The sequence below is a fragment of the Psychrobacter immobilis genome, assembly GCF_904846065.1.
Taxonomy (GTDB): Bacteria; Pseudomonadota; Gammaproteobacteria; order Pseudomonadales; family Moraxellaceae; genus Psychrobacter; species Psychrobacter immobilis_H.
In genome coordinates this window covers 1,787,818-1,903,160 of the sequence record NZ_CAJGZV010000001.1, presented here as the reverse complement: position 1 = coordinate 1,903,160, position 115,343 = coordinate 1,787,818, and the positions used below count along the sequence as shown (strand labels likewise).

The 115,343-nt window shown below is 42.6% G+C and carries 90 protein-coding genes, 1 tRNA gene and 1 pseudogene (2 of these 92 only partly in view); 52 read left to right on the top strand and 40 right to left on the bottom strand.

Annotated features, from left to right (window positions below; genetic code table 11):
* The 6 genes from JMW64_RS07865 to JMW64_RS07840 all read right to left on the bottom strand — a co-directional run.
* Positions 1-910, bottom strand: partial view of an efflux MFS transporter permease gene (locus JMW64_RS07865; protein WP_201553995.1) — the 5' portion only. Its footprint begins 707 nt before the window's first position; only the first 910 of its 1,617 coding nucleotides appear in the window; the start codon lies at positions 908-910; its stop codon lies off the left edge, out of view.
* A 503-nt stretch (positions 911-1,413) separates the two neighbouring features.
* Complete coding sequence (locus JMW64_RS07860; protein WP_201553993.1) at positions 1,414-2,043, bottom strand: glutathione S-transferase family protein; 630 nt, start codon at positions 2,041-2,043, stop codon at positions 1,414-1,416.
* A 47-nt stretch (positions 2,044-2,090) separates the two neighbouring features.
* Entirely contained in the window at positions 2,091-2,768 is a 678-nt protein-coding gene (locus JMW64_RS07855; RefSeq protein WP_201553991.1) for a type 1 glutamine amidotransferase domain-containing protein, read from the bottom strand.
* Positions 2,769-2,987: 219 nt separating this feature from the next.
* Entirely contained in the window at positions 2,988-4,037 is a 1,050-nt protein-coding gene (locus tag JMW64_RS07850) for an NADP-dependent oxidoreductase (protein ID WP_201553989.1), read from the bottom strand.
* A gap of 140 nt (positions 4,038-4,177) precedes the next feature.
* Positions 4,178-5,398 carry an iron-containing alcohol dehydrogenase gene (locus tag JMW64_RS07845; protein ID WP_201553987.1) on the bottom strand — a complete coding sequence of 407 codons (1,221 nt, stop codon included), beginning with the start codon at positions 5,396-5,398 and terminating at the stop codon, positions 4,178-4,180.
* Between the two features lie 208 nt (positions 5,399-5,606).
* A complete protein-coding gene (locus tag JMW64_RS07840) occupies positions 5,607-6,209 on the bottom strand; it encodes a TetR/AcrR family transcriptional regulator (RefSeq protein WP_201553985.1) in 603 nt (200 codons plus the stop codon).
* 406 nt (positions 6,210-6,615) lie between these two features.
* On the opposite strand from JMW64_RS07840, the gene JMW64_RS07835 reads away from it, so the two are divergent.
* A complete protein-coding gene (locus tag JMW64_RS07835) occupies positions 6,616-8,106 on the top strand; it encodes an aldehyde dehydrogenase family protein (protein ID WP_201553983.1) in 1,491 nt (496 codons plus the stop codon).
* 93 nt (positions 8,107-8,199) lie between these two features.
* Here JMW64_RS07835 and JMW64_RS07830 read toward each other — a convergent pair whose 3' ends face one another.
* Entirely contained in the window at positions 8,200-8,430 is a 231-nt protein-coding gene (locus JMW64_RS07830) for a hypothetical protein (protein ID WP_045446342.1), read from the bottom strand.
* A 200-nt stretch (positions 8,431-8,630) separates the two neighbouring features.
* Between JMW64_RS07830 and JMW64_RS07825 the strand changes: the two genes are divergently transcribed.
* From JMW64_RS07825 to JMW64_RS07815, 3 genes are all read left to right on the top strand, one after another.
* Positions 8,631-10,034, top strand: coding sequence for a DASH family cryptochrome (locus JMW64_RS07825; protein WP_201553981.1), 1,404 nt, complete (start codon positions 8,631-8,633; stop codon positions 10,032-10,034).
* Positions 10,035-10,234: 200 nt separating this feature from the next.
* Positions 10,235-11,476, top strand: coding sequence for an NnrS family protein (locus tag JMW64_RS07820; RefSeq protein WP_201553973.1), 1,242 nt, complete (start codon positions 10,235-10,237; stop codon positions 11,474-11,476).
* Positions 11,477-11,760: 284 nt separating this feature from the next.
* Positions 11,761-12,279 (top strand): Rrf2 family transcriptional regulator, encoded by a 519-nt coding sequence (locus JMW64_RS07815; protein ID WP_201553971.1) that lies wholly within the window; start codon positions 11,761-11,763, stop codon positions 12,277-12,279.
* A gap of 94 nt (positions 12,280-12,373) precedes the next feature.
* Here JMW64_RS07815 and JMW64_RS07810 read toward each other — a convergent pair whose 3' ends face one another.
* Positions 12,374-13,120: a hypothetical protein gene (locus tag JMW64_RS07810; protein ID WP_201553960.1), complete on the bottom strand. Its 747-nt coding sequence runs from the start codon at positions 13,118-13,120 to the stop codon at positions 12,374-12,376.
* A gap of 301 nt (positions 13,121-13,421) precedes the next feature.
* Between JMW64_RS07810 and JMW64_RS07805 the strand changes: the two genes are divergently transcribed.
* On the top strand, positions 13,422-14,213 hold the full coding sequence (locus tag JMW64_RS07805) for an ankyrin repeat domain-containing protein (protein ID WP_227694127.1): 792 nt from the start codon (positions 13,422-13,424) through the stop codon (positions 14,211-14,213).
* A 151-nt stretch (positions 14,214-14,364) separates the two neighbouring features.
* Here the strand turns inward: JMW64_RS07805 and JMW64_RS07800 are convergent, their stop codons facing one another.
* Entirely contained in the window at positions 14,365-15,354 is a 990-nt protein-coding gene (locus JMW64_RS07800; protein ID WP_201553958.1) for an alpha/beta hydrolase family protein, read from the bottom strand.
* Positions 15,355-15,784: 430 nt separating this feature from the next.
* On the opposite strand from JMW64_RS07800, the gene JMW64_RS07795 reads away from it, so the two are divergent.
* The 8 genes from JMW64_RS07795 (at position 15,785) to mmsB (ending at position 27,498) form a co-directional block, all read left to right on the top strand.
* Positions 15,785-16,966, top strand: a complete 1,182-nt coding sequence (locus JMW64_RS07795) for an MFS transporter (protein ID WP_201553956.1) — start codon at positions 15,785-15,787, stop codon at positions 16,964-16,966.
* Positions 16,967-17,263: 297 nt separating this feature from the next.
* Positions 17,264-18,934, top strand: a complete 1,671-nt coding sequence (locus tag JMW64_RS07790; protein WP_201553954.1) for a fatty acid--CoA ligase — start codon at positions 17,264-17,266, stop codon at positions 18,932-18,934.
* Positions 18,935-19,153: 219 nt separating this feature from the next.
* Positions 19,154-21,208: a propionate--CoA ligase gene (locus tag JMW64_RS07785; protein WP_201553945.1), complete on the top strand. Its 2,055-nt coding sequence runs from the start codon at positions 19,154-19,156 to the stop codon at positions 21,206-21,208.
* A 360-nt stretch (positions 21,209-21,568) separates the two neighbouring features.
* Complete coding sequence (locus JMW64_RS07780) at positions 21,569-23,053, top strand: CoA-acylating methylmalonate-semialdehyde dehydrogenase (RefSeq protein WP_201553935.1); 1,485 nt, start codon at positions 21,569-21,571, stop codon at positions 23,051-23,053.
* Between the two features lie 63 nt (positions 23,054-23,116).
* On the top strand, positions 23,117-24,277 hold the full coding sequence (locus JMW64_RS07775; RefSeq protein ID WP_201553933.1) for an acyl-CoA dehydrogenase family protein: 1,161 nt from the start codon (positions 23,117-23,119) through the stop codon (positions 24,275-24,277).
* An 81-nt stretch (positions 24,278-24,358) separates the two neighbouring features.
* Positions 24,359-25,141, top strand: a complete 783-nt coding sequence (locus JMW64_RS07770; RefSeq protein ID WP_201553923.1) for an enoyl-CoA hydratase — start codon at positions 24,359-24,361, stop codon at positions 25,139-25,141.
* A gap of 59 nt (positions 25,142-25,200) precedes the next feature.
* Entirely contained in the window at positions 25,201-26,430 is a 1,230-nt protein-coding gene (locus JMW64_RS07765; protein WP_201553921.1) for an enoyl-CoA hydratase/isomerase family protein, read from the top strand.
* Between the two features lie 123 nt (positions 26,431-26,553).
* Entirely contained in the window at positions 26,554-27,498 is a 945-nt protein-coding gene (gene mmsB, locus JMW64_RS07760; protein ID WP_201553919.1) for a 3-hydroxyisobutyrate dehydrogenase, read from the top strand.
* A gap of 75 nt (positions 27,499-27,573) precedes the next feature.
* Here mmsB and JMW64_RS07755 read toward each other — a convergent pair whose 3' ends face one another.
* The gene (locus tag JMW64_RS07755) at positions 27,574-28,332 is read right to left on the bottom strand and encodes an IclR family transcriptional regulator (RefSeq protein WP_045446365.1); all 759 of its coding nucleotides are present in this window, start codon (positions 28,330-28,332) and stop codon (positions 27,574-27,576) included.
* A gap of 628 nt (positions 28,333-28,960) precedes the next feature.
* Here JMW64_RS07755 and JMW64_RS07750 point away from each other — a divergent pair.
* Entirely contained in the window at positions 28,961-29,854 is an 894-nt protein-coding gene (locus JMW64_RS07750; protein WP_045452795.1) for a hypothetical protein, read from the top strand.
* A gap of 119 nt (positions 29,855-29,973) precedes the next feature.
* Here the strand turns inward: JMW64_RS07750 and JMW64_RS07745 are convergent, their stop codons facing one another.
* The 3 genes from JMW64_RS07745 to JMW64_RS07735 form a co-directional block, all read right to left on the bottom strand.
* Positions 29,974-30,774, bottom strand: coding sequence for a 4'-phosphopantetheinyl transferase superfamily protein (locus tag JMW64_RS07745; RefSeq protein WP_201553911.1), 801 nt, complete (start codon positions 30,772-30,774; stop codon positions 29,974-29,976).
* Positions 30,775-30,895: 121 nt separating this feature from the next.
* A complete protein-coding gene (gene pal, locus JMW64_RS07740) occupies positions 30,896-31,414 on the bottom strand; it encodes a peptidoglycan-associated lipoprotein Pal (RefSeq protein WP_045452798.1) in 519 nt (172 codons plus the stop codon).
* 156 nt (positions 31,415-31,570) lie between these two features.
* On the bottom strand, positions 31,571-32,167 hold the full coding sequence (locus tag JMW64_RS07735; protein WP_201553905.1) for a DUF6231 family protein: 597 nt from the start codon (positions 32,165-32,167) through the stop codon (positions 31,571-31,573).
* A 395-nt stretch (positions 32,168-32,562) separates the two neighbouring features.
* Between JMW64_RS07735 and pepN the strand changes: the two genes are divergently transcribed.
* Positions 32,563-35,163, top strand: coding sequence for an aminopeptidase N (pepN, locus tag JMW64_RS07730; RefSeq protein ID WP_201555078.1), 2,601 nt, complete (start codon positions 32,563-32,565; stop codon positions 35,161-35,163).
* Positions 35,164-35,323: 160 nt separating this feature from the next.
* Here the strand turns inward: pepN and JMW64_RS07725 are convergent, their stop codons facing one another.
* Positions 35,324-36,406, bottom strand: coding sequence for a 3-deoxy-7-phosphoheptulonate synthase (locus JMW64_RS07725; RefSeq protein ID WP_045446373.1), 1,083 nt, complete (start codon positions 36,404-36,406; stop codon positions 35,324-35,326).
* A 427-nt stretch (positions 36,407-36,833) separates the two neighbouring features.
* Between JMW64_RS07725 and lpxB the strand changes: the two genes are divergently transcribed.
* The 3 genes from lpxB to JMW64_RS07710 all read left to right on the top strand — a co-directional run bounded on the left by lpxB (position 36,834) and on the right by JMW64_RS07710 (position 40,538).
* The gene (lpxB, locus tag JMW64_RS07720) at positions 36,834-38,141 is read left to right on the top strand and encodes a lipid-A-disaccharide synthase (RefSeq protein ID WP_227694123.1); all 1,308 of its coding nucleotides are present in this window, start codon (positions 36,834-36,836) and stop codon (positions 38,139-38,141) included.
* 73 nt (positions 38,142-38,214) lie between these two features.
* Positions 38,215-39,069 carry a ribonuclease HII gene (locus JMW64_RS07715; RefSeq protein WP_201553904.1) on the top strand — a complete coding sequence of 285 codons (855 nt, stop codon included), beginning with the start codon at positions 38,215-38,217 and terminating at the stop codon, positions 39,067-39,069.
* 242 nt (positions 39,070-39,311) lie between these two features.
* Positions 39,312-40,538, top strand: a complete 1,227-nt coding sequence (locus tag JMW64_RS07710) for a CAP domain-containing protein (protein WP_201553903.1) — start codon at positions 39,312-39,314, stop codon at positions 40,536-40,538.
* Positions 40,539-40,824: 286 nt separating this feature from the next.
* On the opposite strand, the gene JMW64_RS07705 is transcribed toward JMW64_RS07710, so the two are convergent.
* Positions 40,825-41,490, bottom strand: coding sequence for a DUF924 family protein (locus tag JMW64_RS07705; protein WP_201553902.1), 666 nt, complete (start codon positions 41,488-41,490; stop codon positions 40,825-40,827).
* Between the two features lie 90 nt (positions 41,491-41,580).
* Here JMW64_RS07705 and JMW64_RS07700 point away from each other — a divergent pair, with 90 nt between their 5' ends.
* Both JMW64_RS07700 and JMW64_RS07695 read left to right on the top strand, forming a co-directional pair.
* On the top strand, positions 41,581-42,819 hold the full coding sequence (locus JMW64_RS07700) for a carboxynorspermidine decarboxylase (protein WP_201553901.1): 1,239 nt from the start codon (positions 41,581-41,583) through the stop codon (positions 42,817-42,819).
* 285 nt (positions 42,820-43,104) lie between these two features.
* Complete coding sequence (locus tag JMW64_RS07695) at positions 43,105-44,379, top strand: saccharopine dehydrogenase family protein (protein ID WP_201502124.1); 1,275 nt, start codon at positions 43,105-43,107, stop codon at positions 44,377-44,379.
* Positions 44,380-44,483: 104 nt separating this feature from the next.
* Here the strand turns inward: JMW64_RS07695 and htpX are convergent, their stop codons facing one another.
* The gene (htpX, locus tag JMW64_RS07690) at positions 44,484-45,398 is read right to left on the bottom strand and encodes a protease HtpX (RefSeq protein WP_201553898.1); all 915 of its coding nucleotides are present in this window, start codon (positions 45,396-45,398) and stop codon (positions 44,484-44,486) included.
* A gap of 325 nt (positions 45,399-45,723) precedes the next feature.
* Here htpX and JMW64_RS07685 point away from each other — a divergent pair, with 325 nt between their 5' ends.
* The 4 genes from JMW64_RS07685 to JMW64_RS07670 all read left to right on the top strand — a co-directional run bounded on the left by JMW64_RS07685 (position 45,724) and on the right by JMW64_RS07670 (position 47,801).
* Positions 45,724-46,185: a methyltransferase family protein gene (locus JMW64_RS07685; protein ID WP_201553896.1), complete on the top strand. Its 462-nt coding sequence runs from the start codon at positions 45,724-45,726 to the stop codon at positions 46,183-46,185.
* 61 nt (positions 46,186-46,246) lie between these two features.
* The gene (locus JMW64_RS07680) at positions 46,247-46,576 is read left to right on the top strand and encodes a DHCW motif cupin fold protein (protein ID WP_201553894.1); all 330 of its coding nucleotides are present in this window, start codon (positions 46,247-46,249) and stop codon (positions 46,574-46,576) included.
* Positions 46,577-46,649: 73 nt separating this feature from the next.
* Positions 46,650-47,456: a PhzF family phenazine biosynthesis protein gene (locus tag JMW64_RS07675; RefSeq protein ID WP_201553892.1), complete on the top strand. Its 807-nt coding sequence runs from the start codon at positions 46,650-46,652 to the stop codon at positions 47,454-47,456.
* Between the two features lie 12 nt (positions 47,457-47,468).
* The gene (locus tag JMW64_RS07670; RefSeq protein WP_201553890.1) at positions 47,469-47,801 is read left to right on the top strand and encodes a YnfA family protein; all 333 of its coding nucleotides are present in this window, start codon (positions 47,469-47,471) and stop codon (positions 47,799-47,801) included.
* Positions 47,802-47,890: 89 nt separating this feature from the next.
* Here JMW64_RS07670 and JMW64_RS14155 read toward each other — a convergent pair whose 3' ends face one another.
* A complete protein-coding gene (locus tag JMW64_RS14155; RefSeq protein WP_020443648.1) occupies positions 47,891-48,013 on the bottom strand; it encodes a hypothetical protein in 123 nt (40 codons plus the stop codon).
* Between the two features lie 396 nt (positions 48,014-48,409).
* On the opposite strand from JMW64_RS14155, the gene JMW64_RS07665 reads away from it, so the two are divergent.
* The 11 genes from JMW64_RS07665 to radA all read left to right on the top strand — a co-directional run bounded on the left by JMW64_RS07665 (position 48,410) and on the right by radA (position 59,528).
* Positions 48,410-49,033, top strand: coding sequence for a 6-pyruvoyl trahydropterin synthase family protein (locus JMW64_RS07665; protein ID WP_045446397.1), 624 nt, complete (start codon positions 48,410-48,412; stop codon positions 49,031-49,033).
* The gene (gene tsaE, locus JMW64_RS07660) at positions 49,026-49,550 is read left to right on the top strand and encodes a tRNA (adenosine(37)-N6)-threonylcarbamoyltransferase complex ATPase subunit type 1 TsaE (RefSeq protein ID WP_201553888.1); all 525 of its coding nucleotides are present in this window, start codon (positions 49,026-49,028) and stop codon (positions 49,548-49,550) included. The genes JMW64_RS07665 and tsaE overlap by 8 nt, the downstream gene beginning before the upstream one ends.
* A gap of 90 nt (positions 49,551-49,640) precedes the next feature.
* Positions 49,641-51,476, top strand: a complete 1,836-nt coding sequence (mutL, locus tag JMW64_RS07655) for a DNA mismatch repair endonuclease MutL (RefSeq protein ID WP_227694121.1) — start codon at positions 49,641-49,643, stop codon at positions 51,474-51,476.
* A gap of 92 nt (positions 51,477-51,568) precedes the next feature.
* Positions 51,569-52,717, top strand: a complete 1,149-nt coding sequence (miaA, locus tag JMW64_RS07650; RefSeq protein WP_201553882.1) for a tRNA (adenosine(37)-N6)-dimethylallyltransferase MiaA — start codon at positions 51,569-51,571, stop codon at positions 52,715-52,717.
* 487 nt (positions 52,718-53,204) lie between these two features.
* A complete protein-coding gene (gene hfq, locus JMW64_RS07645; RefSeq protein WP_201553881.1) occupies positions 53,205-53,735 on the top strand; it encodes an RNA chaperone Hfq in 531 nt (176 codons plus the stop codon).
* 229 nt (positions 53,736-53,964) lie between these two features.
* Positions 53,965-54,957, top strand: a complete 993-nt coding sequence (locus tag JMW64_RS07640; protein ID WP_201553878.1) for a KpsF/GutQ family sugar-phosphate isomerase — start codon at positions 53,965-53,967, stop codon at positions 54,955-54,957.
* A gap of 99 nt (positions 54,958-55,056) precedes the next feature.
* Positions 55,057-55,623, top strand: coding sequence for a KdsC family phosphatase (locus JMW64_RS07635; protein ID WP_060491184.1), 567 nt, complete (start codon positions 55,057-55,059; stop codon positions 55,621-55,623).
* Positions 55,620-56,204: an LPS export ABC transporter periplasmic protein LptC gene (lptC, locus tag JMW64_RS07630; RefSeq protein ID WP_201553877.1), complete on the top strand. Its 585-nt coding sequence runs from the start codon at positions 55,620-55,622 to the stop codon at positions 56,202-56,204. The genes JMW64_RS07635 and lptC overlap by 4 nt, the downstream gene beginning before the upstream one ends.
* 90 nt (positions 56,205-56,294) lie before the next feature.
* A complete protein-coding gene (lptA, locus tag JMW64_RS07625) occupies positions 56,295-56,873 on the top strand; it encodes a lipopolysaccharide transport periplasmic protein LptA (RefSeq protein ID WP_406947491.1) in 579 nt (192 codons plus the stop codon).
* A 79-nt stretch (positions 56,874-56,952) separates the two neighbouring features.
* Positions 56,953-57,732, top strand: a complete 780-nt coding sequence (gene lptB, locus JMW64_RS07620; protein WP_406947490.1) for an LPS export ABC transporter ATP-binding protein — start codon at positions 56,953-56,955, stop codon at positions 57,730-57,732.
* A gap of 356 nt (positions 57,733-58,088) precedes the next feature.
* On the top strand, positions 58,089-59,528 hold the full coding sequence (gene radA / locus JMW64_RS07615) for a DNA repair protein RadA (RefSeq protein ID WP_201539688.1): 1,440 nt from the start codon (positions 58,089-58,091) through the stop codon (positions 59,526-59,528).
* Between the two features lie 171 nt (positions 59,529-59,699).
* Here radA and JMW64_RS14265 read toward each other — a convergent pair.
* Both JMW64_RS14265 and rodA read right to left on the bottom strand, forming a co-directional pair.
* Positions 59,700-60,041 (bottom strand): annotated as a pseudogene (locus JMW64_RS14265) (septal ring lytic transglycosylase RlpA family protein); the annotation flags it as partial.
* Between the two features lie 1,193 nt (positions 60,042-61,234).
* Complete coding sequence (gene rodA / locus JMW64_RS07605) at positions 61,235-62,377, bottom strand: rod shape-determining protein RodA (protein WP_055124925.1); 1,143 nt, start codon at positions 62,375-62,377, stop codon at positions 61,235-61,237.
* A 263-nt stretch (positions 62,378-62,640) separates the two neighbouring features.
* Between rodA and JMW64_RS07600 the strand changes: the two genes are divergently transcribed.
* Both JMW64_RS07600 and JMW64_RS07595 read left to right on the top strand, forming a co-directional pair.
* A complete protein-coding gene (locus JMW64_RS07600) occupies positions 62,641-63,585 on the top strand; it encodes a D-Ala-D-Ala carboxypeptidase family metallohydrolase (protein ID WP_201553876.1) in 945 nt (314 codons plus the stop codon).
* A 183-nt stretch (positions 63,586-63,768) separates the two neighbouring features.
* Complete coding sequence (locus JMW64_RS07595; RefSeq protein ID WP_201553875.1) at positions 63,769-64,344, top strand: hypothetical protein; 576 nt, start codon at positions 63,769-63,771, stop codon at positions 64,342-64,344.
* 61 nt (positions 64,345-64,405) lie between these two features.
* On the opposite strand, the gene JMW64_RS07590 is transcribed toward JMW64_RS07595, so the two are convergent.
* Positions 64,406-65,029: an IS1595 family transposase gene (locus JMW64_RS07590; protein WP_201553874.1), complete on the bottom strand. Its 624-nt coding sequence runs from the start codon at positions 65,027-65,029 to the stop codon at positions 64,406-64,408.
* Here JMW64_RS07590 and JMW64_RS07585 point away from each other — a divergent pair.
* From JMW64_RS07585 to JMW64_RS07575, 3 genes are all read left to right on the top strand, one after another.
* Positions 65,024-66,166 carry a M14 family metallopeptidase gene (locus JMW64_RS07585; protein ID WP_201553873.1) on the top strand — a complete coding sequence of 381 codons (1,143 nt, stop codon included), beginning with the start codon at positions 65,024-65,026 and terminating at the stop codon, positions 66,164-66,166. The two genes, JMW64_RS07590 and JMW64_RS07585, sit on opposite strands and share 6 nt — an antisense overlap.
* A gap of 501 nt (positions 66,167-66,667) precedes the next feature.
* A complete protein-coding gene (locus tag JMW64_RS07580; protein WP_201553872.1) occupies positions 66,668-68,674 on the top strand; it encodes an ESPR-type extended signal peptide-containing protein in 2,007 nt (668 codons plus the stop codon).
* Positions 68,675-69,233: 559 nt separating this feature from the next.
* On the top strand, positions 69,234-70,850 hold the full coding sequence (locus JMW64_RS07575; protein ID WP_201553871.1) for an NAD(P)/FAD-dependent oxidoreductase: 1,617 nt from the start codon (positions 69,234-69,236) through the stop codon (positions 70,848-70,850).
* 231 nt (positions 70,851-71,081) lie between these two features.
* Here JMW64_RS07575 and JMW64_RS07570 read toward each other — a convergent pair.
* The 3 genes from JMW64_RS07570 to JMW64_RS07560 form a co-directional block, all read right to left on the bottom strand.
* Positions 71,082-71,157: transfer RNA gene (locus JMW64_RS07570), tRNA-Arg, on the bottom strand.
* A gap of 67 nt (positions 71,158-71,224) precedes the next feature.
* Positions 71,225-72,022 carry a hypothetical protein gene (locus JMW64_RS07565; protein WP_201553870.1) on the bottom strand — a complete coding sequence of 266 codons (798 nt, stop codon included), beginning with the start codon at positions 72,020-72,022 and terminating at the stop codon, positions 71,225-71,227.
* Positions 72,023-72,092: 70 nt separating this feature from the next.
* Positions 72,093-72,614, bottom strand: coding sequence for a hypothetical protein (locus tag JMW64_RS07560; RefSeq protein WP_201553869.1), 522 nt, complete (start codon positions 72,612-72,614; stop codon positions 72,093-72,095).
* 457 nt (positions 72,615-73,071) lie between these two features.
* Between JMW64_RS07560 and JMW64_RS07555 the strand changes: the two genes are divergently transcribed.
* From JMW64_RS07555 to JMW64_RS07540, 4 genes are all read left to right on the top strand, one after another.
* Positions 73,072-77,628, top strand: a complete 4,557-nt coding sequence (locus tag JMW64_RS07555; RefSeq protein WP_201553868.1) for an exodeoxyribonuclease V subunit gamma — start codon at positions 73,072-73,074, stop codon at positions 77,626-77,628.
* A gap of 69 nt (positions 77,629-77,697) precedes the next feature.
* Positions 77,698-82,227, top strand: a complete 4,530-nt coding sequence (locus tag JMW64_RS07550) for a UvrD-helicase domain-containing protein (protein ID WP_201553867.1) — start codon at positions 77,698-77,700, stop codon at positions 82,225-82,227.
* 74 nt (positions 82,228-82,301) lie between these two features.
* Positions 82,302-84,512 carry an exodeoxyribonuclease V subunit alpha gene (gene recD, locus JMW64_RS07545; RefSeq protein WP_201553866.1) on the top strand — a complete coding sequence of 737 codons (2,211 nt, stop codon included), beginning with the start codon at positions 82,302-82,304 and terminating at the stop codon, positions 84,510-84,512.
* 37 nt (positions 84,513-84,549) lie between these two features.
* Positions 84,550-85,068, top strand: a complete 519-nt coding sequence (locus JMW64_RS07540) for a MepB family protein (protein WP_201553865.1) — start codon at positions 84,550-84,552, stop codon at positions 85,066-85,068.
* A gap of 79 nt (positions 85,069-85,147) precedes the next feature.
* On the opposite strand, the gene JMW64_RS07535 is transcribed toward JMW64_RS07540, so the two are convergent.
* Positions 85,148-85,711: a hypoxanthine-guanine phosphoribosyltransferase gene (locus tag JMW64_RS07535; RefSeq protein ID WP_045447249.1), complete on the bottom strand. Its 564-nt coding sequence runs from the start codon at positions 85,709-85,711 to the stop codon at positions 85,148-85,150.
* Between the two features lie 102 nt (positions 85,712-85,813).
* Complete coding sequence (locus tag JMW64_RS07530) at positions 85,814-86,482, bottom strand: hypothetical protein (protein WP_201553864.1); 669 nt, start codon at positions 86,480-86,482, stop codon at positions 85,814-85,816.
* Between the two features lie 305 nt (positions 86,483-86,787).
* Between JMW64_RS07530 and JMW64_RS07525 the strand changes: the two genes are divergently transcribed.
* The 3 genes from JMW64_RS07525 (at position 86,788) to JMW64_RS07515 (ending at position 89,943) form a co-directional block, all read left to right on the top strand.
* A complete protein-coding gene (locus JMW64_RS07525; RefSeq protein WP_201553863.1) occupies positions 86,788-88,467 on the top strand; it encodes a carbon starvation CstA family protein in 1,680 nt (559 codons plus the stop codon).
* A 138-nt stretch (positions 88,468-88,605) separates the two neighbouring features.
* Positions 88,606-88,884 (top strand): cory-CC-star protein, encoded by a 279-nt coding sequence (locus JMW64_RS07520; RefSeq protein ID WP_406947489.1) that lies wholly within the window; start codon positions 88,606-88,608, stop codon positions 88,882-88,884.
* A 33-nt stretch (positions 88,885-88,917) separates the two neighbouring features.
* Positions 88,918-89,943 carry an ArsA family ATPase gene (locus tag JMW64_RS07515; protein WP_201553861.1) on the top strand — a complete coding sequence of 342 codons (1,026 nt, stop codon included), beginning with the start codon at positions 88,918-88,920 and terminating at the stop codon, positions 89,941-89,943.
* Between the two features lie 41 nt (positions 89,944-89,984).
* On the opposite strand, the gene JMW64_RS07510 is transcribed toward JMW64_RS07515, so the two are convergent.
* Positions 89,985-91,622: a DUF3482 domain-containing protein gene (locus JMW64_RS07510; RefSeq protein WP_201553860.1), complete on the bottom strand. Its 1,638-nt coding sequence runs from the start codon at positions 91,620-91,622 to the stop codon at positions 89,985-89,987.
* Between the two features lie 130 nt (positions 91,623-91,752).
* Entirely contained in the window at positions 91,753-93,117 is a 1,365-nt protein-coding gene (locus tag JMW64_RS07505) for a DUF2868 domain-containing protein (protein WP_201553859.1), read from the bottom strand.
* A gap of 240 nt (positions 93,118-93,357) precedes the next feature.
* Here JMW64_RS07505 and JMW64_RS07500 point away from each other — a divergent pair, with 240 nt between their 5' ends.
* On the top strand, positions 93,358-94,149 hold the full coding sequence (locus tag JMW64_RS07500; RefSeq protein ID WP_201553858.1) for an SDR family oxidoreductase: 792 nt from the start codon (positions 93,358-93,360) through the stop codon (positions 94,147-94,149).
* Between the two features lie 133 nt (positions 94,150-94,282).
* Here JMW64_RS07500 and JMW64_RS07495 read toward each other — a convergent pair whose 3' ends face one another.
* The 12 genes from JMW64_RS07495 to JMW64_RS07440 form a co-directional block, all read right to left on the bottom strand.
* Complete coding sequence (locus tag JMW64_RS07495) at positions 94,283-95,827, bottom strand: bifunctional 2-methylcitrate dehydratase/aconitate hydratase (RefSeq protein ID WP_201553857.1); 1,545 nt, start codon at positions 95,825-95,827, stop codon at positions 94,283-94,285.
* A gap of 144 nt (positions 95,828-95,971) precedes the next feature.
* Complete coding sequence (locus JMW64_RS07490; RefSeq protein WP_201553856.1) at positions 95,972-96,598, bottom strand: GNAT family N-acetyltransferase; 627 nt, start codon at positions 96,596-96,598, stop codon at positions 95,972-95,974.
* Positions 96,599-96,669: 71 nt separating this feature from the next.
* Entirely contained in the window at positions 96,670-98,523 is a 1,854-nt protein-coding gene (locus JMW64_RS07485; RefSeq protein ID WP_227694118.1) for an ABC transporter ATP-binding protein, read from the bottom strand.
* 22 nt (positions 98,524-98,545) lie between these two features.
* Entirely contained in the window at positions 98,546-99,325 is a 780-nt protein-coding gene (locus JMW64_RS07480) for a DUF4145 domain-containing protein (protein ID WP_201501288.1), read from the bottom strand.
* 18 nt (positions 99,326-99,343) lie between these two features.
* Positions 99,344-100,588, bottom strand: coding sequence for a 2-methylaconitate cis-trans isomerase PrpF (gene prpF / locus JMW64_RS07475; protein WP_201553855.1), 1,245 nt, complete (start codon positions 100,586-100,588; stop codon positions 99,344-99,346).
* Positions 100,589-100,601: 13 nt separating this feature from the next.
* A complete protein-coding gene (locus tag JMW64_RS07470; RefSeq protein ID WP_201553854.1) occupies positions 100,602-101,279 on the bottom strand; it encodes a tetratricopeptide repeat protein in 678 nt (225 codons plus the stop codon).
* A 238-nt stretch (positions 101,280-101,517) separates the two neighbouring features.
* On the bottom strand, positions 101,518-104,151 hold the full coding sequence (gene acnD, locus JMW64_RS07465; RefSeq protein WP_201555074.1) for a Fe/S-dependent 2-methylisocitrate dehydratase AcnD: 2,634 nt from the start codon (positions 104,149-104,151) through the stop codon (positions 101,518-101,520).
* 248 nt (positions 104,152-104,399) lie between these two features.
* Complete coding sequence (gene prpC / locus JMW64_RS07460; protein ID WP_201501285.1) at positions 104,400-105,539, bottom strand: bifunctional 2-methylcitrate synthase/citrate synthase; 1,140 nt, start codon at positions 105,537-105,539, stop codon at positions 104,400-104,402.
* Between the two features lie 104 nt (positions 105,540-105,643).
* A complete protein-coding gene (locus JMW64_RS07455; RefSeq protein ID WP_201553853.1) occupies positions 105,644-106,276 on the bottom strand; it encodes a DUF2059 domain-containing protein in 633 nt (210 codons plus the stop codon).
* 93 nt (positions 106,277-106,369) lie between these two features.
* Entirely contained in the window at positions 106,370-107,260 is an 891-nt protein-coding gene (gene prpB / locus JMW64_RS07450) for a methylisocitrate lyase (RefSeq protein ID WP_201553852.1), read from the bottom strand.
* A 354-nt stretch (positions 107,261-107,614) separates the two neighbouring features.
* Positions 107,615-108,913, bottom strand: a complete 1,299-nt coding sequence (locus JMW64_RS07445) for an NRAMP family divalent metal transporter (RefSeq protein ID WP_406947488.1) — start codon at positions 108,911-108,913, stop codon at positions 107,615-107,617.
* Between the two features lie 286 nt (positions 108,914-109,199).
* A complete protein-coding gene (locus tag JMW64_RS07440; protein ID WP_201553851.1) occupies positions 109,200-110,213 on the bottom strand; it encodes a LysR family transcriptional regulator in 1,014 nt (337 codons plus the stop codon).
* Positions 110,214-110,452: 239 nt separating this feature from the next.
* Between JMW64_RS07440 and JMW64_RS07435 the strand changes: the two genes are divergently transcribed.
* Together JMW64_RS07435 and JMW64_RS07430 are read left to right on the top strand one after the other, a co-directional pair.
* Positions 110,453-111,409, top strand: coding sequence for a hypothetical protein (locus JMW64_RS07435; RefSeq protein WP_201501281.1), 957 nt, complete (start codon positions 110,453-110,455; stop codon positions 111,407-111,409).
* A gap of 340 nt (positions 111,410-111,749) precedes the next feature.
* On the top strand, positions 111,750-112,265 hold the full coding sequence (locus JMW64_RS07430; RefSeq protein WP_201501280.1) for a hypothetical protein: 516 nt from the start codon (positions 111,750-111,752) through the stop codon (positions 112,263-112,265).
* A gap of 542 nt (positions 112,266-112,807) precedes the next feature.
* On the opposite strand, the gene JMW64_RS07425 is transcribed toward JMW64_RS07430, so the two are convergent.
* Positions 112,808-113,113, bottom strand: a complete 306-nt coding sequence (locus JMW64_RS07425; protein WP_060491130.1) for a cupin domain-containing protein — start codon at positions 113,111-113,113, stop codon at positions 112,808-112,810.
* Positions 113,114-113,306: 193 nt separating this feature from the next.
* On the opposite strand from JMW64_RS07425, the gene JMW64_RS07420 reads away from it, so the two are divergent.
* Both JMW64_RS07420 and JMW64_RS07415 read left to right on the top strand, forming a co-directional pair.
* On the top strand, positions 113,307-114,263 hold the full coding sequence (locus tag JMW64_RS07420; RefSeq protein WP_198329938.1) for a helix-turn-helix domain-containing protein: 957 nt from the start codon (positions 113,307-113,309) through the stop codon (positions 114,261-114,263).
* 337 nt (positions 114,264-114,600) lie between these two features.
* Positions 114,601-115,343, top strand: partial view of an ABC transporter permease gene (locus tag JMW64_RS07415; protein ID WP_193007411.1) — the 5' portion only. Its footprint extends 196 nt past the window's final position; the window shows 743 of its 939 coding nt (coding positions 1-743); it begins with the start codon at positions 114,601-114,603; its stop codon lies beyond the right edge, outside the window.

Sequence of the window (115,343 nt, the reverse complement as noted above, 5' to 3'; positions counted from 1 at the left end):
TAAAGGCAATAATGGTGCGACTACGCATCCAGCGCACTTGTAACATAGGGTTTTTGCGGTGCGTCTCAATCCATAAAGCAATCGAGATAGTCACGACGGCAATAATCAGTGGATAGCTAAGCCAAGGCATTGTCCACCATTGAATTCTACCTTGTACTAAAAATACGGATAGGGCGGCAAGACCACTGGCAAAAAAGGCAAAGCTGACAATATCAAGCTTCTCAAAGACCTTTTCGGTATTGCCTGGCGGTAGCTCAAGAATATTAATCAGCCCAAAGCAAATCAGCGATAATCCCACTTGAAATAAAAATAAACCTTCAAGCTGACCATCAACGGCTAAATAAGGCGAGATAATCCGTGACAGTGGAATGCCAAACTGCACCAAGCCGAACCCTAATATCAGTCCGCTGATACGCCGAGCAGTTGGCATGCCTTGTAGACAATAAAAAATAGACAATACCGTCATCGCACTAGCCACCACACCACTAAAACCACGGGCAACCAGCTCTAAATAATAAGGCTCGATGCTGATGCCAGTCGTTGTACTGAGCAGATTGCTACTGACCAACCACTGCATACTGGTGGCTGCCAATAAAAAGAACAAAGTGATTTTGCTAAATAACGACATGCCAAATTGCTGGCGAATTTTGTACAGCAGCACCGTGACACAAGCATTGGTCATATTGTAAGCGACTGATATCCAGCCACCTTCTACTGGTGTTAAGCCCATTTCACCTTGGATTTGAGTGAGATTCGCGACCAATAGACCATTCTGAAAGCTGGCAGTTAAGCCAATAAAAATACCAATCAGTAAATAAAATATTTTACGGCGCACAGGGTGATCAGGGGTGGCAGGCGAGCCAAGCATGAATGGTCGTTCATGGGGCTTAAACTGGTATTCAGTACTCATGGATGGATAATCTGTGTAGAGGGATAAAATGGTATATAGCAGTTGTTAAACAAGCATCACGCTCATCGGATAGTCATAAGTCTCAAGACGTTCAAAGTCATTTAATAAAAAGCCATTTAACAGAAAGTCATTTAGTAGACTGATAAAACCAAAAAAGTATTCTAAACCCTGTTTTGAATATTTTATCATAATTTTTGTTGAGCATTTATCACGCATAACTAACACATTGAAAATCAAGTTAAAAGATAGATGCAGCTGTCTGTCAATGATAGACGATAAGAAACACAGTGCTATAGTCAGAGCACTTTTAAACCGCTACGGTGTTACCCACCCTAGATGTACTCAGTATACTATCTGCGGTCGGTCGCCTTGTAGCGATTATAAAATTCCTTGACTATATGTCACATAGCTACGACTCAGGTCATTTTTGCCCATAAAAAACAGCTCTATAAAGAGCTGTTTTTTTATACATTAAATAGTCGATAAACAGTTAGACCATGGTACTAAATAGAGTGATCATAATTCGCCTCTAAACGCATGCTGCGCTGATAGCTATCAAGACTGGCGAGTTGTAAAGCATACTGCTTGATATGCGGATAATCATCTAACGCTTCACGCTTAGCCAGCATGATTAAGTCAAAAGACAGCATAAAGTCAGCGCCGCTTAGCTTATGACCAACGATAAATGACTTATCTGCAACTTCCTCGTTTAGATAGCTCAACAGTCTGTGTTTTTCTTGACTGATATAACCATCTAAAAAATCGTTATCGACGATACCGGCTTTTTTGGTAAATAGCTCCAGTAATAACGGCAACATGAGCGAGCTTTCAGCAAAGTTAATCCATTGCAGATAATGTCCATAGTCTACGCTATCAGTCGTAGGACGTAAGCGCTCTGGCGCAAATCGCTCAATCAATAACTCAGTGATTGCACCTGATTCAGCATAAAGTTGACCATCCATCTCAATAACCGGAGATTTACCGAGTGGATGTACCGCCTTTAAACTGTCTGGTGCCAAATGAGTATTAGGATCGCGTTGATGACTAATGATCTCATAAGGCACGCCCAGCTCTTCTAAAAGCCATAAAATACGTAATGAGCGAGACTGATTGAGATGATGTAAGCGAATCATGATAGTGGCCTTTTTGCATGGTCTATTATATTAACGTTAAAAAGATATTAACCTTTCAGCTTAGTGATTAAGCGCTTGGCAGCTTCCTCTGATGAAGCTGGGTTTTGTCCAGTAATCAGCAAGCCATCTTCGACCACAAATGATTCCCAATCAGCGGCTTTTTCATAGTTACCACCATTGGCTTTTAGTGCATCTTCTACTAAGAATGGCACGACATCTGTTAGACCAACGGCATCTTCTTCTGAATTGGTAAAGCCAGTCACTGTTTTGCCTTTGACTAAATACTCACCGTCAATTTTGACATTTTTAAGAGCGGCTGGAGAATGACAAACAAAGGCGACAGGTTTGTCTTGTTTGACAAACGTCTCAATCAAATTGATCGAATTTTTATCAACTGCCAAGTCCCATAGTGGACCATGACCGCCTGGATAAAAGACTGAATCAAAATCTTCAGCTTTCATATCAGCGAGTTTTTCAGTATTAGCAAGATGCTTTTGAGCATCGCTGTCTTCTTTAAAACGCTTGGTATCTTTCGTTTGGGTGTCTTCAGTGTCACTGCTCGGATCAAGCGGTGGCTGCCCGCCAGCAGGAGAAGCAAGTGTCACATTGACGCCGGCATCGATAAAAGCATAATAAGGCGCGGCAAATTCTTCTAGCCAAAAGCCCGTTTTTTTACCAGTATCGCCCAACTTATCATGTGAGGTTAGTACCATTAAAATATTCATAATCGTCCTTATTTATTATTGATGTTGTTCTTAAATCATGGGTTGTTAGCAGTCATGCTTAATTAATCATCTGTAATCAATATGAGTATTTGCAATGACTGCTAGCGGTATTCATAGAACAGTATTCATGGTTGAGAGGTCATATTCAGTGGTTGTCTTAGCAAGTTATGTTGTTAAGTCGTTATTTGCGATTCAACCAACTGGTAACCATTGGTTCGGTTATTCAACCTCAGAAACTTTAACCACTGTTTTACCAAAGTTATCGCCATTTAGCATGCGCACAAAGGCGTTTGGTGCATCGTCTAAGCCTTCAGCGATATATTCTTTGGTTTTAACATCGCCTGACTCGACCCATTTACTCATGGTTTTTAAGAATTCTGGGAAGTGATCGCCATATTCTTCAAAAATAATAAAACCTTTGATGGTGAGACGACGGCTTAGAATGTTGCCCATCAATACGCCTAGACGATCTTTACCATCAGGCAGCTCGGTGGCGTTGTATTGCGAGACCAGACCACAGACTGGGATACGTGCATGCGCATTTAATAATGGCATAACGGCATCAAATACTTTGCCACCGACGTTTTCGTAATAGATATCGATGCCATCTGGGCACGCCGCTTTTAATTGCTCGGCAAAGTCATCAGCTTTATGGTCAATACAGACATCAAAGCCTAGCTCATTGACAGCAAAGTCACATTTTTCTTTGCCACCAGCCACACCAACGGTACGTAAGCCATATTGGTTGCCAACTTGACCTACCGTTGCACCAACGGGACCCGTTGCAGCAGCGACGACCAAAGTTTCCCCTTTTTCCGGCTTACCGATGTCGGTCAAACCCATGTAACCGGTAAAGCCGGGCATACCTAATACACCTAAACCATAAGAAGGATTTGACATGTTTTTGTCAAGCTTTAAGACGCCTTCGCCATTACTAACGCTATAGTCTTGCCAGCCTGAGTTTGAGACCACTAAGTCACCCACAGCAAATTTGTCGATATTGGATTCAACGACTTGGGCAACCGTTCCACCCATCATGACATCACCCACTTCTAGCGGATCAGCATAGCTTTTCGCATCGCTCATACGTCCACGCATGTATGGATCTAAGGATAAGTAAACGGTACGCAGCAGCATTTCATTGTTATTTGGCGATGGGATATCGCTGGTTACCATATCAAAGTTTTCAGCTTTTGGCTCACCTGTTGGACGGCTTGCCAATTTGATTTGACGGTTTGTTTTTTGATTTTGTTGTTTATCAAAGCTCATTATCAGATTCCTTTTCTATTTATTGATTTTAAGATTCTATTGATTTTAATATTTAATGGTGAATGGAGTAGTTACTCAGTGCTGAGCAACTACTATAAATAGCATAACAATATGTGTTTCTTATTACGGTGGTGTTTTTATTAAGCAGCTTTGCTACTAATAGCACGTTGTAGAATACGGCGTGACACTTCTAAATCATTGTTGCTGTGCTCGCCTAACTGAACCATGTTGTGCGCTTCAAGCTGCTTGATAATCGGGTCAATAGCTGATTCATCAAGTTCTGCATCTTCTAAACTGACGGGCAAGCCAAGGTCGCGGAAGAAGTTTTCTGTACGGACAATAGCGGCTTCAATGACAGCGTCTTCGTCTTGATGAGCGTCATCGAGCGTAATATTCCAGACATTATGTGCATATTGAAGTAATTTCTCTTTTTTGCTGTCTTTCAACTCGCGCATTACTGAGGGTAATAAAATGGTTAGGGTGCGAGCATGATCGATGCTGTGTAACGAGGTTAGCTCATGACCGATCATATGTGTCGTCCAGTCTTGCGGTACGCCTGCACCGATTAGACCATTGAGTGCCATGGTCGCTGTCCACATGATATTCTTACGAGTTTCTAAGTTTTCTGGATCTTGTTTAACGATACGACCTTCATCAATGAGGATTTTCAGCAAGCTCTCAGCAAAGGCATCTTGCACTTTTGCATTGACTGGATACGTTAGGTACTGTTCCATGACATGGACAAAGGCGTCCGCAACACCATTCATCACTTGACGCTCAGGTAATGTCAGTGTTTTGATTGGATCTAATATTGAGAACTTAGGGAAGGCAAGTGCGTTGCCAAATGGTAGCTTAGCTTGACGTTCACTATAATTGATGACGCCGCCTGAGTTCATCTCAGAGCCAGTGGCTGGAATGGTCAAAACAGCACCCAAATCGATGGTAGAATCAATGTCTCTGCAATAGCTGGTTAGTGCGTTCCATGCTTGTTCGCGTGAGACAGTCGTGCCATCTTCTTCAGTGAGGGACGATACCAATGCAACAAATTTGCTACCATCAATGACTGAGCCGCCCCCGACCGCTAGCAAAAAGTCAATATTGTGCTCATTGACCATATCTGCTGCTTTTAAAAGAGTCGTGAATTCTGGATTGGCTTCAATACCACCAAATTCGAATACGGTACGTGTACCGCTCGCAGCCAAGGCTTCTTTTACTTCGTCTAGCGTACCTGTGCGCTGTGCCGAACCGCCACCATAAGTGATAAGCACACGGGCATCAGTCGGTACCAATTCTGATAGTTGTTTGATTTGACCTTCACCAAAGACGATACGTACTGGATTGTAATATTGGAAGTTATTCATAGTATTCCTAAAATTATTAAATATTTGTGTTGGGCGTATGGGGTGCAAAAACCTCAGTGGCAAATTAGCCATTCGTTTTTGCAACTGTGGGCATTGTACATTAAATAGACCAGTCGTCTAGTTGTTTTTACAAAACTCTCTTATAACTCAATTTTTTGCTTTAGATATAGGGAAGTATAAATGGCTAAAAAGCGTTTAACGCACGAGATTAGCGTCCCAATTGAGAAGTAGTCATCTGCCATACTTCTGCAAGGGGTGTATTGGTTTGGCTAATCTTGGCGATTAAACTGGCACCAAGCCAAGCAAAATACCAACGTTTGGCCATGCTCTCGGCCGCGATATTGTCAGGTTGTGGTACAGAGTCATCCGCCCAGCCTGCTTTGATTTGTTCGGCAAGCCAGCTGATGGTCTGCTGATAACCAGCATTCAGTGCGATGCGCATAGGTTCAGACAGATCTGCAACCTCAGCGCTGAGCTTAACCACCAAGCACTTTTCATGATCACAGCTATTTTGCTGGGTGTCATACCAGCTTTGAAAGTAATCATAAATCTTTTGCTGAGCATTAACTTTTTGACGACCAATGGTGTCTAAGCGTATCTTATAGTCAGTAAAATAATGACTGATGATAGCTTCACCAAATGCTTCCTTTGAGGCAAAATAATGGTAAAAAGAGCCTTTAGGAATACCGGCTGTGTCTAGTATTTGTTTGATACCGACGGCAGTAAAACCTTTTTTGGAAATCAGTTGATAGCCTGTTTCTAACAGATGCGTTTTGGTATCTGGTGGGATTGTGGTTGAGGCCGCAGACATAATGGTAATGTCCTCCTATATTTTTTATGAATGTATTTCAGAGATAAGGTATGGCGAATAATGCTACTTAGCGCGCTATTAACAATTATTCATGATACTTTCTATGGGTAGATGCAGATTTTTATTGTTGCTTATAATGAGTGCTTATTGTAAAGGTTGATATGGTCACGTTACGTTTTTTCAACAATACTTTCTGACGAAATACGCTTATTTATATGAGGTCTATGGTAGCATTAGACCAGTCGTCTAGCAAGTTTCGTTTTGATGTGCTTAATCAAATGCAGCGAGCGCAGGCTATTTAATATAAATAACTGTGTTAAGGGTTATTTTTTATCTGCCTCAATTTGCTAGTCATACTGTTTTATTGACAACCAACATAACATCCCTAAAATAAATGAGAAGAATTATGTCAACTGATACCGATAATACCAAAGCCAATGCCTATAATGATTTCCACCTCCAGTACATTGCAGGGGAATGGCAAAGCGGTCAAGATGATAGCGTCAATACCAATACCAACCCCTACAATGGCGATACACTTGTAAAGATTCAGCAGGCGACAGAAGCACAGCTTAATGAAGCTTATCAAGCAGCAAGTGCGGCACAAAAAGAGTGGGCACAGCAGACGCCAGCGACACGAGCAGGTGTGCTATATAAAGTGGTTGAGATTTTAGATCAGCGCCAAGATGAAATCGTCGATTGGCTCATTAAAGAGTCGGGCAGTACCCGTGTTAAAGCCATGGTTGAGTTTGCTGCTACACGCGCTATTACCCTTGAAGCGGCGACTTTCCCCAGTCGTGTACATGGCGAGATTCGTCCATCTAACACCCCTGGCAAAGAAAACTTTGTTTACCGTGAGCCCATCGGTGTCGTCGCTGTCATTAGTCCGTGGAATTTTCCATTACATTTGACCCAACGTTCTATTGCACCAGCCTTAGCACTTGGTAACGCTGTGGTACTCAAGCCTGCGAGTGATACCCCAGTGACTGGTGGTTTGCTGCTAGCAAAAGTATTCGAAGAAGCAGATTTACCAAAAGGCTTGCTTAACGTGGTTGTTGGCTCAGGCAAAGAGATAGGAGATGCGATCGTTGAACACAAAACCCCAAGCTTTGTATCATTTACTGGCTCTACTTCAGTCGGCAAGCGCATTGGCGAGTTGGCCAATGGCGGCGACTACATTAAACAAGTAGCGCTTGAGTTGGGTGGTAACAGTCCATTTGTGGTATTAAAAGACGCTGATATTGAGCAAGCGGTCAAAGCAGCAGCCTTTGGGAAGTTCTTACATCAAGGTCAAATCTGTATTGCTATCAATCGTATTATCGTTGAAGACGAGGTTTATGATGACTTCGTTGAGCGTTTCTTGGCGCATGTTAAAACGTTAAATGTCGGCGATCCGAGCAAACAAGACACGGCTGTTGGTCCGATTATTAATAAAAAACAAGTCGAATCGTTGAAAGAGAAAATCGCCAACGCGCAGCAAGAAGGCGCAAAAATGATATTAACTGGTGAGATTAAAGGGCAAGTGGTACCGCCGCACATCTTTAGTGAAGTAACGCGCGAGATGGGTTTGTCACGTAATGAGGTGTTTGGACCACTGGTTGGTATCATTCGTGCCAAAGATGAAGATGATGCGTTATCGATCGCCAATGACTCAATGTTTGGTTTGTCGAGTGCGGTATTTACAAAAGATATGGCAAAAGGCATGCGCTTTGCTCGCGGTATCAGAGCGGGTATGACCCATATTAATGATATTTCAGTCAATGATGAAAGTAACTTACCATTCGGTGGCGAGAAAAACTCAGGTATTGGTCGTTTTAACGGTGAGTGGGTGCTAGAAGAGTTCACTAGAACGCACTGGATATCTATGCAACATGAGCCACGTGAGTATCCGTTTTAAGCGATGTATATTTTCAATGCTCTAAATTAAAGTTTTAATAATAAAAAAGCCTGCAAATCAGCGGGCTTTTTTATGGGAACGTTGAAAGTGTGATTATTTAAGGTGAAAGCCTAGCAAGCCTTGTATCTCCTCGACGGTCATATGTCTAACGAGCGCTTGATCTTCTACCGACAAGCGATTGGTGTGCTCTTTTATCATAGTATGGATGCTACGAGCGACCTCAGAGGTGCTAGCATAATACATTTGCGGCTCTTCTTTGGTGAGTTTCATCAAAAACTTATCGATGATTTTGCGCTTTTCATGGGAAGCGTGTTCTTGAGTCATGACATTCTCCTAGTTATAAACCATCTAAGCAGTCAGCTCAGTGATAGTCAATGCTTATGGCTAGTATAACGCAGATAACAACGAGGGTAGCGACTTAAGTTGAACGGGTAACACGCTCTATACTGTGTGTCACATTCTAAAATATTATAGTTTAGACTCAGCTTCAAGTGAGCGCGTTTAACTACTTGGGAATCGAGAGTATGTCAAATCACCAATCAAACAACGAATCAAATAAGTCAGTCAAAAAAGCGGTATTGGTCTTATTTCATAACGATTTGCGCATAGAGGGCAATGAAACGTTAGTCAAAGCGGCGACATTGGCTAAAAGTAATCAAGGCAACCTGATGCTCATCTATGCTGATTTTTTGGCTGATTGCATCCAATCGAGAGAGAGCCGTCAAGCTTACCACTTTAATGAGAGGGGCGCTGCTCGTCAGCAGTTCTTGTTTGAGAGCTTGGCTGATTTGGATCGATCGCTTCAGCGCCTTGGTAATCGATTGCTTTATCTGTCGCCAAGCTATTTATCAAAGAGTCATTTGTCACAAGATAAGGTAGAGTCTGCCTTAAACACCTTTACTCAGTTATGCCAGCTCATTGAGCAGCAACAAGTCACCGATATCTGTGTCAGCCACACGGCAGATTATAATCAAAATAAAGGCTATGCTGCCTTGCAGAGCAAATATCCGCAGATAATATGGCACAGGCAATCAACCCATACGCTATTTGCTGATTTACCGACACAAGACCTGCCCAAAAGCTTTACCCAGTTTCGCAAAAAGGTTGAAGTAAGCCATGATTTATTGAATGCTGACGACGAGGTGGCTGTTTCTCCTACGCCAAAGTCGCTACCGCCAATGCCTGATGCGTTGATAGCGCATAGTAAATACTTTTTTAAAACACAACCATCTGATGAGCAAGCGCTTAGTTTTAAAGGTGGTGAAACAAATGCAATGCTTCATTTAACTCACTATTTCGATTCTGCTGCACCGCGCACTTATAAAATCACACGTAATGCACTGGATGACTGGACGCATTCCACTAAATTCTCGCCTTGGCTGGCAAATGGTTGCTTGTCTGTGAAAATACTGTTGAATCGCTTACGTCATTATGAGCGTGAGATTATCGCCAATGAGTCAACGTATTGGATATGGTTTGAGCTGCTGTGGCGCGAGTATTTTTATTGGTATGCGATTGAACATGGTAGCAATCTGTTTTTGTTTAAGGGCATTGGTCATCAATTACCAGCTACTCATTTTGACGATCAGCGTTTGCAGCAATGGCAGAATGGCAACACGCCATATCCTATCGTCAATGCTTGCATGAATCAGCTAAAGCAAACAGGGTATATGTCCAATCGAGGCAGACAAATCGTTGCTAGCTGCTTTATTCATGAGCTGGGTTTAGACTGGCGTTACGGTGCAACCTATTTTGAGCAGCATCTTATCGATTATGATGTCGCGAGTAATTGGGGGAATTGGCAATATCTAGCGGGCGTAGGCGCTGATCCAAGAGGATGTCGGCAATTTAATCTTAGCAAGCAAACCCAGCAATACGATCCCAGTGGTGAGTTCATTGATAAATGGCAAGGCCGTCATGTAAGTTAAAGCGGTTTATGGATTTTAGACCATAAATGCTAAATAGCACTTTCTAAACCGCTTAATAGTCTTATCAGTGGTTATTTTTTTATGCTAATAGCAAACCGTTATAATGAGTTATAAAATTATCACTATTGTATAACTTGTAACATTCATCTAAAATGAATATTTAAGTTAAACTCTATTCACATGCTTCTAAGAAGACTGCCATGCAATCGATCAACTTACCCAGCAAGCCGCCCAGCTCTCCGCATCCCATTCTGAATTTGAGCTTTCGAATATTTTTTAGTGCTGCCGCGCTATTTGCCGTGATAACGATGCTGCTATGGTCTTTTGTATTTACTGGTCATACAGATATTGACGCACAAGCGCTGAACCCATTGTATTGGCACGGTCATGAGATGGTCTATGGTTATGCCTTGGCGGTCATTGCAGGATTTCTCCTCACAGCAGTGAAGACGTGGACAGGGGTAATGATGCCGCATGGTTATAAGCTGCTGGCTATATTTGGCTGTTGGCTGCTGGCACGTTTAAGCTGGGCAGGTTTTGGACTTGGTATGACGGTTGCGGGTAGCAGTATATCGTTGTTATATGTCGCCGCAGTATTTGACTTATTGTTTATCGCCTCGATGGCATTTGTGATATGTCGAGCGGTATTACAGGTCAAGCAGTATAAGCAAATGGGCATCTTAGCGAAATTGGCATTATTGACCGTTGGCAATGGAATCTGCTACTGGGGTATTATCAATGCCGATATGAGTACGACTAAAATAGGTATTTATCTAGGGTTTTATTTGATTATCGGTTTGGTGCTGACCATTGGTCGCCGCGTGGTGCCATTCTTTATTGAACGTGGTCTGAGTGTTGGAACGACGGAAGTCATCAAGTTGCGCAATAGTAAAGTACAGGATATTGCGAGTTTATTGTTTTTCTTAGCGTTTTTTATCAGTGACTTGTTTTATCCTAATCAGTATCTGCTGACTATTACGGCGCTTGGCGTAGCAGTGGTTAATATCGTCCGTTTGGTAGGCTGGTATCATCGCGGTATCTGGCAAAAGCCATTGCTTTGGTCATTATATGTTGCATTTTTGGGCATGTGTTTGAGTTTTCTGCTGTATGCGCTGCAACCATGGTTGGGCTATACTCATAGTATTGCGATGCATGGGCTCGCCATTGCTGGCGTTGGTATGATGACCGTGGCGATGATGACGCGGGTATCGCTTGGGCATACGGGACGCAGCATTCATCAGCCGCCCAAGACGGTGAATATTATGTACGGTCTGATGGTATTGGCATTTGTCAGTCGCGTGCTATTGCCACTTGCTGATATGAGTCACTATCTATTATGGATCATGATTGCCCAAGGGGCGTGGATTGCTTGCTTCGTGCTATTTTGCATCAGTTATTTGCCGATGCTGGCACGTCCTAGACCTGATGGTCTGTTTGGTTAGAGCCTGTAGTGCAGTTATAATGCTCTCGCTAAAATAATAGGGGATTTATCAAAATTTATCGCCTTAGTATTGATATTTTTGAGTAAGTTGTTTTGCAAATGTTATAAGGTTTTGAGACCTTTGTTTTCCAGACACTGTTTGTTTAAAATACGGTTTGTTCAAAATACCGTTTGTCTGAGACACTGACTTTTCAAGACCCTCATTTTCAAACTCATAGAGTTACATTGCTAAAGTTTAGGCTGATACATACTTGAGAGATTTATATAAAATAGGAGCGCAAATAAATGCGATTGACCAATTATAGCGATTATGCACTGCGCTCATTGATTTACTTGGCGGTGAGACCAGAGCCGCCATTACTCGCAAATATCAGTGATATTGCTAACAGTTATGGCATTTCTAAAAGTCATTTGACCAAGATTATTCATCAGTTGGGTCAGCTTGGTTATATAGAAAGTGTGCGTGGTAAAAATGGCGGTATACGTTTGGCTCGTGCGCCAAAAGACATCAATTTGGGTGTATTAATTAAACAAATAGAGCCAGACTTTGATTTGGTCGAATGCTTTGCGACACCCGATAATGATAAGAGCAGTGATGGTCGACAGACTGGTTCAACAGGTTTGCCCATTACGCTTATTGATGAAACGACAAATAACGCTAGAGGCTGTGTCATTAGCCCAGCATGCCAACTAAAAAGTGTTTTTTTTGAAGCGCTGACGGCATTTATTAACGTCCTTGAACGCTATACCTTGGCAGATATCATCAATAACGAAGATGAGCTAGCGTCTTTATTGTTTCGTTAATAACTTTTGATGTTGATGGCGTCATTGCAAAAAAGGGAGCGACCATCTTGGTCACTCCCTTTGTTATGCTTCTAATGTAAGATTATACGGTCAATTAAGCTTTTTCTAATTTTGGACGGGCTTTATCAATGGCTTTTAATAGCGCCACTTCAAACTCACCGTCATTGAATGTCACTAAATAGGAATGTGCAGCGCAGAAATTACGCACATCGCGCCATTCATGTGCCAAATTGCTTGCCCAATCGCAATATTGCTTGCCTGCATCGGGCTCGTTTTTTAGCGCTTTTTTGGTCGTTGGGTGTAGTATCAGCTCAGGTAATATCGCCTCTAATAATTTCATCGGTGGACTCATAAAGGTGTCATCGACGTGCAAGCTTTGACTGGCAGGATGATAGGCTAATAGTGAGCCTGCATGAATCATCTCATTGGGTGAGATATAGTGGATGCCTTGTGACATTGAGAACTTAAGCTCAGGGTAACGCTTGGCGACCGCATCGCTTTCAACCAAATCATCTGCCCATTTTACTTCAGGTGCTTTTTTATGGTGGCGGCTACTGCCATAAAAGGTCGCCTGCGGGAAGTCTTTTGCCATTTGTGCACAGTGCACCGTATGGAATGGGTGGACGTTCAGTACTGCTTCGACATCTTGACCATTATTGGTTAATGCCATCACCTCATCGCGTACGTCACCAGTCAATGAATAGCTATCTAAAAATATAAACTTTCCTGAGTTTAACTGTATAAGTGAGCACTGAGTACCAATGTTTAGAACACCGCCAATGCGAAAAGATCCGCGTATATTCCAAAATCCTGCCCCTAAATCATGAATGTTATCGGTCATTGAAATTATTCCTTAGTGTTTTTATTCGGGTTTTTTAATGTCTTAGCAATTTTAATAATGAATATTTCTCATCAGTAGATGACAATTTATTATAAATGACCTCTTATTATGGTGAGTCATGTACCTAAAGTCTGTTATAAAAAAGATGTTGATTGTTAGGTTCAGTGTATAGCGTTAAAGTCTGATATCAGCCTGTATTAACCGAGGGTCATTGTCATTCATAGCTTATAATTTATAGATTATTATTTAATGAATCTGTATAATATCTCTCACTATTTAATTTGTATTTGAAGGTTGAGTCATGAGATTTTTTGGAAAAATGAGCGCATCAGCGGTTATGGCAACGATGTTATTAGCAGGTTGCTCAAGCCTAAACAATGATAACAGCGTCACTAAAATGGACACTATCCAAGCTGCTCAAACAGCACCAGTCCCACAAGTGGGTTTTCGTTTCAGCACTACTGAGAATTTTGATCTTGCCAATCAAAACAAACTTTCTTGGCGTGTGTTTTATGACAAACCCTCTATAGGTGCAGATGCTACTTGGTTTGACGCCGTAAAACATGGTGATCTAGCCACGGTCAAATACATGGTTAACAATGGTCAAGACTTAGAAGTTAAGGACACAGGTAGCCTTAATCAAACGGCGTTAGGCTGGGCTGCCTTTATCGGCTATGAAGATATGGTCGATTACTTAGTCAGTAAAGGCGCTGATATCTATGCTAAAGATGACGGTGATGTGTATAACGTCATGAAATCTGCTGTACTGGGAAAAAATACCAATATTGTCAAAAAAGTACATACGTTATTGAATGAAAAAGCGCCTGTGGACTTAAATGATCAGACGGTAGAAAGTGATGGTGAAACCTTGATTATGGTTGCAGCTAGTAATAATCGCCTTGAAACTGTCAAATATTTATTGGCGCAAGGTGCTAATCCAAATCTAGTGGCAACGACCAAAGACAAAAAAATGGGCTCGTATAATCAAGGTACCTATTCATATGCGTGTTCGCGAGATTTGGTTGATATGCAAAAGCTATTAGCCGCCAATGGTGCTGTGAATCATCGCACTGGCAAAGCGAGCTGTGAATAATTGCGTCAATGACTTTACAAAAAAGGCTGCCATTTCGGTAGCCTTTTTCTATGCTAAGCGCTCCTAAGTGAGAGAGTGACCAGCGGATTGTTTATAAGTGTCTAGTTTATCAGTACCTAGTTTATAAGTGCTTTTCTCATGAGCGCCTCGTTTATGAGCAGTTTTTATAGTCGTAAGCGGATATACGAGGATTGTTGCCATAATTATCGTTACGACATAAAAACTGATCAAAGCGGGTATCGCCATTAATATAGCGATGCATCCAAGCAATACCTGGCTTGCTCAGTAATATCTCATTAAAACGATAACTTGGACAAAAATGGCTACCGTTCTTTATCTCAATCTTCATTTTTGCGCCTGTAGCTTGATCATAAAAACGACTGCTGTATTTTTTATTTGAGGCGATACGGTCATTCTGGCAAGTAATGAATAAAGCAGGCGTGTTCATTTCGCCATAGTCTTTATCGTGATAGGGCGTTTGCGCAATAATCGCTCGAACCGTCTGACGTTTTGTCGCTAGCTGGAGTGCGCCGCCGCCGCCCATTGACCAGCCAATAGCACCCAAGCGCGTACTATCTATCTGAGCGCCTACCGTATTGTCACGAAGCATATGATCAAGCGCGGCACTTAACTGTGCCGCACGGCTCTCTGGGTCATCATAAATGGAGTTGGTATCGATGGTGATAACCACAAATCCCCAAGATGCCAAACGCGGCCCCCACCATTTAATAGAAGATTCGTAGGACACATAACCAGATACTACCGCGATCCCGCCTAACAGACCACAGCCGCCCGCGTTGGTTGGATAATAAATGGTTCCGCCACCAAAGCCATTGGCTAACTGACGAGGAACGGGTTTTTTGGCCACCGAAAAAGGCCCCTTATCACGCGTATCTGACAGATTATCCGCTGTAATAATACTGTCGGCGATACAGTTTGACGGCACGGCTGGTGTTGATACAGGCGATGTTCTTGCAACCGCTGACGCTATCGGGGTTGATACTATTTTGGTCGATTGCTCTTTAATTATGAGCTTGTTCGTTGCGGCTACTTCGTCTAACGTAACTGCCGACGCATTTATAGAAAAAACCAGTGCGCCTATAGCGACAATCCATTGCGAATAAAAAGGGTATTTGGGCATGATAGAGCGTCTGCTATAGGTGAGTTGGATTTTGCCGCAGGTTATATTTTGTGGATATAAGTTTTTGTGAATTGCATTTATATATAATAGATCAAAATAATAGTAGACAGTAATCTGCTTGCTGTCAAAAATATACGTCACCTACGCAGTATATAAATCAGCAGTTTTTAGTGTTCAATAGACCCTAAGCATAAATAAAGCAATACCGATAACACACCGAAACCAGAGTCTGGTATTTGGTGTGCTAAAATCATACATGACGCCTATTCCTAGCATCAGCCATTATTTTCATTATTGTTTTTGTCATTATTTTAGCTATTATCGTCCTATTTCTATTACTCACGCCAGATCATCCGCGTCCAATATAGCCTGTATCCCTGTGAAAAATACCATCAGTAAACCCCAAAATAATATGCCAGAGCCTCTATCTATGCCAATCAATAATGCAACATCGTGGGTCTTAAAACTCACCATTGGCTTGATTGGGATGTTTGCTTTTTTGCAAGTGTATTCTATTCAGGCCATTTTGCCCGTATTGATGGTAGACCTGTCTGCAACTGAGGTGCAAGCTGGCATGATCGTCGGTGCAACGGTGATGGCGATTGCTATTATGTCGCCATTCTTGGGCATGCTGTCTGACGCTGTGGGGCGTAAATCCTTTATCGTTGGCGCATTATTATTTTTAGCGATACCAACTGCTTTAATTGCCCAAAGTCCGAGTATTGGTTGGATGGGTATGTGGCGGTTTATGCAAGGGTTGTCTGTACCGGGCATTACCGTGGTGACGATAGCTTATATCGGTGAAGAGTTTGAGGGACGCGCTGTCACGGAACTGATGTCGTTCTATGTTTCAGGCTCGGTACTTGGCGGCTTTATGGGGCGATTTTTACTTGGGCACTTGCACGAGATTATCGGCTGGCGTGCAGGCTATTATGTGATGGCAGCGATGACACTTATCGGGGCGCTATGGGTCGGCAAGATGCTACCATCGTCACAGCAGTTTGTGGCCAATCCGAATTTTCGTTCCGCGATGCAGACGCTCGGTGAGCATTTAACCAATCGTTATGTGGTGACGGCGTGTCTGCTAGGGGCGTGTGTCTTATTCTCACTCGTGGGCTGTTTTACCTTTATCAATCTACATCTTGCTAAGACGCCATATGAGTTGAGTACGGGTGCGCTTGCCAATATTTTTGCCGTTTATTTGATAGGCGTTGTTATTACGCCATTGTCGACGACCTTGCTACGTCGCTTTGGTTCAGCGCGCACAGTACGTGTGGCTGTTTTCGTTTCTATAATTGGGGTGCTGTTAACACTAGTGACGCCGTTATGGGGCATTATTATTGGTCTTGCTATTATGTCCTCAGGTGTCTTTATCACCCAAGCTGCTACCATCAGTTATATCGCCGTCAATGTTAAAAAAGGGCGCTCATTGGCGTCTGGTTTATATTACATGGGGTATTATGCTGGCGGTACGATGGGTGCGTGGTTATGCGGTATGGCTTATGCGCGCGGGCAGTGGTCGCTCACAGTATGGCTGCTCTTATTTGTACAGATTTTGGCATTACTGGTTGCCAGTTTTGGCATGATTAAAACAAAATCACGTGTGGCTTGATGGCTGTTTTTGAGCAATTTTCATCAAGCTATTGCCTCTTAGGATGTTTACGTAAGGTTGCTTTACATAGTATCTATTTTTTCTTACTATCGATATAGCCTGTTCAATACACCCTAATAATTCTATTAATACTGTTAGCCACTATCAATTTTTAAACAGCCAATTTTTAAATAGCCACTGGTTAAACCGCAATTTTTTATAAATAAAAGCTAAAATAACTAGGGCTGCGTGCCATCAATTATTTATGATTCACCCGCATAATAACTTATCCGCATGACCAACAAGGACGTCACATCTATGTCAAATATTTACCACAGCGCCCCTTCTGCTTACGATTATCCCTTATTAGTTAAGCAGCTATTGAACCGTGCCAAAACGGTGTCGCTAGAGCAAGAAATCGTTTATGCTGACAAAAAACGCCTTACCTATAAAGATTTATTCAATCGTATCAATCGCTTGGCCAATGTCTTAGCAGGTTTAAATCTAGATGCAGGTGATATAGTGGCGGTGATGGATTGGGACAGCCATCGTTATCTGGAGTCGTATTTTGCGGTACCGATGTCAGAGTATATTTTGCAAACCGTTAATATCCGCCTATCGCCAGAAAAAATTCTTTATACCATCAATCATGCTAAGCCGAAAGTGCTGCTGCTCAACTCTGAGTTTGCGCCATTGGTCAAAAGCTATCAGTTTGAAAACTCTAGTATTGAGCACATTATTTGGCTAGATGATGATGGCGTGACATCTGAAGGAGTCTTTGGTGGTAATCAAAACCGAGTAGTGGGTGAGTATGAAGCGTTATTACAAGCTGCCGATAGTGAGTTTGACTTCCCAGATTTTGATGAAAACACCATTGCCACGACGTTTTATACCTCAGGCACGACGGGCGATCCAAAAGGCGTATTTTTTAGCCACCGCCAGTTAGTATTGCATACCCTCACCGAAGCGGCGACACTAGGTATGCTGCCCGACAAGCAAGGCGTCAGTTACGGTGATGTCTATATGCCGATGACGCCGATGTTCCACGTTCATGCATGGGGCTTTCCATTTACCGCGACCATGGCTGGTCTGAAGCAAGTGTATCCAGGACGCTATGCACCAGATGTGTTAATGGATTTGATTATTAATGAAAAAGTCAGTATTACCCATTGTGTCCCAACGATTTTGCAAATGGTGCTCAAAGAAGCGCAAGATCGCGGTGCTAGCTTTAATGGTTTAAAAATGATCATCGGTGGTTCAAGATTGACTGAAGGTCTGGCAAAAACCGCCATGGCACAAGGCATCGAAGTATATACTGGTTATGGTATGTCAGAGACAGCGCCCCTTATTAGCTTGACAGAATTTAGTCTCGACGAGCCTGAAATGAGTGAAGATGAAGATATCACTCGCCGTTGTATGACTGGTAAGCCCGTACTGATGGTGGACGCTCAAATATGGAGTACCAATAATGAGTCGGTTGGTACCGGTCAAGACAATACTGGCGAGCTGGTATTACGCGCACCTTGGCTAACGCAAAGCTATCTAAAAAATGACGATGCGGGCAAAGAGCTGTGGGAAAACGGCTATATGCACACCCAAGATATTGCTTATATACGTCCTGATGGTTATATTAGAATTACTGATCGCTTAAAAGATGTCATTAAGTCAGGCGGCGAGTGGATATCGTCATTAGAGATTGAGACGATTTTGTCGTTACATCCAGCGGTCGCTGACGTATCTGTGATTGGGGTACGTGACAAACAGTGGGGCGAGCGTCCATTGGCCTTGATTGTGTTAAAACCTAATGCTCAAGACACGAGCGTTGATGATATCAAAGCCATTGCTGAGAAAGCCGTAGAGCGGGGTATTATTCCGAAATATGGTGTGCCAAGTCAGTTTAAGTTCGTCAATGAGTTGCCAAAGACTTCTGTTGGTAAACATGACAAAAAAGTGATGCGTGAGATGTATGCTGATCAAACTGAGGTATAGGTTCAAAGTGGCTTAACTATTGAGCAGATAACTGGCTTAATAGTTGACCTTTATTGTTAGCTCTGCTACATTTTAAACCGATACCTACTAAATCGATACGTAGTGTATCGGTTTTTTCGTTCTATTAGAGATAGCTGGCAGGGATAGCCAATCTTTACTATGACATTATTAGACAATATTACATCGTATTACCCATCATTTATGCTAAGGACAGCTATTATGAGCGAGCAAACCGCCACTTCAGTGACCAACCAATCGTCAGAGCAAGCTCAGACTTCTCAAGCGTTATCTAATACCACTCAAACTTTTGCTGAAATTTATCACTCTTCTATTGAAAATAAAGAGCAGTTTTGGGCAGAGCAAGCAAAGCGTATCTATTGGCATAAAGAGCCTGAACAAATTCTTGATGACAGTAATCTGCCATTTGCGCAGTGGTATGTCGGTGGCGAGACCAATCTTTGCTATAACTGTGTCGATCGTCACCTTGAGGAACGCGCAGAGCAGGATGCTTTTATCTGGTTATCCTCTGAGATTAACCAAGAGTTAATAGAAACCTTTCCTGCAGTCGTCGATGCGTTTAAAGACTTGGGTAATAACGTTGAGCTTTATACGGACTATACCAAGCGTCGGCTGACCTATAATGACCTATATAAAGAAGTCAATTATTTTGCCGATGTGCTACAGCGTCATGGTATTGGCCAGGGCGATCGCGTTGTCATTTACATGCCGATGATTCTAGAAGCCGCTTATGCCATGTTGGCTTGCGCTCGTATCGGTGCGGTACATTCTGTGGTATTTGGTGGATTTGCGGCTCATAACTTAGCCATTCGTATGGATGATGCCGAAGCAAAAATGGTCATCACGGTGGATGCAGGTTTGCGTGGCGGTAAAGTTATTAATTATAAAAATCTTGTCAATCAAGGGGTCGAGCAAGCAACGGTTAAGCCCGAGCATGTATTGGTCATCAATCGTGGCATTTTACCATTTGAGCCAAAAAATATTGATGTTGATTATGCAACTCAGCGCCGTATCAGCTGTGAAGCCAATGCGATTGTCGAGCCAGTTTGGCTTGAGTCAAATACGCCATCATATTTACTGTATACCTCAGGCACTACGGGTACGCCAAAAGGCGTGCAACGTGATACAGGTGGTCATGCAGTCGCGTTAACGACGTCGATGGACTATATCTACGATGGCAAGGCGGGCGAGACATTCTGGGCGATATCGGATATCGGCTGGGCGGTCGGGCATTCTTATACCATTTATGCGCCATTGCTGGCTGGCATGACGAGTGTGATGTATGAAGGTCTGCCGCATCGCCCAAACCCCGGTATTTGGTGGCGAATTGTCGAAGCAAACAAGGTCAATATTTTATTCACGGCACCGACGGGTGTCCGTATGCTGAAAAAACAAGATGAGACATGGATGACGCGCTATGATGTCTCCAGCGTAAAATCCTTCTTTTTGGCAGGTGAACCACTGGATGAGTCTACTGCCAGTTGGCTGACCAAACATTTAGGCGTACCGATTTTAGACCATTATTGGCAGACAGAATCAGGTTGGCCTATTTTAAGTAATACGCCCAAGTTTAATGATAAACCGCACAAACAAGGCTCACCCGGCTATCCTATGTATGGCTACGATGCACAAGTCATTAATGAGGAAACTGGAGAGCCATGTAAAGCGGGTGAAAAAGGCTTACTAGCGATTCGCGCACCATTGCCGCCCGGTTGTCTGACCACGGTATGGCGTAATGATGACCGCTTTGTCAGTAGCTATTTTGGTCTGTTTGATGGCAAGCAATACTCAACCTCAGATTATGCCGTGACTGACGAGGAAGGTTATTTTTATATCTTAGGGCGCACTGACGATGTGATTAACGTCGCCGGTCATCGTATTGGCACGCAAGAAATTGAAGAAGCGATTAGCACGCATCCAGAAATGGCAGAATGTGCGGTTGTGGGTATTCATGATGAATTGAAAGGAGAGTTGCCGATAGCCTTTTGTGTGCTGAGAGATCATGAACAAGTCACGACCACCGAAAATCGTTTCCGTATTGAGCAGCAGATCATCGGTGCTGTGGTCAAATCCCTTGGTGGTATCGCAAGGCCAGCGGCAATTTATTTCCCGCAAGCACTACCAAAAACGCGCTCTGGCAAAATCTTACGTCGAGCCATTCGTGCTTTAGCAGAAGGCAACGAAACAGGAGATATGTCAACGCTTGATAATCCAACAGCGATTGAGGCGATTAAGCAGTCTATGAAAGACTACTAATACGATGGCGTATTAATTGAAAAAAGACATCTAACGTTAATATTGAAAAAAAGCTCATGCACAATCATGGGCTTTTTTGTTTTCAATTTAAGGCGTCTCTTCATTTTTATCACTACTTAGTCGCTTTCGCTCAAACTGAAAATATACCTTACATAAAGTTTTTCTCGTTAACATAAACTCAGATAAAATTTTGACAAAGCGCTTGACCCTAAAAATGGTTTATTGGTATAGTCAATAACGATACGAAATAAATCATTTTATAAATTACGTTTGATCGATAAAAGCTCATCATTTTTTCTCTCTTTTTGAATATTAAGACACCGTTAAAGGGTAGTCTCGCAAACAAGATAAGGATATCTTATGCACCACGTCAAGCAGCTCATCAATGGTCAATTTGTTGATTCTAATACCAGCGAATGGATTGATATCACCGATCCTGCCACGCAAGAAGTCATTGCTAAAGTTCCGCAAACTACTGACGATGAAATAAATCAAGCGGTCGCTGCTGCTCAAGCCGCTTTTCAAACGTGGCGCAAAACACCGATTACCACTCGTGCGCGTATCTTTTTAAAGTATCAGGCGCTGATTCGCGACCATATGGATGAATTAGCAGAGATCTTGACCGCAGAGCAGGGCAAGACTATTGCTGATGCACGCGGTGATGTGTTCCGTGGTTTAGAAGTGGTTGAGCATGCTGCTGGTATTGCCAATTTACAAATAGGCGACTTCGTTGAAAACGTCGCTTCAGGCGTCGATACTTACAGTATTTGGCAGCCACTTGGTGTCTGTGCAGGCATCACGCCATTTAACTTTCCAGCGATGATTCCACTGTGGATGTTCCCAATGGCGATTGCGACGGGCAATACTTTTATCCTAAAACCATCTGAACAAGATCCGATGGTGACCATGCGTTTGGTTGAACTGGCAATAGAAGCGGGCGTACCTGAAGGCGTGCTAAATGTCGTACATGGCGGCAAGGCGACCGTTGATGCCATTTGTGACCACCCAGATATTAAGGCTGTCTCATTTGTTGGTTCGACCAATGTCGGCAAACACGTTTATGAGCGTGCCAGTCAGTCAGGTAAGCGCGCACAGTGTATGATGGGCGCAAAAAACCATGGCGTTATCTTGCCGGATGCCAATAAAGAGCAAACGCTGAATCAGCTAGCAGGTGCTGCCTTTGGTGCTGCTGGTCAACGTTGTATGGCGCTATCGGTTGTAGTATTGGTCGGTGCTGCAGGTGAGTGGATTGATGATATCAAGGCCAAAGCAGAAGGTTTAATCGTCTCAGCTGGTAAGCATGATAAAGATTTGGGTCCCCTTATTTCTCCTGCCGCAAAAGCGCGTGTTGAGCATTTGATTGGCACAGGGGTAGAAGAAGGGGCGAGCTTGATACTTGATGGTCGCGGTATTACGGTTGAGGGCTATGAGAAGGGTAACTTCGTAGGACCGACTATCTTTGATAATGTTACTGCGGATATGCAAATCTATAAAGAAGAAATCTTTGGACCAGTCCTGTGTATCATGCGTGCCAATAGCTTAGATGAAGCGATTGAGCTACTCAATGCCAATCCGCATGGTAATGGTACGGCTATCTTTACTCAATCAGGGGCTGCGGCGCATAAATTCCAACAAGATATCCAAGTCGGTCAAATTGGTATTAACTTGCCGATTCCTGTGCCACTACCAATGTTCTCGTTTTCAGGCTCACGCGCTAGTAAGCTTGGTGATTTGGGTCCTTATGGTAAGCAGGCGGTGCAATTTTATACCCAAACCAAGACGGTTACGGCGCGCTGGTTTGATGATGAAGCAAGTCGCGGTGTTAATACGACTATTTCAATTTAACGCTGAATCACCTATATTTGCATTGACGCTTTAATACACTCTATTCAGCACAAGGATGACCCCATGGATTTTTCATTGACCGATGACCAAATTGCCTTTCGCCAAACTGCTAGACAGTTTGCACAAAAAGAGCTAAAGCTCAATGCCGCTGAATGGGATCGCACCTCACACTTCCCAATTGATGTGATTAAAAAATCAGGCGAGCTCGGCTTTTTAGGGTTATATACCAATCCTGACTATGATGGTTTGGGTCTGCCGCGTCTAGATTCTGCGATGGTGTTTGAGGAGCTGGCATGGGGTGATACGGCTATTGCTGCTTATATGAGCATTCATAACATGGCTGGCTGGATGATTGGCGAGTTTGGCAGTGATGCATTGTGCAAAAAATATTTGCCAAATATGGTTAGTGGTGAATGGCTGGGCAGTTATTGTCTGACAGAACCTAATGCCGGTTCTGATGCCGCATCACTGCGTACCAAAGCCGATAAGCAAGGTGATCATTACCTGCTTACAGGTGAAAAAACCTTTATCTCAGGCGCAGGCTCAACCGATGTGTTAGTGGTTATGGCACGTACGGGCGCTACAGGTCCAAAGGGGATTTCAGCGTTCGTCGTTGATGCAGACAGTGCTGGTATCGAATACGGCAAAAACGAGCATAAAATGGGCTGGAAAGCACAGCCGACACGGACGATTAGCTTTAAAGACGTCAAAGTGCCAGTAGAAAACCTCATTGGCGAGGAAGGCCAAGGTTTTCGTATTGCCATGAAAGGGCTAGATGGCGGGCGGATTAATATTGGTGTCTGTGCAGTAGGTACTGCGCAAGCGGCGCTTGAGACAGCGACCAATTATGTACAAGAGCGCAGTCAGTTTGGCAGTCCGATTGCTAGCTTACAGTCAGTACAGTTTAAGCTTGCCGATATGCTGACCCAAACCATTACCGCAAGGCAAATGCTTTATTTAGCGGCGAGCAAAGTCGATAATAACGATGTTCAAGCCTCTACTTATTGTGCGATGGCAAAGCGTTTGTCTACTGACTTGTGTTTTGATGTCGCCAACGAAGCCTTACAGCTGCATGGTGGTTACGGCTATCTCAATGAGTATCCGCTTGAGCGTCATGTGCGAGATTTGCGTGTGCATCAAATTTTAGAAGGTACCAATGAGATTATGCGCGTGATTGTCTCGCGTCAGCTCTTACAAGATGATGCGTTAAGTCAGCTGCGTTAACCACTTTATATAAATAGATAGTTTGCCTATTCGAATGTATGGATAAAACAATTTTATAAAAAATTATAACAAGGATATTTCATGACGGATTATACCAACTTAAAACTATCGATTGATGGTCATACTGCAACGCTAACATTGAACAACCCACCTGCTCATACGTGGACGATGGGCAGTCTACAGGCGCTTAAGCAGCTGGTCACTGATCTCAATACCAATGATGATGTTTATGCGTTAATCGTCCATGGCGATGGCGAGAAGTTCTTTTCAGCGGGCGCTGATTTAAATAATTTTGCAGATGGCGATAAAGGTCGTGCGATCAGTATGGCGATAGCCTTTGGTGAAGCGTTTGAGGCACTGTCAGCCTATCGCGGTGTCAGTATCGCGGTTATCAATGGTTATGCGATGGGTGGTGGTCTTGAGTGCGCACTCGCTTGTGATATCCGTATCGCAGAAGCGCATGCGCAAATGGCATTGCCTGAGACTGGTGTGGGCTTATTGCCGTGTGCTGGTGGTACGCAAAATCTAACAGCTTTAGTAGGTGAAGGCTGGGCAAAGCGTATGATATTATGCGGTGAGCGTGTCGATGCCCAGACTGCACTACGCATTGGCTTAGTCGAAGAAGTTGCTATAAAAGGTGACGGTTTATTAGCAGCACAAGCACTAGCACAAAAAGTCGCTAAACAATCACCAGTTGCGGTCAGTTATTCCAAAACACTTATTCAAGCTGCTAGAAATACGCCACCTGCACAAAACCTTATCCATGAGCGTGAAGCCTTTGTTAAATTATTTGATACCAAAGATCAGCGTGAAGGCGTGCAAGCGTTCTTAGAGAAGCGCAAACCCACTTGGCAAAATAAATAAACGACATAAAATCAAACTTAATGATACTATTTTTCTTTTAATATTTGTAGGTCACTTTTATGACAACAGCTATAGAAGGCACACCAGACGCGCCGGTATTATTCAACACTGAAGCGACAGATTGTGGTCATTTAATTGGGATAATGACGTTAAATATGCCAAAGTCTCTTAATGCGCTTAGCGTTGAGATGTGTCAATTGTTATCGCAGCAACTAGAGCAGTGGCAAGGTGATGAGCAAGTGGTGGCATTGCTATTAAAAGGCGCAGGCGATAAGGCGTTTTGTGCTGGCGGTGATATTCGTAAGCTTTATGACAGTATGTCTAGTGATGCACCGCTACCGAATCCTTACGCGACAGAATTTTTTGGTCATGAATATCGTCTTTATCGGCAGATGCACTTTTATTCTAAACCATTAATACTCTGGGGTGACGGTATTATCATGGGTGGCGGCATGGGCTTGATGGCAGGTTGTAGTCACCGCTTGGTCACAGAGCGCACGAGATTTGCCATGCCAGAAGTGACTATTGGGCTGTTCCCTGATGCTTCTGGCAGTTGGTTTTTGCAGCGTATGCCAGCTAAGACGGGCTTGTTCTTAGGGTTGACGGGCGCGATGTGTAATGGCAATGATGCGCTATTAGCCAATCTTGCAGAGTATCCCGTCGCCAGTAGTGACTATGATGCCGTCATACAAAGTTTAAAACAGAGTGATTGGCAGGTTGCCGCTAGTCGTACCGATAAATGCGATAACAATAGTGCTCATAGTATCGTTAGCCGTGTGCTTGCAGCGCAACCAATTGCCGAGTTGCCTGCTAGTAAATTGGCAATCCATTGGCAATCTATTCAGCAGTTGATGAACAGCGGCGGACTGGGTGATATCGATGCTTTATTACAAAGTGATGCGGCACTCGCAAAAATAGATACAGAGTTTGCCAATGATAGCTGGACGCAGCGAGCAATAGATACTTATCGCCATGGCTGTCCAGTTACCGCTGCTTTAACTTATGCGCTTTATTATAAAGTCACTGACTTATCACTAGAGCAAGTTCTGTATTTAGAAGCCAATGTAGCCGTACATTGTGCCGCCAATCCTGACTTTAAAGAAGGGGTACGTGCGCTGCTCATTGATAAAGATCGTAATCCACAGTGGTCACGCTCACTAGCAGACTGCTTGAGTAGCGAAGGGCAGGCGTACATACAGCAGCACTTTGTGAATCCTTATGCTAAAGATGAGCATCCGTTAGGCGATTGGTTGGGTGATGAGGCTTTAGGCAGTCAGTCTGTGCGTTAAAAATTGAATTTATCAATTCAATATAGACATCAAATTAAAATTACACTCCATTAAATAGTTTACAGCTATATGTGTAGCAACGCCTGCGCGCATGATTAATACTAACCATCAAGGAATGATGAGATGAATACAAAGGATGTAAATGCCACCGATAACGATACTACTAAGCCAAATATTGCTTTTATTGGGCTTGGTAATATGGGCGCACCAATGGCAGAGAACTTGTTAAAAGCAGGTTACCCGCTCTCGGTTTATGATTTATCCGCAGAAGCAACTGAGCGCTTGCAGCAAGCAGGTGCCAGTGTAGCAGACAGTCCTAAAGATGCTGCACGTCATGCACAGGTCGTTATCAGTATGTTGCCTGCTGGCAAGCACGTCCATTCTGTCTATTTAGGAGATAATGGCGCTGACGGTCTACTTGCAGAGTTACCACAGGGCACATTGGTGATTGACAGCAGTACCATTGCAGCGGCTGATGCAAGGTTGGTGGCAGAGGCGGCAAGTAAGCTTGGCATAGACTTCTTAGATGCCCCAGTCTCTGGTGGTACGGGCGGTGCTATCGCTGGTACGTTAACCTTTATAGTCGGTGGCAGCACTGATGCCTTTGCCAAAGCTGAGCCGATACTGGCTGTGATGGGTAAAAATATCTTTCATGCAGGCGAGCATGGCGCAGGACAAGTGGCAAAAATTTGCAACAATATGCTGTTAGGTATTTTGATGGCAGGGACGGCAGAGGCGATTAATCTAGGCGTCAAGAACGGCTTAGACCCCAAAGTGCTATCAGATATTATGCTGCAAAGCTCAGGGCGTAACTGGACACTAGAAGTCTATAACCCTTATCCGAAAGTCATGGAAAACGTTCCTTCTAGCAATGGCTATCAAGGCGGATTTATGAGTAAGCTCATGCAAAAGGATCTTAACCTTGCCATGCAGACCGCTGAAGATACTCATGTAGAGACGCCGATGGGCGCTAAAGCGACTGAGCTTTATGCTGCACATACTGTCGAGAATGGTGATAGAGATTTCTCAAGCATTATGGCGCGACACGACAGCTCTGTATTGACTTAAATTATCAAAGTACCTATGAAAAAGGTCTGCATTAGTATCTTAATGCAGACCTTTTTTTTGCTTATATTGCATCATCTAGCTGGGTAGGTCATAGACGAGAGACTGAATATCTTTCGCTGCTTTTTGCAGTCGTGGGACATGGGTTAAGAGATCATCTAAAGACACTCTTATGGTCGGTGCATGAAGATACAGCGAGGCAAGGTAGCGCGACTTTCTATCCCGTATCGGTACGGCGATTGCCACCATCTCAGAGATAAACTCTTCATTATCGATACCAATACCTGTTTCAGCGATACGATCAAGCTCAGCGTTTAGCGCATCAATATCGGTAATCGTATTTTTGGTAAACTTATCCAATGACAGGTTTTGCAGTATTTTGTCGCGGCTTGTGCGCGGCAACTGACTTAAATACAGCTTGCCAGTCGCTGTACACCACATGGGCGACTTTGCGCCCACTGGCAAATAAATCTGTATCGGCAATGTCGTATTTGCACGGTTGGTATAGATCATGTTCATCTGATAAGGCACACCGATCCCGCAGGTCTCTTTTAGCTCATCAACCAGCTTTTGCAAAATCATTTGTCGCTCATTAAAGAACAATCGCTGCTGCCAAAGCTCAACACCCAAGTTTCGTACTCGCTTGCCCGGTATAATACCGCCGCCAATATCCACAGTCACGAATCCTTCATCGAGCAGATTTTGAATCAATCGATGAATGGTCGGCTTTGGAATATCAAGCTCTTGCGATAGCTCAAGTGGCGAGAGCGGTTTTGAGGCATAAGACACCGCCTCGATAATCTCTAACACACGGGTAATCGACGATACTTTAGGCATATGAGTGGCTCAATAAGAATAAAAAGAATACAGTAGGAAATACAACAAGGCATTAACAGATAAAAGTAAATACGCAGCCTTGCGACAAATTTTCCTATTCTCTAATTTAGCATAATATCAAGCTTAGACAAGATCTAGTTACTTTATATGCCAATACTAAATGCATCCATACTAACGTCACACAGTCATACGACATTGAAATTTATACTAATGCTTTATTTTTCTGAAAAGTTTTATAAAAGCAATAATTACTACACCAACTCACAAAATACAACAAACTGTAGTAATAAGCTATATAACTGTCATTGAGTTAAATAAATGGGTAGGTCATTATAATGACATATTTTGTAATATCCTTACATGAAGATTAAGCTAACCAATATTCATGTTTGCGCTGTTGAGTTACTTTAAGAGTATTGTGTAACAGAAAGTCGAAGTTTTGCGGATTGGTGTAGTAATTATTACAATATCTATGCAATCTTTACATAACGGCAAATAAAAAGCGCTCCTAGAGGGGTGACTTTTCCGGCCAAAATTGTTTTAATCTGCTCAACAAAATGATCGATTTAAAAAAAGCTAAATTGTCATTTTTTATGGGCGACTTATTCCACACTTTAGGAGAGTATTTATGAGACTTATTAAATTAACAGCAATTTCTGCTGCCGTTTTAGCGTCAACTGCTGCACTAGCTGCTGAACCTGTTATCGTTGTTGATGGTAACGATGCAGTTGTGTATGAAGCTGAGCCTGTTGCTGTTGCATATGAAGCTGAGCCTGTTGCTTATGCATACAATGCTGACGCTGGTATCGTTCGCAACACTACTGGTGCTGTTGTTGGTGGTACTAAGACTTTCTTCCAAACTGCTATCAACCCAGCTTCTGTTAGCGCTGAAGTTGGTACACTAGGTTATGGTGCTAACATCGGTTGGTCACTAAATGAGAAAACTGAATTACAAGCTGGTTGGGCAGGTGGCGATGTTGCTGACCTATTCGGCGGTGACTTTGACGCAAACGACGTAAACTATGACGTTGATTCTGACTTCAGCAACCCATACCTAGGTGTGCAATTACGTCCTACTGGTAACTGGTTTACAATGGGTGCTGGTATCATCGTACCTGACAACGACATCGACGTAACTGCTAATCCAGATGGCGGCGTATACAAAATTAACGATAGAACGTTTGTTGCTGATGGCGAAAACGGTGTAGGTTCTTTACAAGGTACTATGGAACATCGTAACAAACTAGCACCTTATGGTACTATCGGTTTCCGTCCTAACATCGGTAACAACTGGGGTGTATTCGGCGAAATCGGCGCAGCCTATATGGGTAAAACTAACGCGACTGTAAATGCAGTTGACCCAGAAAGAAATGTGAATATTGATAATGGTGTTACTCCAGGTGGTGTAGATTCAGGCTTAAATGCTGGTCAAGTTGCTAAACTTGCTGAGCGTGAGCTTGAAGATAAAGACTATCTTGAGTGGATGCCAATTGTTAAGCTTGGTGCAACTTACCGTTTCTAATCTAATCACAGTTTAAGTACTGTTATTAGAAGAAGAGCAAGAAAAAACGATCCTTTTTAGGGTCGTTTTTTTTGTCTGTGAAAGGGTAGTTGTTAGAATGAATAACAGGTGTAAATGGTCTAGAAAATAACGATGGTTTGTTGCGCTGACAATACCGCGATACGGTAATCGGACTTAATGTCTGCTATGACCATTAAAGATGAGGGTTCTTTAATAGCATGAATCAAATCAGCAATCAGGTAGGAATAATCTACTCCTAACCCTTGTGCCAGTTTGTATTGATGAATTTTGATAAAACTTTCTTTTATTTGCCACAGTAATTTAGCGATAATCTTACGCTGAAGTGGGGATAATGCTTGTAAAGCAGCCATTTCATGCTCAGAATAAAACCGCTGCGCTACGTGCCATGCTACATGATTGGTTTCAATATCAATACCAATGGGACGGTGACGACTAATGACCACGGTTACTTTACTGTTCAATGATGTATTGATTGTCTGAACGGTATTTTGATTAATATCATGATTCTTGCTGCCTGTATGACTAAAGCATACGTAATATTCACTGCTGCTAAGCCGATACGGGAAATTTGACTCATCCAGAGTATCGCGCAACTTTAGCTCACTCAGTAACTGTTGTAGCAATAATCGAACGCCTTTGCGTTGTAATTGACGTTGACGCTGCGCCATTTCACGTGTTGATAAACTTACTGGTGACAGGCGATAATGCCAATTAAGCTCATAAATTTTCTGAAAATCTACTTGCGATATATTGTTAGCGGATGACAACAGTAATTCATCCCACAGTCTTTTGAAGTTGAGGAATGAACGCTCGCTTACTTGTGCAGTGGCGCACCACGTTGCAGGATCGAGCTGGGTATATTGGACATGGGTCAGGTTTAAGATAGAGCTTGGCATCATTGATTATGTCTATTGGATTCGTTCGCTTAGTAATATGCAAAAAGCCCAGCGATATATTATTGCTGGGCTTTCAATTATAAAATATGTTGAGCTTTATCGACTGTGATTGGTTTTACTGGTGTTAGTAAGACAATTCAGCACGGCGATTTAGTGCATAAGCTTCTTCAGTATTACCAGCGGCAGCAGGGCGCTCTTCACCATAGCTGATGACGCGGATATTGTTTACTGCGACGCCTTGAGTAGCAAGGTAATCACGTGCTGCAGCAGCGCGGCGCTCACCTAGTGCCATGTTGTATTCACGGCTACCGCGATCATCAGTATTACCTGCGATAACAACGCTGGCTGCTGGATTTGAGTTGAGCAAGCTGGCATGTTGATTAAGAATACTCGCTGCTTGTGAAGTGATTTCGCTGCTATCAAAAGCAAAGTAAACAACCGCCTGTAGGTTTTCTGCGCCCATAATAACCGCGCTTGAGTTATCTACGATGACTGCGCCAGTGTATCCAACTTGACCACCTGGGATACCTAGTGGGGCAACCACGACTTCAGAAGTAGCACGTTTGGTCGCACAACCTGTGGTTAGTGCCACAGCGCTTGATAATACAGCGAGGGCTGCGATCTTAGAAAAACTGGTTGACATAATGAGCTCCTAAAATTTTAATTAATTAAAATTGTTTTTTTTGAACTGCTTACGATAAAACTTAGGCAATTGCTATCTATCATATACTAAATGTTACTTTATGTAAGTAGTATTACTGTAAATAATGCTAGAATTTACAGATAGATATGAGATCCACTACCAGCGGTGCTTGCCCCAATTTTCAGGATTGGCCCAATAATCCGCATTTAACCAATTTGGCAGCTGTTTATAATCATATAAATTGAACTGCCAAAGTCTGGCGGACGCTGATGACTTTACAGATAAAGGCTGCTCTGTTTGCTCAGTAGTATTCATCTCTAAAGATGGCTCATGCAAGATATCAAAGGGGGTAAAGCCATAAGCTTTTAAATCTAGGGTGCCATCAAGGGCGATGAGCAGGTGTGCCGCATAAAGATCTCGATAGCGCATGAGCAGCGGAATATACTGCTGCAGAAACTCTGGTGAGAGTGTGGGCAACCAAAAACAGGCGAGCTCATAACGTTCAGGCAATTGTCGTTGATTGAGCTCTAATAATGTCGATATTTGTGGTGAGCGGGTATTTTTTAGCAGTGTCTTTAGTGCTAACCGCGCATTTTGGTCTGGGACGACCCACAGCAACTTAGTGTCATTATCAGTAGATTCAATGATTGTGGATACGTTCGCTTGTATGGTTAGTGAGGGCAAAAGAGCCTCAACGTAATCTATTAGTAATGGTAAGGTAATGTCTGAGCGACTGTCGGTTTGCTTTATCATATAATAGGCCGTTTATCGAGTGTTGGTCATCAGTGACCCTATTAAATCATTTTAATCGCGATTATCCAATGGGTGATTGATGCTGATTATGCCGCTCTTTTAATGTATCGACTCTCCCAATCTTTTGATATATCGACTCTCTCATTACCATCGCATTTTGATAAGTGTCATGGACGATGAACATAATAAAATCGGGGTATGCTCTTGAAATTTGGCAGTTTAGGTCAATGTAGCAAGATACCATTATCATGTTAATGGTCATAAGATTATGCTAATTGATGACCTGCCTTAGCCTAAATCATCACGCTTTTTACCGTATATATTTTTTGCCACAAATAATAATAGGAATACCCATGTCTATTGCTGAAACTGATGCTCAAATTATTAATCCTGATATGCCAGATGTGCCACCGCATGCACCAAGTAAAATTAATTTAAAAGATTACCAGAAACCTAGCTTTGATGTGGAAACGGTTGATTTAGATATTAAACTGTTCGAAAATCATGCACAGGTAGACAGCACTCTGAAGATGGTACGTCAAACAGCAGGAGATCTCGTATTATTCGGTGAGGAGTTGGAGCTGATCGCCATTACGATGAATGGTAAGCCATTGATGGCTGAGGATTATCAACAACAAGCAGGTACGTTGACTATTAATAATGCACCTGATGCAGTTGTTTTAGAGATTCAAGTACGCATCTGTCCGCAGACCAATACCGCACTTGAAGGGTTCTATATGGCGGGCAGTGGTGATGAGACGATGTTTGTCACTCAGTGTGAGCCCGAAGGCTTTCGTAAAATTACCTTTTATCCAGACCGCCCCGATGTATTGGCGATATTTACCACGCGTCTTGAGGCGGATAAGCGTTATCCAACACTATTGGCCAATGGTAACTTGGTTGAAGAGGGTGAAGTGGCAGATGCCCCAGACCGTCACTATGCGATATGGCATGATCCAACCAATAAACCAAGCTATCTATTTGCCTGCGTTGTCGCTGATTTAGACGTATTGACGGATTCTTATACCACCAGCGAAGGTCGTGAGGTGTTGCTGGAAATATACGCAAAGTCTGCTGACATTGATAAATGTGATGTCGGTATGCAAGCGTTGAAAGATTCGATGAAATGGGATGAGGTCAATTATGGTCGCGCCTACGATTTAGATCGCTATATGATTGTTGCCGTGAGTCAATTTAATATGGGCGCAATGGAAAACAAAGGTCTGAATATTTTTAATACCGCTTGTGTGTTATCCAGTCCTGAGACGACAACGGATGCGCGTAGCTTTAGTGTGAAAGCCATCATTGCCCATGAGTATTTTCATAACTGGACAGGCAATCGCATCACTTGCCGTGATTGGTTCCAGTTGTGTTTGAAGGAAGGTTTTACTGTTTACCGCGATCAATCATTCTCAGCGGATCAGCAGTCGAGTGCCGTACAGCGTATCGACGATGTGGCGACCTTGCGTGCTCATCAGTTTGCGGAGGATGCAGGACCACTGGCACACCCGGTACGCCCTGAGAGTTTCGTCGAGATTAATAATTTTTATACGACGACTGTTTATGAGAAAGGCGCTGAAATCGTACGCATGATTGCCAATACTTTGGGAGCCGAGAACTTTCGTAAAGGCACGGATGAGTATTTCCGTCGTTATGATGGGCAAGCGGTGACGGTTGAGGACTTTTTATCTGCGCTTAGCATCACTGATAGCAAGATTGAAAGCTTTATCGACTGGTATCGTCAGCCGGGCACACCAATGGTGTCTGGTCATCAACATTATAACCATGCAGCGCAGACACTGACGATTACGTTAAGTCAGCAAACCCGTCATGTCAGTGGCTTTGCTGCGCCAAAACCATTGCCTATTCCGGTCGCGACTGCGCTATTTGATAAAGACACTGGTGACATTGTGGCTGAGCGTATGCTGCTACTCGATCAAGCCACGCAAACCTTTACCTTCGAACATATAGCGCGTGAGCCTGTAGTATCCTTGCTACGTGATTTTAGTGCGCCAGTACAGCTCAATTATGATTATCAAGATGCAGATTTGGCATTTTTGCTCAAACATGAAACCAATGGTTTTAACCGCTGGCAAGTGACGCAGATGCTGGTCAATCGTATCTTGCTGCAAGGTCAAGGCGAGAAGAGCAGTCCTGATATCTATCTGCAAGCACTAGCGCAGACATTGCCTGTGCTCGCGGCTGAAGATGCGATGTTGGCTGCCCGCTTGCTTGATATTCCATCAGCGCAAGAGCTGGCGTCTGCTATTCATAAAGGTTACGATCCAGCATTGGTGAAAGCGCAGCGCGACGACTTGTATCAGCAGCTTGCAGAGGCGCTAAAAGATCAATGGGCTGAGCTTTATGAGCAGCTACCTATGCAGTCTTATGAAGATAGTGCCGAGGCTCGTGGCACCCGTGCCTTGCGTAATGTGGTGCTCGATATGGCGCTGACCGCAAATGTCGATGGCGCAGATGAATGGGCGCAGCAGCAGTATGATGATGCAAGCTGTATGACGGAGCGTTTCGGTGCGTTGAAAGCGATGGTCAATCATCAACTGCTAAATGCTGATAAGTATTTAGCAGACTTTTATAATCGCTTCCAAAATAATGATTTGGTCATTGATTTATGGTTTAGTGTGCAAGCGTCTGCTGATACTGTCACCGCTGATACTATCCAATCCTTGATCGCTCACGCAGATTTTGATTGGAATACGCCCAATCGTGTACGCTCAGTGGTCAGTGCCTTTACCTCGCAGCCAACGGCTTTATGGACGGCAGAAGGGTTGGAGCTTTATATTGGTGTGATTAAAAAGTTGGATGATGCCAATCCTGTTTTGGCGTCGCGTTTATTGCAAGTGCTAGCGCGTTGGAATACCTTGGCTGAGCCACGTCGTCAAATGGCGCATGAGCGGTTGATTGAGTTGCAAAAGCAGGCTTCTTCTAAGCATGTACTTGAAAGTCTAAACAGTGTTTTAGGTGCGGCAAATGTATAAAGCGTAATATTTTATCAGTTACGTTGAAAACGTTAAACGTGATAAGCTAATAAGTTAAAGCATACAAAAAAGCCCGTTTGACATATCATGTCAGACGGGCTTTTTGCTGAGCAACTTATAAAGATAGAGTGATCTTTATCGTGATGAGGGACTGTCAATATTAACGATTCGGCAAAACGTCTTTGACCATATCACGTAGATTATACAGGGCAGTGACCGTACTGTCCCAATCTAAGCAACCGTCAGTGATAGACTTGCCATATTCGAGCTGGCTTAAGTCAGCCGTCAGTTTTTGATTGCCGCCTTTTAGATGACTCTCAATCATCATACCAATGATAGATTTATTGCCGTTTTGAATTTGCTCTGCAACGTTTTGGATAACCATCGGCTGTAGATATGGGTCTTTACCTGAGTTGGCATGGCTTGAGTCAATCATAATCTTGCTATTAGTTTTGCCTTTTGCCAGCTCGTTTTCCACTTGTGCAACCGCAGTCTCGTCATAGTTGGGCTTGCCGTTACCACCGCGGAGTACCACGTGCGCGTAAGGGTTGCCTTTAGACTTGATGATTGAGACTTTGCCATCTGCTGATAAACCCAAGAAGCTATGACCTTCTTTCACGGCTTGCATTGCGTTAACAGCGACTGTCATGCCGCCATCTGTTCCATTCTTGAAGCCTACTGGGCATGATAAGCCTGAACTCATTTCACGATGCGTTTGGCTCTCAGTGGTACGTGCGCCAATCGCTGACCAGCTGATCAAATCCTGCATGTACTGCGGGGTATTCGGGTCTAGTGCTTCGGTGGCGCAAGGCAGACCTTTTTCATTCAAATCGAGCAGTAGCTTACGGGCAGTACGCAGACCTTTTTCGATATCGAAGCTGTCGTTCATATCAGGGTCATTAATCATGCCTTTCCAGCCAACGGTTGTGCGCGGCTTTTCAAAATATACGCGCATCACCACAAATACGCTATCTTCGATTTCTTTTGCTAATATGGCCAACCGATCGGCATATTCGTGAGCGGCTTTGATATCATGAATAGAGCAGGGGCCGATGACTACAAAGAGGCGCTTGTCTTTACCGTCCAAGATGTTTTGGATAGTATTACGACCGTTTAATACGGTTTTATAGGCTGCATCTGATAAAGGTAGCTCAGTTTTTAGCTCAGCGGGAGTGATCAAAGGAATGAACTTTTCAATATTCACGTCGTCAATATCTGCATTATGGGTAACTGATGTTGTCATGGTTATATATCGTCTAGCTGATTTATAGGGAGTTTCATTATGCGGACAAAAGTGTTGGTTGACAAGGGCAGTCGCGCAGTTAATTGACTGATAACTGGAATGAGGAAACCAAAACTTAGTTATACTTGTTCAGCGCCAATCGTATATGAGCGCTTCAACAAGCAAGATTGTTACTCAATTTATCTGTCCGTATAGAAAAACGAATTAACCCGTTAAGTGGTCATTTCTGGCTTTTATCAGCTAATTTAGCTATTTGTATCATCGTCACGTATGATGACAATATAAAAGGTATGACGATAAAATAGTGAGTATGGCGAATGCTTAGGTATCACAGAGCTTTCGCGCAGATTTTATGCGTCGTATTTTATAATAATCATTCATTTATTTTATATGCATTTATTGTATTTTTTAATATCGAGAGCTTGTCATGACAGATTCTGCTACGCCTGATCAATATCATAACCTTATAGACCAAACAGAGACTGAAATTCGAAGTGCTGAATTACAGACTGTGCCATTGGTCATCGGTATCATCGCAGGTGAAGTGTCAGGGGATAGCTTGGGCGCAGACTTCATGCAGCAGATGAATAATCTACGTGGTGATATTGTGTGGGTCGGCGTCGGTGGTACAAAGATGCAAGCGCAAGGGCTGCAAAGCATTTTTCCATTGGAGCGTTTAGCGGTGATGGGTTTGGTAGAAGTCATGGCGCAATTGCCTGACTTGCTTAAAGCGCGCCGTGAATTATTGAGCGCATTTAAAGCCGCTGATATTGATTGGTTTATTGGCATTGATGCGCCTGATTTTAATCTTAGAGTGGCTAAAAAATTAAAACCGCAAGGCGTATTCTGCGTGCAGTATGTCAGCCCTTCTATTTGGGCATGGCGTGAGTCACGTATTCATAATATCAAAGCGGCGACCGACCTTGTGTTGTGTTTGTTCCCCTTTGAGCTGTCCGTTTATGAGCGTCATAATCATCCAGCAATATGTGTTGGTCATCCGCTGTTGCGTACGATTGATCAAACATTATTAGAGACACCGATCAATCAGCGCCGTAGTGAGCTGGTTTGGCACAACGATGGCTTGCAGCAGTTTTTTATTGAACGATTTGACGGTGTCAGCCAGCTGATTTGTGTAATGCCAGGCTCTCGGCGCGGTGAAATCACGGCTATTTTGCCATTGATGTTAGATGGTATTCAAAAGTTGATATTGCTCGACCCCAAGCTGTGCTTTATCATTCCGACCGTCGACCAGAATCATCAATATATCGTCCAAGATGTTATTGATCAGCGCTCAGAGCAACTACGTGCTGCCATTGTGGTGGTTTATGATGATAGCCAGCCAGCCTTTAGTCAACAAGCGATGGCAGCCTCAGATATTGTGATGCTGGCATCTGGCACTGCAACGCTAGAGGCGATGCTGTTAGAGCGACCGATGGTGGTGGTTTATCAATTAAATAAACTCACCTATCAGATTGCCAAACGCTTGGTCAAAGTACCTTATGTGGCGCTGCCCAACATTTTGGCTGATACTGCAATCGTTCCTGAGCTGATTCAAGAGCAGGCGAGTGGTGATAATATCTGTCGTACGGTCATGCGGCTACTGCAACCGCGTGCCTATGCTGAGCAATTAAAAGATCTCGTCGCCACCAAGCACTTATTACAACAGCAGAGTAATCATGATCCCGCTAATAGCGTGATTGAACAATGGTTTATCCAAGCGAAACATCGGATTTAAGCCATTATTGATTGCGATCATTTCTTCTTCTATTAATCACAATGATACCTAATAACAAAGATACCGCGCCCCTATGAGTAACCAGTACCAAACCGACAACTCTGTCACCCCGATTGAAGTAAGTATTGAGCAAATTGATATCAAAGGTCAATATCTACAGCTGGTTGAGCCTATTCGTTTATCGGGTCAGGTAGATATTGATGAGCTACTTACTCAGTATCCGATCAAGGTGGAACAAGGCTTACAGCAGTCAACGCTACAAATAGGCGTTGATGAAGCAGGACGTGGGCCGTTGCTCGGTAGCGTCAATGTGGCTGCTGCGATATTGCCTAAAACTTGGTCAGGATTGATTGAGATGCAGCCATTAAAGGACACGCCATTATCTATCTTGACCGACTCCAAGCAGCTGAGTGAAAAGAAGCGTGACCGACTTTATCCATTGGTTCAGCAGCATGCTATTGGTTATGTTGTCGCCGAGATCCCAGCAGCGGTCATCGATCAAGTCAATATCTTGCAAGCGACGATGCTCGGTATGCGCTTATGTACCGAAGTGTTGTTAAAAGCCATTGCTCATCCTCTTGTCAACTCTATGAGGCAGGTCGAAGTTTTGTTCGATGGTAATCGCTGCCCTGAATTAAATGAGTCAATGCTCGCTGAACTGGGTATAGAAAAATCGACTATCGATTGCCAAGCATGGGTAAAGGGCGATGCGCGTCATACCAGCATTGCAGCGGCAAGTATATTGGCTAAAGTCAGCCGTGACAAAGCCATGTATGCGCTTGATGCTGAGCATCCAGAATATGGTATCGCCAAACATAAAGGCTATCCAACACGCGCACACATGGAGGCAATCGAAAAATACGGCGTATTATCTGCGCATAGACGTAGTTTTGCACCAGTGAGAAAGTCATTAGAGAAAGCCACTTAACAATACACGTTAAGCTGAGCATGCTTCTTTAAAATAGCCTAAGCGGACATAGTCATGACTAAAAATAAGACAGTCTATAATGAACGTATCAGTCTTCAACAAACACCAAGTAAAAATTTTTGGACTGTATTACAATGCAATTACAAGTAAATTCAATACTGTAATATTAGCAGCTTGTGTCCGCATACTTAACGCTGGCTTTTATTGACTTATATACGCGCTACTATTCTATAGGATAAAAAATGACGCTCAGTACGCTATTAATCAGTACGCCACAGAAAAATCTTGCTGCAGTGCTTTTTTTGACAGTATTCATAACGGCTTGTGGTGGGGGCGGTGGCTCTGATAGCAGCTCTAATACCAATGCGCCAAGTCCGAACCCACCTGCTATCGAGCCAAACGATCAGCCCAATGATAATACAAGTGACAATTCAAGCGATAATGTTGGCGACCAACCTGATAGCACTACTGCTACTAATGAGGTAAAGGCTGCATTAATTGCCAACAATAAGTTCAGTTTGGCACGTACCAGCTGTGGTCTGAGCGGTTTATCTGTAGATACCGCGCTTGATGATGTTGCCATTAAACATGCAAATTATATTAAATATGTCTTTGCCAATAGCTCACCGACCGCATTCAGCGCGCATTATGAAAATAAGATTGCAGATATTTCGGGTGTTACCAGTAGCAATAATCCATTTTTTGGTGGGTTAAGTTTTACCGATCGCTTATCAAACGCAAATTATCCAAATGTACGATATGGTGTGACTGAGAATATCGCCCAATCTATCTACTATAGTTCAGCAGGCAATCTTATTCGCTCGGATGTTGTGGCAGGCTCGATGGCAAAGTCCCTGCTGGCAGCACCTTACCATTTGCGTTCATTAATGATGCCTAGTGCAAGCGTCACGGGTACTGGCGTGGTTATCTATAAGCCATACAATAAAGAGGCGGCGAATAACCAAGGTTATGTCTTGGTCAACCATGCAGCAGCGACCCAAGCAACTAAAGATAATACGGTTAAAGGCGTATTTACTTATCCATGTGAAGGCGTGACGGATACAGTAACCGCGCTATACAATGAGACGCCAGATCCTGTCAAGCATACAGGGCGTGACTTGCGAGTGGATCCTATCGGACAACCTATTTATATCAATATGCCATCCGCTCAAACGATTGATATCAGCAATGTAACATTCCATGATATCCAGCGAAATATCAATGTACCGATTGAGCTGCTAGACTATCGCCAAGATCCCTATAAAAATACGGCAAATGCACTACCAGCAAACGAGGCTTTTATATTACCAATCACTGATAATTTAAGAAGCTGCCAGATTGCCAGTAAAAAAGACAAAAACTGTGGTTTACATGGCAACAGTGACTACCGTGTCAGCTTTGATATTTTAGTGGATAATAAAACTATCGAGCGTGAGAGCTTTACCTTTACGACAGGGATAGTGAATTAATAATTAGGTGAACTAAGACGTGCTCTTAATCTGAATAAAAGCACCAATCTGAACGAAAGTACATAAAGAGTAAGTATAATAAAGCAAGGGCTGAACCAGTTATCTGATTCAGCCCTTGCTTTATTATAATAGTCAATCCCTTGCACTATAAAAATTTCGGCGTTCATCTCGCTTGAAACATTATATATGCCTATAATTAGTTGCCTTGTACTTCACCCTTATTTTGAGTTGAAGTAACTATATTACAATAAATCATATTACAATCAATCATATACATATATAAGCGCTAAAACGACGAGTTCGGTTGTTGCAAGAAGGCTTCTTCTTCATCCGTTGACTCGCGATCTAAAATGTCATTGCGATGCGGATAGCGACCGAATTGCTCAATGATATCTTTATGACGATTTTCGAAATCCAGCGTATTGTCATCATGTAATTTTTCAAACAATGGTAAGTAGCGCTTATGGATCACCAATGATTCAGAGTGCATAAATGGCATGATGATAAATTTGCGCCATTCAGTCGGTAATGTATCAAAGTATGGTTGTCCAATAGCCTCTTGTGCCAATGCGATAGCCATACTATCTTGCGCAAAAGCGCCTGCTTGCCCGCGACATAAATTACGCGAAAACTGATCTAAGACAATAATTTCTGCCAGTCTGCCTGCCAACGCCGTGATGGAGCTATTGCTATCCGTCGGCGCTTCTGCGATACGCCATGTCACGCATTCACCTTGCTTGGCAGCGTGCCAGATGTCACCGAATTTATCTTTTATCTGCGTATCAAAGTCATCATTTTGCGCAAACCAATATTGCTCATTGTCTTTGTCGAACCAAAACTCCAGTACTGCACGCGCATTAGCATCAAGATGCTCTAAATGAATATTTTTTGGGTCGAGCTGCGATGAATAAGCTTGGCTAGTAGCAGTGGAATAATCGGTTGATAGTGACATAAGATATTCTAATTATGATGAATTTAGTCTACTATAGCGCAAATATTTATGTCTGTCATGATGCCAACAGCAGCTATTAGGTAACCTCTTATGAATGCAAAAACTTCGCTAAACACTACCCAATCATCTCTACCGCCCACGCCTTATTATTTGCTCGATGAAGCGGCAATCGTTGCCAATATGCAGATTATCTCGCGGTTGTGTGAGCTATCAGGCGCTAAAGCATTATTGGCGCTCAAATGCTTTGCCACTTGGGGCGTGTTTGATGTGATGCAGCCTTATTTGCACGGCACAACGTCATCGTCACTCAATGAAGTGCGTTTGGGCTACGAGACTTTTGGTAAAGGTAGAGACAGTGATAATAAAAAAGAAACTCATGCTTACAGCGTTGCCTATAGTGCAGATGAGATTCCTGAAGTACTAAAATACGCTGACAAGATTATCTTTAACTCTATCTCGCAACTCAATGCATTTGGGTCACAAGCGCGTTCGAAAAACATCCCTGTTGGTCTACGATTGAACCCTAAGACCAGTAATTCATCGTTTATCATCGCTGATCCTGCGCGTCCTTTTAGTCGTTTGGGTGAACATGATAAAAACAAGATTACAGCGGTACTTGATGACATTACTGGGGTAATGATTCATAACAACTGTGAAAATGACAGCTTTGAAACCTTTAGTGCCAGCTTGGCAGATATCGAAGACAGATTTGGTGATGTTTTAGCGCAGCTTGAGTGGGTGAGTTTGGGCGGTGGCATTCATTTTATCGCGCCTGATTATCCACTAGAAAAACTGGCAGACAGGTTAAAAGGCTTTAGTGAAAAATATGATATACAAGTTTATTTGGAGCCGGGTGAGGCCAGTATTCATGGTGCTGGATCATTGGTTACGACCGTCTTAGATACTATGCACAATGAAAAAAATCTCGCTGTAGTAGATTCATCCATTGAAGCACATATGCTGGATTTGCTAATTTACCGTGAGTCAGCGCCGATAGCGGCTGTGAATAGTGATTTAATGAATATTGCCTCTCTTGATATCGACCCTACCAATATCGCACCCATCAGCGAGAACGCTAAGTCAGCTGATAATACGATTATTTATGGTCGTTCTTGTTTGGCGGGCGATATCTTTGGTGAGTATGCCTTGCCAAATAACCTAAAAATGGGTGATACCGTAACCTTTGGTAATGCCGCAGGTTATACCATGGTGAAAAAGAACTGGTTCAATGGTGTTAATATGCCGGCGATTGTGATTCGTCGTCTAGATGGCAGTATAGATGTGCAGCGCGAATTTGATTATCAAGATTACAAAGCCAGCTTGTCTTAATTTAGTTGTGTCGATAAATCGATTTAAGTTTTAGAAAACAAAGACTTGAGTTCGTTTTTAGATGACTTCAATTCGTCTGTTTTTTATACATTATTTTTACCGATGTCTTCATAAAAATTGTTATAATCGCCACGGGCAAAAGCCAACAATCAAATGGTGCTTTGCCCGACGGGTGCGTGGGTTTTCCTCGGTCTTCCTTTTTAATTCACGCATATCATTCACTCGTTTCTGTTTTGACTCGCCACTATCGATGGTATCGACAGAGACACAAAGGAGGATTGTTCATTGAACACAAACCAACAAGCCAAATCTAGCAAAAAAGACGTACTCATCATCGGAGCCGGTGGTGTCGCTCAAGTGGTCGCGCATAAATGTGCGATGCATAACGATATCCTTGGCGAGATTCATATTGCCTCGCGCACGAAAGATAAATGTGATGCTATCGCCCAAAGCGTGAAAGATAAGAATAGCTTCAAGCAGCCTGCAGTATTGCATACGCATCAAGTGGATGCTATGGATACTCAGGCGCTGATACAGCTGATTCAAGAGTCGGGTATCCAAATCGTCATCAATGTCGGTTCGGCATTTATCAATATGACGGTATTGGAAGCTTGTATCGAGACAGGTGTTGCTTATATCGATACTGCCATTCACGAAGATCCACGCAAGATTTGCGAGACGCCGCCATGGTATGACAACTATGAATGGCAGCGCAAACAGCGCTGTGCGGACAATAATGTCACGGCGATTTTAGGGGCAGGATTTGACCCCGGTATGGTCAACGCCTATGCGCGTCTTGGCTATGACATGATGGATGCAGGTTCGGTGACGGATATTGATATCATTGATATCAATGCTGGCAGCCACGGCAAATACTTCGCTACTAACTTCGATCCTGAGATTAACTTCCGTGAATTTACTGGTACGGTCTACTCTTGGCAGGACAGCAAGTGGCAGTCTAATAAAATGTTCGAAGTGAAGCGTACTGACGATTTACCAGTGGTTGGCGTGCAAAACAGTTACTTAAGTGGCCATGATGAAGTGCATTCGTTATCCGCCAATTTAGACGTACCAAATATTCGTTTTTGGATGGGCTTTGGTGAGCATTATATTAATGTATTCACTGTGCTACAAAGTTTGGGTCTACTCTCTGAGCAGCCGGTGATGACTGCTGAAGGGCAAGAAGTAATTCCGTTAAAAGTGGTCAAAGCGGTACTGCCAGACCCAAGCTCTCTTGCACCGAACTATACGGGCAAGACCTGCATCGGTGACAAAGTCAAAGGCAAAATCAACGGCGTTGATAGCGAGGTCTTTATTTACAATATCTCAGATCATAAAGACGCTTATAACGAAGTTGGTAGCCAAGGTATCTCTTATACCGCAGGCGTGCCACCCGTCGCTGCGGCGATTCTGGTCGCAACTGGTGAGTGGGATGCTGGCAAGATGGTCAACGTCGAAGAGTTGGATGCCAAGCCATTTATCAATCTATTGAATAAGATTGGTTTGCCAACGCGTATCAAAGATAGCGAAGGCGACAGAGCATTAGCGTTTGATATTTAAATAACGAGTTTGATTTAGAAAAGCCTATCTTTTATAGATAGGCTTTTTTTATGTCTGGGTTTTTACGTTAATTTTACGAGCAGGTAGGGGAGCTGATCCTGTCATTACTCCTCACTAGGATTATAATTTCTCAACGCCGCAATACGGTCATCCAGCGTTGGATGTGAGCGGAAGAGGTTCGCGATACTAAAGCCCGTAGATTGTCCTGATGAGATAGCAAATGCCTTCATACTCTCAGGCATTTGATCTGGACGCTGCTCAGAAGGACGCAAGGCATCAAGCGCACTAATCATTTTGTCTTTGCTAGCAAGTTTTGCTCCCATCTGATCGGCACGGAATTCGCGTAGACGCGAGAACCACATAACGATGGCAGAAGCCAAAAATCCAAGCAAAATATCCATCACAATACTCGTGATGAAGTAACCAATACCTGGGCTATCACTGGTGTTTTTAAACACCGTCCGATCGACGAAGCTACCAATGATACGCGCAAAGAACATCACAAAGGCGTTTACCACCCCTTGGATGAGCGCCAGCGTGACCATATCACCGTTTGCCACGTGACCAATTTCATGCGCCAATACCGCTTCTACTTCATCAGGCGTCATGCTTTGCAATAAGCCAGATGAAACAACGACCAACGCTTTGTTTTTATTCCAGCCTGTGGCAAACGCATTTGGCTGAGAATTATTAAAAATTCCTACTTCTGGCATGCCAATATTTACCGCTCGCGCTTGTCTAGCGACCGTATCTACAAGCCATTTTTCAGTGGCATTGCTTGGCGTTTCAATAACCACCGTTCCCGTTGATCTTTTGGCCATCCACTTCGAGATAAATAGTGATACCATCGAACCAACCATGCCGTATACGCCGCACATAATGGCAAGACTGGTGTAATTTAACCCGCCCGCACCATGTACGCCGCCAATTCCAAAAAATCTGGATAAAATACCAAACACGATGCTAAATACCACGATCACCGCTAAGTTGGTTAATAAGAACAATCCGATACGCATCATGATGCCAGTTTCCTCATTTAAATTTAAATAGAACTTTAAGACATAATACTCTATGAGGTATTATATTTTTATATATGTTTTTACTTTACATAAATGGCGTTATTTTGATAAATAACAATCCCAGTTAACCGTATAAATACAGTGATATGGTTAGCGAGCAAAGAATAAAAATAAAGGATAGCGACATCTAAAAGGTAAAAATAATTATTTTTTGATGGTTTAAATAGTCAAGGGCTAAAAGTAAAAATTAAAACGAAAATAGTGAGCAGGTATCATGAGCACTCACTGTTGAGGTTCTTTATTTGACGCTCTATGAGGTCTAATCATGAACGCTCTAGCACTTAAAGTCCCTCCAGTCGCCCAAGTGATTATTACCGCCGCTGCTATGTATGGTGTCTCTAAAATGGTTCCTGCTTTGACGTTCTCACTCAACGGCTCAACTGCACTGGCAGTGGGTTTGGGTGTGATGGGTCTGAGCTTAGGTATCATGGGTGTGACTCAATTTAGAATCGCTCAGACCACGCCCAATCCGCAAGCGTTAGAGCAGGTCTCTAGTTTAGTGACCAGCGGCGTATATCAGTATAGCCACAATCCGATGTATGTGGGTTTGGTGCTTATATTATTAGGCTGGGCGTTCTATCTTTCTCACTTTCTGGCGTTTGTACTATTGCCCATTTTTATACTTTATATAACGCGCTTTCAAATCCAGCCAGAAGAGCGGATGATGGCACAGAAATTTGGCAAAATTTATCAGGATTATCTAAATAAAGTGCGGCGCTGGATTTGAGGTATAGTAAGTAAAGATTTTATGATAGATGAATGAACAATAAAATCAGGGAGATGACGTTATGGAAATGAAAAATATACCTTTTGCTATTACCGATTGGACGACAGTGGAAGCGGTAGAAAACAAAGGTGAAAAGGGCACGGGGTATTGGAAGACTTGCGAATTTAACAATATCAATGTGCATATGGTTGAGTACTCCGCAGGCTACCTTGCCGATCACTGGTGCGATAAAGGACATATTTTATTCTGTGTTGAGGGCGAGCTGAACACCGAACTAAAAGATGGTCGTACTTTCACCTTAACAGCGGGCATGACTTATCAAGTGGCGGACAATACGATTGCACATCGTTCGTCAACGAAGATAGGCGCTAAGCTATTTATTGTTGATTGATATTGCCAGTAACACCATAAAATTCATAAAGCTATAAAACCATAGATCTATAAAAATAAAGCGAGAACATAAAATGCAACTAGAAATTAATGTCATCGATGCTTTCACTGATACCGTTTTTAAAGGAAATTCAGCGGCAGTTGTTATCACTGATAACTGGCTCACTGATGATTTGATGCAGTCTATTGCTTTTGAAAACAACTTATCCGAGACAGCTTTTATGGTTCTTGATGATAAAGGCATTTATCATATCCGCTGGTTTTCACCATTCACTGAGATTGCATTTTGCGGGCATGCAACCTTGGCGTCAGCCTTTGTGTTATTTAACAAAAACCCTCATTTAGACTGTATTAAGTTTTCAGCCAAAGCGGTTGGTATATTGACCATTGTGCAAACAGACGATAGCAAAATACAAATGGACTTTCCTAATACTAAGCCTGAGAAAGTTGACAGTATCCCTGATAGCTTGCTTGCAGGACTATCTATTGCACCCATTGAAGTCTATAAAAATGCTCAAGCCTATTTTGTGATTTATAATGCTGAGTCCGACGTATTAACAGTGGCGCGTGATAACGAGCAGCTAAAACAGCTTGCGCCTTTAGATGTGGTGGTGACTTGTCAGGCTATGTCTGCTGACTACAAAAATTATGATTTTATTTCACGTTATTTTTGGCCAGCCAATGGTGGCGATGAAGACCCAGTGACGGGTTCGGCTCATACTGCTTTAGCACCATTATGGGCTGAGCGTTTGGGTAAAAATCACTTGGTCGCTTATCAAGCATCAAAACGAGGCGGTATTTTAGACTGTGTCGTCGCAGGTGACAGAGTAATGATTTCTGGCAATGCCGTACAGTATATGACAGGTTTTATCACCGTTTAGGAGTAGATGGTTTTGACTGAATTAAAAACCTTTGGACTGTTTGCGCTGACCGCATTGGCAGAGATTGCGGGCTGCTATTTGCCTTATCTATGGTTGCGAGAAGGTAAGTCTATTTGGCTGCTTGTCCCTGGCGTACTAAGTTTGGTCGCTTTCGTTTGGCTGTTGTCTTTACATCCTGCTGCAGCTGGTAGAGTCTATGCGGCTTATGGCGGCGTGTATATTTCGATGGCTATTTTATGGTTGTGGACGGTGAATGGTATCAGGCCGACCACGTGGGATATAGTAGGTTCTGCGGTTGCGTTATTAGGCATGGCAATTATTATGTTTGCGCCGCGCGGTGCTTAGCATAAAGACCGCACCTAGCATAAAAAATGCCAATCAAACCGTGAGGTTCGATTGGCATAGATTTAAGTGACACAATGATGCACTAAATATTAATGTTTACCTAAGATACTGCCGTTGTCGTCTTTCTTAGATTGTTTGGCAGCTTTTTTCTCTTTTGCCGTTAATAGCGGTTTCTTTTTTACGTTCTTTTTACTGTCTTGACCTTTACTCATGGTTTTTTCCTCTTGAGATAAGCCGTAATACCTTTTAAGCCAATGTAAATAGCTGAAAGGTTAGATTAATGCTGATGACGCAAATAGTGCGTACTGCAATGAGTATATGCTTAAGGGGTCGCAATAGATAGCACTAGCACAATTCACCTACGATTCGAGTCAATCCTGTATTCATCCCTTGTTTAATGCTACTTCTAAAAATTTGTCTGATAAATGGGTTGTATAAGTAGATTTTCGATGCCATGGATTTATTTAGTCAATACTGCTATTAATAAGTGCTTACTTACGGAGTCATCACGATTTGCTATAATAAGCCACAAGCCGATAAGTCGTCGCGGCAAACTTTTATAATATTCATATTTAGCATAAAAATGCTTACTGTTTTGGTTGATTGTTATGCGTATCCGTAAACTTTTTAAATTTGAAAATGCACATATTGTGCGTAATTGTAGCTCTGAGCGCTGCAAACACTCTATCCATGGTCATAGTTATCAGATTGAACTGATTCTTGAGGCGAAGCGCTTGGATCATGGGCAAATGGTCTATGATTTTGGCTTATTAAAATCGTCTATCAAGGACATTATCGATAGCTTTGATCACGCGATTTGTTTTTGGAATAAAGACGACCCTGAGTATGTCGCTGCCTGTAAAAAATTCAGTGCGCGCTGGATAAGCTTGCCAGTATCGCCATCGGCAGAGCAGTTTTCACGCGTGATATTCTTTTGGGCGCAAGAAATTTTAAAACAAACCCAAATGCAAAACGGTGAATCTGATGTCAGCGTTTACTCGGTGATTGCACATGAAACCGCTACCGGTTACGCGCAGTGCTTTGCTGATGATGTGGCGAATGAGCAAATGGGTAAGCTTCATCTAGAAGCGTTTGAGTTTAGCGATCAAGTCAGTGCCGAGTGGCACGACCCTGAGCTATATGCCAAATTGATCCGCGGTGAAAGCTTTATTAACCCAACGGTGACTATGCAGGTACAGACGCAAGTGCAGGTAGGTAAGCCCGATGCCTAATAGTACAACAGAGGAAAAAAACGCTAAGACGCTGACACTGTATACAGAAGCCGATACTCAGCGTTTGGCTGAGCAATTGGCAGCGTTGCCATTGACAGGTAGTGTCTGGTTAGCAGGTGATTTAGGGGCAGGTAAAACGACTCTGACTCGCTATTGGTTGCAGGCGCTCGGGCATGCAGGTGCCGTCAAAAGCCCGACTTATACTTTGGTTGAGCCTTATAGCATCGAGCAAAAAGATGGCTTAATCAAGCCAGTTTACCACGCGGATTTGTATCGTCTGCAAGACCCAGAAGAGCTGTCTTTTATCGGTTTTGATGAATATCTGGATGAGCCAAACGCGTTGGTTATCATCGAATGGGCCAGCCGCGCAGACAGCTATTTACCGCCGCCGACCTTGTTTATCGATATGACGCAAGCTACTAGCACTGATAAGGATAATGAGTCTCGTCAAGTTGAGCTGCGGCTATCGAAGGCTGGACAAGCGCAAGGCTTGGATTTATCCTCTGTTAAGATTTAATTATACATTTGAATATTTAACAGACCCTAATATAAATCATCAATATCTGCCAGTACGACTTATCATCACGTAAAACAACGATACCTCTTAATGCCGCAAATGCCAGACAATCATTCTTATACTCGCATCAAAAAACTATCGCCGCTGCTTATTAATCAATTGGCAGCGGGTGAGGTAGTGACACGCCCAGCAGCCGTAGTCAAAGAGCTGCTAGAAAATGCCATTGACGCTGGTGCGACCAATATTGAGATACATATTACCCAAGGCGGCATGGGTATGATTGAAGTGATCGACAATGGCGTGGGTATTCATCCTGATGATATGGTCATGGCAATTACCCGTCATGCAACCAGTAAAGTCGCGGATGTCGCTAACTTACAAGGTATTACGACGTTGGGTTTTCGCGGGGAGGCGTTGGCGGCGACGGCGGCAGTATCTCGGCTGACTTTAACCAGTAGCCATGATGACAGTGGCATCGGTCGCCAGTTGCAAGTCGCAGGTGTGTTAGATGATGCGCCAAAGCTCATGCCAGTTGTGCATCATCGTGGTACCACCATTACGGTTAAAGATTTATATTTTAATGTACCAGCACGCCGTGGCAATTTGAAATCTATTGCGACGGAGTTCAGTCATATCGAAACGATTGTGCGCGAAGTGGCTTTGGCGCGAGCAGATGTGGCACTGACGCTCTTTCATGACCATAAAAAACGGTTGTCACTTTCTTCAAGTGCGATGTCTTTAAGTACCATGTCTTCAACTACAAGGCTTTCAAATTCAAAGTCTTTAAATACCGTTTCTACAAATGCTAATGGCAATAATAATGTCAATCCTTTGCCATTGGCACGTCTTGAGCAAGCGACTGGGTTGTCGTTAACCAAAAAGGCGTTAGAAATAGCGATAGACCTCACCAGTTTAATGCAGTCATCTAGAGAGTATGTTAATAATAGCTTTGGCGATCAAGCAAGCGTTAATGGTTGGTTATGGCCTATCACTGATTCGCAGGATACTTTACCAAAGTTAATCTATGTGAATGGCAGACTGGTAAAAGAAGCATTGATAAGCAATCAGCTACGCCAACTTGCCCAAACTGCTCAGTTGGTGGGTATTGGCTATGCGCTTTATTTTGACTTGCCCACTCAGTGGCTCAATATCAATGTGCATCCATCTAAACAGCGTATTAAAATAAGTCCGCTGAATAATATTATGGCGCATGTAAGCCATGCGATTCGGACAAAACTTAAGACAGTAGTGACTACAGAGACGATCAGTTCTGCTAATGCTATTCAAATACTAGGTAATAGTCAGATAGTAGATAGTAATCTGTCTATCGATAATGCATTCGCGACTGTAATGCCAAACACATCAACGACCATTCATTCAAGTAAAAGCCATCAGGTAAAAGCGCCCAAACAACCCTATCAGTTGTCAGACAATAGGTACTCGCCTCAAACCGTAAACATACCAAGTGTTTCTGAGAAAATAAGTCAAAACACCACAGATATCGCTAACGATGTCGCAATACATTCGACATCTTTGCCTTATTGCCTAGATGTTGTTACTCATTTAAATGAGGCATTAACCGAATCTGTTGGCACAACATATAGTGAGGACAAAGCGCTGCCTTGGTTATTGTTTTATCATCAAAGCCAATGTGTATTGATCGGTGCAGAGAATTGGCAATCAAAGATGCGTTCATTATTTGAGTCAAGTTTACTTAGTAATAGGGCAGGTAAAAAAGATCAATGGTTGCACAATGCAAATGACATTAATCAGCAACTTGCCGCCGTGAGCATGCAGATGTCAAAGCAAGATTTGATGGTGTTCTTGGCGGATATCGACGCGTTACTGACTCAGCATGCGATTAAAGCGATAGATGGTAATCAATTAGCAACATTGATGCTATTATCTGCGTCTGAGTCAAGATAGCTATAACGACAAAAAATATAATAAGCAAATTCTAGCAATGACACCGCTCAAAGTTATTTATTGCTACTAATATCATTAATAAAGGCAAGCCTATGCAACTTTCATCCGACAGCTCATCTTATCGCCTAAACGCCAATTTAGCGGATAATAGCGTGGTGTGTTTGATGGCGCCGACAGCAAGTGGCAAGACTGCACTGGCTTATGAGTTATATGATACAGGGCGTTATGAGCTAATTTCAGTAGATTCAGCGCTGATTTATCGTGATATGAATATCGGTACGGCAAAACCAACCGCTATTGAGTTGGCGCGTTATCCACATCATTTGGTTGATATTATCGATCCTATGCAGAGCTATAGCGTCGCCGAATTTGTGCATGACGTTGCCCGTTTGATTGATAGCTGTCACGAGAATGGCAAAATACCGTTGCTGGTTGGCGGTACTATGATGTATTACATGGCGCTGCTAGACGGGCTATCTCCAGTACCTGATAGTGATGATAGTGTTCGCGCACGTGTGGAGCAGTGGAGGCAAGATAAAGGCATTAGTGCGCTTTACGACTATTTGGGTGAGATAGATCCGATCAGCCATGAGCGCCTTAATGCGACTGATACTCAGCGCATCACCCGAGCAGTTGAAGTTTATCTGCAAACTGATATTCCTATAAGTGACTGGCAGCGAAAGCCCAAGCAGGCATTGGCAAATAATCCCAATCAGCAATGGCATGCATTGATAGTCATGCCTGATCGTCCATGGTTGCATACACGTATCGAGCAGCGTTTAGATATCATGTGGAATGACGGGTTGGTGACTGAGGTCATTGGTCTGCTGGAGCGCTATCCTTTAACACCAAATCTACCATCCATGCGCTGCGTTGGTTATCGCCAAGTACTAGAATACCTAGTACATATCGATCACCCAGTATTTGAACAGCCTCATCTAGACAAAGCGCAATTTTACAGTGCTTTTGAAGTGTTCCAGTCTTCAGCTCAATCAAGCTTATCTGATGGTGCGACCGAGGCACTTGCTTGTCAGCAAATGCAAAATAAGGCATTATATGCGACAAGACAATTGGCAAAACGTCAGTACACATGGTTACGCAAAGTCATGCAATTGCCTAGTAATTCCATGGATGGGGCGATAGCAGCCGATACCTCTAGCGAGGAAGGCTATTCTATAGACCGCAATATGGTGGTAAAAGCATTCACTACCATGGCGCAGGCAAGAGACTATTTATATTAAATCTCTCAATGATAGTAGGGCGTGTCCTCATTTTAAAAATGGTGATAAAACTGAGATAAATCGTCTCAAAATATGGTATGAGTTAATACCTTATAAATACAATATGGTGTACTAAAAATATAGTATTGCAAAAAGCTCTATGCAACTATTCGAAAGTAATGACAATTAGTATCAAAATAAATCGTAGATAGCTGTTATAATTTAAATTCATCAAAATAGTAGGTGTAATACTAGCCTAACTGTGTATTTAATCAATATTAATTGACGTTTGTTGATAAAAATAACTAATGAAACAACTAGTTACTTAATTATTTACAATAATAATGTATTCGCGATAAAGTGGAATCACTTAAGAACAAGTAGCGTTTATTTAGATACGTTTTATAAAGAAAATTTATTATTGTATCTGCCGTTAGCCATTATAATTAAATTAACACTTAAAATAATTGGCACTAAAACATAATTAATAATATTTAGGAGAGCTCTCATGTCAAAAGGACAAACTTTACAAGATCCGTTTTTGAACTCGCTGCGCAAAGATCGCATTCCTGTCTCTATTTTTTTGGTCAATGGTATCAAGCTGCAAGGTCAGATTGAATCATTTGATCAGTACGTGGTATTGCTCAAAAACACTGTCAGTCAAATGGTATACAAACACGCTATCTCAACCGTCGTGCCGGCACGTAATCCACGTAGCAGTACGACGACAGGTACGAGCACCCAACCGCAAAGCGCTGCTCCAGCAGGTTATCAAGGCGGCGGATTTGAACGCGGTAGTAATCCTGCTAGCACAGGTGGCTTTGAAGAACGCGGTTTTGCGTCTAATCGCAGTGGTTTTAATCGTGGCGGCTTTAGCCAAGGCCAAGATCGTGGTTTTGAGCGTGGTAGCTTTGGTCAGAGTCAGGAGCGTGGCTTTGAGCGTGGCGGTTTTGGTCAAGACCGTGGTTTCGAAAACCCAGCAGAAAATACGGGTTTTGAGGAAAAACCAAATGATGGATCTAATGATAACAATGGTTAGAGACTAAGGGTTAGAGAGCAAGATTCATTATCGAAGGTGCATTACTAATACGTGATTTATCCGATCAAAACCTGCTTTTTATAGTGGGTTTTTTTTGTATAAACAAACGTATAATAATGGTCTGAAATGACGTGCCGAGTTGTTAGTGATTGGTTTCTTAGATTATTATTAATATTGGGCATAGTATAGTAAAATACAGTATTGATTCATTATAAAATAGAGCGAATCCATGAGTAATACCCAAATCAATCTAACCCATGAGCAGTTTATTAGTAAGGCCATCGAAGCGATTAACACTGAGATATCGGCATTGGCTTTGCTAACAGAGCAGATAGACGATAGGTTTGCACAAGCATGCGATATTATTTTGGCTTGTAAGGGTCGAGTCGTGGTCACTGGTATGGGTAAGTCAGGATTGATTGGGCGTAAAATAGCGGCGACGTTTGCCTCTACTGGCACGCCAGCCTTTTTTATGCATCCTGGTGAAGCTGGGCATGGAGATTTAGGCATGTTGGTAAAAGGTGATGTACTGCTTGCTATCTCTAACTCTGGTGAGTCTGATGAGATTAAGATGCTGCTGCCAGTGGTCAAACACCTAAATATTCCACTGATTAGTATTAGCCGTGATAAGCGCGGTATGTTGCCTCGTGCCGCGAACATTGTATTGACGCTCGGTAAATCGCAAGAGGCTTGTCCACTTAATCTTGCTCCTACTTCCAGTACCACGGCGACCTTAGCGCTTGGCGATGCATTGGCCGTTGCCTTAGTCCATGCGCGCAACTTTACCTCAGAGGATTTCGCATTATCGCATCCAGCAGGCGCATTGGGTCGTCAGCTGCTAACGCGAGTTGAAGATTTAATGCATACTAAGTCGGAAGATTTGCCGCTCATTCATCAGCAAGCGCCACTGCAAGAAGCGCTTTTTACTATGTCTGCTGGGCGCTTAGGAATGACAGTGGTGACCGATGATAATGATAAGGTGGTTGGGGTATTTACAGATGGTGACCTACGCCGTGGTCTAGAAAAGGGCATCGATTTGCAAACGCCGATGAGTGAAGTAATGGTTAGTAATCCACGGCGCATTAGCAAGACCATGCGCGCATCAGATGCGCTCAGTGTGATGAATGAAAATGGTATTAGCCAGTTGCTAATTATTGACGACCAAGATCGTTTAGAAGCAATTATTACGGTACATGATTTGTTACAAGCCGGTGTAAAATAAATAGAATTAATAAAGATATCGGTTTGTACAGTATAGATTCACACAGTATCGATTTATAACAATAAAATGTAAAAAATAGCCTTAAGAAAGAGGGACATGATGCAAGACTTAATCAAAAAAGCCGGACAAGTAAAGCTGTTGATAATGGATGTCGATGGTATTTTATCAAACGGTCAAATTATCTATGATGCCAATGGTATCGAGACCAAGGCCTTTTCTGTCCATGATGGCGTAGGCGTTAAGTCGTTAGCACGTTATGGCATTTTGACGGCTATTATTACAGGTCGTAGCAGTGCCATGGTAGATAAGCGCGCCGCGGAAATGGGCGTTAATTATGTGGTGCAAGGTCGTGATGATAAGCTGGTTGCTTTAAATGAGCTGCTAACCATACTTGATCCAGCGCTCAATATCACGGCTGCCGATTGCGCTTATATGGGCGATGATTTACCAGACATTAAAGCGATGCAGACCGTTGGATTTGCTGCAACAGTACCCAATGCGCATGCTGAAGTCATCAATCGCAGTGACATGGTCACCACCCGAGCAGGTGGCACTGGCGCTGTACGTGAAGTATGTGACCTCATTTTGAAAGGTCATGGACACTATCAAGACTTCATCGCGCACTATACGCTTGATGCAGCAAAAACTCAGGATAATTTGTCGTGAATACTCGTGTTTTAATAGTTCTTGCCTTGATTATTGCTGGTATTGCAGGTTGGTTTTTTCAACAGCAAGGAGAGGTAGCGCCGCCAGTTAGTATGGAAGCGACCGATGTTGATTATGAAGCAACAGATATCAAAGCGGTACAGACTAATGAGAAAGGCGAAACTGAGTATGAGCTGACTGCCAAAACATTGACGCACAATCCAGAGACCAATTTAGACGAGATGTCAGGCATCACTATGAATTGGGAGCCATCGGCAGAGCAGCGTTATCGTATTGAAGCGGGTAGTGCTGCTATCAGTCAGCAGACGGGTGAGCTCAGTTTGTCAGGGGGCTTTTCACTGGTTAGTGAAGGCAATAAAGACGCGCCAGATATTGAACCGATAAAGGTGACAGGTAGTATCCTTAAAGGCAATACTAAATCAGGGCAAGTATATAGTGACGCGCCTGTTAAGATTGAGCAAGGCATGAATCGGTTTGAAGCTTCTAGCATGACCGCCAACCTTGAGACCGGTGAATATGAGTTTGGTCAAGTGGCTGTTGCTTTTACTCCAGCTGACCGCCAAGATAAAGCATTGTTTTGATCGCAATAGCTCTTATTGACTATGTAATAAAAATAGCAGCTAGCATAAAGTTTGCAAATCCTACTACCCATTATAAAACGAGTGATTTTTATGACATCTAAATTTTTGCCTAATTTGCGCTCATCATTAGCACGCTTCAATCTAACATCGTGCCGCTTGCGTCAATTACATGTGCTGCCAACGGTTATGCTGCTGGCACTACCACTTTACAGTCATGCGCTGCCATCAGATGCCAATCAAGAAATCAAACTATTGGCTGATAAAGCGACCTATAGTGAGCGTACAGGCGTTACCAGCTACTCGGGTAGTGTCATTATCACTCAAGGTACGTTTAAAATGACCGCTGATAACATTACGGTTAACCTATCACAGGGTCGCAGTATCAATTCAGCAGTAGCGACCGGACGCCCTGCAACCATGCAACAGGTAGTCACACAAGAAAAAGGGCTGGCAAAAGGTCAAGCCAATAAGATTGATTATAATGCGGTCACTGGTATTGTTACTTTGACGGGTAATGCTAAGTTGGTTCAAAATGGCGCAAGTTTTGCGGGTAATGTCATTCGTTATAGCCTAAAAGCTGGTGATGTTGAAGCAACTGCTGGCGGTAATCAGCGCGTAGAGTTGGTTTTTCCGCCCAGTAGTAATGGTAGCCAAAGTAGCATCCGCTAAAAATCTGAATGGTTAATGTAACTGTATCAACACCCTTTAGTGTATCAGTGCTTGAATTCTGCAACCGTATGAGTAAGTTATGAGTGATAATAAAAATACAAACCCTTTAGCAACCAACAATAACGTAGCACCTGCGACGCGACTATCAATGCAAAATCTAGGCAAACGCTATGGTAAGCGCTGGGTTGTGAAAGATGTCTCTTTCTCCGTAGAACAAGGGCAGGTCGTTGGTTTATTAGGTCCAAATGGTGCAGGGAAGACAACCAGCTTTTATATGGTGGTAGGGTTGGTCAATATGGACAAAGGCCGTGTCACTTTAGGAAAAATGGATCTGTCTAAATATGCCATGCATGAGCGTGCGCGTGCGGGTATTGGTTATTTACCACAAGAAGCATCTATCTTTCGCAAATTGTCTATCGAAGACAACATCTTGGCTATTTTAGAAACTCGCAAAGAATTGAGTAAAAGCGAGCAAAAGCAAGAGCTGGAAAAACTAATCGGTGAATTCCATCTAGAGCATGTACGAAAATCATTAGGCATGAGCGTATCAGGTGGTGAGCGTCGTCGCTGTGAAATTGCCCGTGCATTGGCGGCTGACCCAAAATTCATTTTATTAGATGAGCCATTTGCAGGCGTGGATCCTATCTCTGTTGGTGATATCAAAGACGTTATTTTGACCCTCAAAAATCGTGGTATTGGTGTTTTGATTACTGATCATAACGTTCGCGATACCTTGGCTATTTGTGAGAAAGCTTATATCGTCTCAGAAGGTGCTATTATTGCTGAGGGTACTTCTAGTGAAGTGTTAGAAAATGAATTGGTGAAAGCTGTTTATTTGGGTAAAGACTTTCACGTATAAATGAGGATGTGTTGAATATTGTACTTGTCTCGAATACATTTTTGCTAAATGCGCATCGATTAGCTCTGCGTATTTTTAAATGTTCAATACATCCCTAATATTTCAACGTGTTTTCCGCGCTACTATTTACGCTGTCTGTTAGATTTATAATTTCCATTAAGTTCTCAAGACAGCGCTTGCTACTTTTCCTATATCTAGCTATTCATCACATTTAGCATCACCTCTTCTATAAGATCTAGTCCATCGTACTGATGGCTAATTTATCTCAAAGATCATTCTCAAATTAACGCTTATCAGAGCGTCACGATATTTTATCAATTAATCTTGATTGGACACTTGAATAAGGTTCATACGTTATGGCAAAAAATAAGAGCAGTTATGTCTGTCAGCATTGCGGCGCGCATTTTGGCAAGTGGGCAGGGCAATGTACCGATTGCGGTGAATGGAATAGCTTGGTCGAAGCACCAAATGTGAGCATGCCGCATCACAATAAAAACGTTTCTAAACCAGCAGCAAATCGATCAGCCTCTCGTGAATCAGGTGGTGCACCAGCAGGAAATTATTCGGGTACGCATAGTGCGGTCATGCCGCTCAATGCCGTGAGCGTAACGCTAGACACACGCTTACCAACTGGTATTAGTGAGTTTGATCGTGTACTTGGTGGTGGATTGGTTGCTGGTTCAGTCGTTTTAATCGGCGGTGACCCTGGTATCGGTAAATCGACGATTTTGCTGCAAACTGCGACTAATATGGCACGTGCCGACTCATTGGCAGGTAGCGCCTTGTATGTGACTGGTGAAGAATCATTGGCACAGGTTGCTATGCGCGCTAGACGCTTAGATTTACCAGCTGATAGATTACGCGTACTTGCCGAAACCAATGTAGAAACTATTTGTGCCGCCTTGACTCAAGAGCAGCCCGCCATCGCTATTATTGACTCTATTCAAACCATTTATACGGATGCAATCAATTCTGCACCTGGCGGCGTCAGTCAAATTCGAGAGTCTGCGGCTATCTTGACTCGCTATGCCAAACAGACTGGCACCGCGCTATTTTTAGTGGGTCACGTGACCAAGGAAGGCACGCTCGCAGGGCCGCGCGTTCTTGAACACATGGTTGATACGGTCTTATATTTTGAAGGTCAATCAGACTCACGTTTTCGGATGATTCGTGCCGTTAAAAACCGCTTCGGTGCCGTCAACGAATTAGGTATTTTCGGTATGACGGATATGGGGCTGAAAGAGGTCGCCAATCCATCAGCGATATTTTTGAGTCGCTATGACAAACCTGTTGCTGGATCTGTCGTCATGGTCAGCCGCGAAGGCACACGACCCTTGTTGGTGGAGGTACAAGCGTTAGTCGATGATTCGCAAGGATCACCTAGACGAATGGCATTAGGATTGGATTTTCAGCGTCTGTCCATGCTGCTGGCCGTCATGCATCGTCATGGCGGTATTCATACCAGCGGACAAGATGTGTATGTCAACGTCGTCGGTGGTGTCAAGGTTATAGAGACTGGGTCTGACTTAGCGGTATTGTTGGCTTGTGCCTCAAGTATTAAAGAAAAAGCCTTGCCATCGTCATTGGCCGTATTTGGTGAAGTGGGATTGTCGGGTGAAATTCGCCCTGTACCGAACGGTCAAGAACGTTTAAAGGAAGCGATGAAACATGGATTTAAGCATGCCATTATCCCAAAAGCCAATGCGCCTGCTAAGGATGCTCCTCAATTTAAAGGCATCAATGTGATTGCCGTTGAACGTCTCGATGATGCCATTGAAAGTGCATTTGAACTGTAAGGTGTAAGGGTTAATCATTTTGGTTACACCTTGTTTTATAAATTATTGCTAAGCGCTACAGCTTTATCTGTAGCCTAATGGATACAATAAACTGAAACCATAAAAAGCGCCTAATCACTGATGTGTTAGGCGCTTTTTATAGTCTAATACAAATAGACTGTTTTTTTAGAATTATGGTCCTGAAACGCGCTCAATAGCAACATTACCCACACCTTTACCCGTAATACCGAGTTTTTTGGCAGCACCATAAGACAAATCTAGCACACGGTTACCATGGAATGGACCACGATCATTCACTTTTACCACGACGCTTTTACCGTTGGTCTTATTCGTGACTTTAACATAGCAATTCAATGGCAGTGAACGATGCGCCGCTGTCAAACCATTCATATCGAATGTTTCGCCACTGGCTGTTTTACGACCATGGAATTTACGACCATACCAAGAGGCTAGGCCTGTTTGCTTAAATTTACTGACCGAGTTAGAGGCTACGGCTGTCAGACGCTCTAATACATCTTCATCATTAGTCAGTTGAGAGGTGTCACTGGCTAACAGCGAGCTGCTAAGTGCCAATGAAGTTGGTTGGCGTGCTGACTTCACCAAACTTGATGCACCATCATGTTGACGGCTAAGCTCACCAAGTACACGATCGATATGGGAGGCGTTATCTTGTGAAATCATCGCAAGAGAGGTTTTTGCTTCTACAGCATTTGCATTAGTAGCAACTGCGGAGCCAGCAAACAATACTGCTGACATGGTAAGTAAACCAGATAAACGCTTATTCATAGATACCTCTATAACTTATACTTTAAAATCTAACTCTAATAGTTCTAGACTGAGCGTGGCAATGTTAGACCAATCTAACAGCGTCACAAACTCTAAAGCCGCATCATCAATATTTTTTTCATATAATTATTGATACTAAACGTGGCTTTTATAGATTTTAAGGTATGGTAATTTTTCATTTTATTATCATAAGCGGGTCAGGATAATACGACCAAAGATACTTATGAAACGCTCAAATGACAGCTAACGATATTAGTAGAACACCCAATCCGAATACAAAGGTTGAGTACCGAGTCCGCTATATGTGCTATTTACAAGCTTTCTAACATTGCTAAATTAATAAAGGTTTTAGAAGGTATTGCGTGTGTCTTTGTTATTAAACCGTTAATTAAGTAGTGTATTTGAAAGCTTGGAATCTACAATTCGCTAACTATACGTACGAGCTACAACCAAAATATAATTAAATGCAAAGTTTATTAGTAGCTATGTACGGGTTATGTATCAAAGTACAGTAAAACGAGGTTAACGCAATTATTTGTAAAAAACAAGGATTAAAATCTATCAGTACCAATTGGCAACGAAGTATTTTGATGAGAGGAAATATGAGGGTATTTTTAATTATTTCAATTAAATCAATGGCTTGTATTTATTATTAAAAGTAGATAGGAGGATTTTTATGGCAAGTTATAGGACTTGCCATAAAATGATGAAACAATAAAATTTGTTAGAAACCCTTAATTTGTTGTTGATTTATATTTATTTTCAACCATTTTGCATGTGAAAACATTCTAAATGAAGGCTTTAATTGGCTGGTTCATCCGCCTTACGACTTTTATATAGCCTGTATTTTTTGATTTTTAACATGAATAGCATTAAGGTAAAGTTTGAATGTTTATTAGAGAATCACTGGTAACTGTGCATCAACTGGGCTTGTGAGTGTGAATGGACATAAGTAGTCCAAATCCTGCCATCAAAGTGACGATCGCAGTACCACCATAGCTAATGAAGGGTAGAGGAACGCCAACGACGGGTAAAATACCACCAACCATACCCACATTAACGAATACATAAACAAAGAAAGACATGGCAATTGCACCCGCCAGTAATCTACTGTATACATCAGGATGGGTGAAAGCGATATATAAGGCGCGCAGGAGTAAACAGGAATAAATGAACATTAATAAAATTACGCCCAACAAACCAAACTCTTCTGAAAAAGCCGCGATAATAAAATCAGTATGACCTTCTGGTAAAAAATGTAAATGCGACTGCGTGCCTTCTAAATAGCCCTTACCAGTGAGCCCACCCGCACCGATGGCGGTTTTTGACTGAATGATATTCCACCCAGCCCCCTGTACATCGGCTTCAGGATTGAGCAGTGTTAAGACACGGGTACGCTGATAATCATGTAATAGAAAATTCCAAGCAATCGCAATAAGCGGTATTGCTAATATGGCGGCAGCTGAAATTAATCGCCAAGACAACCCTGCCAAAAAAAGTACAAAGATACCACTGGCTGCCACCAATAGCGACGTCCCAAGATCAGGCTCTTTTGCAATTAATAATACAGGGACGATGATTAAGGCTAAGGTAATGACGATGCTTGATAAAGAGGGCGGTAGATCACGCTTGGATAAAAACCAAGCACACATCATTGGCATCCCAAGTTTCATAAATTCTGAGGGTTGCACACTGCCAAACCCTGGTAAATTAATCCAGCGCTGAGCACCCATACGTACTTCACCGATGATATCGACCAATACCAATAAAATTAATCCCATTACATAAAAGATGGGTGTAAAAGTGCGATAAAGGCTAGGCGGTATCTGTGCCATGATAAACATAACCGTAAAGGCCACACCATAGCTGACCATTTGACGTAATACCATACCGACATCTTGACCGGCCGCACTATATAAAATTGTCAAACCAATGCAGCAAACCGTCAATAAGAGGAGGGTCAACCATGGATCGATATGTATACGCTGCCATAACGATGGCGCATGGCCTTGGCCTAAATGATGGCTCTGACGTGAAAAACGGTATTGCGGATTAGAAGACATAGGCAAAGTGTGTCTGGCAATTGAGGTAAGAGGGAATTTTCAAATCAGATCAACATTTAAAGGTAATCGCACCATATCTATATCTATGTAAGTAAAATATCGTAGATAAAGTAACACATAAGAAATAAAGTCACATAATTATAAAAATTATAAGGATAAGTGTTAATTACCAATAACACGCCTCTGATTAGAGGCGATAGTTTAGCTTGCTTGCTGAAAATTTGATAGTATCGATAAAACGTTTTTAGCGGTAGCTTGTTGCAATGACCAATACAAAAAAATATCCTTATAAGCAGATTCACAAGCTTATGCTTGCACTACTTATGTGTGCCAGTAGCATCTCTGTTCATGCCGCTATTATCAGCGACAATAGTGAACTCCGTATCCAAGTACGTCAGGGTAGTAGCAGTAATGCTCACATCAGACCTTCGACGAATAATACAAGCCATAATTCTGGCGTTACCATGCTGAGTGGCGATAGCATGCAAGGATTGATTGCTCAAAAGCAGCTTGATTTTGATTTCGATGACAGTCTGTCTATTGAAGAAAATAAGCGCATGAATGTCAATCGGCGCGCGCCTGCTTATAATACAACTTACAGTAATAACAGCTACAGCACTGCGAACAATACTTACAATAGTACTTATACTGATTCTATTAGTATGGATTTTAACGCGTGGTTGAATAGCAATAGCTACCGTGCTAGGCAAGTGGCAGATTTTCAACGCTACCTAAATTCGCGGGTAGGGGTACACAATGTGCCGCCTATGTCGCAGTTGCTCACAACAGCGCGAAGCTGGAGCAAATGTGGCTATGAGCCTTATCAGTTGCCACCGCAGGAGTTATGGGCAAATATCGTCCCAACATTACGCTTGTACGGCGAATTGAAGCATCAAGGAATTCTACCCATCAGTAGTGAAATACGCTCGGTATATCGCAGTCCTGGTCTTAATGACTGTGCAGGCGGTGCCGATAGTAGCAAGCATATGAATGCCAGTGCTATCGACATCTGGGTGCCAGAGTATGAAGATAACTTATGGCGGCTCAGTACGATGCAAGATGGCTTATGCCAGTTTTGGCAATATCAGGGGCAATCTCATAATTTTGGTTTAGGGCTATATGCTACGGGTGCGATACATCTAGACACGGATGGTTACCGTAAATGGGGCTTCAATCACGCCAGCAGCTCATCTTCGTGCCGCTATTAAGTCATTTATGATCTATCAAAAAATCAAATAAATATAAACCAGAGCGAATTAAAGTAGAGTAAAAGCGCTATAATAATACTGATGAAAGGCAGCGCTAAATGATGAATAGTTTAGTATTAAAAAACTATGGTTAATGATCATTTAGTTTATGAAATAACATAGCGTCTATTGTAAGTAGGATTTATGAAGAAGCGGTATTCAACCATGGTGAAAACACATAAGTCTGATAAGCCAAAAAAAGCGTTTTTGCAATCAAATAACACGTATATGGCTTTGTTTGGTTCGGTCTTGCTATCTCTTTTATTGATCAGTGCTTGTAGCCCAGAAACGTTTTCTGAACAAGGCTCTCTAACAGCCGAAGATTCTGCTACTGATCCTGATAGAAACTTACAGGACGTTGAAGATATTGAAGATAATATTAAGAACTCTTATGCTCGGCTGGCTTCAAAGCGCTCAGATATCTGTCCAAAACTCATACAAGAAGAAATAGGCAGTCAGGTCGTTGAGCGTACTGCAGAAGTGATGGTGAATAATCATTGTGATTATTTTTTATACCCACGGAGTGGTCAGCAGATCTCGGTGAGCATTAACGACAGTCAAATTGAAGCGCTACTAATAGTGCCAGCGCTGCATGACTTCGCCAATGGTGATTATAAAGTAGACTCTTATGACAAGCACGTGATTCGATTGACCTATAATGGTGCAACTTATAAGCCTGAAAATTTCATGTATGACGTGGCAGTGACTATTTCTGGTTAAGAGCATTATTTTTTGTATGGACAACCCACTATCGACTTTTAGGGGCTGTAGTAGATAAGGATTAAACATCACACCATATTCTCAGAGTTTTAAGCTGAGTAGACGGTGATCCATAGTTGAATCTAAACTCACACTCTTTTAAAAATAAATGGAAGTTCTTCTTATCGATCCCATTATATTTTCTGAGTATTCGTTTAGACTGGTTCCAAAAGTTCTCAATGCCATTGATGTGATTGTTTTTACCGCAAGTAAACTCTTTAGAGTGATTGACTCTGAGGTGTTTAAACTCGCTCACATCTAACGCATTGTAACTTCGATAACTATCAGTATAAACAAAGCTGTCAGGCTTGATTTTACGTTTGATGACAGGCATTAGAGTCGTCTGTTTGGTGTCTGCTACGACAATGGTATAAACCTTACCATTTCGTTTTAGAATACCAAATACAGCTGTCTTACCAGCAGCCCCGCGACCTCTTTTGCCTTTACGTACGCCGCCAAAGTAACTTTCATCTAATTCGACTTCACCATCAAAGAGCTCATCAGCTTCTAGTGAGAGATGGTAATCTATCACTAGTCTTATTTTATGATAAAAAAGTGCCGCAGTGTTAGGTTGAATGTCGAGCAAATCTGCGGCTGTTCTAGCAGTTACTCCAGCCCCAAAAATAATTAAGGAAAATTTATGCATATCACTGCTAATTTCGATGCTGGTAATATTGAGGTTATTAATTTAGAAGATAAAAAAAATATCCAATTGGCTATTCGTCCGGACGTCGGTGGCGAGTTTTTTCAGTGGTTTAATTTTCGCTTGACAGGTGAGGTTGGTGAGCAATATGTGCTCAATATTATGAATGCAGGGGATGCAGCATTTCCTGCAGGGTGGGAGAATTACCAAGCGGTGGCGTCGTACGATCGCGACTATTGGTTTCGTCTGCCAACTTCTTATAAAGACGGCAAACTAACCATAACGTCAGAGTTGGAATGTGAAACCATTCAAATTGCTTTTTTTGCCCCTTACAGTGATGAGCGTCATCAAGATTTATTAGCAGCAGTACAAATGCATCCTTTGGTGACGTTAGAGCATTTAGGAGAAACACTTGATAAGCGCGATTTAACCTTAGTCAAAATTAGTGATGGCGCTAGCAATAGCGATGCGCCTAAACGCAATATTTGGATTACGGCACGTCAACATCCCGGAGAGACGATGGCCGAATGGTTGGTCGATGGTCTACTGCACAGCCTATTAAATGGTGATAATGCCACGGGTAAATTATTATTAGATAAAGCCAATTTCTACATCGTGCCCAATATGAACCCAGATGGTAGCGTGCGAGGTCATCTGCGTACCAATGCAGTTGGGACTAACCTAAACCGTGCTTGGTCAAATCCAAGTTTAGAAACCAGCCCAGAAGTCTTTCATGTCATTAATAAAATGGAAGAAACGGGTGTTGACTTGTTTTATGATGTACACGGTGATGAAGAAATACCTTTTGTGTTCCTTGCTGGCTCACAGGGTACGCCAAATTATAGTGACCGCCTCGCACTTCTACGCGATAGATTCTCAGAAGTGTTAAAGATCGCCAGTGCTGACTTTCAGACGGAAGAAGGCTATGACGTAGATGCACCGGGTACAGCGAACATGACGCTCGCCACTCACTGGGTTGCCGAACGTTTTGACTGCCTTGCCAATACCTTGGAGATGCCATTTATAGATAACAATAATGTCCCCGATGCGGATACGGGTTGGTCACCAGAGCGCTCTATGAAATTAGGAGAAGCCTCATTAGTGGCTATGTTGGCAGTCGTAGATGATTTACGTGAGTGAATCATTTAGATGGATTGTTTGGGTTATGAAATCAGTCTATCTACTCAAAGGTTACTTGTTCAACATTCTCTATGCCATTCCAAATTTCAGATACGCCATCAGGTTGATCTGCTGCCAGACCTTGCGAGTGCCATAACGGCACTTGCAATCCTACCAGACGCGCTAACTCTTACCGATATAACAATCGTTATGCTAAATGTACTGTGAGCGTTTGGGTAGGCGAATCTTACTCATAACGCTATTTTTCCATAAAACTATCCCAGATTATTTTGCTTATCTAAGACATACCTGAATATTAAATATCCTTTAATATAAATATACAGGTATGTTAGCTTTGTGCTTTAATAAGTTACAGTTGTCATTTACGAGCATGGTTAATGTAAGTGGCATAGTAAGTGGCATAGTAAGTGGCATAGTAAGTGGCATAGTAAGTGGCATAGTAAGTGACATAGATAGCCTTGATTTTATCAACGAGTAGTTTTTGGACTTATGGAGCGAGCTATGAATAAAGTATTTAAAAAGATTTGGAGTCAATCACTAGGTTGTATAGTGGTGGTGTCTGAAAATACTAAGAGCGCTGGTAAGACCAGCGGAACGACTGGCACTATCGCCCTGATAGCTCGCTCAAATGACTATAAGATGTTGACTCTAAAAGGGCTTGCCTTCAGTATCGCAGCGATCAGTGGCTCGACAGTGTGGGCAGGCGTGGTATGCGTAACGGATCCTGTTTCTGGAGGAAGTACAGCAACAGGTGTCATTGCAGTAGCCTGTGGAATAAATAATACAGCAGACGGTCTCAATAGCAGTGCTTTAGGTATTGACAATGAAGCTTCAAATGAAGCGACTAGTGCGCTAGGTCATGCAAATGAAGCAACAGGTAACTCTAGCAATGCAGTGGGATTTTTCAATAAGTCCTCGGGTAGTTATAGCAGTGCGGTTGGTTATACTAATGCAGCATCAGGTGATTATAGTAGTGCGTTAGGCGCTAATAATGCAGCATCAGTTAAGTACAGTAGTGCCGTTGGTTATAACAATACCGCATCGCGTATCAATAGCAGTGCGATAGGAGCTAATAATATCGCCTCAGAAGGTTATAGTAGTGCATTTGGTTATAACAACACGGCATCGAACATAAATAGCAGTGCAATTGGCTATAAAAATACCGCCTCGAATGTAAATAGCAGTGCCGTCGGTTATAATAATAAAGCATCAGGTAAAGACAGTAGTGCCGTCGGTTTTGAAAATACATCAGAGGGTGACTATAGTGTTGCAGTTGGTTATCAGAATACCGCATCAGGTAAAGACAGCAGCGTGTTTGGCAGTAATAGCCAAGCCACTGCGACAGGCGCAACTGCCATCGGTAGTTTCTCCATTGCAGATGAAAGAGATACGATTTCAGTTGGTAGCAAGGGTTTCGAAAAACGTATCACTAATGTGGCAGATGCGACAAATGATACAGATGCGGTAAATAAACGATATACCGACGACAAAGCAACCGAGACTTTGACCGCATCAAAAGGTTATACCGACGACAAAGCAACCGAGACTTTGACCGCATCAAAAGGTTATACCGACGACAAAGCAACCGAGACTTTAACCGCATCAAAAGGTTACACTGACGGCAAAGCAACCGAGACTCTAGCATCGTCACAAAATTATACAAATGATCAGGTATTGAGCGTTAAACAGGACATTGCTGCACAGCATAAATACCTAAGCATCAATGGTGGTACGTCTGCAGAAGCGATTGCTAGTGGAGACAACGCAATGGCTTTAGGCGCTAACGCGGCGGCGCAGGGCAAGCAATCTATTGCAATGGGAGATGGTGCTCAAGCAATTGGTGAGCAAGCTATCAGCATTGGCACTGGTAATAAAGTGACTGGAAATCATTCAGGTGCGATTGGCGATCCAAGTACGGTCAGTGGCAATAACAGCTATAGTATGGGCAATAATAATACCGTGTCTGGAGACAATACTTTTGTGCTCGGCAATAATGTCAATACTTCGGTAAAAAACGCCGTGGTACTCGGCAATGACTCTAGCTCTAACCGTGAAAACACAGTGTCGGTTGGTTCGGATATTAACCAGCGTCAGATTATCAATGTTGCTAATGGTACCGCTGATAATGACGCAGTCAATGTCAGTCAGTTACAAGACGCAAAAACAAGCGCTATCGAAACCTCGAACACTTATACTGATACTAAATTTAATACTCTAAATGACTCTATTCACAATTATCTGCAAGACAATGGACAGCGTTTTAAGGAAATTGATGATCGTTTTGATCGTCAAGGTGCGATGAGTGCTGCGATGTTAAACATGGCAACCAGCACGTCAGGTCTACAAGGTAAGAACCGTATAGGCGTGGGCGCAGGTTTTCAGGGCTCCGAGCAAGCGGTTTCCTTAGGGTATCAGCGTGTCATTAATCCCAATACCAGCTTTAGTCTCGGTGGTGCTTTCACAAAAGATGAGAACTCTGGTGGCATGGGTATGGGCTTTAGCTGGTAAGTATTGAGTAAACCAAAAGCCAGAAAAAGAATATTAGTTTGTCCTTTTTTTTCTAGGATGTGTCTTCCTTTTAAAAGTGGTGATAAAAATGAGATAAAGGGTAGTCAAACAAGGAAAGTACCGCAAATAATATCGAGATATTGATAAGTTATTTGACGATGTTTAGCAAAATTTAGCCATTTTTTAATCTATTTAGAGAATAATCGATTGAATTGAGGACACCCACTAGTTAAAAAATGCTAAAGCGGTATAAAAAATGACGACATCAGAAGCGATGTTTTTTTGAGTTCAGAAAGTGTGAACAGAAGGGAATTAAGAAGCAAACGTACTAAATGATATTAACCCAACTAAAGATAAGTTTTTTTTGGCTAAAGCACGTTAGCCATCACGCTTGGTAGCTAGCTTGGGGTGAGGTCAGACATTTAGTTTTATAATAGGGTGCTGATCTACGCTGAAGAAACCATAAATTTACCCTGCATAAGTAAAATATTTATTCGCTTATTTGTATCAGTACCAGTAAAATGCGAGACTGTTTTCTACACGAGTTTATGAGTAACCAATGATACGTTTAACTGAAATTAAATTGCCATTAAATCATGCACCTAAAGATTTAACGACTGCCATAACGACAAAACTTAAAATTTCTGCTGAGCAAATGGCGTCATTTGTGATGTTTAAACGCGGTTATGATGCTCGTAATAAAAGAAATATCCAATTAATTTATACGCTAGACATCACACTGACCGACTCAGATTTAACCAATGATTTACTGGTTCAATTTGAGTCAGACAACCATGTTAAAGCAACACCAGATACCAGCTACAAATATGTAGGTACAGCGCCAAAAGATTTAACTGAACGTCCTGTTGTTATTGGTTTTGGACCTTGCGGTTTATTAGCAGCACTTACCCTTGCTCAAGTGGGTTTTAAACCTATTATCATTGAACGTGGTAATGAAGTCAGACAACGCACCAAAGACACCTTTGGCTTTTGGCGTCAGCGTAAATTAAACACAGAATCTAACGTGCAATTTGGTGAAGGTGGAGCGGGTACTTTTTCTGACGGAAAACTGTACAGCCAAGTGAAAGATCCAAATCATTATGGCCGTAAAGTCATGACCGAGTTTGTAAAAGCTGGCGCACCAGATGAGATTTTATTTGTTAGTAAGCCGCACATAGGTACTTATAAGTTAGTCACCATGGTAGAAAAAATGCGCGCTGAGATCATAGCGCTTGGTGGGGAAGTTCGTTTTGCTACTCGCGTAGACGACTTGCATATCACAGACTCAAAAGTAACTGGCGTGACACTTAATACTGGCGAAATCTTAAAAACCAATCATGTTATTTTTGCTGTTGGTCATAGCGCCCGAGACACTTTTGAGATGATCCATGATAAAGGCGTGTATATTGAAGCAAAACCTTTCTCGATTGGCTTTAGGATTGAACATAAACAGTCAACCATAGACCAAGCACGCTTTGGTGACAATGCTGGGAACGAAATACTTGGCGCTGCGGATTACAAACTGGTTCATCATTGCAAAAATGGTCGTTCTGTTTATAGCTTCTGCATGTGTCCAGGTGGAACGGTGGTCGCCGCCGCATCAGAAGAAGGCCGTGTTGTCACTAACGGCATGAGTCAATATTCAAGGAACGAGCGTAACGCCAACAGTGCTATTGTGGTAGGTATTGACCCAGAGCGAGATTACCCAAACCATCCTCTTGCTGGTATCGAATTACAAAGACAACTAGAAACTTTAGCGTTTGAGTTAGGCGGCAAAGACTACAGTGCACCAGCGCAAACCATTGGCGATTTCTTAAAAGGCAAACCAGACTCAGAATTGGGCGATGTAAAACCGTCTTACACACCGGGCATTACCTTAACCGACTTAAGCAAAGCATTACCTGACTTTGCCGTGGATGCCATACGTGAAGCCATTCCAGCGTTTAATAAGAAAATCCAAGGATTTTCATCTGACGACGGTTTACTAACTGGCGTAGAAACCAGAACATCGTCACCAATAAGTATTAAACGCAATAAAGACTTCCAAAGCATTAATACCAAAGGCTTGTTCCCTGCAGGCGAAGGTGCTGGATACGCAGGTGGCATATTGTCAGCAGGGATTGATGGTATTAAAGTGGCAGAAGCCGTGGCAAAATCGATGTTGAACATAGAGTAAGAGCGGCTTTAGGTGAACTCTAATATTAAAACGCTCACTTAGATAAAAGCATGCGATTGATAAAGCCTTTCAAGCTATGAAATATAAAGCGTGAAAGGCTTTTTTGTGTTTTGCAGGTATGCTGTATGAAAATGCATCGTAAGTTATGCAATGTTATGATGCGATAAGACATTAAAAGACCCCACAACTGATAGGCTGTGAGGTCTTTTAATGTCTTTTGACAATGTTTGATGGTGCGCCTACAGGGACTCGAACCCCGATCGATCGCTTAGGAGGCAACTGCTCTATCCTGTTGAGCTATAGGCGCATTATGGAGGAACATTGTAGGAAAAATCGCTCATAAAAGCAATCAACAAAATATAAAGATTTTATCATTACTTGCCATTACTCAAGGCGTCAGCGACATTCACAGTGTTGGTATTTGCTGCTTTTTGTGCACGTGATGTTGGATTAAACAAGTCATTTACACTGTTTTTATAACCTTCGATATTATAATAATCGTACTTTTCTAATATATCTTGTCCGGTACTCGAAAGTAAAAAATTACGAAAGTTAATAGCAGCAGTATTCTCTGTCAAAATAACCCCTTCAAGCGCTTGCTTGTCTCTCAATGCATAGCTGAAAGAATTTAGGGTACGTGCCTCTGCATTGTCAGTTTCAATGGCACCAGTCTCAGCAGTCTCTACTTTTTTATCATCAGTATTGCTGATATTTTCTTTTTCTTGGTTTATTTTATCGTGAGCCGCTTTTAGCTCTGCTTGTAACGGTGTCAGACGGTCTGCAGATAGGCTGTCGTTAGCGATGATCATGTCTATATCAGCGCCTAATTCTGAGCGTTTATCATAGCTAGGATTGGCGTTTGATAATGTTAAGAGGTCGCTGGCAGGTACATAACTTGGCATAACCTGCACATGAGGATAACGAGATTCGAAGTTAACGATGATATCGTCCAAGGGTGCTTGTAAATCCTCTTCAGCCTTTATATACAGCGTACTGTCGGTGAGGGTACTTACCTCGTCTTGAGTGGTGGCTGACGACTCATTTGCATTTGCCATAATCGGTAGGGGATCTATATTCTTACGGTTACTGCTCCATAACCACGTAAAGATTGCAATAAAGATTATCAGCAGCAGTAAAATTAGCCCAGCCAGTAGCAGCTTGTAGTCTCTCATATGTTACTGCTCTTCTCTTAATGGGTTTGTGTCAAGTTTACATAAAATGCGGTGTGTGACGTATTATTTTTTAAAGCTGTTGGTGTAACACTTCATCTGCTAAGTCCGCAAGCATATCTGCAAAAACATCGGTTTCTGAATCAGGTAAAAGTTTTTTCTTGCTATTATTCTCATGAATAATTGTACTATTTTGATTGGATAGCACAGGTTGATCGTTTGAAGGGGAGGTAACATTATTGTCAATGGCTTTTATTTGGTGTGCAGCTAATGGCGATTCGCCCATCGTAAGCTTGTCTTTAAGCCATTCAAAACCATGGGCTTCCCACCATGCTTCAAAGCGTGGCAACGTGCTCCCACGCACCGCGACAGGCAGATTCAATGTTCGCAGTTTTTGTGCAAGTATAGGGTCGTTAATGGCTTGATGGATGCTCAAATAAAGCGAGCGACTGTCATCAGTATAGGGCTGTCTGTTTTGCCATGATCTGTCGTCAATTTTCATACGTGGCAATTGCCACAATTCACCGCGATAGTATACAACATATAGACGTCGTTTAGGATGAACGAAAATGGCATCAATGGGACGCAAGGGCATAGTATTAAGTTATTCCGTTAAAAAAGGGTTATGGACATAAAAATTACAGCAGTTAATCTGACAGCAGCACTGACTTCTCTATTCATAAATATGAGACTTATCAATGCGACACTATCTGTCGTAAGATATTATAATAGTGGCACATATACTAGTAAACGATAGCTATCGATGGCACACTAATCAGCAGCCTATTTTATGATTGTTATAAATAATCACTGATGATGCAATGATAGTTAATCGTTGTTGTCATTTGCATCGTGTTTATGACAGCCATGCTAGCAGAAATACATTGTAGTAACGACCGCGAAACATAGATTGGTGAGTATCCTTCGTGGTATTCCTTAGCAGCCATCAATATGCATTAGAAAGTTAACGCAAATGCTATTCCATTTCAGGCATTCACGACCGTCTACATCACACTATCACTCATATTATAACTTCAATCAGACTATCCTCTATGTTTACCATTATTCAATCGCACCGCACCGAAAACCTTGTTGATCAACTGCTTGTGCAATATCAGTCTAAGGATCAGCCTGTTTTTGAGCCTTTTATTGTCATTGTGCCCTCAATGGTATTGGGCGATTGGTTGGACAAAACCATTGCCAGCCGTGCTGGTATTAGTACCTTGGTGCGTACTAAGTTCTGGGGTCAGTATCAATGGACGCTCATGCAGGATGTATTAACCCGCCATAACGCTTCTTTGCTAGCGCAAAACCCTGAAGCTGCAACCTTAAATGTGCCAGAAGTGGCGGTGTTGTCACCAACGGTCATGCAGTGGCGATTGTTTGGTTATTTGACCTACTATCAAGAGGCGATTGTTGCAGATGAAAAACATCCGGTTAATCCATTACTAGCATCTTTGATTGATGAGCCGCAGGCAGATACTCATCAAGACAATGTGCGACAGGACATTATAAAGGACAAGTCACAACAAGATGCCCGTATTTGGCAGCTGGCAAGCGATTTGGCAAGAGTGTTTAACCGCTACTTAACACACCGTGAGGATTGGCTAACGTTATGGTCGTATAACAAACCGCTAAATGTAGATGAATTGATCGCAGAGAAAGATGCATTGTCACTGCGTTTTGATAAGTATGCACGCGGCACGCCTGAATGGTTGGTTGAGCATTATATTGAGTTAGAGGCTGCGCAACGATTTTTGTGGTCGCATTTGTTTGCTGACGTTCATCTACACCGCGTGGCACTGGATCGTGCTTTCTGGTCAGCCTTGAAAGACAACAATGCGGATGAGCGCGCTCAGTTGCCCAAAGTACTACGCATTTTTACCATTCAGCAATTACCACAGACGGAGCTAGACTTCCTACAGCGCCTGTCGCAATACATGAATATCACGCTATTACATTACAATCCATCAAAGCTATTTTGGGCCGATATCGTCGATAAATCATGGTTACAGCGTCAGCAGATTATTAACCCTGAAAGTGTGTTTTTACGTGATTATGGTCATAGTTTACTGTCACGTCTGGGTAAGCAATCGCGTGATGCGTTTGCCATGCTTGCTAACTTGTCAGGTAATGAGCAATACGACGATGCGCTGGTGGAATGGAAAGATAATTTTGAAATTGGTTTAAATGATGAGTTTAGTAATGGTATGGATGAAAGCATTTATACTGATGATGCCAGTGCTCAAGATAGGCAAAGTAGCCTAAGCTTATTAAAACGTTTGCAGAACGATGTGTTGATGCTTGATGAACAATCTACCCAACAATCGACGGCTGCTACAGTCTCGCAAGCAGTTAGCAAGCAAATAGAGCCAAGCTTCAATGAAGAGAAGCAAGGAGCGGCCTGGTACGAAGATGAAGCGTTAGAGAATAAGCGCTTTGAGAAAGACCGTTTTTGGGCCATCTCTTCACAAGATAATAGCCTAAGCATTCATTCGTGTCATAGTTTACAGCGTCAACTTGAAGTGCTGCGTATCATGATTGGTCGTTGGCTAAATGAGCCTATCAAATCTGGTGAGAAAAAACGCCACATATCCGATATTGTTGTGTTGCTACCCGATGTTGAGCGTCATCATGCACTGATTGGCTCTATCTTTGTCAATGGCAGAGGTCAGGATGGTTTGACTTTGCCTGCTAAGGTGACTGGTGTTGTCGATGCCGATATTCGTCAGTTATGGGAAGCTATTATTGGTTTCTATAAGCTGTTAGGCAGTCATAGTGCCCGTTTTGAAGCGGCTGAGGTCTTGGACTGGCTGATGCTACCGCCTTTATTTGAAAGTTTTGGGCTGACCCACGAACAAATGAGCCGTGGTTGTGATTTGCTGGTAGAGGCAGGTTTTATCCGCGGTTTTGATGAGCTGCATCTTAAGCAAACTTTGGATAGTAATGACTATGACTATCGCTTTAGTTTTGCGCAAGCGTTAGACAGATTGACCCTAGGTCTGGTCATGCCAGAAGCTGAGTTGAGTGATTGCTTATATGCTCTAAATGAAGATGAATGGCCAAGCACTGCCTTACCAGAAATGACTTTACCGCTACCACAAGTCAGCTTAAATGATGCGTTGATTGTTGAAGCGCTTTGCCGCATTTATACCGGTTTGGTCGCACGACGGGATGACCATATACAAAAAATGAAAGCGGAATATTGGCTCGATCAGATTGAGAGACAAGTGATTCATCGTTACTTTGGTGATGTGGATCAAACACGTACCATGCGAGCCATCTACAATGCGATGAATGGCTTTAAGTCAAGTCTACGAGCCAATCGTCACTACAGACAGTACTCCAGTGGCGATAGCGCCAACAGAGAAGTAGAGCAGAGGCTAGCAGGTGTAGAGCAACTACCGCTTAAATTAAGCTTTATGTTAGACAGTATCGAAAACGAGCTTGAGAGTCAGCAAGTCAGTGCGGAGCCGACTGGGGTGATTACCTTTGGTAAGTTTGGTGCCTTAAGAAACGTGCCTTTTGAGTTGGTGGTCATGCTCAACATGGATCTCTCAGAGTTCCCTGGGCGTGACCGTGATAACCGCTATGATTTGATGAAAGCGACTAACTCACGTCGTGGTGACAGAGTCAGTGAGGACGATGATAATGGCGCATTTTTAGATGCGCTGTTATGCGCGCGCAGTGCTTGTTGGATGTTCTACAACGGTCAAAGCCTGACGGATACCCACGAGCACCTGCCAGCCAACCCAGTAAGCGAATTGCTACAGTTTTTGCAAGGTGAGGTGCAGTGGCAGGTGAACTCGCTGGCGACATTACCTGAGAATATTGATCCCACCACCGAAAGTCTCAAGCGCTACTTACCAAAATTGATTAAGCAGTGGCTAGTGACTGAGCATCCTGCACTACCTTTTCATGAGAGTCTGTTTGAGACAGAAATTGAAGGCACTGATGTTTTTGAGCAAGCGTCTCCTAATATTGATGACAATGCTAATGCCAACGTTAATATCAATGCTCAGGATTCTAGCCCTGTCGAGATGATTGATGAGCTGGATGCTTTATTAAATACAGCCATGCGCAAAACCAAACTGGCTCAGAAAAAACAGTTTCCGCCTGCGCCGCTTTGGCAAGCGGTGTTTGATACATTGAAAGGGCGAGTGTCTAGCGAGCCTATGCAACTGGTCGGCCTACCCACAAAAGCACAATATGAGTCCATCGCTCAGGTGCTTGGCCAAGGCTTAGGTCAGCTAGGTCAAGTAGACAGTCAAACCTTGTCTGCATTAGCTGAATTGTTGACGCTAGATACAGTTGTCGATACTAGCAATGTCAGTAGCATGACAGAGACGCTCATCCAAGTATTATCCGATAGCGTATTTAACATTGGAGAGATAGATATTGAAGGAGCATTAGCTTACCAAGTGCGCCATCCCGCCAAAGCATTTTTACGGTCCCAAAAGGTGCATGTGGTACAAGGTGAAGAAGCACTGTCGCATCAAGAGCCGCTATTTCTAAACAGTTTGACGACCTATCAAATCAAAGATCATTTGATTAAGCAATTGGTCGCCGATGAGAATAAGGCCAATGGCGGTGATACAACTGCTGAAAGTTCCACCCCAATCCTGATGTATCAAAAAATTATGCCCGCTGGTGTCGCTCGCCAAACCACGCTACCCAATCAACAACAAAAACTGCAACAGCAATGTTTGGAATTTAAAGAGCAGTTAATAGCTAATGGTTTTGGCGAAAATATTGTACCCAATGAAGATGGGATAGAGGGTACGACAGGTTTGCAGCTACTAACGCCAACCGCCGAGCATCCTGTCCAGATAGAGCTAAAAAATATACTGAATAACACTGATAACGGGTCAAACAGCCAGACAGATATTAACGAGATAGAAGCACTGCTTAAGCTGTTGCCGAAAATCATTAAGATCAAAGGCTCAGTACCCATATTAGCACCAGTATCATTACCAACAGCAGTGCCGATAGATGCGCATGATAGCCACTCTCATATTCAGGCGGGCATGCCTTATGCTCAGCAATCACCCAAGCAGTGGTTAAACATATTGCCCAATTCTGCCAGTCCTAGGCATTTACTCAAATTTTGGTTATCACATTTGTATTGGCAAGTGGCCAGACGTACCACTGCTGAGCAAGTGGCACTCAATGATGGGGTGAGTATTTGGCGCTTTAATAAGCCTAGCTCGCAAATCAAAAAATATGACAAAGTAATTGCATTTAAACTAAGCCCCATTGTCTATGAAGACGCTGTGATTGAACTGATAAAATGGGCGATTTTTGGCAAGTTAACGGGTCAAGTGCCTATTACATTACTCCCAGAATATGCACTCAATTACCTTGATCAGTGTTCAAAATTTGAAGATAGTGAAGGCGGCAGTTATTGGCCAAAACGAGCAGACTTTTCAGATTGGTTACGGTCTGGCTATCATACAGACACAGTATATGATACTTGCTCGCAGCATGCCATTTGGCAGTACGTACTACGTGATCAAGACACGTTCAAAGCATTATCAGAAGCGTTGACTACCTTGGCGCGACCATTGTACGAGCCGATGTTTAATGCATTGATTGACTTAGATGGCTAGCTAGCCATTTAGAATAATCGATTTCTGCTCTCCTGATCTAATTAATAATAATTAAAAGTATGCGCCCATATGACAGACTTGACTGATCCAACCAATATCATTGAACTTTCTACACAGCCACATTTATTTGATGAGTACTCAGATGCGCCTCACTCAGATCCTATGAGTGAGCGTAAGGCTGATGTCATACCAGCAGTTGATGTTGACCTAACGGGCAAGCACCTGATTGAAGCATCTGCTGGTACTGGTAAAACTTGGACGCTAACAGGCATTGTATTGCGCCTGCTAATTGAAGCACGACGTGCGCCAGAGCAAATTATTGCCACGACCTTTACGCGAGCCGCTGCCGCTGAGATGCGTCAGCGTATTCATGATCGTTTGGTGGATTTTTATCAATTATTGCAGTGGGTCAACGGTTTAAGTGCTGACACCAGTAATAAGGAGGCTTTGTATCCTAATGTATTGCAGATGATGCCTGAAAGCGATAAGGATAAACAAGAGGGCAAAAAATCAAGTACGGATTTAAATACTGAGATAGGCGCTGATGAGTTAAACCAAGACCTTGCTACTGATAAGCAAGCTGCTGCCACAAAGCGTGTACAAGCAAAAAAAGACCGTGAAGATTGGTTGGTAGCACAGGCTAAATATGTGCGCTTGGATGGCATCATGCAAGATCCCATTAACCTGCATCTCGTCGGTTATTTGCTGGATCACGTGTACAGCTATCCAATGACAGAAGCTATCAGGCGTACCGCACTGGTTTTAACCACGTTGGATAAACTGTTTGTGGGTACGCTCGATAGCTTGGCGCAAAAATGGCTGAAGGAGTACAGTAGCGAGACAGGTCATCAGCAAGGTATGGCTATTATCGAAGAGAGCAGTATCGAGCAGGTGACCGATAGTATTATTCATGATGAGCTGCGTCAGTTTCAAAGCCGCTTGTATCATGAGCAGCCTAAACTGTATGCGCTTATGGATCAGCAAGGTAAGCTGACTGCCGTGAGTGATCATAAAAAATATGTGACTCGATCGCTTAACTTTATTTCAGCACCGATTGATGAGATTGTAGTAAATGACTTTTCGTTTGAGGGCTATGAGCGGCTTATAAATACTATCATTGGGCGCAGCGATGAGCTTGATATCTTTTTTAAACCTGACGGCGAGTACTATGACGTTCCCAAAGGACAGCTACAAAATAATAGAGACTCTTGGCCGAAAATCATTCAAGCATTAAAAGATTTTGGTCCAGCCGCTTACAAATTTATATCAGACGCAAAAACTTATACAGGAAAGTTAATACAAGCTTTTCAGAAAACTGATGACGTAGGTAAGCAATTCTATAAACCAAAAGATGGTGAAAGAGTTAATCTGATATTTAATGAGTTGCAGGTCGTTCGTGACTTTAAACGCTATATCGAAGAAAGTAAAAAGCTAGACGAATACATAGTGACTGTTTTAGCCAATCTTAACCGTCATATCGTGCTTGCGGTACGTGACAGGCTACCCATTATTTTGGAAGAGCGAGGTGAGACGACCTTTAGCCTGCAAATGGTACGTTTAAACCAAGCATTAACGGGTCGGCAAGGAGAGAAGCTGGCACGTTATATTCGTCATCACTATCCTGTGGCGTTGATTGATGAGTCGCAAGATATCAATGGCGCGCAAGCCATTATGATTGAAAGTATCTATTTGCCAAAGAAAAAGGGCAAGGTTGCTGATAATGATAAACAGTCAGCTACTAAAAAAGCCAGCCATGAGTTTTTGCTATTGGTTGGTGACCCTAAGCAGGCCATTTATGGGTTTCGTGGTGGTGATGTGGCCAACTATAACTACATGAAAGCCCAATTTGATAAAAGCACGCTTTGGACGCTCGATATTAACCGCCGCTCAAATGCTGGTGTGATTAATGCCCTAAACTGTTGGTTCGGCATGGCTGATGTAACCACTGCTGAGAATAAGTTAGCTCAATTAGGCGCAGGTATTTATTATCAGCATATCAAAGCGGCAAAACCAGAAAATCAGCTGTCTTGGTTTAATGAACCAGACGCTCACAGCACTACTTTAGTGAATGAGGTGCTCTCTGCCCAGCCAGTGAGCGTATTACACTTACCTTATGATAAAGACAAAGAGCTTGAGTACGATGAGCATGAAATCACGGCGCGTCATATTGCGACTTTGCTCAGTAGTAGTCAGACGCTGAAAGGTAAACCGATCCAGCCCAGTGATATCGGTGTGCTGGCACGTACCAAAAAAGATCTAAAACAGGTTGAGGATGAGTTGGTTAAGCTTAATGTACCGACCTTGACTACCAGTGATGTCAGTATCTTTGAAACCATCATGGCAGAAGATGTGGCGGCGCTGCTGAGTGCCATGCTATATCCGTATCGTCATGACATGATTAATCGGGTGTTGACCAGTCATCTATATGGACTGAGTATTAAAAACATTAAAGCCATGATGACGGATCATGAGTCAGGAGTTACTGATAGCAGCAGTACCACAAGCGCCCATTCACACAACTCTAATTCGAAGGATACCTCAGTTAATGAGGCTACTGATAATAAAAAAAGCTATCAAGATTTTATTACTTATTTAAAAGAAGGCGCACAACGATGGCAGTATTTTGGCATCTTGTCGGCATTGCATTACTTGCTAGATAAAAATCCCATACAGCCGCAAGGCGTTTGGCAAGCGCTAGCGGCTCATCCAGAAGGCGATCGTCATATCATGGATTTGCGTCATGTGATGGATATCTTGGCGCAATATGGCTTAGGTATGGGCGAGCATGAGCTACTGGCTTGGTTTAGACAAAATATAGATGCAGCGCCCAATAGTGATTGGGCTAAGCAATATCCGCTACCGACAGAATCTGGCGTGCAGCTGATGACCATTCACAAGTCAAAAGGGCTTGAGTTTCCTATTGTGTATGTATTGGGTATGGGTGATGCCAGTAGAAAGTCAGGCACCAATGAGAAGTATGGCCTGTATTTATATAACGCAGATCAAGCACCTTCAGCATTAGTACAGCAGTCACTAGATAGTCAATCAACAGGAAATCAGCGCCGCTTCTCATCCTTGAAAGGCTCAGCGACTACAGAGGACTATTACACCAATATCGAAACGCGGGAAGATTTCGATGAGCTGCGACGGCTTGGTTATGTGGCTTTTACTCGCGCCAGTGAGCAACTTTATGTTGTGCTGCGAGATCCTAACAATAAGACAGGGTTTGAGTTAAAGCCGGTGTTTTATTGGTTTGAATCGCCAGAACCAAAGTTTGAACTACCAGATAGACTTAAAGGTACGATAGGCATGCTCAGAGGGCATAAGGTTAATGAGTTCTATGACAATAACTACGTAAGCAATGCTGCTAAATCAGCAGGCGTAAATGACAATGTTCAGCTAGCCGCAACCAAGTTAGATGCTCATAAGCCTGCCACAGAGACTATTGAATACGCGCCTTTTGCAGAGGTTATGAAAACCAATTATTTTTATGGTTGGGCTAAGACCAGCTTTACCGCTTTGGCTCGTCAGCTCGATGAATCTACACAAGCAATGGCGATAGTCGATGAGCGTATTGATGATGCGATAGACATCGATATGACAGAGTCTTCAGTTTCAGATCTCCATTCACTTAATAGCAAAGAGTCTCTCGAACAAGACAGTGAACTAAGCCTCAAGTCAGAAGATGATATCCGCTTTACCTTTGTTAAAGGTGCTAATGCGGGTACGTTTTTGCATGAGATATTTGAAAAAATTGATTTCAGTAATAAAGCGCAGTGGTCTCAGGTGATTGATCGAGCCATCAGCAGCTATCAATTGCCACTGGCATATAGCAGTGCTGAGCAGCAAAGCCGTCGATCACAAGCGAAGAAGCAAGAGCAAGGCGATGACGGTTCATTTAATACTAGTTCACTTGATCTTGCTTCAATAGATGCTACCAAGCATAAGGCATTAATTTCTTGGATTGAAGAGGTACTACATGCGCCGCTATTGGCCTCCAATCAAGCATTAAACTCTCTTAATAAAGGTCAGCGATTTTCTGAGTTAGAGTTCAATATGGGGTTGTCAGAGAACTTTAAAGCACAGGATATCAGTAAACTCTTTCAACAGTATCTTCCTAATGAGGTGGACAAACACGTCACTCTTATTCCGCAAAACAAAGCACATTTGTATCGTTATCTGCGTGGCGAAATTGACTTAGTGTACGAACATGCTGGCAAGTATTATGTTGTCGATTATAAAAGTAATTTTCTAGGAAATAGCCTAAGCGATTATAATGAAGATACACTTAAGCAAGCAATGTCCAAGGCAGGGTACTGGTTACAAGCAGCGATTTATCAAGTAGCATTACACCGATTCCTTTCAATGAGAATACCTGATTATGCAGGCAATGAAGATAAGTACTTAGGCGCTGTGGAGTATGTCTTTTTACGAGGTGTGTATGATCCCAATTCTCAAATAGCTGATGATCTATCACAGGATGTTAAAGAGGCTGATGATAGCCACTCAATGCACAACGACCGCTATGGATTAGTCACGTGGGATATTCCAATTGAGTTCATTAAGGCTCTAGATGCGTTGTTTGGCATGCCCAACTAGTAGGCTATAAGTAATGATTAAATGCTAAAAAACATGATATCGATTAACTATTTCAACATAGAGACAAGCATACTATGAGTAATAATAAAAAAGAGAGCAAGGCAGTAATTGGGCTACAACAAAGCTGGGCTAGTAACATCAGTGATTATATATTGCTACGCCGCGAGCAAACGTATTTAGCGTATAAGGCAACGGATGCAAAAGCTAATATTGATAGCAAGCAAGTCGCTAAAACAGAAGAAAGTAATTTATTCACCGCTTTATTCGTTATGTTAGCGACTCATTTGGAAGAGGGGCATACCGTATTAACCATTGAGTCTTCTGAGCATGAAGAAGCCTTGCAAGGTCAAATAAATAATGAGGTAGTTACGCTATATGCTTGGCAGCAACAGTTATTAGAGATGCTAGCAATGCCAATCTTTGCGCTGATAGATAGCAAACTAAATACGCAATCAGAAGATGACTCTATAACTGAAAGGTCGCTATTCGTATTGCTAGACACGCTATTTGATAAGAAAGAGCAGCTGTGGATGCAATTGGCGCTTAGCAACCACGAAAAAGAGGTGCTAACCAAGCGTTTTGACATGATTGCTACGCTATATCAATTACTGAAAAATACGGACTTAAGTTTTTTTATACGCCTAGTTAACGAACATGATTTGTTTGCTGAAGTTAATAGTAGCATTAATAATAACGATAAAGTAAATAGCCTAAGCAAAAATAAACCTATCATATATAAAATTCAAAAAAGTCGGACTAATAATAAAACAAAGCTAGCACTCACCTTTTGGCTGCATCGTGCATGGCAAGCCGAGTTTAATTTAGCAAAAAATATCAACAATATTTTAAATCAGCAAGTAAGTCCTTTACAGATAGCAATGCCTGAAAATCTTCATGAGCACCAAGTAAAGGCGATTAATGTTGCTAATAACAACGCGTTTAGTATTATTACTGGTGGTCCAGGTACAGGTAAAACCTATACCGTGGCGCAGTTAGTCATTGCGCTGCAACAAGCGACAGAGAGTGGGGGATACGGGGCTGAAAATATTAGATTCAGTACGGACAGTGCCAGTCTGGCATTGGCAGCACCGACTGGTAAGGCTGCCCAGCGCATGCAAGAATCTTTACAAGCTGCTCTCGATGCAGCAGATATTGATCTACAGTTACAAGAAGCTAAAACCATCCATCGCTTGTTAGGTATTGGTCGGACGGGCAGACCGCGCTACGATACTAACAATCCACTTGGCGAAGATATTATCATCGTTGATGAGGCGTCGATGCTCGGGGTCGAGTTGGCCAATTATCTCGTGAGTGCAGTGAAACCAGGTGCAAGGCTGATACTATTGGGCGATGCGAACCAGCTAGCAGCGGTAGATGCAGGAGCAGTGTTGGCTGACTTGTGCCGTATCCCACTGTTACAACCCATTCATGCAGAGTTAACCGAAAGCCGCAGATTTAGTGCAGAATCAGGTATTGGCAAACTTGCCTACCAAATTAATCAGGCAGAGGTAGATACGCAAGCCATCTGGCAGCTGTTAAGGCAGGATGAAGCCTTGAGTTTTCAATATGTAAATACGCTGCAAACAAATGAGTTTAAAGATAATAAGATAATAAATAGCCTAAGCAATAAAAAAATTATTTCAGAAATATCATTAAAATATATCGAATATATAAATAAAGTAAAAGAGCTCCTAAAAAATCCAATAGAAAAATCCATGCCAGAATCAGTAAAAAATACGATTACATCACTAATGGAAACATTTAACGAGTTTAGAATTCTAAGTGCTGGTCATAATGGTGAATGGGGCGATCACTACATTAATAACTATCTCACTCAATGGCACCTAACTGAACTAAAGCTACCATTGGGCCAAAACACATGGTTTCATGGTCGTCCTGTGATGGTTTTACAAAATAACTATGAGTTAGGATTATTTAATGGTGACATTGGTTTTTGCTTACAAACATCGGATGAAAGAAGTCGATTAGAAGTGTTTTTCGAGAATAAAACACAGGGGATTCCCGTCAATCTGCTAAACGAAGAGGTAATTGCCACCGCATATGCGATGACCATTCATAAATCGCAAGGATCTGAATTTAAGCACGTTGCCATTACTTTTGATAATAGTCATGCTAGATTGCTAAGCAAAGAGCTTATTTATACGGCTGTGACCCGTGCTAAGAAACAGGTAACCATATATAGTACAAAATCTGCTTTTGAAAAGGCTGTTCAAACACCTACTGAGCGTCATACAGGTTTGGCATTACAGTTTTCTCAGCGTTAATAGATAAATACTAAAAAATATAAAAAGAGGACTAGAGTTGTATACCTTTGATACTGTGCTAGAGCATATTAATGAAATTATTTATAAGCCCAACCAATTGATTATTGCTTCAACTAAAGAAGAGCAACAAAATCTAGAATATGCTGCTGGTACATTTGAATTAATGGACAGACTGACTGTTAAAACAGTTAGATTCAGAGTAGCTAAACAAACACCTACCAAAGTAGGGCAGTTTGTTACCTTTTGGGAAAAAGATTCCAAAGGTATTAATCAACCTTTCCAATATGATTCTTCACCAGACTTGTTAGTAATCACCGCATTTAAAGACAACCATACATTTGGGCAGTTTGTTTTTCCAAAAAATGTCTTGCTTAGACATAATATTCTTCAGTCTCATTTTACAAAAGGTAAGATGGGTATAAGAGTGTATCCTAGCTGGGATAAGCCAACCAGCAATACCGCTAAGAAGACACAGCATTGGCAACTCGATTATTTCTTCGTGGTGACTGGTACAAACATACTGCCTACAGAAAAAATACGGGCATTGTATGAGTAGCAAAATTAACAGTAAATGTAAAATCTAAGTAATAAAAAAGCATCCAAATTGGATGCTTTTTTGAACTCAAATGTAGAACTTAAACTTTGTCTTCTTTGATAGCATAGATGCCAGGCAGATGACGCAAGTAACCATGGAAATCCATACCACAGCCATAGACATAACGATCTGCAACATTGATACCGACAAAATCAACATCAAAATCTTCAACTTTACGATCATGCTCTTTATTAAGCAACACACAACATTCAAGTGATAAAGGTTTTTCTTTGCTTAATTCTTCGACAACTGTTTTTAGCGTGATACCTTCATCAAAAATATCGTCAATCAGCAATACATGCTCACCTTCGATACTAACATCAGGTTTGAATTTCCAATCTAGCTCATTGGTGCCTGCATTATCACGATAGCGTGATGCATGAATATAATGCATGCGATGGTAGAACGTCAAATGAGTCAATAGTTGACCAGCTGGAATAAGTCCACCATTCATAACAACCATAACGATTGGGTTTAAACCAGCATAATGTAGGTTGAGTTGGGCGGCAAGGCGCTCATAAGCAGCGGCTACTTCGATGCTACTGATAAGGCACTCTGAGTTGCGTAAAGTTTTTTCAATTTCTTGGTTGCTGATTTGGGTCATCGGGTGCGCCTTCGGTAAAAAGTGCCGCTTATTTTAGCAAATTTTAGTGAATTTGCCCAATGCCATCTGTCTTTTGAGACAAAATTAATCAAATACTGGCATTTATTCTGGCTTTTCTACGATGAAAGGGCGGTAATAGTTTGCTAAACGATTTAAAGAGCGATCAGGTAGGTCGGGTAGCAACTTATTTAAGGCCATACTCATGCCTTTATCAATGGCGGCTTTGGCCACTGGGACAGCTTTGCGTTTAATCATGCCAAGTTTCAGTGTTTCAGCATAGCGGCTGATAAAATGAGTCAATGTCTCTTCATTCATGGTTTCAAGCGCTGTTTTAAATGCTTTCATATCTACTTGCTCAGGTGTGATAGCAGCAAAGCCTTTTTCGATGGTTTGCGCATCTGCATCAGATAATTTGAAACCCACTCGTTTTACACCTTCATTATCAATAAACGTCGCCCGATCTCTCAAGAAATGAAAGCTTGGCATTACTTCTTCATTATTCTCTTTACCGAGTAAGATGTTAAGTAGTGTATCTGTTGCTTTTTCAACTGTGCCAACAATTTTGCGCATCGAGGCTTGACGTTCAGGGTTTGGAATAATATCTACCAATCCAATCAACAAATTGTCGATTAGATCACGTGCTGTTTGATGCGTCAGGGCATCACGATATGGGTAGTATTCCACCCCCTCATTTGAGGCAATCACTTGCTCAGCGTCAATGATTAATGCTTTCAATTTATCTGAAGGTACAAACCCAAAATAATGCGCCATGGTGCTTCCTTTATTTGTTGTTTTTCATGTTTAACCAGCGTTACATTTGTCGTTAAATCAGTTAGTATCTAAATGGGTTGCAGTCAAAGACTCACCATATGCTGACTAGTGACATGTGCTAACGATAGAATGCAAAGCCTTATTAATGGATGATGATACTACTACTACTACAGTACTTCTATAAACAGCCTTTGGACAGGTGCGCTAAGTCACTAGTCGCCGACTAATTTAACATATTTTTTATATTCTAAATTAAAAAGCTTGAACTTATAAGGCTACCTATTACTTGTCTAAGGAGAGATAAGATGAATAGTGCAATCGTGCTAGTGTTTGCTGTTGCCGCGATGCTTTGCGGTTATCTGTTTTACTCAAAATTTATCGCTACTAAAATCTTGGCATTGGATAACAGTATCCCCACGCCAGCGCATACTATGAAAGATGGGGTGGATTATATCCCTACCAATAAATATGTGCTATGGGGACATCATTTTACTTCAGTCGCAGGAGCGGCGCCGATTATTGGTCCTGCCATTGCCGTTATTTGGGGCTGGGTACCTGCTATCATTTGGGTAGTATTGGGCACGATTTTTATGGCAGGTGTCCACGATATGTCAGCCATTTGGGCTAGTATGCGCAATCGAGGTCAGTCGATTGGTTCGATTGCCGGTACCGTCATGGGTACACGTGTACGTAGCTTGATGATGATCGTTATCTTCCTATTATTACTCATGGTAAATGCGGTATTTGGTGTCGCTATTGCTAATATGATGATAAAAACCCCGTCCGCTGTGCTACCTGTTTGGGGGGCTTTGATAGTCGCCTTTATTATCGGTCAGTGTATTTATCGCTATAAGATGAATCTGGTTTGGGTATCAATCATTGGGGTCACAGCTTTATATGGGCTTATCTATCTTGGCCCTATGTTCCCTGTCGTATTACCTGAGACATTCTTAGGCTTACCTGACAACGCTGTTTGGATTATTATTTTATTCGCCTATGCGGCAATCGCTTCTTTATTACCGGTTTGGATACTCTTGCAGCCGCGCGATTATATCAATGGCTTACAATTATTTGTCGGTCTGATTTTGTTATACGCTGCCATCTTTATTGCGACGCCGAATATTGTCGCGCCAGCGATAAACACGGCATTGCCAATCGGTACACCATCTATGGTGCCTTTATTGTTTGTCACCATTGCTTGTGGTGCAATTTCAGGCTTTCATGGTTTGGTGGCAACGGGTACGACGTCTAAGCAGATTGATAAAGAAGAAGATGTACGATTCGTTGGTTACTTCGGTGCCATGGGTGAGGGGATGCTGGCACTGGGTGCGATACTTGCGGCAACGGCGGGCTTTGCAACTCTTGGTGATTGGCAAGCCGTTTATCAAAAATTTGGCGATGGCTCTATTGGTGCCTTTATTGATGGCGGTGCAACCATACTGAATGCAGGCGTCGGTATTGATATGGTTTTATCACAGACGATGCTGACGGTAATGGCAGCATTGTTCGCTGGTACTACCATGGATACTGGGGTACGTTTGCAACGCTATATCTTCCAAGAGTTTGGTGAAATTTATAAACTACCTGTTCTAAATAAAAGTGTGGTGGCAACATTGCTTGCCGTTGGCAGCTGTTTGTTATTAGCCTTTGGTGCTGGTGGCATCGATGGTGCTGGCGGTATGATTATTTGGCCGTTATTTGGCACGACGAATCAGCTAATGGCCGCATTAACCTTGATGATTGTTACTGTCATCTTGTTACGTAAAGGCAGACCTGTGTGGTATACCTTGGGGCCATTGTCATTTTTACTGGTCATGACGGTTTTTGCGTTATTGATTCAGCTAAAAACCTTTTTCAATGATGGTAATTGGCTGCTTATTATTATGGATGTCATTATCTTAATAGCTACGATTTTAGTGACGTTTGAGAGTCTATCGGTACTCCGAAAAGAGTGGTCGATACACAGAGGCAAAAGCAATCTCTAAGCCATGTTGAATAACTAGTTAGATACTTACTGAAATACGATAAAAACGCTAGCAGCAATTGCTGGCGTTTTTTGTCTCATATAGGCATGATAGTTAATAAGCATACGCAAAATAAAAGTCTTCATGGAAACGACAAATATGACAAACCCCATAAAAAATATTGAACCATGGTGGCAACGGTTTTCCGCTGGTCTAAATGAGTTTTATCATGCGCCTTATCGTCAGACGATGGCACGCGCCGCACGTGATGAAGAAGATTTTTTCATGCTACTCATGTTTGCGGAAAGCTTGGGTATCGACAATCCGGCAAGCTTTTATACATTAGAGTTGCAGCCTTTGTTTTTAGAAAACTTCCATGAATGGCATACCAGAATGGGTATGGATAGATGCCCTTTTGACCACGTAGGTTGCTGCTAGTTTCCTTTGAATTAATTAAAATGAGAGATAAGTATGGCATTACACCCTTTACCCGCATTGGTAGAGCAACTGGCAAAGCAGCCGATTATATTTATCGGTGGCAAGGGCGGTGTCGGTAAAACCACTACTGCCGCCGCACTTGCCAGCTATTATGCCAATCAAGGCAAAAAGACACTGATTGTCTCGACCGATCCAGCACACAGCTTGGGCGATGTGTTAAACGTCCCGCTCAAAAATCAAAAAACAGTCGTAACTCCTTGTCTAGATGCTATTGAACTAAACCCTGATATCATCGTCGATGAACATTTTGCCCAAGTTGAACGCACCATTACTTCCTATGCAAACCCAGACATGATGCCAAAAATTCGCGAACATCTACGGCTATCAAAATCAGCGCCTGGCGCACAAGAAGCCGCGATGCTCGAATCCATGTGTCAGCACTTGGTTGCAGCAGCAGATGCCGGCTATGAGCATATTATTTTTGATACCGCACCGACGGGACATACACTGCGTTTATTAGTGCTGCCTGAAATGATGGGGGCATGGACGGATGGATTGCTAGCGCAGCAGCGGCGGCAGGCAAAACTTCGCTCAGTGGCAAATCATTTAGGCAGTCATGAACAAAAAAACCAGCAAAAAAATGACAATGATTTAGCCAATGCGTTTGCTGAAAAGAAGAATGATCGCTGGGAGCAGGCAGTATCCGTACTAGAGAAACGCAAGCAGCTGTTTCGTCAGGCAGGGTTGCTACTGCATGACCGTACACAAACCGCCATTGTATTAGTGATGACGGCTGATGTACTGCCACTGGCTGAAACCAAGCGGGCGATAGAGCACTTAGAAGACAGTAAGCTCATGCCAGCCGCCATCGTTATTAATCAGTTGATAGCACCAATTCAGTCTGATGCGTTTTGGCGTCATCGAGCTGAGCGCCAACAACAATTAATGCAAGATATTGAGCAAAGCTTTCCCAAGTATCCGCTGTATCCCATTTATTTGCAGCAAACCGATGTGCGTGGTACTTTTGCCTTAAGTGCATTAGTAAGCCCAGCATCATAAAGCCCGTCAGTAAGAGATATTATTTCAAACATGTTTATGCACTATGGCTGACCCTGATACGACGACAGCTTACTTGAAAGCGACCATGCCATATCTGCGCGTAATAGCTGCGCTTGTTCAGACTTACCACTACTGAGCGATGACCATTGCGGTTTACCACGAGCTTTCTTGAGCTCACTGGGCAATTTATGTGTTGGCCATGGTGTGACAGTGGTGCTTTCGTCATCTAACGACTTTTCAATACTGGATTTCTCACCTTTATACAGCAATTGCGTGGCATCAGTTGCTGCATGACCACGATGACGTAGGGCCGTGAGTAAATCTATGGCTCGGGTGGCCAGCAAGGTTAGAGTAGCAGGGTCGATATACAAACGTTTTACCCCAGTGATTCTATCGGCAATACTACTGGTATTAGATAACAGCCCACCTGCGATACCGCCAATGGCAGCACCTAATCCTAAAGTAGTGCCAAGTGCTGCAGCATCGATGCCAAGACCTAATAACGCGCCAGCTGCCGCGCCAGAAGTGGTGCGAATACCGTAACTTTTTAGCAGCTCAGGGTCGAACGGGTCTTGCTGATAGGCCTGTAGCTCAAGTGGGGTTGCTGCTACGTCATTGTCATAAAACTTATATAAATTGAGCAAGTTGTTCTGCATCGCCCGTTCACTTTGTCTCACGGCCTCTTGCATTTGCTGTAATACTGGCATTGGGTCATCATCTTCACTAATCTCACGAACAAAAGCAGCAACATTGATTAAAAAATCAGCAATGATAATGTTAGCCTCATCATAAAGCTGTGCCCAGTCTTCAGTACGACGTGCCATCAACTGCTCAAGCATCTCAGAGTGGGTAAGCATGGTGGCTAAATTCTGCCATAAGCGCATTTCATCTTCAAATTCAAAAGCCACGGAGTCAAAGCGTGTAGAAATATGCAAATTACGTCTTGCCAGCATCGTCTGCCACTCATCTATATTGGCATCTTGAGCGTCAGTGAAATTAAATACCGGCATAACAGGAATCGCTGCCCAAGATAAAATAGCTAACTCGTCTTTATATTTACCGAGTACTGGCTCACGTGCATCGACGACATAAATGGCCATATCACTTGCCAGCAGCTGCCGAATCACTTTGGCCTCTTGGCTATAGTCCTCATTGCTACTTAAGGCATCACCACCTTGGGCAATATCTGCTGCCAAAAACTGCTGCAAACGCTCAATGCCATCACGCCGACTGGCGGTATTGTCCTCTAACCAATCCATTAATCCTGACGCATCTTCTAAACCCGGTGTGTCATACAATACCACCAACACTTCGCCCGTTTGGCTGTCTGTTAATTTGGCTTGCTCTACATGACGGGTAGTTGCGGCTTCATTTTTGACTTCACCAAAATAGACGTCACGCAATAGTGTACGCAGTATGGATGTCTTGCCCGTATTGGTATGACCAACGACGGCCAATTTTAGCGGTTCACCACTGGCGATGGTTTTCCTTGTCATACTTGTCGTTGTTGTTAATGGTTCAGTTGATAAAGGTTGATTGTCTTGAGTTTCCACTGACTCAGTTACAGCTGATTTTAAAGTGCTGTTTGCGGTATTAGAGGTTGCCTCATAAGCCTTATCTGCAAAGAGACCAGCAGGCTTATTGTGTTCATAACTCTCTTTTTTATTATCATTATTCATAATATCGTCTTATATTTATTAATGACCAAAACATACAGTGGCTTTTATTGTAGAACAAATTGTGTGCTATTTCGGTATTAATACTAACCATTTGTCTTAAGTAACTGATAATCCCAGTTTGGCTAGTCAATCAATTATTCACTAGACCAATGTTGCGGGCAGAGAGTGCGGTTTGCCACTGCTGATAACGAACATCTTGATTGTCTGCAACCTGCTTGGTTAAGTCTAAAGCGCTTGCATCACTCAGCAGCTGCACGATGAGTCCATCTTTGGCGTGAGCAGCGATTTGATCAAGTTTGCGTAGCGTGCCACGGTCAGGTAAGGCTTTATGATGAATACCAAGTAAGACCTGCACTGGGTGACTGTCTAAATACGTCTTCAAACGTGCCATATCGTCACGATCATCAACGATACCGAAATTCTCTATCTCGCTATTATTAATATTGGCATCCAGACCTGCAAGCCACCAGTTATCCTGCTCTGCTGGATACTCAAGCAAAGCAACCAGCTTCTTGCCAGCGCTGACGGCTGCTTTTGGCGCAATAGGAACGGGCACTTCATTAAAGTCATCAGCATCTACCACCTGACGTTGCCAAAAGTTTAAAATCTTTTGATAATAGGGCTGCTTGATGTCCAACCGCATCTTTTTACGACGGAACATCAATGCGCAAAACGCCCAAGCAATCGCTCTTGGTACAATACCGTACATCAGCAAACTACCAACCAATAAGCCTGCCCATTGCCGCGCAACAGTCAATGGCATCGCATCAGTCACCAAGCGACTTTGTACGATAGCGGTGCTATCTGGCACATCGAATCCCACCATACTTGGTAACCAGCCAAGTACCTGTGTTAAAGTAATTAGCGCTTGATCGGATAGTAAAGTCGACTCCCAGCTAAAGCTATACTGACGCACAATCAACAGAAAAATAATCGCCAGCAGCATGCCCGTCAACGTTGCCAGCCATAACTGATGACTAAATCGCCCCAAATACCAGCGCATCCCGCTATGCTGTAATTGGCGCTCGTACAAGTCGACTGCCGCCTTGGTAACATCGTCTTTACCACGTATCAGATAACTGGGACTGACAAAATTGGCAAACCAATTCGAAGACTGCTTGCCTTGATTAATCAGGGTCATCACCAGCCAGCCTAACAGCATAATGGTATGAAAACCCAGCAAGCAAACCAATACATAAAAGAAATTCACCACATTGGTCTGTAGTAAGGTGAATAAGCCCAAAAATCCCGAGAGACACCACACCACGCTCATGACTACCATGATGCCTTTGATACGCCCGTCAATTTTGCCCAATACTCGTGCCAGCGCACCGTTACTATCGATACGTGAGGCTCGGCGGTGCAATTTTTGAATGGGTTTGCCATCCTCACCTTGTAGTTTTTCCGTGATAAGTAGCGGGTCAGTGGCAAAGACATGTTGCTGCGTCTCAAGCGTGCGTACCAACTCAGTCAATTGATCTTGGGGTGATAGCATAATGCGATAACATCCATATAAAGGCGTTTATGTAGGAGATAATTCTTGATTATTGTAGCGTATATATGAGGACACGCCTTCGCCAAATGTTAAAAAATGAACATTTATTAAGCATTTTTATCATGGTAAAGACAATAAAAATCAGCCAAAATGAATAATGAACGAAATGATAATGACAATAGTGTAAAAAAACAGAGGGTGAAAAAACGCTGTTAAAGAAAATCCAGAAAAGGAATCATCATGAATAACAGAACGTATCTAATCGTTGGTGGTACAGGCGGCATTGGTAGAGCGATGATTGAGCAATTAGTAGATGGCACTGCCAGTGGCAATAAGGATGAGAATGCGAATACCGATAATGGTGGAAAACAAGGTATTCATGTTTTTGCGACTTATCATCGCAATGTACCTGATTTTGAGGCTGACAATCTGCATTGGTTACCCATGAACCTCTGCGACGAACAGAGTATCCAACAAGCAGCCGAGGTTATTCAGCAGCAAACCACTCATATTGATTGGATTATCAATTGTGCAGGGTTATTACATACGGCGACGCAGCAGCCAGAAAAAGCGCTGCGTCAGGTTGAGACTGATTTCTTTTTACAAAATATGCAAGTGAATGCCTTAGCCAGCTTGCTTATTGCCAAACATTTTAGACCACTATTAGCCAAATCTGCGCGTAGTAATGACAAGCCCGCAATCTTTGCAACGATATCCGCGCGCGTTGGCAGTATCAGTGACAACCAACTGGGCGGATGGTATAGCTATCGTATGAGTAAAGCGGCACTCAATATGGGCATGAAAAACCTGAGTATTGAATGGAGTCGCTCGCTCAAAGACGTGTGCGTGGTTGTCCTGCAGCCAGGAACGGTAAATACGCAACTATCAGCCCCTTTTCAAGGTAATGTGGCCGAAGGTCAGTTGTTCTCGCCAGCCTACAGTGCGGAATGCTTATTAGAAGTACTTAACCGTATGACAGCTGCGCAATCAGGAAGCTTTGTTGACTGGGCAGGGGAATCCATACCTTGGTAGCTCTAAACGATTAAAAGATTCATAAAGCCAATTCAATAGATAAAAACAGGGCGTGTCGTTGTCGTTAATATGATGACAATGACACGTCCTGTTTTATTGATAATATAAGGGTGATTCTTAGATAGGAAAATGCTTAGTTCGCCATAAACAAGTCCATAAACTCATGTACAGGTGTGTGCTCTAAGCGGGTTTGATCGCTACAAAGGGCAAAAATATCCTGACAGCGACTGTCGATAAATCGCGTCGCCAAACTGGCACGAAACTTGGCTTCTAATATCGGCAAGCCCTCAGTACGGCGACGTTTATGTCCGATTGGGTATTCGACGGCAACCTTGTCGGTACTGCTACCATCTTTAAAGAATATCTGAATGGCATTGGCAATCGAGCGCTTACTTGGGTCATGATAATCTTTTGAATAACCCGCATCTTCTTCTACAATCATCTTGCGGCGTAGACCATCAATTAAAAGATGGTGCTGTGCATGATAATCGTCTTCATAATTTTCTGCCATTAAATCGCCAGTTAGTAGAGGCACCGCGACCATATATTGCAAACAATGATCGCGATCCGCAGGGTTGGCCAATGTGCCTTCTTTAGAGATAATTCTAATCGCGGATTCATGAGTGGTCAGGACAATTTTTTCAATATCGTCGATTCTGTCATCAATACGTGGATGTAAAATCACAGCCGCCTCACAAGCAGTCTGCGCATGAAACTCGGCAGGAAAGCTTAACTTAAATAAGATATTTTCCATTACGTAACTGCCAAACTCACGCTGGAAAGTAAAACGGCGCTCGTTTGCAGGTTTAAGGGCTAAGTCTTTATTGGTATGGCTAAACAATACATCATAAAACCCCCACTGCGATGCAGAGAGTGCCCCAGGAATACCCATTTCACCGCGACGGGTAATATCAACCAAGCGTACCGCGCGACTGGTAGCGTCGCCTGCCGCCCAAGATTTACGGCTACCGGCATTGGGTGCATGACGATAGGTACGCAACGCCTGACCATCGACGATCGCCTGCGAGATGGCAGCCATGATACGCTCACGTGGCAATTTATAGAGCTTGGCGACCACAGCAGTAGAGGCCAATTTAACTAAAAACACATGATCAAGACCCACACGGTTGAATGAGTTTTCCAGTGCAATTACACCCTGAATCTCATGTGCCATAATCATAGCCTCGAGTATCTCACGCATGGTTAATGGCGGATGATTGCGACTGACACTTTGTTGGCTGATATAATCGGCGACTGCTAGGATACCGCCTAAATTGTCCGAAGGGTGCCCCCATTCAGCAGCCAGCCACGTGTCATTATAATCGAGCCAGCGCACCATACAGCCGATATCAAAGGCGGCTTTGATAGGATCTAGTCTGTGGGCTGTACCCGGAACGCGCGCACCATTAGGTGTAAGCTGATCGGCACAATCAGGACCCAAATGCTTAGTACATTCAGGGAAACGTAGCGCAAGCAGACCGCAGCCAAGCGTATCCATCAAGCAATGACGTGCGGTATTCCAAGCATCTGCGCTATTGGGGGAGTCTTTATCTATCGAATAATTAAGCACATAATCAGCAATCTTTTGAATCTCAATGTCATATTCTGGACGGACATTGCTTTCTACCGTTGCATCATTTTTATTTGAATTTGTTGTATCTGAATTATCATTTGACATGGTGGTCTCCTCTTCCTTGAGTGTGCTACTTCCTTGACCCATTATCTCGGTCATCTTTTTAAATTAGCCATCATTTAAAAGTAGCATACTCAATATGAAACAACCAAACTGAATTATGTTAAAAATTAAAACCTTGCGGCGCGCTTAAATCATCAAATATAGCAGACCTAACACAAATAAAGCCGCCATGATAAACAGCAGAAAACTTAATACTTTGTTCGTTGTGGAGGCAGACTCAGTACGCTCTTTTTGTACTTTGTTTTTCTTGGCAACGTATAGAACCATTTTTACATGCTCTATGTTATCTTCGAGATAATGATCGCCTTCAGGTACAAACCCCAAGGACTCATAGAAGCTAAGTAAATAGGCTTGTGCAGAGAGTATAATCGGGCGCTTCTTACCATATTTTTTACGGCAGTGCGCAATGGCATGAATCATCATCTGCCGTGCGATACCCTCACCTCTGTGCTCTGATAATACCAGCACTCTACCGATGGCAGGCATAGCAGTATGATTGGTCTTAATCGTAGGGTCGGCGACCGATAGATTGGATTTTAATTTATTAAATTCAGGCGGAATGATACGGCAGTAGCCTACCAACGCCTCGTTTTGATGCGCGATAAGATGTAGGCAGTCAAAGTCCATCTCATCCATATCTTGATAAGCGCAGTTTTGCTCAACCACAAACACTTGTGATCGGGCTTTTAAAATATGATAGAGATCAACTGAGGTCAGCTCATCAAAGGTTTTGATAGAAAATTCACAAGTCATAGTGGGCTAGCTTCTGGAAATAGGCGGTAAAAGATTGGCATTATAACGATTTAGGCACACATTAACCATTCCTAACCCTTTAGAGTCTGGCTGATTTTATCCAAATTTAAGCTATCCGACATGGCATTGAATATCTCAAAATACTTGCCGTGTTTCTCATATAGCGCTTCATGCGTACCGGTTTCAACCACGCGACCATCTTCTATCACGACCAAGTCATCCGCATCGATAATTTGGGCAATATTATGCGAAACCATAATCACGGTACGATCTTTTTTGATGAGATCTAGGCTCTTCTTCACTTGTTGGCTGGCGATGGCATCGAGGCTAGCGGTTGGCTCATCCAAAAACACAATAGGCGGATCTTTTAAAAACATCCGTGCCAGCGCGATACGCTGCTGTTGACCACCAGACAATGACTTTGCTGTACTCTCATAGCCTTTTGCTAAATTAATAATTTGCTCATGAATGGAGGCTTTTTTTGCTGCAATGATAATATCTTCCTCTGTCGCATTCATATCACCATAGCGAATATTTTCGCTAATCGTACCGGAAAATATATGATTACTTTGTAGTACCAAGCCAATATTTTGACGCAATTCATGAGTATCGCAGTCGGCTAAATTATGTCCGTCTAGCCATATGGTACCGCTATCTGGCGCATAAAACTTTACCAATAAGCTGATAATCGTACTCTTGCCAGCACCGCTCAAACCCACCAGCGCAGTAATACGATTGGGCTTGATAGTAAAGCTGACATCTTTTAGCGCTTGCGTGCCATTCGGATATGTGAAATCGACGTTTTTCAGCTCAATATGACCTTTTAAATTTTCACTACTTCTGCCCGTGATATCTTCAACTTGGCTTTCATCTTCTAATATATCAAAGAAGCCTTCAGCGTAAGTCAGGGCATTATTAATCTGATCATAAATACGATGCAATTGGCGGATAGGGGCGGCGACGTTTTGGAATAGCATGACATGGAATAAAATCATACCAATGGTCATCTCGCCTTTTAATACAAAGTAGGACGTCAGCAGAATAATAACGACTACACCAATTTGCTCAATAAAGGTCTTTATCGCATCATAAATAAAACCAATACTGCGAATACGCAGCTGATTGTCAGTCATGTCTTTTTGAATGGTTAAATGTTTTTCTGCTTCTATCGACTCACGAACAAAGGATTTCACCACGCTGATGGAGTTGATCAAGGAGATAACCAAGCCACTTTTGGCTTCTCGATAGCCACGCATCTGCCGACGGAATCCTTGTAGACGCCGCGCTTGTTTTTGACTGATGAAGAAATATATCGGGATGATAATAAGACCGACCAAGCCTATCCAAAAATTGGTCGAAAACATAATGATGAGTGAGACGATCGCGCTGGCAAATAGCGGTAACATATCGATAAAGAAGTTTTGCACTAAACTGGTTAAGCTACTGACACCATAGTCGATACGCGTTTGCAACTTGCCGCTGTCGTTTTCGCTACTGGTATAAAATGCCATCCGATAGGTGAGGATGCGCTCAATGATTTTTTGTGATAAATCACGTGATAGATTGATACGAATCTTTTCGCCAAAGAAGCGTTGCCCAAACGAGATGAATATCGACAAGATCTCTTTGGTTAAGAGTACCGCACTAATGATGCCGAGCATACGCAAGCCTGCCTGCCATGGCTCGGCAAGCGTGGAAATTTCGGTCAAAGTATCAACGGCATAGCGCAGCACAAAGGCATTGACCTGAGCGGTAAACGAACCCAGCACGGTCAATATCAAAGTGGCAATAATTAATACTTTATATGGCGCGGCAAAAACGGCAAGCTTTTTGAGGATATCCCATAACAAAGCGCGCCGCTCCGTTTTTTTGAGTGGCGGCTTCTTCTCTAGCGGAGGTTTGTTGAGTGTAGGAATAGTTGGCATAATACCTTATTACAAAGTTACATTAATTACTAAGACGTCTGTTTTTTATTGGGCCTCTAGATTGATTGATATCTTGTGCCAATGTATTTAAATTATCAGTAGGAGGCGCATACACTTGCAAGAGAATGTACTCAACCAGTTCATAAGCATCCATAGTATCGTTCAAACTTAATTCATTATCTGAATGACTGCCAGCGTTACCTAACCATTTCACAGCTTCAAGATGCTCTTTTATAGTTTGATATTTATCTGGTAGATGTTCTTTAATCCTACTATGTAGAGACATTTTTTTACTGTCATCTTTTTTAGAATACAGGTCTACACCTTGATCGGTAAGAACTTCTTCGATAGATATTCTTATTAAGTTGGCTGCTGCAGAAGGAGAGGTAAAGAATAGTTCGAATGACTGATTGAGTAGTTTTTCGATATCAGCAGGTGTATCTTCTGGGATAGTGATTAACTTGAGATTTGGATGGAAAAATAATGGTCGATAGTCGCTATACCAATATTGTGATTGACTACCAAACTCATCGACGTCTATATCAAAATCCACGTTTCCGCGTCCTGTACATACAACTTTACTAGCACATTTATGGTTATTACATTCAAAAATGCAGTGAAAAATATAATCAATCAAGTCTTGATCAAGCTCATGTTTATTCTGCATTTCTTTTGCATCAAGTTCTTCAAATTCTTCAAAGCTATTTTCTTTAATTCGTAAAAGTCCAATATTACACTTAGGGCAAATATAATCAGGTGGGTCATCTACGGTAAATCGCCGCTTATATAGATCTCTATTCATTCCTTGATACCTTAATTATTAGTTAAAAGCATCTGCTGGTACAAAGACTTCACCAACCATGATACGTCTTGCCGAGCGGCTCATTGATACTTTTTTAGCCTGCCAGCGTCCATCGACTTGCTCAGTTTTTCCGCCTACTAATAACGTTCCTGATGGATGACCAAAGCGCACTTCACTAAGTTGATTTTTAGATTGACCGCCACCTGCCGCTTCATTGACCAATGTACCCTGTGTCGTTGCTGCCGCTGCTATTGCAACCGCTGCTGTGCCCATCATGGCGTGATGCAGTTGCCCCATACTCATGGCGCGTACGACTAAATTAATCTCATCAGCATTAACAGATTTACCACTAGAGGCGGTATAGCTCTGTGCTGTGCCAACCCAAGCGATTTTAGGAATATGTTGACTGGTTTGCGCTTCACTGACGTCTTTAAACAGCCCCATCGCAACGCCGCCTTTGGCACGGATTTTCTCAAGCTTGGCAAGTAGCTCGCTATTACTATTGATGTCGCCTTGTAGCTCAGTACCGGTAAAGCCCAAATCTTCTGCTTTCATAAAGATGGTTGGGATACCAGCACTAATAAAAGTTGCTTTAACACTATCGCTAGCCAAGCCACAGCCAGATACATCAAAGTCATCGACCAAGTTGCCAGTGGGGAACATATCGCTTGATGAATCAACGGGATCAATAAATTCGATTTTGACTTCAGCAGCAGGGAAGGTCACACCGTCTAATTCAAAATCGCCAGTTTCTTGTACTTGTACGTTACCATTTTCATCTTTGTATACAGGCACGTAGGCGATAATGGTTTTACCGATATTTTCTTGCCAAATACGTACTTCGCAAATGCCAGTATTCGCACTATTTGCGATCTTATCAGTATCGACTAAGCCCATATTGATGGCACAAGCACCTACCGCAGCGGTTAAATTACCACAATTTCCCGCCCAATCAATAATTGGTTTGGCGATATTGACCTGTCCAAACAAGTAGTTCACATCGTGGTCTGATCTAGAAGACTTAGATAAGATGACTGTTTTTGAGGTGCTAGAGCTGCCATTGCCTAAGCCGTCGATTTGCTTACCATAAGGATCAGGGCTACCGATGACACGCAATAAGAAACTATCACGCGACTTGCCAGCGACTTGGCAACGCTGTGGTAAATCAGATAGTTTAAAGAATGTACCTTTTGAGGTGCCGCCACGCATATAGGTGGCGGGGACAGATAGTTGTGGGGCAAAAGCAGGGTTTGGTCGGGTCATTTTTTTATTCCTATTATTTTAGTACGATATATTCATCACCGTTTTGAATGACCATTGTTAATGATTCAATAGATTGCGGCGACAACATATTTAAAGACTCACTGGTTTCTTCAGAGCTTTGTGCAGCTGCTTGTTGCAGCCAATAACGTGCTTTTTCTTCATTTTTTCGAACACCCCATCCGTTTAAATAGGCTGCTGCTAAAAAGTTCTGTGCCTGCAGATCGCCTTCTTTTGAGGCAATAGACAAAAGCTTAGCAGCTTTAGTCAAATCTTGCTTGGTACCCCATCCTTTTATATACATAAGGGCTAAAGTTGTCACGGCATGAATAAATCCACTTTCAGCGGACAAACTGTACCAGTAACACGCTGCTACTAAGTCTTGACCGACACCATCACCAGTATGAAATTTAAGCGCCAAGAGATACTGCGAAACTGGGTCGCCTTCATCAATGCCAGGTCTCAAATCGGACTTAGCCATTTCAAGTTGTTCCCGTCGAATTTGTATAATACTATCAACGGATTCTTGTATATCGCGGCCGGTACGTACATTAGAAACCCAACAACCAATAATAATAGCAATAACGACAATGGAAATAGAGACGTCTACTATTGATAAATCAGTGAGACTACTACAACCGCTAAGATTCAATACAGAAATCAAAATAATAAAAATTCTATTGATGTTTTTCATGCCACTTCTTATGATAAAAAATGACAATTATACTAAATAGAAAAACAAATGTTTATTTTTTTAAGAAAATTCATTTAAATAAAGTACTATAAGCAATGTATTTAATGGATAGAAGCCTAATAAGACTAAGGAGTATCAGAATCTATTGTGAGACTACTAAAAAAGCCAATGCCATATAAATATAACATTGGCTTTTGTCACGTGTACGACAGCTATCGTTGTTGTTTATTCGTTTCTATTAAACGATATCTAGCGTGCCATCGATAAACTCTTTAGCAAAGCGCTGTAGCATACCGCCAGCGTTATACATTTTAACTTCATCAGCAGTATCTAAACGACATTTCACTGAGGCTTTATCGACAGTACCATCTGTGCGGTTAATGACCAATGTCATCTCACCACCAGCCGACACTTCGCCTTCGATATCGAATATTTCAGTACCATCGATATTTAGGATATTACGATTGACACCTTCTTTAAACTGTAAAGGTAGCGCTCCCATACCGACTAAGTTTTGACGATGGATACGCTCAAAATCTTCTGCGACGACGACTTCAACGCCAGCTAAACGTACACCTTTAGCAGCCCAGTCACGGCTTGAGCCTTGACCGTAGCCATCACCAGCGATGATGATAAGTGGCTGTTCACGGTTCATATAGGTCTCAATTGCTTCCCACATACGCATGACCTGACCTTCTGGCTCTACTCTAGCAAGTGAACCTTGGATCACCTCACCTTTCTCGTCACGTACCATCTCATTCAATAGCTTAGGATTGGCAAAGGTCGCACGCTGCGCCGTTAAGTGGTCACCGCGATGGGTCGCATAAGAGTTATAGTCTTCTGCCGGTAAGCCCATAGTATCAAGATACTCGCCAGCTGCTGAGTCACCCAAAATCGCATTGGACGGTGAGAGATGGTCAGTAGTAATATTGTCACCCAATACCGCTAATGGACGCATACCTTTTAGCTTATTCATCGCCGCCATTTTGCCTTCCCAATACGGCGGACGGCGAATATACGTAGTCATCTCACGCCAGTCATAAATTGGACTTAACGCTTTGCCGGTGTCTTTTTTGGCTTCATCAAACATCGGGATATAAACGGCGTTGAACTGCTCAGGCTTCACGGCTTTGGCAACGATGGCATCCACTTCGTCATCATCAAACCAGATGTCTTTTAGATAAACATCATTGCCGTTTTGATCTTTACCTAATGAATCTTTTTCGATATCAAAGCGAATATTACCGGCGATAGCATAGGCAATCACCAATGGTGGCGACGCTAAAAACGCTTGCTTGGCATACGGATGGATACGACCGTCAAAGTTACGGTTACCAGACAGTACAGCTGTGGTGAACAGATCATTATCGATGATCTCTTTTTCGATATCAGGGTCTAATGCGCCGCTCATGCCGTTACAAGTGGTACAAGCAAAACCAACCACGTCAAAGCCAATTTCTTGTAGCTCTGGCATCAGACCAGCTTCTTCTAAGTACATTTTGACCGTTTTTGAGCCGGGTGCTAATGAGGACTTCACCCAAGGCTTACGTAATAAGCCTTTCTCATTAGCATTACGAGCAACTAAGCCCGCTGCAACCATATTGCGTGGGTTAGAAGTATTGGTACAGCTGGTAATTGCGGCAATAATCACCGCGCCATCTGGCATCAGACCATCTTTTGGTTCTGGTAATTTATCTTCAGGAGCGTGAGCAATACCTTTGGCAACCAAATCCGTGGTGGATACGCGAGCATGCGGACGTGAAGGACCTGCCATATTACGGACAACAGCGGACAAATCAAACTCAAGCACACGCGCGTATTCCGCATTTTCCATGCCATCAGCCCATAGACCAGTTTGCTTGGCATACTGCTCAACCAATTTGATTTGAGCCTCAGAACGGCCAGTGAGACGTAAATAGTCGATGGTTTGCTCATCGATATAGAACATTGCCGCCGTCGCGCCATATTCTGGGGTCATGTTTGAAATAGACGCACGGTCACCGACGCTCAGTTGGCGCGCACCTTCACCGAAGAATTCAATATAGGTAGAGACAACGCCTGCATCACGTAAAAACTCAGTCATCGCAAGTACGAGATCCGTACCAGTAATGCCTTTTTGCAACTTGCCAGTTAATTTAACACCAACGTAATCTGGTAGGCGCATATAAGACGGGTTGCCTAGCATAACGCTCTCAGCTTCCAATCCGCCAACACCGATAGAGATAACGCCAAGCGCATCGACCATAGGCGTATGGCTATCTGTACCGACTAAAGTATCGGCAAAGGCTACTTGTTCACCGGCTTTGTTTTGGACGACTTGGACGACAGGCGACATTTTTTCTAGATTGATCTGATGCATGATGCCGTTACCGGGCGGTACGACGTTGACATTATCAAAGGCATACTGGCACCAGTTGATAAAGTGAAAGCGATCATCGTTACGGCGCTCTTCGATAGCACGGTTTTTCTCAAAAGCGTTTTCCTCAAAGCCGGCATGTTCAACGGCTAGTGAATGGTCAACAATTAATTGCGTTGGCACGATTGGATTCACTTTAGACGGATCGCCACCTTGCTCAGCGATGGCATCACGTAGACCTGCCAAATCGACAAACGCGGTCTGACCTAAGATGTCATGACAAACCACGCGGGCAGGGTACCAAGGAAAATCTAAATCTTGTTTGCCCTCAATATGTTGTTTTAAAGCAGCTGTTAGCTCTTCTGGTGGGCAACGACGTACCAAGTTTTCACATAGTACTTTTGAGCAAAACGGTAGCTTGTCATACGCGCCAGCTTCAATATTTTCGACAGCCTCGCGGGTGTCAAAGTAATAGAGGTCGGTATCTGGCAGGGGCTTTTTGAATTGATCATTCATTGGTTGTACTAGAGCGTTGTCCATGATTCACCTTTGGCAGTTGGCTGGTTTAAATTTAAAAAATAGTCATTCTTTTAGCAAAGTCATTAGTGGAATTAGAAGTTAGAAGAAGGCTTTGCTAAAAAAATATGGCTAAAAAGAAAGTGAGGTTATTAAGAAAAAGTTTAACTGCTAAATTGTGAATATATCTAGCAGTTAAACTGGTTATCTCGCATAAGCACTTATCCGAGATAGTAAATATATATGGATTAACGCGCGCTCATCTCTGGTACTGGACGCAGCTCTTCACCGGTATATTCCGCACTTGGGCGAATGATACGGTTATTAGCACGTTGCTCAAATACGTGTGCTGCCCAACCTGTTAGACGCGAGCAAACAAAGATTGGCGTGAACAACTTAGTTGGAATGCCCATAAAGTGATAGGCTGAGGCATGGAAAAAGTCAGCATTACAGAACAGCTTTTTCTCGCGCCACATGACTTCTTCACAGCGTACTGATACTGGATATAGCACTTCATCACCAACGTCAGCAGCTAGCTTCTCAGCCCAGCCTTTAATAACGACGTTACGTGGATCTGATTCGCTATAGATGGCATGACCAAAGCCCATAATTTTGTCTTTACGCGCTAGCATACCCATCATTTCTTCTTCGGCTTCATCAGGTGAGCTAAAGCCTTCAATCATATCCATCGCCGCCTCATTAGCGCCACCATGCAGAGGACCGCGTAGTGAACCAATCGCGCCAGTGATACAAGAATGGATATCAGATAGCGTAGAAGCACACACACGAGCGGTAAAGGTCGAGGCGTTGAACTCATGCTCTGCGTACAAGATAAGAGACACGTTCATCACTTTTTCGTGTAGCTCGTTTGGTTTCTCACCCTTTAGCAAATGCAAGAAATGACCGCCAATGGTGGCATCATCAGTTTCGGTTTCGATACGCACGTTGTCATGGGTAAAACGATACCAATAGTTGATAATAGAAGGGAATACCGCAAGCATGCGATCTGCTTGGTCGTTTTCTTCATCAAAACTCATTTCAGTTTCTAAGTTACCCAGCATAGAGCAACCGGTACGTAAAACATCCATTGGATGAGACTCGGCAGGAATGCGCTCAAGCACGTCTTTTAATGACTGTGGTAGACCACGCAAGCTTTTGAGCTTGGTCTGATAAGCGTCAAGCTCAGTTTGGTTCGGCAAGTTGCCATAAAGAAGCAAGTAGGCCACTTCTTCAAAGATGCATTTGTCTGCCAGCTCTGACACGTCATAACCGCGATACGTCAGACCAGAGCCTGACTTGCCGACGGTAGATAGAGCGGTTTTGCCAGCGACTTGTCCGCGTAGCCCTGCGCCTGACAATACTTTTGTTGATGGGTTCTGTGCTGCCATGATGAAATTCCTTTTGTGGGTAGCTTTTTGGGTGAAAAACGGTGTTTCTAAGTTTCTAATAATAAATTTATCAGTTGATGAATGATGATAGCGCCAGTTGAGCGTTAGGCAGGCTGTGGACCATCTAAATCGACATTACAACGCTCAAACTCCGCTTCAATAGGAACATTCAAGACTTCCATTGCGCTGCCTTCGCCTTCTGCATTATTGATTTTCATGTACTTGACACCCAGTGGTGATTCCATGAACGTCTGAATCTCAGTCATCTCTTCTGGAGTAGGATCAGCCATTGGCGTTGCAATCTCTTCACCATTCATGACACGCAATTGCTCATTACCAAACGTAATCAGCTTTTTCCCTACCTCTGACGTATAAAAGTTATGCAACTCTTGTAACTCTGCATCGGTAAACTGACTCTTATAGAAGCTATCGACTTCGGCTTTACCCAAGTCTTTGTCGCGTGATTCGAGACAGCTGACTTGCTCTGCACTGAGCGCACCACTATTGATAACCGGTGCAAATAGTAGGCTGTTGACAGTATCTAGCGTAATCGTTGTCATGACCAAGTCATCTTGAGTGGCAGGTGCGGTAGCATCAACTTCAGCAGTGCTTGCACCACTGGTGGTGTCGTCGGCGGTTTCTGGTGTTTTATCACAGCCCGTCATGAATAATAGCGCCGCAAGCGTGCTGCTCAGTAGTGACGTTTTAAAAGCAGTATTAGCAGTAAAAAATGGCATAAATAACCTAAAAGTAAATGAAGACGGATTTCGAAAAGATAACACACTCAAAGGTGAGCTATCTTTTCAGTATTGCCAATAACTAATTCTTAACTACTTATTAGCAAATAGCTTGTCTAGTGTCTGCTCCAACTCATGATAATTTAAGAAATCATACAGCTCCATGCGGGTTTGCATGGTATCAACAACTTTTTCTTGTGTGCCATCAGTCAATAGATGCTGATAAACGTTTAATGCCGCTTTGTTCATCGCACGGAATGCTGATAGTGGGTACAACACCATCTCGACACCCACGCTATATAGTTGATCAGTGGTGTAAAGGTCGGTCTGACCAAACTCTGTCATGTTGGCGAGTACTGGGATATCCAATACGTCAGTGAACTTACGATACATTTCGATATCGGTTAACGCCTCGGCAAAAATCATGTCTGCGCCTGCTTCTTGGAAGGCAACAGCGCGCTCGACAGCAGCATCAAGACCTTCTACCGATAACGCATCCGTACGTGCCATGACCACAAAATCAGGGTCAGTTTTGGCATCCAATGCCGCTTTTAAGCGATCAACCATTTCTGAAATACTGACGATTTCTTTATTTGGGCGATGACCACAGCGCTTTTGAGCGACTTGATCTTCGATATGTACCGCTGCCACGCCTGCTTTTTCCATTTTTCTGATGGTTTGTGCAATGTTAAACGCGCCACCAAAACCAGTATCGATATCTACTAATAACGGCGTATCAACTGCGTCAGTGATACGTCGTGCATCTTCTAGTACATTATCAAGGCTAGTCATACCCAAATCAGGAAGACCAAATGAGGCATTTGCCACACCAGCACCAGAGAGATATAACGCTTGGTGACCGACTTGGGTCGCCATCATTGCAGTATAGGCATTGATAGCACCTGCAATTTGTAGTGGCTGGTTATTATCATTTTTTTGGGTCAAAGCACTGCGAAAGCGTGCGCCTGCTGAAGGTAAAGTCATGTGAGTGTCCTTGCATAGAGAGATAGTATTATCGTTATTGTGTTCGATTATACCCAATAATCAGTGAGTGCAAAGCATTGTTTGAGTACAATAATTTAAATAATTTAAATAAATAGTTTATTAAAACTAATATTATTCACTATGTAAATAGCATTATCTATAAATTAATGGTTTGCTCAAACTATTATTCATATTGCTGAATTCACAAAGACACGTATAGCCCATTATTTACATTTATTTACAATAGCGGTTGCGCTTATTTTTATCGATTCATGGTTTTAGCTTACCAAAAAGCCCTAATAGCTAAGCTAAAAGGGCTTTTATGATATAAATAGATATTTTTAAAACCGATACCTAGCCAAATAGTCCAGCAAGATTGGCTAAAAATAACAGCGCAAAACCCGTTAAGAAGATGAGTCCTGCGATAGAGAGTGCATTCATACCAAAAGACAGTTTTTTATGGTTTTTAACCAATGAGTAATTCAACCAGCCAAAGATAGGCGCTGAAACAAACGCCGATATCATGGCAAACTTAAGCATAGTACCTAGTTGTCCAGTAAAGAAAGTGATAATCATCAACCCACCACCGATAGCATAGGTCGTCCAAAAAGCGATTTGCTTTTTGTTGATTTCGCTTTCACCTTTTATTAGACGCCAGCACTCAGCGTTGGCACGGCCATAACCGTCTGCACAGGTAATCGTCGTGCCAAACATACACATAAAGGCGACGAAAGCGACCAATAGACGTGACCATTCACCGATGGTTGCGGTATACATGTTGATCAACTGATTGATATAAGCGCCACCGACCAGCTCAATTTCTTGTCCTGAGCCATACTGTACAAACACACCTAACGATAAGAAGAACAATGCCAAAATGGCAGAAACGGCATAACCGACGTTAAAATCAAGCAAACCTTGGCGATGGGTGGTGTGATCGGCTTTGACTTTGGCAGATGTCCACATCGAGGTAATGGCGGCAAACTCAAGCGGTGCTGGCATCCAGCCCATGAGTGCCACGATGAAACCTAAAGTTGCTAAATCCCAAGGGGAAGCCGCGACAAAGTCAGCAGCCATGACTGTCGGCTTGCCAGCAGCAATGATGACAGCAGCGACGGTCGCAGTCGTCAAGGCAATCATAATCCATTTGGTCACACCATCAAGCAGCTTATAGTGACCCGCAATTAAAAAGAACCAAGAAACCGCCACGATAATCAATGACAGCGCCATCGTCGATAGCCCAAGAGAAGCGGGTAGCATAAAACCTAGTATCACCGCCGCGATGAGCGAGACCGCACCCGTACTAATGACAGCTGATAGGATAGAGAGTATAAAATATACCCACAGATATACTTTTGAGCGTTTGGCATAGCCTGCAATCAAACTCTCGCCAGTGTCATAGACGTAGTCGGTTGCAAAGCGAAAAAATGGATACTTAAAAACGTTGGCTAAAATAATCATAATGGCCAGTTGCCAGCCATATATAGCGCCAGCCTGCGTCGATGAAATCAAATGCGAGCCACCGATAGCAGCGGTTGCCATCAAAATACCGGGACCAAAGATGCGCCAGCTAAAGCCTTCTTGCTGCGATGTCGCGGTATCGTCAGTGGCATTTGGGTTGGTGCGTGGGTTATTGAGTGGTTGTGTGGTCATGAATACCTCTAAATGGTTAAAACGGCAAATTATCACTTACCTGTGTCAGCTTGCCAATGATCATGAGAGAAGGGCTTTATAAACTGCTTAAATATAAAACGATTCATCTTGTATCGACTTTAGCACACCGAAGCCAGTCAGGAGAATGATTATTCTAGTTGTTATTACTATTTGTTTGCATTGCCATTCTTTTTAGTTAGCATAATCAGTTGATAATATCAAGTATTAAGGCTGATTATTTTTTAGCGGTTCTTTATAACACAATATCCATTCAATATCTGATAATTTAAGGCTGTGACACAAATTTTTGCTGCCGATAAGTGATGCCGCGCTGCTCATATACCTGATAGGTGGCGCTCAGCAAATCAGAAATGCTGGGATGAACGAAATCTTTGAGTGTGTGCAGATAAATAGGGGAGGTGACGTTTTCGTGTACTAAACGTTGATAACTGATTTGGTCGGTACGCACGGTCTTTAGGCTAGCAGGCACAAGCGTAATGCCTTCGCCAGCCGCCACCAAGCCTAGCGCTACTTGCAAGTCACTCACCGTCGTAGTCATAAAAGGCGAAATACCGTATTGTGCGAATAAGTGTAGTAAAGGTTCAGTAATAGGCGCGCTATGTGCGGATTGCTCAGCGCTTATGCGTCTGGATTTTGTATTATTATCCAGCTTTGCGCTGGTTGATCTTACGCTAGTCGCTATCGGTAAATGGGTTTGATGGTAGAGAATCAGACGATTATTCGCTAAGTCTATCAACCGTTGCTCCTTTACATGCGCCAAAGGATGCGCTTTTGGTAAGGCGACGACATAACGCTCATGACGTAGTAGTATTTGCTGAATCCATGGATCTTGATGGGGGAAACGCCCAAATCCGATGTCTATCTCACCAGATTTGAGTGCCTCTATTTGTTGATATGAGCTGATGTCTTTGAGATTGACGTCGATATCGGGGCTGGATTGCTTCAACATGGCAATAATTTCAGGAAGCAATCCATAAAGCACGGATGGGACAAAGCCAATATTCAGCATGCTACTGGGCGTCGATAGCCGCTGCGTCATGCTGGTGACGGTATCAATTTCTGTCAATATGGCGCTGATTTTGTCGTAAAAGAATGTACCAGCTTCAGTCAGATGTAGCGGTCTATGGTAGCGATCGACCAATTCCACACCCATATCTGTTTCAAGCTGTTTAAGCAGACGACTCAAGCTTGGTTGTGACAATCCAGTTTTAGTCGCTGCGGCACTAAAGCTCCGTGAATCTGCGATAGCAATAAAAGCGTTGAGCTGTTTTAAATCCATATCTTTATGCTCACTTGTTTATGATGTCACCGTTGCTTGTGGCTTATCTTCTCTTGGCTATTTTGATTATTTTATCCGAATAAGAGCAGTAAGCGACAAATTATGCTTGAAGCGAACGAGGCGAGCTACTATATTGTTTATTAACGTTAGTGTTACAATTTAGCAAACAATAAAAACTTTATTCTTAATTCTAGCTATTATCTACTTTTTCGCGGTAAAAACTGGTTTGGTATTACTTCATGAGCGACAAAAAAAATAGCCCTAATGCGCAGTTAGAGGCAAATTTAGCCAAAATTGCTAATACTAAGCCACGTAAGCGTATGCGTAAAGATAATATCTACGAGCGTTTTATCACGCGTGTCGAAAATGTCGATAGTAATGAGGATAACGCTACTTTCAAAGAAAATGCATTAAAACCACTAGAGAATACCAATCATCTTTCATCGTATGAGCCATTAAGCGCCACAGAGCTAGAATTATTTGCTACTTTAGAGCAAGAAAGCGTGAGCGCAGGTATTAATGTAGATTTTTCTGATGACGATAAAGACGAGGGTTTTTCGACAAATCATGCACCGATAGCTAATACTGACAACTCTTTAGACTCTGATGCAAATAACGATAAATCTTCTTTATATATCGCTGACAGCGCAAATGCTGATGATTTAAAACGTCAAGATTCAGAAAAATTAGCAGCGGAAAAAGTTAGAAACGAACAACTATCTAATAATAACGACGCTGTAAATGACAGTGCCATTGCTAAACAATTAGCAAAATCAAAGGAAAAGCAAGTAAGTAGCAAAAAACCGCTTATTATTGGCATGATATTTGGCTCATTATTGATTGCTATTATTGTAGCAACACTAATTTTCACCGGTGTTCTATCGACCTCAACGAAAACGATTGCACCTGATAGTGCAGAGACGAAAACAACAACGACAGATGCAGCACCAGCTGTTAGCACTGGCAAAGCAGTAGTAACCGATGACAACCAACCTTCTGCTGATACAGGCGCGATAGACAAATCGACAGTGATATCGCAACCAGAGGAATCCCCCACTGAGAATCCAGACACCAATCCTAATGGGGTAGAGACTACTGAAGCCCCATCGACCATGCCAGCAGCTGAGGCAGCCATCACTTATGATGACTTTAGAGAAGAATCCCAAAGTACCTTGTATCGTGAGACCAATGATTAGGGTCTGCTGCACATTCATAATTTCAACTAGTCATTCAATCTAAGGTATATTCTCAATTCAAATGGACTGAATTTTGCCAAGCAGCGTTAAATATCTGCTTAATACCTCGAGATAGTCTGTGCTATTTTACTTATTAGACTGCAATTCATCTCATTTTTATCACCATTTTTCAAATTGCTCATCAGCAATTAGCCATACAATAATAGTGCTTTCAAGCCGCTTATCAGTCAATTCTATCGCTCATACCAAAAATCATTGCAACATACCCGAGAGCCCGTATCCTGAGATCAAGGATACGGTGATAGGCCGTTCATAACATGGATTGACTCGGTATTGAATTATGACTCTCTCAGACAATAAAAGTGATATCAATAAAAGTGTTGGCTTATCCAGTAATTCTAATAACGAGCCACTATTAGCAACCGACACAGCAAAGCTAGCAAAAGACAGTTTGCTGAGTCATGTAAAATGGTTTGCTATAGTGGGTGTCTTGTTGTTAATGACTATATTTGTGTCGGCTCGTTTTTTTTCAACAATCCCTCAAACATCCATGGTAAGTGTTCATCTACCTGTTACGGTAGCTACTCATCAAATCAACGAGTCGGCAGCAGATAGTTCACCTCTAGCAGAGGTTAAAAAAAATCACAATCAGGCTAATGTTGAAGCTAAGCACGCTCAAGTCGAGACTGCTATCAGTTATGGTGATTTTAGACAGGAAGCACAGAATATCTTATATCGTGAGCCAGAAGCGTCTGTCTCACATGTGAACCTAAATACAGCTAGCATTGAGCCTGCGATTAGTCATGAAGATTTTAGAGTAGAAGCAAAAAACATCTTATACCGTGAGGAAAAATAATCAAGTTTATATGCTAATACAATAGCATTGAAACGCAGATGACGACTTATTTAAAACCAGCTATTTGACATATGCATATCTCCAGATAGCTTTGTAAGCAGGCAGAGAAGCTCCTACTCATTGGAGGGATTTGGTTAACTTAGCCTCGTTATATCCTGATATTGAAATAATATAAACGCGAGTAATGAGAGTGCTAATATTCACACCTTCATTAGGAGAAAAATCTGCAAGATTGATTGGCTGACCACTCTTTGAAAAGCAAAGTGGGTATTCAATAAATGGTTGATAAGTTTATTATGCATATTGCATTTTCGACATTTAATTTACAAAGGCGGCAGTATTTTTAACGGCTTTACAAATTATTAATACTGAGTGCTCAGATGCATTTCAATCAAATAGCTGTAATAGAAACATTGTTATAGATTTAATTCTATAGTCAATCCTATATAAATCAGATACGGTGTCAGGCTCGCTTAGTCTACTATTTGTAGTACTTTCGCTCGCCTTCCTTGTATCTGAATTATATTGTACCGGCTATATATTCATAAAGGTTCAAAAAACATTACACTCGTTTCAGTAGGCGCATAAGGTTTATGGTTGCTGTTCTTAGGAATAACAACAACTTCACCAGCGTTCACCTCTACGGTTTTGTCTTCTAATATAATAAATAACTGGCCTGACAATACGTGAAATAGCTTATCTTCATATTCGTGATTATGCCATTCATATTCACCTTTCAATTTAGCCAGTTTTACGGTTAATTGATTAAACTGAGCGATATCAGTAGGCTTCCAAAACTGTTCAATATCATCAAGCTCTTTTTTTATATTCGCTATCAGCAGACTCATGCTTACTCCTTTTTGGTATGTGAATACCATTGAATTATATTTAATTGATAATCATTAACATTAAGATGATTGTTTATTACTAATAATGCTATTATTGCTTCAAGACTGGAGAACTGGCTATTTATACGTGTAAAGCTATTTTTAGCTGGATATAACATAAACACACATACCAAAACATCTTGATTGTATTTATATGGCAAACTTACATGCATTTTACGACCACTATCAGACCGAATACTGGTCTTTCGATCATCCTGATTCTGACTATTTGATTAAACGTCCAACTTATGATGGCAGCTCTGGTTATGGTGACTTACTGAGCTTGCATAATGGTATCGTGCTCGGTCGAAACAGCATTGCTAGCAGCCAATCTTTGGTGGAACCCGCCGCACCATTTTCTTGTGATGTAGGGATGCACTTAATTGTAGATGCGAACTATACCTTACATGCTAGTAATTTACGGACTGATACAAGTATTCATTCGCAGCAAATTTGGCGACGATCAGGAGATTTTGGTGATATAAACTCTATAGTTGACACTGAATATTTGCAGAATTCCCCTATAAATAGCCATATCGTAACAATCGATTTTAATCAAACATTGTTGTCGCGCTGGGCAGAAAGCTTCGCTGTTCCAACATGGCTATTACCTTCTAATAATCAAGATCCTGAAATGGTTCAAGTCAGCTTATCCAACCAGCCACGTCTACTTGCTCGTGCAGCTTATATCCTCTCTTTACCTTGCTGTACTTTGAGTGATCGATTAGCTTTAGAGAGTCAAGCATTGCTGCTTTGCCAAGATATTTTAGGCATTCAAGATATATCAGGCCGATTAGCAAACCAAAAAAGCCAAATTGATCAGGCCGTTGATATTATTCGCCAAGAGTACAGTAATAAATTAACAATTTCCTTGTTGGCTCAACGAGTGGGTATAAACGAATGCTATCTCAAGCAACAGTTCAAACAACAAACGGGTAAAACAATCGGCAGCTTTATCCGTGAACTGCGTATGCAGGAAGCAATGCGTTTGTTGCTAGATGAATATAAAAGCGTCCAAGAGACTGCATGGTATGTTGGCTATCGTGATCCTAGCAATTTCAGTAAAGCTTTTGCCAAATTTTATGGCGTTACACCCACACAACTTATCTAGCCAACCAATAGATGTCAAGCTGCCACAATCTTCTAAAATCAGCTAAATAAGCATTGCTGATATACGACTTATTTATGCCAAACCTATGTTGCGCCTGAGTTAATTCAATCTTTAAACCTTGGTAAATGCTGAGGTGTCGTTCCGAATAAGTTCCCTTATTCACGGTATAACTTCCCAATTTCACCTTATATTCAACTTACCTATTCAAACAAGCATAGTATGATTGATTCTCATTTATGCTTTAATGAAAAATCCTAGCAATGAGTTTTATAGACTGTTGGTGGTATGTTTCAGCGTAGTAAAAAGTCATTCGTAATAAGTAAGAAGAACTTCAATAATGCGCTCACTATCTTTGTTACTCATTTTACTCTGTGCCGTTTCTCTTATGCTGGGCTCAAAACAGACCTCACTTATCGCCCTCTTTAATTTCTCCAACGATGCATGGTTGACCCTAACGGCGAGCCGTATACCACGGCTGATTGCGCTGGTACTGACAGGAGTGGGTTTGTCTGTTAGCGGCGTGATTTTACAGCACATCGTCCGTAACAAGTTTGTTGAGCCCGCAACTTCAGGGGGTTTGGATGCTGCCAAACTTGGCATTTTGGTCTCGCTCACCATGCTTCCTAATGCCAGTACGAGTAGTAAAATGATCTTTGCGCTGGTTTTTTGCTTTGCCTCAAGCTTACTTTTTATTCTCATTATTAGCCGTATTAAGTTTAAGAGCGCTGTTCTTATTCCTGTCCTTGGGTTGATGTATGGCAGTGTGCTGAGCTCAATTGCGGAGTTTTATGCGTATCGCCATAATATTTTACAAAGTATGCAAGGGTGGTTATTGGGAGATTTTTCAAGGGTTGTACAAGGTCATTACGAGCTGATTTATATTATTTTGCCCATCATTGTATTAGCCTATATTTATGCCCATCGCTTTACGGTACTGGGTATGGGCGAGGACATGGCCGCCAGTCTAGGACTCGGCTATGCGGCGACAGCTGCCTTAGGGCTTATGCTAGTCTCAGTAACGGTGGCCGCTTCAGTCATCACCATCGGCGCCATACCTTTTGTGGGGCTGGTTATTCCAAA

What these genes read in the sequence shown, in the direction of transcription:
- JMW64_RS07775 (WP_201553933.1), top strand. Translation starts at nt 23,117, where the DNA reads ATGGATTTTTCATTGACCGATGACCAAATTGCCTTTCGCCAAACTGCT.
- JMW64_RS07585 (WP_201553873.1), top strand. Translation starts at nt 65,024, where the DNA reads ATGCATATCACTGCTAATTTCGATGCTGGTAATATTGAGGTTATTAAT.
- JMW64_RS07780 (WP_201553935.1), top strand. Translation starts at nt 21,569, where the DNA reads ATGCACCACGTCAAGCAGCTCATCAATGGTCAATTTGTTGATTCTAAT.
- JMW64_RS07735 (WP_201553905.1), bottom strand. Translation starts at nt 32,167, where the DNA reads ATGATAAAGCAAACCGACAGTCGCTCAGACATTACCTTACCATTACTA.
- radA (WP_201539688.1), top strand. Translation starts at nt 58,089, where the DNA reads ATGGCAAAAAATAAGAGCAGTTATGTCTGTCAGCATTGCGGCGCGCAT.
- JMW64_RS07745 (WP_201553911.1), bottom strand. Translation starts at nt 30,774, where the DNA reads ATGATGCCAAGCTCTATCTTAAACCTGACCCATGTCCAATATACCCAG.
- JMW64_RS07665 (WP_045446397.1), top strand. Translation starts at nt 48,410, where the DNA reads ATGCGTATCCGTAAACTTTTTAAATTTGAAAATGCACATATTGTGCGT.
- JMW64_RS07485 (WP_227694118.1), bottom strand. Translation starts at nt 98,523, where the DNA reads ATGCCAACTATTCCTACACTCAACAAACCTCCGCTAGAGAAGAAGCCG.
- JMW64_RS07805 (WP_227694127.1), top strand. Translation starts at nt 13,422, where the DNA reads ATGAGATTTTTTGGAAAAATGAGCGCATCAGCGGTTATGGCAACGATG.
- JMW64_RS07555 (WP_201553868.1), top strand. Translation starts at nt 73,072, where the DNA reads ATGTTTACCATTATTCAATCGCACCGCACCGAAAACCTTGTTGATCAA.
- JMW64_RS07515 (WP_201553861.1), top strand. Translation starts at nt 88,918, where the DNA reads ATGGCATTACACCCTTTACCCGCATTGGTAGAGCAACTGGCAAAGCAG.
- JMW64_RS07685 (WP_201553896.1), top strand. Translation starts at nt 45,724, where the DNA reads ATGAACGCTCTAGCACTTAAAGTCCCTCCAGTCGCCCAAGTGATTATT.
- JMW64_RS07430 (WP_201501280.1), top strand. Translation starts at nt 111,750, where the DNA reads ATGACTCTCTCAGACAATAAAAGTGATATCAATAAAAGTGTTGGCTTA.
- JMW64_RS07815 (WP_201553971.1), top strand. Translation starts at nt 11,761, where the DNA reads ATGCGATTGACCAATTATAGCGATTATGCACTGCGCTCATTGATTTAC.
- JMW64_RS07700 (WP_201553901.1), top strand. Translation starts at nt 41,581, where the DNA reads ATGAATGCAAAAACTTCGCTAAACACTACCCAATCATCTCTACCGCCC.
- prpC (WP_201501285.1), bottom strand. Translation starts at nt 105,539, where the DNA reads ATGGCAGCACAGAACCCATCAACAAAAGTATTGTCAGGCGCAGGGCTA.
- JMW64_RS07790 (WP_201553954.1), top strand. Translation starts at nt 17,264, where the DNA reads ATGTCAAATATTTACCACAGCGCCCCTTCTGCTTACGATTATCCCTTA.
- JMW64_RS07765 (WP_201553921.1), top strand. Translation starts at nt 25,201, where the DNA reads ATGACAACAGCTATAGAAGGCACACCAGACGCGCCGGTATTATTCAAC.
- JMW64_RS07725 (WP_045446373.1), bottom strand. Translation starts at nt 36,406, where the DNA reads ATGACAACATCAGTTACCCATAATGCAGATATTGACGACGTGAATATT.
- JMW64_RS07750 (WP_045452795.1), top strand. Translation starts at nt 28,961, where the DNA reads ATGAGACTTATTAAATTAACAGCAATTTCTGCTGCCGTTTTAGCGTCA.
- JMW64_RS07560 (WP_201553869.1), bottom strand. Translation starts at nt 72,614, where the DNA reads ATGCCCTTGCGTCCCATTGATGCCATTTTCGTTCATCCTAAACGACGT.
- mmsB (WP_201553919.1), top strand. Translation starts at nt 26,554, where the DNA reads ATGAATACAAAGGATGTAAATGCCACCGATAACGATACTACTAAGCCA.
- JMW64_RS07825 (WP_201553981.1), top strand. Translation starts at nt 8,631, where the DNA reads ATGTCAAATCACCAATCAAACAACGAATCAAATAAGTCAGTCAAAAAA.
- JMW64_RS07425 (WP_060491130.1), bottom strand. Translation starts at nt 113,113, where the DNA reads ATGAGTCTGCTGATAGCGAATATAAAAAAAGAGCTTGATGATATTGAA.
- JMW64_RS07860 (WP_201553993.1), bottom strand. Translation starts at nt 2,043, where the DNA reads ATGATTCGCTTACATCATCTCAATCAGTCTCGCTCATTACGTATTTTA.
- JMW64_RS07710 (WP_201553903.1), top strand. Translation starts at nt 39,312, where the DNA reads ATGACGCTCAGTACGCTATTAATCAGTACGCCACAGAAAAATCTTGCT.
- JMW64_RS07455 (WP_201553853.1), bottom strand. Translation starts at nt 106,276, where the DNA reads ATGCCATTTTTTACTGCTAATACTGCTTTTAAAACGTCACTACTGAGC.
- JMW64_RS07480 (WP_201501288.1), bottom strand. Translation starts at nt 99,325, where the DNA reads ATGAATAGAGATCTATATAAGCGGCGATTTACCGTAGATGACCCACCT.
- lptB (WP_406947490.1), top strand. Translation starts at nt 56,953, where the DNA reads ATGAGTGATAATAAAAATACAAACCCTTTAGCAACCAACAATAACGTA.
- JMW64_RS07505 (WP_201553859.1), bottom strand. Translation starts at nt 93,117, where the DNA reads ATGCTATCACCCCAAGATCAATTGACTGAGTTGGTACGCACGCTTGAG.
- JMW64_RS07850 (WP_201553989.1), bottom strand. Translation starts at nt 4,037, where the DNA reads ATGAGCTTTGATAAACAACAAAATCAAAAAACAAACCGTCAAATCAAA.
- JMW64_RS07435 (WP_201501281.1), top strand. Translation starts at nt 110,453, where the DNA reads ATGAGCGACAAAAAAAATAGCCCTAATGCGCAGTTAGAGGCAAATTTA.
- JMW64_RS07785 (WP_201553945.1), top strand. Translation starts at nt 19,154, where the DNA reads ATGAGCGAGCAAACCGCCACTTCAGTGACCAACCAATCGTCAGAGCAA.
- JMW64_RS07845 (WP_201553987.1), bottom strand. Translation starts at nt 5,398, where the DNA reads ATGAATAACTTCCAATATTACAATCCAGTACGTATCGTCTTTGGTGAA.
- JMW64_RS07795 (WP_201553956.1), top strand. Translation starts at nt 15,785, where the DNA reads ATGCCAATCAATAATGCAACATCGTGGGTCTTAAAACTCACCATTGGC.
- JMW64_RS07820 (WP_201553973.1), top strand. Translation starts at nt 10,235, where the DNA reads ATGCAATCGATCAACTTACCCAGCAAGCCGCCCAGCTCTCCGCATCCC.
- JMW64_RS07830 (WP_045446342.1), bottom strand. Translation starts at nt 8,430, where the DNA reads ATGACTCAAGAACACGCTTCCCATGAAAAGCGCAAAATCATCGATAAG.
- hfq (WP_201553881.1), top strand. Translation starts at nt 53,205, where the DNA reads ATGTCAAAAGGACAAACTTTACAAGATCCGTTTTTGAACTCGCTGCGC.
- lpxB (WP_227694123.1), top strand. Translation starts at nt 36,834, where the DNA reads ATGACAGATTCTGCTACGCCTGATCAATATCATAACCTTATAGACCAA.
- prpF (WP_201553855.1), bottom strand. Translation starts at nt 100,588, where the DNA reads ATGACCCGACCAAACCCTGCTTTTGCCCCACAACTATCTGTCCCCGCC.
- JMW64_RS07715 (WP_201553904.1), top strand. Translation starts at nt 38,215, where the DNA reads ATGAGTAACCAGTACCAAACCGACAACTCTGTCACCCCGATTGAAGTA.
- JMW64_RS07565 (WP_201553870.1), bottom strand. Translation starts at nt 72,022, where the DNA reads ATGAGAGACTACAAGCTGCTACTGGCTGGGCTAATTTTACTGCTGCTG.
- JMW64_RS07530 (WP_201553864.1), bottom strand. Translation starts at nt 86,482, where the DNA reads ATGGCGCATTATTTTGGGTTTGTACCTTCAGATAAATTGAAAGCATTA.
- JMW64_RS07640 (WP_201553878.1), top strand. Translation starts at nt 53,965, where the DNA reads ATGAGTAATACCCAAATCAATCTAACCCATGAGCAGTTTATTAGTAAG.
- JMW64_RS07840 (WP_201553985.1), bottom strand. Translation starts at nt 6,209, where the DNA reads ATGTCTGCGGCCTCAACCACAATCCCACCAGATACCAAAACGCATCTG.
- JMW64_RS14155 (WP_020443648.1), bottom strand. Translation starts at nt 48,013, where the DNA reads ATGAGTAAAGGTCAAGACAGTAAAAAGAACGTAAAAAAGAAACCGCTA.
- JMW64_RS07440 (WP_201553851.1), bottom strand. Translation starts at nt 110,213, where the DNA reads ATGGATTTAAAACAGCTCAACGCTTTTATTGCTATCGCAGATTCACGG.
- JMW64_RS07705 (WP_201553902.1), bottom strand. Translation starts at nt 41,490, where the DNA reads ATGTCACTATCAACCGATTATTCCACTGCTACTAGCCAAGCTTATTCA.
- JMW64_RS07490 (WP_201553856.1), bottom strand. Translation starts at nt 96,598, where the DNA reads ATGACTTGTGAATTTTCTATCAAAACCTTTGATGAGCTGACCTCAGTT.
- JMW64_RS07595 (WP_201553875.1), top strand. Translation starts at nt 63,769, where the DNA reads ATGAAGAAGCGGTATTCAACCATGGTGAAAACACATAAGTCTGATAAG.
- JMW64_RS07675 (WP_201553892.1), top strand. Translation starts at nt 46,650, where the DNA reads ATGCAACTAGAAATTAATGTCATCGATGCTTTCACTGATACCGTTTTT.
- JMW64_RS07500 (WP_201553858.1), top strand. Translation starts at nt 93,358, where the DNA reads ATGAATAACAGAACGTATCTAATCGTTGGTGGTACAGGCGGCATTGGT.
- JMW64_RS07855 (WP_201553991.1), bottom strand. Translation starts at nt 2,768, where the DNA reads ATGAATATTTTAATGGTACTAACCTCACATGATAAGTTGGGCGATACT.
- pepN (WP_201555078.1), top strand. Translation starts at nt 32,563, where the DNA reads ATGCCAGATGTGCCACCGCATGCACCAAGTAAAATTAATTTAAAAGAT.
- JMW64_RS07550 (WP_201553867.1), top strand. Translation starts at nt 77,698, where the DNA reads ATGACAGACTTGACTGATCCAACCAATATCATTGAACTTTCTACACAG.
- JMW64_RS07635 (WP_060491184.1), top strand. Translation starts at nt 55,057, where the DNA reads ATGCAAGACTTAATCAAAAAAGCCGGACAAGTAAAGCTGTTGATAATG.
- JMW64_RS07580 (WP_201553872.1), top strand. Translation starts at nt 66,668, where the DNA reads ATGAATAAAGTATTTAAAAAGATTTGGAGTCAATCACTAGGTTGTATA.
- JMW64_RS07800 (WP_201553958.1), bottom strand. Translation starts at nt 15,354, where the DNA reads ATGCCCAAATACCCTTTTTATTCGCAATGGATTGTCGCTATAGGCGCA.
- prpB (WP_201553852.1), bottom strand. Translation starts at nt 107,260, where the DNA reads ATGACTTTACCTTCAGCAGGCGCACGCTTTCGCAGTGCTTTGACCCAA.
- lptA (WP_406947491.1), top strand. Translation starts at nt 56,295, where the DNA reads ATGACATCTAAATTTTTGCCTAATTTGCGCTCATCATTAGCACGCTTC.
- JMW64_RS07535 (WP_045447249.1), bottom strand. Translation starts at nt 85,711, where the DNA reads ATGACCCAAATCAGCAACCAAGAAATTGAAAAAACTTTACGCAACTCA.
- acnD (WP_201555074.1), bottom strand. Translation starts at nt 104,151, where the DNA reads ATGAATGATCAATTCAAAAAGCCCCTGCCAGATACCGACCTCTATTAC.
- JMW64_RS07755 (WP_045446365.1), bottom strand. Translation starts at nt 28,332, where the DNA reads ATGCCTAAAGTATCGTCGATTACCCGTGTGTTAGAGATTATCGAGGCG.
- JMW64_RS07470 (WP_201553854.1), bottom strand. Translation starts at nt 101,279, where the DNA reads ATGAAAAACATCAATAGAATTTTTATTATTTTGATTTCTGTATTGAAT.
- JMW64_RS07525 (WP_201553863.1), top strand. Translation starts at nt 86,788, where the DNA reads ATGAATAGTGCAATCGTGCTAGTGTTTGCTGTTGCCGCGATGCTTTGC.
- JMW64_RS07835 (WP_201553983.1), top strand. Translation starts at nt 6,616, where the DNA reads ATGTCAACTGATACCGATAATACCAAAGCCAATGCCTATAATGATTTC.
- JMW64_RS07445 (WP_406947488.1), bottom strand. Translation starts at nt 108,913, where the DNA reads ATGACCACACAACCACTCAATAACCCACGCACCAACCCAAATGCCACT.
- JMW64_RS07590 (WP_201553874.1), bottom strand. Translation starts at nt 65,029, where the DNA reads ATGCATAAATTTTCCTTAATTATTTTTGGGGCTGGAGTAACTGCTAGA.
- JMW64_RS07600 (WP_201553876.1), top strand. Translation starts at nt 62,641, where the DNA reads ATGACCAATACAAAAAAATATCCTTATAAGCAGATTCACAAGCTTATG.
- JMW64_RS07420 (WP_198329938.1), top strand. Translation starts at nt 113,307, where the DNA reads ATGGCAAACTTACATGCATTTTACGACCACTATCAGACCGAATACTGG.
- rodA (WP_055124925.1), bottom strand. Translation starts at nt 62,377, where the DNA reads ATGTCTTCTAATCCGCAATACCGTTTTTCACGTCAGAGCCATCATTTA.
- htpX (WP_201553898.1), bottom strand. Translation starts at nt 45,398, where the DNA reads ATGATGCGTATCGGATTGTTCTTATTAACCAACTTAGCGGTGATCGTG.
- JMW64_RS07495 (WP_201553857.1), bottom strand. Translation starts at nt 95,827, where the DNA reads ATGTCAAATGATAATTCAGATACAACAAATTCAAATAAAAATGATGCA.
- JMW64_RS07575 (WP_201553871.1), top strand. Translation starts at nt 69,234, where the DNA reads ATGATACGTTTAACTGAAATTAAATTGCCATTAAATCATGCACCTAAA.
- JMW64_RS07680 (WP_201553894.1), top strand. Translation starts at nt 46,247, where the DNA reads ATGGAAATGAAAAATATACCTTTTGCTATTACCGATTGGACGACAGTG.
- JMW64_RS07510 (WP_201553860.1), bottom strand. Translation starts at nt 91,622, where the DNA reads ATGAATAATGATAATAAAAAAGAGAGTTATGAACACAATAAGCCTGCT.
- tsaE (WP_201553888.1), top strand. Translation starts at nt 49,026, where the DNA reads ATGCCTAATAGTACAACAGAGGAAAAAAACGCTAAGACGCTGACACTG.
- pal (WP_045452798.1), bottom strand. Translation starts at nt 31,414, where the DNA reads ATGTCAACCAGTTTTTCTAAGATCGCAGCCCTCGCTGTATTATCAAGC.
- JMW64_RS07810 (WP_201553960.1), bottom strand. Translation starts at nt 13,120, where the DNA reads ATGACCGATAACATTCATGATTTAGGGGCAGGATTTTGGAATATACGC.
- recD (WP_201553866.1), top strand. Translation starts at nt 82,302, where the DNA reads ATGAGTAATAATAAAAAAGAGAGCAAGGCAGTAATTGGGCTACAACAA.
- JMW64_RS07770 (WP_201553923.1), top strand. Translation starts at nt 24,359, where the DNA reads ATGACGGATTATACCAACTTAAAACTATCGATTGATGGTCATACTGCA.
- JMW64_RS07520 (WP_406947489.1), top strand. Translation starts at nt 88,606, where the DNA reads ATGACAAACCCCATAAAAAATATTGAACCATGGTGGCAACGGTTTTCC.
- miaA (WP_201553882.1), top strand. Translation starts at nt 51,569, where the DNA reads ATGCAACTTTCATCCGACAGCTCATCTTATCGCCTAAACGCCAATTTA.
- mutL (WP_227694121.1), top strand. Translation starts at nt 49,641, where the DNA reads ATGCCGCAAATGCCAGACAATCATTCTTATACTCGCATCAAAAAACTA.